This window comes from Acinetobacter sp. LT1 (assembly GCF_059800965.1).
Window position 1 is genome coordinate 115,343 of the sequence record NZ_JBBAXE010000008.1, and the last position, 101,368, is coordinate 216,710.

At 39.9% G+C, this 101,368-nt stretch carries 89 protein-coding genes, 1 tRNA gene, 1 pseudogene and 1 riboswitch (1 of these 92 only partly in view); of the genes and pseudogenes, 57 read left to right on the forward strand and 34 right to left on the reverse strand.

What is annotated here, in order from left to right; translation table 11 throughout:
- Together uraD and puuE are read right to left on the reverse strand one after the other, a co-directional pair.
- Positions 1-221: the 5' end (the start) of a 2-oxo-4-hydroxy-4-carboxy-5-ureidoimidazoline decarboxylase gene (gene uraD / locus WBW42_RS09925; protein ID WP_014207943.1), read on the reverse strand. 283 nt of this gene lie to the left of the window's left edge; the window shows 221 of its 504 coding nt (coding positions 1-221); its start codon is at positions 219-221; its stop codon lies off the left edge, out of view.
- Between the two features lie 99 nt (positions 222-320).
- Positions 321-1,286 (reverse strand): allantoinase PuuE, encoded by a 966-nt coding sequence (gene puuE / locus WBW42_RS09930; protein WP_032057102.1) that lies wholly within the window; start codon positions 1,284-1,286, stop codon positions 321-323.
- A gap of 252 nt (positions 1,287-1,538) precedes the next feature.
- Between puuE and WBW42_RS09935 the strand changes: the two genes are divergently transcribed.
- The 4 genes from WBW42_RS09935 to dsbD all read left to right on the forward strand — a co-directional run bounded on the left by WBW42_RS09935 (position 1,539) and on the right by dsbD (position 5,213).
- The gene (locus WBW42_RS09935; RefSeq protein ID WP_001019316.1) at positions 1,539-1,889 is read left to right on the forward strand and encodes an HPF/RaiA family ribosome-associated protein; all 351 of its coding nucleotides are present in this window, start codon (positions 1,539-1,541) and stop codon (positions 1,887-1,889) included.
- Positions 1,890-2,042: 153 nt separating this feature from the next.
- On the forward strand, positions 2,043-2,588 hold the full coding sequence (locus WBW42_RS09940; protein ID WP_005066773.1) for an ankyrin repeat domain-containing protein: 546 nt from the start codon (positions 2,043-2,045) through the stop codon (positions 2,586-2,588).
- Positions 2,589-2,600: 12 nt separating this feature from the next.
- Positions 2,601-3,368 carry a transporter gene (locus WBW42_RS09945; RefSeq protein WP_032057101.1) on the forward strand — a complete coding sequence of 256 codons (768 nt, stop codon included), beginning with the start codon at positions 2,601-2,603 and terminating at the stop codon, positions 3,366-3,368.
- Between the two features lie 18 nt (positions 3,369-3,386).
- Positions 3,387-5,213: a protein-disulfide reductase DsbD gene (gene dsbD, locus WBW42_RS09950; protein WP_032057100.1), complete on the forward strand. Its 1,827-nt coding sequence runs from the start codon at positions 3,387-3,389 to the stop codon at positions 5,211-5,213.
- On the opposite strand, the gene WBW42_RS09955 is transcribed toward dsbD, so the two are convergent.
- Both WBW42_RS09955 and WBW42_RS09960 read right to left on the reverse strand, forming a co-directional pair.
- A complete protein-coding gene (locus WBW42_RS09955; protein WP_032057098.1) occupies positions 5,208-6,401 on the reverse strand; it encodes a GGDEF domain-containing protein in 1,194 nt (397 codons plus the stop codon). The genes dsbD and WBW42_RS09955 overlap by 6 nt on opposite strands.
- A 174-nt stretch (positions 6,402-6,575) precedes the next feature.
- A complete protein-coding gene (locus tag WBW42_RS09960) occupies positions 6,576-7,487 on the reverse strand; it encodes an alpha/beta hydrolase (RefSeq protein WP_004790086.1) in 912 nt (303 codons plus the stop codon).
- 152 nt (positions 7,488-7,639) lie between these two features.
- On the opposite strand from WBW42_RS09960, the gene WBW42_RS09965 reads away from it, so the two are divergent.
- Entirely contained in the window at positions 7,640-8,077 is a 438-nt protein-coding gene (locus tag WBW42_RS09965; RefSeq protein WP_002121971.1) for a DUF2147 domain-containing protein, read from the forward strand.
- Positions 8,078-8,115: 38 nt separating this feature from the next.
- On the opposite strand, the gene WBW42_RS09970 is transcribed toward WBW42_RS09965, so the two are convergent.
- Entirely contained in the window at positions 8,116-8,466 is a 351-nt protein-coding gene (locus tag WBW42_RS09970; RefSeq protein ID WP_032057097.1) for an arsenate reductase, read from the reverse strand.
- A gap of 459 nt (positions 8,467-8,925) precedes the next feature.
- The gene (locus WBW42_RS09975) at positions 8,926-9,750 is read right to left on the reverse strand and encodes an exodeoxyribonuclease III (protein WP_016142748.1); all 825 of its coding nucleotides are present in this window, start codon (positions 9,748-9,750) and stop codon (positions 8,926-8,928) included.
- A 38-nt stretch (positions 9,751-9,788) separates the two neighbouring features.
- Between WBW42_RS09975 and pyrE the strand changes: the two genes are divergently transcribed.
- Positions 9,789-10,439, forward strand: coding sequence for an orotate phosphoribosyltransferase (gene pyrE / locus WBW42_RS09980; RefSeq protein ID WP_000211305.1), 651 nt, complete (start codon positions 9,789-9,791; stop codon positions 10,437-10,439).
- A 51-nt stretch (positions 10,440-10,490) separates the two neighbouring features.
- Here pyrE and WBW42_RS09985 read toward each other — a convergent pair whose 3' ends face one another.
- From WBW42_RS09985 to WBW42_RS09995, 3 genes and pseudogenes are all read right to left on the reverse strand, one after another.
- Positions 10,491-10,958 carry a surface-adhesin E family protein gene (locus WBW42_RS09985; protein WP_032057096.1) on the reverse strand — a complete coding sequence of 156 codons (468 nt, stop codon included), beginning with the start codon at positions 10,956-10,958 and terminating at the stop codon, positions 10,491-10,493.
- 146 nt (positions 10,959-11,104) lie between these two features.
- Positions 11,105-13,294, reverse strand: coding sequence for a TonB-dependent receptor (locus tag WBW42_RS09990; RefSeq protein ID WP_032057095.1), 2,190 nt, complete (start codon positions 13,292-13,294; stop codon positions 11,105-11,107).
- 230 nt (positions 13,295-13,524) lie between these two features.
- A pseudogene (locus WBW42_RS09995) lies at positions 13,525-13,737 on the reverse strand (DUF1737 domain-containing protein).
- A 160-nt stretch (positions 13,738-13,897) separates the two neighbouring features.
- Here WBW42_RS09995 and gshB point away from each other — a divergent pair.
- From gshB to lpxC, 8 genes are all read left to right on the forward strand, one after another.
- Complete coding sequence (gene gshB, locus WBW42_RS10000; protein WP_032057094.1) at positions 13,898-14,842, forward strand: glutathione synthase; 945 nt, start codon at positions 13,898-13,900, stop codon at positions 14,840-14,842.
- A 237-nt stretch (positions 14,843-15,079) separates the two neighbouring features.
- Entirely contained in the window at positions 15,080-16,177 is a 1,098-nt protein-coding gene (gene murG / locus WBW42_RS10005; RefSeq protein ID WP_005078668.1) for an undecaprenyldiphospho-muramoylpentapeptide beta-N-acetylglucosaminyltransferase, read from the forward strand.
- Positions 16,178-16,188: 11 nt separating this feature from the next.
- On the forward strand, positions 16,189-17,637 hold the full coding sequence (gene murC, locus WBW42_RS10010; RefSeq protein ID WP_002122011.1) for a UDP-N-acetylmuramate--L-alanine ligase: 1,449 nt from the start codon (positions 16,189-16,191) through the stop codon (positions 17,635-17,637).
- Positions 17,638-17,674: 37 nt separating this feature from the next.
- Positions 17,675-18,601, forward strand: a complete 927-nt coding sequence (locus WBW42_RS10015) for a D-alanine--D-alanine ligase (protein ID WP_032054508.1) — start codon at positions 17,675-17,677, stop codon at positions 18,599-18,601.
- 2 nt (positions 18,602-18,603) lie between these two features.
- Entirely contained in the window at positions 18,604-19,458 is an 855-nt protein-coding gene (locus WBW42_RS10020) for a cell division protein FtsQ/DivIB (protein ID WP_014207933.1), read from the forward strand.
- A 60-nt stretch (positions 19,459-19,518) separates the two neighbouring features.
- A complete protein-coding gene (gene ftsA / locus WBW42_RS10025; protein WP_002122057.1) occupies positions 19,519-20,781 on the forward strand; it encodes a cell division protein FtsA in 1,263 nt (420 codons plus the stop codon).
- Between the two features lie 164 nt (positions 20,782-20,945).
- A complete protein-coding gene (gene ftsZ / locus WBW42_RS10030) occupies positions 20,946-22,121 on the forward strand; it encodes a cell division protein FtsZ (protein ID WP_002121912.1) in 1,176 nt (391 codons plus the stop codon).
- Between the two features lie 111 nt (positions 22,122-22,232).
- Positions 22,233-23,135, forward strand: coding sequence for a UDP-3-O-acyl-N-acetylglucosamine deacetylase (lpxC, locus tag WBW42_RS10035; RefSeq protein WP_002121967.1), 903 nt, complete (start codon positions 22,233-22,235; stop codon positions 23,133-23,135).
- 97 nt (positions 23,136-23,232) lie between these two features.
- On the opposite strand, the gene WBW42_RS10040 is transcribed toward lpxC, so the two are convergent.
- Entirely contained in the window at positions 23,233-23,679 is a 447-nt protein-coding gene (locus WBW42_RS10040; protein WP_080776784.1) for a DciA family protein, read from the reverse strand.
- Between the two features lie 100 nt (positions 23,680-23,779).
- Here WBW42_RS10040 and WBW42_RS10045 point away from each other — a divergent pair, with 100 nt between their 5' ends.
- From WBW42_RS10045 to WBW42_RS10065, 5 genes are all read left to right on the forward strand, one after another.
- Positions 23,780-24,472: a M23 family metallopeptidase gene (locus WBW42_RS10045; RefSeq protein WP_002121983.1), complete on the forward strand. Its 693-nt coding sequence runs from the start codon at positions 23,780-23,782 to the stop codon at positions 24,470-24,472.
- Between the two features lie 249 nt (positions 24,473-24,721).
- Positions 24,722-27,439: a pyruvate dehydrogenase (acetyl-transferring), homodimeric type gene (gene aceE / locus WBW42_RS10050; RefSeq protein WP_032057092.1), complete on the forward strand. Its 2,718-nt coding sequence runs from the start codon at positions 24,722-24,724 to the stop codon at positions 27,437-27,439.
- Positions 27,440-27,441: 2 nt separating this feature from the next.
- Positions 27,442-29,424, forward strand: coding sequence for a 2-oxo acid dehydrogenase subunit E2 (locus WBW42_RS10055; RefSeq protein ID WP_032057091.1), 1,983 nt, complete (start codon positions 27,442-27,444; stop codon positions 29,422-29,424).
- A gap of 146 nt (positions 29,425-29,570) precedes the next feature.
- Positions 29,571-29,849: a hypothetical protein gene (locus WBW42_RS10060; protein WP_032057090.1), complete on the forward strand. Its 279-nt coding sequence runs from the start codon at positions 29,571-29,573 to the stop codon at positions 29,847-29,849.
- A 36-nt stretch (positions 29,850-29,885) separates the two neighbouring features.
- Positions 29,886-30,071, forward strand: a riboswitch (yybP-ykoY riboswitch).
- A 15-nt stretch (positions 30,072-30,086) separates the two neighbouring features.
- Positions 30,087-30,662 carry a TMEM165/GDT1 family protein gene (locus tag WBW42_RS10065; RefSeq protein WP_005804434.1) on the forward strand — a complete coding sequence of 192 codons (576 nt, stop codon included), beginning with the start codon at positions 30,087-30,089 and terminating at the stop codon, positions 30,660-30,662.
- Positions 30,663-30,721: 59 nt separating this feature from the next.
- Here WBW42_RS10065 and WBW42_RS10070 read toward each other — a convergent pair whose 3' ends face one another.
- Positions 30,722-32,878, reverse strand: coding sequence for a TonB-dependent siderophore receptor (locus WBW42_RS10070; RefSeq protein ID WP_032057089.1), 2,157 nt, complete (start codon positions 32,876-32,878; stop codon positions 30,722-30,724).
- 227 nt (positions 32,879-33,105) lie between these two features.
- On the opposite strand from WBW42_RS10070, the gene WBW42_RS10075 reads away from it, so the two are divergent.
- The 6 genes from WBW42_RS10075 (at position 33,106) to recJ (ending at position 39,816) form a co-directional block, all read left to right on the forward strand.
- Entirely contained in the window at positions 33,106-33,903 is a 798-nt protein-coding gene (locus WBW42_RS10075; RefSeq protein WP_017387567.1) for an oxygen-binding di-iron domain-containing protein, read from the forward strand.
- A 90-nt stretch (positions 33,904-33,993) separates the two neighbouring features.
- A complete protein-coding gene (locus WBW42_RS10080; protein ID WP_032057088.1) occupies positions 33,994-34,359 on the forward strand; it encodes a YkgJ family cysteine cluster protein in 366 nt (121 codons plus the stop codon).
- Between the two features lie 135 nt (positions 34,360-34,494).
- Entirely contained in the window at positions 34,495-35,961 is a 1,467-nt protein-coding gene (guaB, locus tag WBW42_RS10085) for an IMP dehydrogenase (RefSeq protein ID WP_002121951.1), read from the forward strand.
- 149 nt (positions 35,962-36,110) lie between these two features.
- The gene (glmM, locus tag WBW42_RS10090) at positions 36,111-37,448 is read left to right on the forward strand and encodes a phosphoglucosamine mutase (protein WP_002121981.1); all 1,338 of its coding nucleotides are present in this window, start codon (positions 36,111-36,113) and stop codon (positions 37,446-37,448) included.
- Positions 37,449-37,458: 10 nt separating this feature from the next.
- Entirely contained in the window at positions 37,459-38,115 is a 657-nt protein-coding gene (gene pdxH / locus WBW42_RS10095) for a pyridoxamine 5'-phosphate oxidase (RefSeq protein WP_002121930.1), read from the forward strand.
- Positions 38,116-39,816, forward strand: coding sequence for a single-stranded-DNA-specific exonuclease RecJ (gene recJ, locus WBW42_RS10100; RefSeq protein WP_032057087.1), 1,701 nt, complete (start codon positions 38,116-38,118; stop codon positions 39,814-39,816).
- A gap of 46 nt (positions 39,817-39,862) precedes the next feature.
- Here the strand turns inward: recJ and WBW42_RS10105 are convergent, their stop codons facing one another.
- Positions 39,863-40,630, reverse strand: coding sequence for a putative porin (locus WBW42_RS10105; protein WP_002121889.1), 768 nt, complete (start codon positions 40,628-40,630; stop codon positions 39,863-39,865).
- Between the two features lie 392 nt (positions 40,631-41,022).
- On the opposite strand from WBW42_RS10105, the gene prfB reads away from it, so the two are divergent.
- The 5 genes from prfB to WBW42_RS10130 all read left to right on the forward strand — a co-directional run bounded on the left by prfB (position 41,023) and on the right by WBW42_RS10130 (position 45,884).
- A protein-coding gene (gene prfB / locus WBW42_RS10110; protein WP_099475557.1) for a peptide chain release factor 2 occupies positions 41,023-42,118 on the forward strand; the annotation gives its coding sequence in 2 pieces (ribosomal slippage) (positions 41,023-41,094 and positions 41,096-42,118; 1,095 coding nt in all).
- Between the two features lie 221 nt (positions 42,119-42,339).
- Positions 42,340-42,642 carry an ArsR/SmtB family transcription factor gene (locus WBW42_RS10115; protein WP_017399836.1) on the forward strand — a complete coding sequence of 101 codons (303 nt, stop codon included), beginning with the start codon at positions 42,340-42,342 and terminating at the stop codon, positions 42,640-42,642.
- Positions 42,643-42,670: 28 nt separating this feature from the next.
- Positions 42,671-43,729, forward strand: coding sequence for an alkene reductase (locus WBW42_RS10120; protein ID WP_032057086.1), 1,059 nt, complete (start codon positions 42,671-42,673; stop codon positions 43,727-43,729).
- 158 nt (positions 43,730-43,887) lie between these two features.
- A complete protein-coding gene (locus WBW42_RS10125) occupies positions 43,888-45,180 on the forward strand; it encodes a 3-deoxy-D-manno-octulosonic acid transferase (protein ID WP_032057085.1) in 1,293 nt (430 codons plus the stop codon).
- Positions 45,177-45,884 carry a 16S rRNA (uracil(1498)-N(3))-methyltransferase gene (locus WBW42_RS10130; RefSeq protein WP_014207920.1) on the forward strand — a complete coding sequence of 236 codons (708 nt, stop codon included), beginning with the start codon at positions 45,177-45,179 and terminating at the stop codon, positions 45,882-45,884. The genes WBW42_RS10125 and WBW42_RS10130 overlap by 4 nt, the downstream gene beginning before the upstream one ends.
- Here the strand turns inward: WBW42_RS10130 and WBW42_RS10135 are convergent.
- Both WBW42_RS10135 and WBW42_RS10140 read right to left on the reverse strand, forming a co-directional pair.
- Complete coding sequence (locus tag WBW42_RS10135) at positions 45,864-46,844, reverse strand: mechanosensitive ion channel family protein (protein ID WP_005078641.1); 981 nt, start codon at positions 46,842-46,844, stop codon at positions 45,864-45,866. The two genes, WBW42_RS10130 and WBW42_RS10135, sit on opposite strands and share 21 nt — an antisense overlap.
- 113 nt (positions 46,845-46,957) lie before the next feature.
- Positions 46,958-47,533, reverse strand: a complete 576-nt coding sequence (locus WBW42_RS10140; protein ID WP_032057084.1) for a DUF805 domain-containing protein — start codon at positions 47,531-47,533, stop codon at positions 46,958-46,960.
- Between the two features lie 294 nt (positions 47,534-47,827).
- Between WBW42_RS10140 and acs the strand changes: the two genes are divergently transcribed.
- Positions 47,828-49,777 (forward strand): acetate--CoA ligase, encoded by a 1,950-nt coding sequence (gene acs, locus WBW42_RS10145; protein ID WP_032057083.1) that lies wholly within the window; start codon positions 47,828-47,830, stop codon positions 49,775-49,777.
- A 41-nt stretch (positions 49,778-49,818) separates the two neighbouring features.
- On the opposite strand, the gene WBW42_RS10150 is transcribed toward acs, so the two are convergent.
- Positions 49,819-50,361 (reverse strand): cysteine hydrolase family protein, encoded by a 543-nt coding sequence (locus tag WBW42_RS10150; RefSeq protein WP_032057082.1) that lies wholly within the window; start codon positions 50,359-50,361, stop codon positions 49,819-49,821.
- Positions 50,362-50,466: 105 nt separating this feature from the next.
- Here WBW42_RS10150 and WBW42_RS10155 point away from each other — a divergent pair, with 105 nt between their 5' ends.
- Positions 50,467-50,880, forward strand: coding sequence for an Lrp/AsnC family transcriptional regulator (locus WBW42_RS10155; protein WP_014207916.1), 414 nt, complete (start codon positions 50,467-50,469; stop codon positions 50,878-50,880).
- 94 nt (positions 50,881-50,974) lie between these two features.
- Here the strand turns inward: WBW42_RS10155 and sfnG are convergent, their stop codons facing one another.
- Together sfnG and msuE are read right to left on the reverse strand one after the other, a co-directional pair.
- On the reverse strand, positions 50,975-52,087 hold the full coding sequence (gene sfnG / locus WBW42_RS10160) for a dimethylsulfone monooxygenase SfnG (RefSeq protein WP_032057080.1): 1,113 nt from the start codon (positions 52,085-52,087) through the stop codon (positions 50,975-50,977).
- Between the two features lie 44 nt (positions 52,088-52,131).
- Positions 52,132-52,869, reverse strand: a complete 738-nt coding sequence (gene msuE / locus WBW42_RS10165) for an FMN reductase (protein WP_005066848.1) — start codon at positions 52,867-52,869, stop codon at positions 52,132-52,134.
- 376 nt (positions 52,870-53,245) lie between these two features.
- Here msuE and WBW42_RS10170 point away from each other — a divergent pair, with 376 nt between their 5' ends.
- Positions 53,246-53,896 carry a response regulator gene (locus WBW42_RS10170; RefSeq protein WP_002122041.1) on the forward strand — a complete coding sequence of 217 codons (651 nt, stop codon included), beginning with the start codon at positions 53,246-53,248 and terminating at the stop codon, positions 53,894-53,896.
- A 43-nt stretch (positions 53,897-53,939) separates the two neighbouring features.
- On the opposite strand, the gene WBW42_RS10175 is transcribed toward WBW42_RS10170, so the two are convergent.
- Together WBW42_RS10175 and WBW42_RS10180 are read right to left on the reverse strand one after the other, a co-directional pair.
- Positions 53,940-54,707, reverse strand: coding sequence for a hypothetical protein (locus WBW42_RS10175; RefSeq protein WP_017387555.1), 768 nt, complete (start codon positions 54,705-54,707; stop codon positions 53,940-53,942).
- A 389-nt stretch (positions 54,708-55,096) separates the two neighbouring features.
- Positions 55,097-58,594 (reverse strand): hybrid sensor histidine kinase/response regulator, encoded by a 3,498-nt coding sequence (locus tag WBW42_RS10180; protein ID WP_032057079.1) that lies wholly within the window; start codon positions 58,592-58,594, stop codon positions 55,097-55,099.
- 181 nt (positions 58,595-58,775) lie between these two features.
- Here WBW42_RS10180 and WBW42_RS10185 point away from each other — a divergent pair, with 181 nt between their 5' ends.
- The 4 genes from WBW42_RS10185 to WBW42_RS10200 all read left to right on the forward strand — a co-directional run bounded on the left by WBW42_RS10185 (position 58,776) and on the right by WBW42_RS10200 (position 63,824).
- Positions 58,776-59,108 (forward strand): DUF485 domain-containing protein, encoded by a 333-nt coding sequence (locus WBW42_RS10185; protein ID WP_000372818.1) that lies wholly within the window; start codon positions 58,776-58,778, stop codon positions 59,106-59,108.
- A gap of 1 nt (position 59,109) precedes the next feature.
- On the forward strand, positions 59,110-60,825 hold the full coding sequence (locus tag WBW42_RS10190) for a cation acetate symporter (RefSeq protein WP_002121878.1): 1,716 nt from the start codon (positions 59,110-59,112) through the stop codon (positions 60,823-60,825).
- Between the two features lie 172 nt (positions 60,826-60,997).
- Positions 60,998-61,690 (forward strand): ion channel, encoded by a 693-nt coding sequence (locus WBW42_RS10195; RefSeq protein WP_002121893.1) that lies wholly within the window; start codon positions 60,998-61,000, stop codon positions 61,688-61,690.
- 166 nt (positions 61,691-61,856) lie between these two features.
- Entirely contained in the window at positions 61,857-63,824 is a 1,968-nt protein-coding gene (locus WBW42_RS10200) for a glycine betaine transporter (protein ID WP_032057169.1), read from the forward strand.
- A gap of 59 nt (positions 63,825-63,883) precedes the next feature.
- On the opposite strand, the gene omp33-36 is transcribed toward WBW42_RS10200, so the two are convergent.
- Entirely contained in the window at positions 63,884-64,783 is a 900-nt protein-coding gene (gene omp33-36, locus WBW42_RS10205) for a porin Omp33-36 (protein ID WP_032057170.1), read from the reverse strand.
- 1,010 nt (positions 64,784-65,793) lie between these two features.
- On the opposite strand from omp33-36, the gene WBW42_RS10210 reads away from it, so the two are divergent.
- Positions 65,794-67,503: a GGDEF domain-containing protein gene (locus tag WBW42_RS10210; protein WP_032057173.1), complete on the forward strand. Its 1,710-nt coding sequence runs from the start codon at positions 65,794-65,796 to the stop codon at positions 67,501-67,503.
- Positions 67,504-67,543: 40 nt separating this feature from the next.
- Here WBW42_RS10210 and uvrA read toward each other — a convergent pair whose 3' ends face one another.
- Positions 67,544-70,375, reverse strand: a complete 2,832-nt coding sequence (uvrA, locus tag WBW42_RS10215; protein ID WP_032057175.1) for an excinuclease ABC subunit UvrA — start codon at positions 70,373-70,375, stop codon at positions 67,544-67,546.
- A gap of 296 nt (positions 70,376-70,671) precedes the next feature.
- Here uvrA and WBW42_RS10220 point away from each other — a divergent pair, with 296 nt between their 5' ends.
- From WBW42_RS10220 to WBW42_RS10235, 4 genes are all read left to right on the forward strand, one after another.
- Positions 70,672-71,274 (forward strand): TetR/AcrR family transcriptional regulator, encoded by a 603-nt coding sequence (locus WBW42_RS10220; protein WP_014207905.1) that lies wholly within the window; start codon positions 70,672-70,674, stop codon positions 71,272-71,274.
- 3 nt (positions 71,275-71,277) lie between these two features.
- Positions 71,278-72,255 (forward strand): zinc-binding dehydrogenase, encoded by a 978-nt coding sequence (locus tag WBW42_RS10225; RefSeq protein WP_032057176.1) that lies wholly within the window; start codon positions 71,278-71,280, stop codon positions 72,253-72,255.
- 64 nt (positions 72,256-72,319) lie between these two features.
- Entirely contained in the window at positions 72,320-72,673 is a 354-nt protein-coding gene (locus WBW42_RS10230; protein WP_284105654.1) for a DUF1304 domain-containing protein, read from the forward strand.
- Positions 72,674-72,725: 52 nt separating this feature from the next.
- A complete protein-coding gene (locus WBW42_RS10235) occupies positions 72,726-73,067 on the forward strand; it encodes a GlpM family protein (protein WP_000263326.1) in 342 nt (113 codons plus the stop codon).
- Between the two features lie 49 nt (positions 73,068-73,116).
- Here the strand turns inward: WBW42_RS10235 and tenA are convergent, their stop codons facing one another.
- Positions 73,117-73,791 (reverse strand): thiaminase II, encoded by a 675-nt coding sequence (gene tenA, locus WBW42_RS10240; RefSeq protein ID WP_032057178.1) that lies wholly within the window; start codon positions 73,789-73,791, stop codon positions 73,117-73,119.
- Positions 73,792-74,053: 262 nt separating this feature from the next.
- On the opposite strand from tenA, the gene WBW42_RS10245 reads away from it, so the two are divergent.
- From WBW42_RS10245 to ssb, 3 genes are all read left to right on the forward strand, one after another.
- Positions 74,054-75,136, forward strand: a complete 1,083-nt coding sequence (locus WBW42_RS10245) for a DUF475 domain-containing protein (RefSeq protein WP_005066886.1) — start codon at positions 74,054-74,056, stop codon at positions 75,134-75,136.
- Between the two features lie 146 nt (positions 75,137-75,282).
- Complete coding sequence (locus WBW42_RS10250) at positions 75,283-76,647, forward strand: MFS transporter (protein ID WP_005078603.1); 1,365 nt, start codon at positions 75,283-75,285, stop codon at positions 76,645-76,647.
- Between the two features lie 51 nt (positions 76,648-76,698).
- A complete protein-coding gene (gene ssb / locus WBW42_RS10255; protein ID WP_005066890.1) occupies positions 76,699-77,286 on the forward strand; it encodes a single-stranded DNA-binding protein in 588 nt (195 codons plus the stop codon).
- A gap of 40 nt (positions 77,287-77,326) precedes the next feature.
- On the opposite strand, the gene WBW42_RS10260 is transcribed toward ssb, so the two are convergent.
- Both WBW42_RS10260 and WBW42_RS10265 read right to left on the reverse strand, forming a co-directional pair.
- Positions 77,327-77,650: an AzlD domain-containing protein gene (locus WBW42_RS10260; RefSeq protein WP_032057180.1), complete on the reverse strand. Its 324-nt coding sequence runs from the start codon at positions 77,648-77,650 to the stop codon at positions 77,327-77,329.
- Positions 77,647-78,342 (reverse strand): AzlC family ABC transporter permease, encoded by a 696-nt coding sequence (locus WBW42_RS10265; RefSeq protein ID WP_005804464.1) that lies wholly within the window; start codon positions 78,340-78,342, stop codon positions 77,647-77,649. The genes WBW42_RS10260 and WBW42_RS10265 overlap by 4 nt, the downstream gene beginning before the upstream one ends.
- 68 nt (positions 78,343-78,410) lie before the next feature.
- Here WBW42_RS10265 and WBW42_RS10270 point away from each other — a divergent pair, with 68 nt between their 5' ends.
- On the forward strand, positions 78,411-78,959 hold the full coding sequence (locus tag WBW42_RS10270) for a helix-turn-helix domain-containing protein (protein WP_002117406.1): 549 nt from the start codon (positions 78,411-78,413) through the stop codon (positions 78,957-78,959).
- A gap of 305 nt (positions 78,960-79,264) precedes the next feature.
- Positions 79,265-80,707 (forward strand): amino acid permease, encoded by a 1,443-nt coding sequence (locus tag WBW42_RS10275; protein ID WP_032057182.1) that lies wholly within the window; start codon positions 79,265-79,267, stop codon positions 80,705-80,707.
- A 65-nt stretch (positions 80,708-80,772) separates the two neighbouring features.
- Here the strand turns inward: WBW42_RS10275 and pdxR are convergent, their stop codons facing one another.
- Complete coding sequence (pdxR, locus tag WBW42_RS10280) at positions 80,773-82,272, reverse strand: MocR-like pyridoxine biosynthesis transcription factor PdxR (protein ID WP_017399625.1); 1,500 nt, start codon at positions 82,270-82,272, stop codon at positions 80,773-80,775.
- Positions 82,273-82,428: 156 nt separating this feature from the next.
- Between pdxR and gabT the strand changes: the two genes are divergently transcribed.
- Both gabT and WBW42_RS10290 read left to right on the forward strand, forming a co-directional pair.
- Positions 82,429-83,721: a 4-aminobutyrate--2-oxoglutarate transaminase gene (gene gabT, locus WBW42_RS10285; protein WP_032057184.1), complete on the forward strand. Its 1,293-nt coding sequence runs from the start codon at positions 82,429-82,431 to the stop codon at positions 83,719-83,721.
- Positions 83,718-85,166 carry an NAD-dependent succinate-semialdehyde dehydrogenase gene (locus WBW42_RS10290; protein WP_032057185.1) on the forward strand — a complete coding sequence of 483 codons (1,449 nt, stop codon included), beginning with the start codon at positions 83,718-83,720 and terminating at the stop codon, positions 85,164-85,166. The genes gabT and WBW42_RS10290 overlap by 4 nt, the downstream gene beginning before the upstream one ends.
- Positions 85,167-85,267: 101 nt before the next feature.
- Here the strand turns inward: WBW42_RS10290 and WBW42_RS10295 are convergent, their stop codons facing one another.
- Positions 85,268-86,257, reverse strand: coding sequence for a LysR substrate-binding domain-containing protein (locus WBW42_RS10295; protein ID WP_032057186.1), 990 nt, complete (start codon positions 86,255-86,257; stop codon positions 85,268-85,270).
- A 6-nt stretch (positions 86,258-86,263) separates the two neighbouring features.
- Positions 86,264-86,890, reverse strand: coding sequence for an isochorismate family cysteine hydrolase YcaC (gene ycaC / locus WBW42_RS10300; protein WP_002052204.1), 627 nt, complete (start codon positions 86,888-86,890; stop codon positions 86,264-86,266).
- A gap of 277 nt (positions 86,891-87,167) precedes the next feature.
- On the opposite strand from ycaC, the gene WBW42_RS10305 reads away from it, so the two are divergent.
- The 4 genes from WBW42_RS10305 (at position 87,168) to WBW42_RS10320 (ending at position 91,042) form a co-directional block, all read left to right on the forward strand.
- Complete coding sequence (locus WBW42_RS10305; protein ID WP_005078590.1) at positions 87,168-88,040, forward strand: pirin family protein; 873 nt, start codon at positions 87,168-87,170, stop codon at positions 88,038-88,040.
- A 440-nt stretch (positions 88,041-88,480) separates the two neighbouring features.
- Positions 88,481-89,779: an FAD-dependent oxidoreductase gene (locus WBW42_RS10310; protein WP_044423929.1), complete on the forward strand. Its 1,299-nt coding sequence runs from the start codon at positions 88,481-88,483 to the stop codon at positions 89,777-89,779.
- Between the two features lie 4 nt (positions 89,780-89,783).
- Complete coding sequence (locus WBW42_RS10315) at positions 89,784-90,611, forward strand: SAM-dependent methyltransferase (RefSeq protein WP_032057187.1); 828 nt, start codon at positions 89,784-89,786, stop codon at positions 90,609-90,611.
- 8 nt (positions 90,612-90,619) lie between these two features.
- The gene (locus WBW42_RS10320) at positions 90,620-91,042 is read left to right on the forward strand and encodes a GFA family protein (RefSeq protein WP_002117390.1); all 423 of its coding nucleotides are present in this window, start codon (positions 90,620-90,622) and stop codon (positions 91,040-91,042) included.
- 640 nt (positions 91,043-91,682) lie between these two features.
- Here the strand turns inward: WBW42_RS10320 and WBW42_RS10325 are convergent.
- A tRNA-Thr gene (locus WBW42_RS10325) sits at positions 91,683-91,758 on the reverse strand.
- Between the two features lie 124 nt (positions 91,759-91,882).
- On the reverse strand, positions 91,883-93,127 hold the full coding sequence (sxtP, locus tag WBW42_RS10330; protein ID WP_032057188.1) for a multidrug efflux MFS transporter SxtP: 1,245 nt from the start codon (positions 93,125-93,127) through the stop codon (positions 91,883-91,885).
- Between the two features lie 137 nt (positions 93,128-93,264).
- Between sxtP and sxtR the strand changes: the two genes are divergently transcribed.
- The gene (gene sxtR / locus WBW42_RS10335; RefSeq protein WP_032057189.1) at positions 93,265-94,185 is read left to right on the forward strand and encodes a multidrug efflux pump transcriptional activator SxtR; all 921 of its coding nucleotides are present in this window, start codon (positions 93,265-93,267) and stop codon (positions 94,183-94,185) included.
- Here sxtR and WBW42_RS10340 read toward each other — a convergent pair.
- A complete protein-coding gene (locus tag WBW42_RS10340) occupies positions 94,182-95,069 on the reverse strand; it encodes a DMT family transporter (protein WP_044424957.1) in 888 nt (295 codons plus the stop codon). The two genes, sxtR and WBW42_RS10340, sit on opposite strands and share 4 nt — an antisense overlap.
- Positions 95,070-95,296: 227 nt before the next feature.
- On the opposite strand from WBW42_RS10340, the gene WBW42_RS10345 reads away from it, so the two are divergent.
- Both WBW42_RS10345 and WBW42_RS10350 read left to right on the forward strand, forming a co-directional pair.
- Positions 95,297-96,040, forward strand: a complete 744-nt coding sequence (locus WBW42_RS10345) for a hypothetical protein (RefSeq protein ID WP_032057192.1) — start codon at positions 95,297-95,299, stop codon at positions 96,038-96,040.
- Between the two features lie 24 nt (positions 96,041-96,064).
- Positions 96,065-96,457 (forward strand): hypothetical protein, encoded by a 393-nt coding sequence (locus WBW42_RS10350; protein WP_032057193.1) that lies wholly within the window; start codon positions 96,065-96,067, stop codon positions 96,455-96,457.
- A gap of 45 nt (positions 96,458-96,502) precedes the next feature.
- Here WBW42_RS10350 and WBW42_RS10355 read toward each other — a convergent pair whose 3' ends face one another.
- The 3 genes from WBW42_RS10355 to WBW42_RS10365 all read right to left on the reverse strand — a co-directional run bounded on the left by WBW42_RS10355 (position 96,503) and on the right by WBW42_RS10365 (position 99,445).
- Positions 96,503-97,504, reverse strand: coding sequence for an aldo/keto reductase (locus WBW42_RS10355; protein WP_006580866.1), 1,002 nt, complete (start codon positions 97,502-97,504; stop codon positions 96,503-96,505).
- 111 nt (positions 97,505-97,615) lie between these two features.
- A complete protein-coding gene (locus tag WBW42_RS10360) occupies positions 97,616-98,518 on the reverse strand; it encodes a helix-turn-helix domain-containing protein (RefSeq protein ID WP_000447715.1) in 903 nt (300 codons plus the stop codon).
- A 123-nt stretch (positions 98,519-98,641) separates the two neighbouring features.
- Positions 98,642-99,445: a GNAT family N-acetyltransferase gene (locus WBW42_RS10365; RefSeq protein ID WP_032057195.1), complete on the reverse strand. Its 804-nt coding sequence runs from the start codon at positions 99,443-99,445 to the stop codon at positions 98,642-98,644.
- 703 nt (positions 99,446-100,148) lie between these two features.
- Between WBW42_RS10365 and WBW42_RS10370 the strand changes: the two genes are divergently transcribed.
- Entirely contained in the window at positions 100,149-100,697 is a 549-nt protein-coding gene (locus tag WBW42_RS10370; protein WP_032057196.1) for a TetR/AcrR family transcriptional regulator, read from the forward strand.
- A gap of 71 nt (positions 100,698-100,768) precedes the next feature.
- Here WBW42_RS10370 and WBW42_RS10375 read toward each other — a convergent pair whose 3' ends face one another.
- The gene (locus tag WBW42_RS10375) at positions 100,769-101,215 is read right to left on the reverse strand and encodes a hypothetical protein (protein ID WP_284105685.1); all 447 of its coding nucleotides are present in this window, start codon (positions 101,213-101,215) and stop codon (positions 100,769-100,771) included.
- Between the last annotated feature and the right edge of the window lie 153 nt (positions 101,216-101,368).

Genomic DNA, 101,368 nt, shown 5'->3' on the forward strand with positions numbered 1-101,368 from the left:
GCTTGGCGTTCACCAATTTTTGGATGGGTTGCTAAAGCCGCTAGTATCTCTTGCCATGACCACATTTGACTTAACTGTTCTGCATATTCCAAAAGAGATGCTTTTGTTGAATAGGGACGATTTGAGATGATTTTTTCAGCCCATGCTTGAATGTGGACACAGTTTTTTAACAAAGTCTTGAGTTGTTCTGGTGGGGCTTGATTAAACTCGGCTAAAAACACTGTTATTCCTAAACTCGTTGTCTTGATATAGAGTTTTAGCAATAACAGTGCCAATAGCGAGTTTTAATTCGTTTAAGGATTTTGAAAATTAAAAATCAATTATTTAGTTATGTGATTTTTATACCAATGTTCAGCAATATCCTGACGACGACATATCCAGACCCGATCGTGCATTTGGATATAGTCGAGAAATTTCTGTAGTGCTTTAAAACGGCCCGGACGCCCTAAAATGCGGCAATGCATTCCAATCGACATCATTTTTGGTGCAGTTTCTCCCTCTGCATACAACACATCGAAACTATCTTTCAAATATTGAAAAAACTGTTCTGAATTATTAAAGCCACCTGGTGAGCAGAACTTCATGTCGTTACATTCCAAAGTATAAGGAATAATCAGATGAGGGCGTGATGCACCTGTAGCATCGGTAAGCGTTGTCCAAAAAGGTAGGTCATCACCATAATAATCTGAGTCATATTGTAATTGTGGAAACTCTGCGAGTAACTGACGTGTATGGGGGCTGTCACGTCCGGTGTACCAACCTATCACTTTATTTTCAAACAGGTTTTCTAAGACAGTTAAAGCCTGCTCCATATGCTGTTTTTCGACTTCAATATCGGTATCTTGATAGTGAAGCCAGCGGTAACCATGAGAAACCACATCATAATCAGCTTGCTTAATCGCTTCTACAATATAAGGGTTGCGAGCAAGTGCCATTGCAACCCCAAAAATGGTCATTGGAAGTTTGCGCTTTTGGAATTCACTATGAATGCGCCAAAAACCAGCACGTGAACCATATTCGTACATAGAGTCCATCGACATATGTTTAGCTGGGTAACTTGCGGCACCAATAATCTCTGATAAAAACTGTTCTGAGCCATCATCGCCATGCTCTATATGTTTTTCGCCACCTTCTTCATAATTAAGAACAAATTGCACAGCAACCTTGGCATTATTAGGCCATTTAACTTGTGGCGGTTGCCCGTGATATCCGATTAAATCACGTGAATAAGGAGACTTCTGGATTTGCTCAATAAGCTCTGCTCCAGATAGATAAGATTTGGACACGATTGCTCTCCTTTTGTTCAATTTTTCATAAAAATTTAAAAAATCAGCTTGCATATTTTTATAGATGGACTGATATTGAAGGTATGAAGATCTTCAAAATAAATTAAAAGCAGTACGTTTAAGTCAGGAGATAACAAACCATTACACCATCAAAATGTACAATTGAAGTCAGTTCATGCATGCTTAAAACATGCCAACATAAAAAAGTTTTGCATAGAAAAGATCCACAGTAAGAAAGAGAGGATGGTATTTATGAATATTGAAATCCGCACAGATAAAAACATCCATAACAGCGAACGTTTAATTACTTATGTACGTGCAGAACTTACTCAAGAATTCCAACGTCATAGCGAACGTATTACGCATTTTTCGGTTCATTTTAGTGATGAAAATGGGGACAAAGGTGGTGACAAAGATATCCACTGTATGATTGAAGCTCGTCCTTCAGGTTTGAAACCAGTTGCAGTACATCATAAAGCAGGAAATATTGACGCCTCGATTCATGGCGCGATTGAAAAATTAAAACGTAGCCTTGAACATACTTTTGAGAAAAAAGAACACCCGAGAGGTGGTCAACCAGAATTCATTGATGATGAAGTTTAATTTAAAATGCTAAAAAGCCCTTCGGGGCTTTTTTTATATTTGATGAAAATAAAACTATTCACAACATTAGGTTTGCAATGCGATGCAATCAACCTCTAAAATCTTCAGAAGAGATTAGGCATAATAGCCCTAATATATTTTTGAGAGATGGTCATGTTAACCACCCAGCAGCAAGCTTTAATTAAAGCCATAGAAGAATTAGAACTCGCGCAAGTGCAAAAATTACTTGCTGAAGGACTTGATCCGAACTTTATTGATCCGGAACAAGGGCCACCTGTATCAATCATTTGTGATGGAATTTTTAAATGGTGGGAAGATGTATCAGAAGCTTATGAAGCGGGTACACCACTATCAAAAGAAGAAAAGCAACAATCATTACAAGTTTACCTCGATATTCTCGAAGCTTTGATTCAAGCTAAAGCGAATGTACACCTTTGGGATGCAGAAGAGTTTTATGGTCCTTTATGGGATGCGGCAAGCTCGGCATGTGCGCCAGCTGTCCAACGTTTATTAAATGAAAAAGTTGATCCAAACACACGCGATGAAGAGGGACTCACTATTTTATCGTCAATCAGTCAGTTGTTCTTTGATTGTGACTTTGATGAAATAGATTGGTCAGAAGCGCTTCAAGAAGAGCGTGAAACATTAGAATTATTGCGCCAACATGGGGCAAAAATGTCAAAAGAACTAACTACTTGATTGGATAATAGAATGAGAACATTTCAAATTTTAACTTTTGCTTTGACCACTGTTGCCGCAGGAAGTACTTTTGCTGCAGAGTTCTCTTTTGACCGCCCAGGTGCTGGTATTGGAACAGGGATTACTCCAGTTGGTAAATTGGCTTGGGAACAAGGTTTGCCAAGTGCAACTTATACAGAGTCAACGGTTGATGGCGTCAAAGAAAAAACCGTAACTGTAAATGAAGATATGTTATTCCGTACCGGTTTAGCTGATGGTTTGGAATTACAATTAGGATGGCAAGGTCCAGCATGGACTCAAACCAAACGTGCTGGTAAAAAACATGATACGTCAGGCTTTGGTGATGTCAGCATCGGTTTGAAAAAAGCAATTGATCTAAATGATGAAAACTTATCAATGGCTGTGTTAGCTGAAGCGATCATTGCCACTGGAAATGATGAATTTACTGCACATGACGATATTTATAGCTTAAGTTCAGCAGTCGCTTATAAATATAATGACTTAGTCGGTACATCAATTACCATGCGCTACGAAGTACAAAATAGTAACTGGGCAGTAACTGCAATCCCGACGATTGATTATAAAATCGCAGGTAAGCTGTCAGGTTATTCCGAGTTTATTTACCGTAAAGCTGAAAGCCAAGACTACGAATATGGTTTAGGGACAGGTTTAGTCTACGCCGTAAATGATCGTACTCAGCTCGATGCAAGTATCGGGGTTGATTTAGAGGGTCAAGACAAGAGCTACAACGGTGGCTTAGGCGTGGCATTCTTGTTCTAATCGAAGCAATTTAAATTTATGTTAATGAAAAAGCTTATTCATCAGGGAATTCTTTATTTTCTAGCAGTTGCTGTTTGTGTGTTTAGCCAGTTGGTTTCTGCGCAAGATAAGCTACTCTCACCCGAACAAGCTTTTTCATTTTCGGTTGAATCCTCTGAGCCGCATACTGCGAGTTTGTCTTGGCAGATTCAGCCAAATTACTATCTTTATCAGCATAAATTTTCCGTACAACAAGGTACTCAACCTTTAACTTTAAAGTTACCTAAAGCGGTTGCCCAATATGATGAAAATTATGGGCAAAGTCAGGTTTACTACCATCAAGTTAATTTCCAAATTAAGACTAAGCCGTCAGAGCACTATAGTGTGACTTGGCAGGGCTGTGCCAAAGACCGTATTTGTTATCCACCTCAAACCATTGAGTTTCAAACCGATGCAGATGGCTTGGTGGGTGTGCAAAACCAAGCAGGAACAGCGCCAAAAAGATTACTAGATTTAGCGAATAAACAATCCGACACTTCCTCGAGTTCAGAATCTTTAGAAAAAGAGCCGAGTACAGAGACAGCAGCTGATACAACTACACCTCAAATTGCACAAGATCAGATCTGGTCAGCTAAATTAATTGAACACTCGCTTTGGTATGGAGTTTTATTATTTTTAGGTTTAGGCATGTTGCTCGCATTTACGCCATGTTCTTTACCGATGCTTCCTATTTTAACTTCATTGATTATTCGCGAACATAAAGGTTTAAAGGCTTGGACCATTGCGCTTACTTTTGTGTGTAGCATGGCATTAGTTTATGCAGGCTTGGGTTTAATTGCTTCTTCGGCAGGCTTAAATTTCCAGCGCTGGTTACAACAGCCAGCGACTTTAATTGCTTTTAGTTTGCTGTTTATTGTTTTTGCTCTGAACTTATTTGGTTTGTTTGAGCTTCGTTTACCTCAGACATGGTTAAACCGACTTGACCGTATTCAGTCAATGCAACAAGGCGGCACGTTGGTCGGTGCTGGGGTTATGGGTGTCGTTTCTGCGCTTTTGGTGGGGCCTTGTATGACCGCACCTCTCGCTGGAACTTTATTATTTATTTCTCAAACGCAAAATCAGTGGCAAGGTGCTTTGCTTTTATTCTGCCTAGGCTTTGGAATGGGAATTCCGCTCCTGCTGGCAAGTATTTTAGGGGCAAAATTCTTGCCTAAAGCGGGCGACTGGATGCATCAGATTAAAGTAATTTTTGCTTTTCTGATGTTGGGATTAAGTCTTTATTTTATTCGTCCTTTGCTGCCAGATTTGGGCATGCAAGTGCTTAGCCTCGTATTAGGCCTTGCTTTTATAACCTATGCTGTTTATCAGTTTTTCTGGGAAAAAGGGCAGTTACAGTGGCTCTATGCGATTTTATTATTAATCGTTACCCCTTTTGTAGCCTATAACCAATATCAACACATTCAAAATCGAACCTTGCAAAGTTCTAATCATATGGCCGAGTGGCATATTGCAACTACAGCAGCGGACTTTGAGAAAATTTTAGCGGCAGCACCTACTGACCGAGCTATTGTGGTTGATATCTACGCAGATTGGTGTGTTGCCTGCCAACCGATTGAGCACCGTATTTTAAAAGCACCAGAGGTTCAATCTGCTCTTGCACCTTATTATTTAATTAAGCTTGATTTGAGCCATTATGACCAGTCGCATGAAGCACTACTCAAGCAGTGGAATATTTTAGGACCACCGACCTATTTATTTTTAAGTCCAGAGCAAAAAGAGATTCGTGCTTTACGTTTAACGGGCGCTTTTAGTCAGCAAGAGCTTTTGCAGCAACTTGCGAGTTTGGCAAAATTCAAAGAATCATAAGGTATCGATAGCTTCTGTCTGATGAAATGTACGTACCTGATTACGTCCTGAAGCTTTTACTGCATAGAGTGCTTGGTCAGCCTGCCGAATAACCAGATAAGGATCTTGTGCAAAAGCTGAACTGCTTATTCCAAAACTCGCACTAATGTGAATAGGATTATTTTGAGCGGTAAAAACAGGTAATTCTTGTAGGGCTTGGCGACAACGCTCAGCAATTTTTTCTGCTTGAATAATATCTGTATGGGGGAGTAGTAAAATAAATTCTTCTCCACCAAATCGACCAATAATATCCTCGCTACGCAAATTCTCAGAAAGACATTGAGCAATTTCAATTAAGACCTGATCACCTTGATGGTGGCCGTATATATCATTAATTTTTTTAAAATGATCGATATCAAGAAGTACCACAGCATAATCAAATTGTTGTTGGTGTAGCGACTCCAAATGCATGTTTAAACTACGTCTATTTAATACATTAGTTAATGGGTCGATTTGGCTTAAACGTTGAATATAAGTTTCTCGCTGACGCCATTGGGTGAGTAATATTTCAAATAAAACAAAACAGGCCAATAAAATAGGCATAATAAAAAAAGCCATACTTCCTAACCAGAAAGAATTGGTTTGGGCATGATCCATGGCTCTAAAATTAAATAGAGGTGCATACGCTAAAGCACCTGTCATACTTAAATATGTACAAACAGTTAAAATAATTGTGGCAGGTACAAGGGCGCTATAAACAATTTTACGGTCAAATAACACCAAACCCACCCCAATCGTACCCACATAACCGACCATAGTGGCAGGGCTGATACTGCCAATTAAATATCCATCATGACATAGCATAAGTGCAAAGAACTGCACGCTAATGAAAGGAATAACTTTTTGAGCCCATTCATCATTTTTGTAGCGGTAACAGGGAATAATCAAAAGGACTAATAAAAATAAGGTAAATAAATTGAGCCAGATTTGTGATTCAACTAAAGGTAAATTTGCCCATTGCCAGACACTTGGTGTAATTAAAATATAGCCTTTCCATAAAATCCAACTGAAATTCATTGCGCAAGCAAGTGTGAGCATCAGTGCGCTTTTTTGTAATGGCGTCCAGTTGATGATGTGATTATTGTGGATGAAATCGATTATCACCTGTTTTATTCTATTTACGGGATAAGTGATTAAACGATTTTTCATAATAAATAAGGGCTCCTAAATATAGATGCCTCTTTGTTAGACCATCCTAAAATTGGATTGTTTCAATAATTTATATTTTAAACATAACATGATTTTCAATTTATATATGATGACTTTTTATAAAGAAAATGATGTGAAAAGTTTTGAGGTCTATTCACATCATTTATAAATAAATTAAGTTTTATCGAGTTCGTGGGCAAATTCAGCAATATCTGCCAATGCTTGTTTAGCCTCATCAAACCATGCATTAAACATCTGGAAGTTATGCCACATGCCCGTATAAAGTTTGAATTGAACTTTAACGCCAGCATCTTCAGCTTTTTCTCTAAAACGCTTGGCATCGTCTAATAAGATTTCTTTAGAACCCACTTGAACTAAAGTAGGTGGTAGGCCATGCAAGTCATCGAAGATAGGGGAAACACGCGGGTCGTCGGCTGCGATGTGATTGCCTATATAGTACTGAGTGCCTGTTTGTAGTGCCTCAATTGATAATAAAGCATCATGTTTTTTGTTAAACCGAAGAGACTCACTCGTGAGTGTTAAATCCAAAAATGGAGACAACAAGATCAGGCCACTCGGCATGAGTTCAGGTTGTTCTTTTAAACGTAAGCAAAGTGCTAACGCTAAATTTGCCCCGCATGAATCACCCGATAAAATAATATCTTTCGGCTGAATACCTTGTACCACCAAAGACTGATAGATGTCATATAGGGCTTCAGTTGCCTCAGGGTAAGGATGTTCAGGTGCAAGCGGATAGTCCACATGAATAATCTGCATTTGAGTACGGGCAGCTAAATCCGTCATAAAAGCATGATGTGTTTTGACACTACCAAGGAAAAAAGCACCGCCGTGAATGTGAAAAATCAGTTGAGTTGCAGAATCTTGCGGTTTGATTTCTTCACCTTTAATACCTGCTAGTCGAATCGGGCGCACGGAAACATTTTTTTGTCGTGGGAAAGCACGACACATCTGATCTAGCACAGGACGTAAGGCAGTAGCCGGCAAATTTAGCTGGCTTGGCTTGCGAATTGTTGTTTTAAGAAAAGTTTCTGTAAAATAATATTTCCAAACATTTGATATATTCATATAGCATCCATTTTTATGCTAGTTTCTTGTTTTCTTGTAAATTTTATTTTGCAAGATTACAAGGTTACACGAAACAGTCACATTCAAAAATTGCAATATCTTTGCGACTTCTGAATACTGAAAATCTTGAAAGACCCAAGGATATTACAAAAATGAAAAAGATTGCTTTAGCTTTAGGACTCATTGGTATGGCTGCATTTGCCAATGCGGCTGATTCACTCAATGGAACGGTATGGAAAACGATTGATGATCAGACCAACAAGCCAAAAGCCGTAGTGAAATTTACGGAACAGAAGGACGGAACCTTAACTGCAACCATTCAGAACATTTTGACACCGGGTGAAGAAAACGCTTGTACAAAATGTGAAGGTCCGTACAAAAACAAACCGCTTAAAGGTGTCACCATTGTACATAATTTAAAAAATGTAGGTGGTAACAGTTATGAAAACGGTACGATTTTAGACCCAAAATCAGGTAAAACTTACAAACTGAAAGGTGAGTTAACCGATGGCGGCAAAAAGCTTAAATTACGTGGTTATATTGGCGTTTCTGCACTTGGTCGTAACCAAACGTGGATTCGCGCGAACTAAAAGTTTTAATAAAAAAACGAGCCAAATGGCTCGTTTTTTTAGGCTTGAATATTTTGATAGGCGGTTTCATCAAAACCCACAATAAAACCCTGTGAAGTTTTTAAAATAGGTCTTTTAATCAAACTTGGTTGAGCAATGAGTGCTTCAATCAGGTGATCTTCACTGCTTAGAGCACGATTTTGTTCTTCTTCTGAAAGCTTGCGCCAAGTCGTTCCTTTTTTGTTGAGAACGGTATCTTTTCCAATTTCTTTTAACCAGATTTTTAAAGTATCTGCATCAATGCCTTGTTTTTTATAATCATGAAAATCATAGTTAAGCCCTTTAGCCTGTAAGGCATCAAATGCTTTTTTCATTGAGTTACAGTTTTTAATTCCATAAATTTTTAACATTTTATCGGACCATGTCAAAAAGAGAGAGCACACAGCCTAACCCAAAATGCTTTTAAGCACTACTTTATACCGATACTTTTAAAACAAATGAAAATTAATGATTAATCGAAAGAGAAATGTCATGTTATTGTCATAAGACAAGGTAATAATGAGCTTAATAAGAAGAAGTTAAAACTAAAAGAACAAAGAACTTAGCGCAAAATAAGAGACAGAAAAGAGAAAACCCGCATTTAATCATCCTGATCATGCGGGTCTCATTTCAACGTCCAATGTCACATCCTTGCAAATAAACTTATCATAAGTTTATTTTATCTTCCTACGGCGTCCTATCCTTTTGCGTCATCCTGACTGCTTCCCTGTGCCGTGGGGCTATAATGCCGTTAAAGCTGTGTAAGAAAAATACTCAAAAACGACATATGCTGTAAGCGAAAACGACAATGTAAGTGAACGAGTGTTCACTTATTCTTGAATTTTATAGTCAATAATAACGGGTGCATGGTCGCTAAACCATTGATCTTTATAAACCCAAGCATTAATTGTACGTGCTTTCCAGTCTGGCGAGCATGCATGGTAATCAATACGCCACCCTACATTTTTTGCACGAGCTTGACCGCGATTTGACCACCACGAATAAAGTTCTGCTTCTGCGCGAACTACACGGAAAGTATCGACATAGCCAAGTTCATCATAGATATGATCAAGCCAAGCACGTTCATGTGGTAAACAACCAGATGATTTCTGGTTACCTGACCAGTTTTTGATATCTATTCGTTTATGAACAATGTTGTAGTCACCACAAATGATGACTGACTTGTTTTCATCACGCCATTGTTTCAGAATTTTTGCGTATTCACCTAAAAATAAATCTTTACGTGCTTGCGCTTCTTCACCACTTGAGCCCGAAGGTAAGTATAATGACGCAATATGTACCGGATGTGACAAACCTAAATCGAATTCCGCAGAAATAAAGCGGCCTTGACTGTCAGCCAGCTCAAACCCTAAACCATCTTTAACAGAGACGAAGGGTAGACGGCTATATATCGCAGTCCCCGCATAACCTGCACGCTCTGCTGGAAAGAGATGGGTATGCCATCCTTCGGGTCTAAATTTTTCAGTCCATTGTTCATGGGTAATGCGGCTTTCCTGCATGCATACGACATCGGCATCTGATTGTTCTAACCATTCAAGTAAGCCTTTCGTTACTGAAGAACGTAAGCCATTTACGTTAATGGAAACGACTCGAAGAATTTTTACATCACTTGGATACTGATCCTTTGGTATCATGCGAAAATTTAACCTCAATTGTGAATTTGGAGCACCTCATGACAACGCCTGTGTCATTTCACCCGCAAGCATTTATCGAACTCGCATTATCACGCGGTGTGCTTAAATTTGGTGAGTTTACTTTAAAATCTGGACGCGTGAGTCCTTATTTTTTTAATGCAGGCCTACTCAACGATGGTGAAGCTTTATCTCTTTTAGCGCAAGGCTATGCTGATAAATTAACACAATGTGAAAATGTTGATGTGATTTTTGGACCAGCTTACAAAGGTATTCCATTTGTAGCTGCGACTGCTGTTGCTTTGTCTCAAGTCCATAACAAAAGCGTGCCATGGGGCTTTAACCGTAAAGAAGCGAAAGATCATGGCGAAGGCGGTGTTTTAGTTGGTGCTGCGGTTGAAGGCAAAAAGGTCTGGATTATTGATGATGTAATTACCGCAGGTACAGCGATTCGCGAAGTGGTAACGATTTTGAAAAATGCCGGTGCAACTATTGCGGGTGTTTTGGTTGCGCTAGATCGTCAAGAACGTGGTCAAGGTGAACTTTCTGCAATTCAAGAAGTTCAAAAAGAATTAGAAATCCCTGTACATGCACTGATTACCATGAAAGATTTAATGGATTATTTGGAAGCGAAAGGTGAAAAAGAAGCGCTAGCAAACATGCAAGCTTATCGTGAAAAATACGGGATTTGATTTTTAATAATATAAAAGGAAGGAGCGCTTGAGCTCTTCTTCCTTTTATGACTAATTATTTTTTATGTAGTTCAGAACACATGCCATTTCTAAAATTCTATTTGCCATAGAATTAGGAATAGCTGGTACTTCTTTTGGAAATTCTACTTCTTCTATTGAAAATATTTTAGAATTCGTAATTGAATAAGTTGCAGTAGACAACAACATCATTTTTTTATTTTTGCAGTCAAATTGCCATAACCCTATAGAGTTTAAATCTCCTAGATTGACTGATGTAGTTTTAACAGGGGCTATTACGATGGAATCTGAAATAGATTTAATTAGTTGATAACTCAAATAATGAATTTTTGTATCATCTCTAGCATAACTGATCCATCCTTTGTTGAGGTTGTCTTTAATACTATTTTGCTGTTGTTTTGATAATTTTTGATATGTATCAATTGAAAGAGTAATGATTTTTGCCTCTGTTGATAGCGATAAAAAAAATAATAAAAAAGTTAAAATAAACTGTTTATTCATATTGTTGATTTAATTGGTATCTTTAATGAGGAAAGTATAATCTAAAAATTAAATATTTTATTTATTGAAGATAAAAAACTTGTTTCTTTTATTATTAAAAACAAAAAGCATACCCCTAAATAGGGGTATGCTTTTTTAATATTTACTTAAAACTGATAATTCAAACGCAATAACACATTACGTGGAGTGCCTGGCATGCTGTCCGAACGCCAATATTCTTTATTAGTTAGGTTATTCACTGCAAGTGTGACATTCCATGGGTCTGCACTATAACCAATCGCTGCATCGACACGGTTAAATCCTTCCATTTTTACTTGATTATTAATATTTGGATAATAAGACCCGACATAGGTTACGCCCACCTCGGTATACCACTGCTCGGTTGGTAAATAACGAACAAATAAATTACCCGTGTTTTTAGATGTATTTGCTAAATAGTTACCTTCTTGTTCAGGCTTTTGTTTGTCTTCTTTTACTTTTGCATCTGTGTAACCATAGCCACCGCGGACAAAGACATTATCAAGTACGCGGCCAATAAAGCTAAATTCGAGACCACGAGATTGATGTTGACCAGCAGTTGCCCACACATCTGGTTGCTCATTAGGATTTGGTTTATAGCGGATATTATTTTTACGAATATCAAAAACAGAAAATTGAGTATTTAAACGACTATCTAACCATTCGCTTTTTACTCCGACTTCATATTGCTCGTTATATTGAGGTTCTTTATCCATTTTTGTGACATCGGTGCTTGCAGTGACTTGGTTAACACCCATTTGTCCGCCAAATGGTGCAAAGCTCTTAGAGTAAGAGGTATAAAAGCTATGTTCCAGAAGCGGTTGCCATACAAAACCCACATTTGGGCTAAAGCTGCCATCTTTTACATTACGATGTTCATTCTTAATTTTGTTAGTAGTTGAAAAGTCAAAGTAATCGTAGCGGATGCCCATCATCAGTTTAAGTTGGTCATTTAGACCAATTAAATCTTGAATAAATACGCCGTAAGTTGTGCCTTCATTATAGTTATGCTGACTAATTTCTAATGGGCCATTGCCACGACTGTACTCTCGTTCACCAGTGATTGGATTAACGTAACCATAAATGGCTGACCCATTTTGAGTTTTATTGGCTAGACGTGGCTCTCGTTGCTCATAAGTCCAGTCTGTACCCACCATAATTTGGTGTTCAAGCGAGCCTGTTTTGAACTTGCCCTTAATATCAAAGGTATTGGTGGTGGTCTTATTGCTGGTTTGTTGCCAGTAGTAAATTTGGTCGACGTAACCTTTTTTAGTACAAGACTCATTCTTTGAGTTTTTACCATCTAAACCACAATAAGTTCCAAAATAAAAGTGGTCAAAGTTTTGTTCTGCTTGTCGGTAACTTGCTGCCCAGTGAAAGTTCCAATCAGGCGCATATTGATAATTCACATCGGTGCGGACCACTTGCAAAATATCATCCACATAATCGCCGTCTTGGGCAAATCCCATTTTAATTGAAGTCCCTGCAGGCAGAATGTCACGTGATGGTCCGCGATCAGGTACACGACCTAATTTGTCATAGGTGTATTGTGTGGTCCAAGTGAGTGTTCCATCATCATTTTTATAGGTGAAACTTGGTGAAAACATTTCAATTTTATTTTCAATGCCAGAGCGGAAGCTGCCTGACTCGCCATATTCTCCAGTTAAACGTACTGCTAGATTGTCATTAAGTACTTGGTTGATGTCAGCCGTTGTTCCGTAGTTATCATATGAACCAGCGTACGCACCAACTGAACTTTTAGAGTCAAAATTGGCGAATTTACTCACCATATTCACAACCCCGCCGCCAGCACTACGGCCATATAAAACAGAGGCGGGGCCTTTTAAAATTTCAATACGTTCGATATTTGCTGTACTACGACGTACTTGTCCGCTTTCACGTATGCCATCACGGTAAATATCACCTGTATCAGCACCAAAGCCACGAATTGTGATGCCATCACCGCGCATATCGTAACTGGTTGATACGCCAGGGGTGCCTTGCAGCATAACGCTTAAATCATTTGATCCATAAATTTTATATTTCTGAACATCAATTGTATCAATGGTTTGAGGAATATCTTTTTTGTCTAAACCATTACGTGTGACATTGGCTTTATCATAGTCGATATAACTTTTAATTGGGTCGAGCTCACTCATTGCCTCAATTTTTATGGTGGGCATGGTAGCTGCCACTTTTGCGGCTGAATCAGTCGGTTCCTCTGCGTAGGCACCTTGAATATTCAAGATCATTAAACTGAGTAAGCTCAGCGGGAAAAGACGCTTCATTTGGGGAGATGGTATAGAAATTCTTAACATAAAAATAAAATCAATTAACAAAAATAAAAGTATAAATGATAATTATAATCATTTAATTGTTTAGAATAAAAGAACTATTACCTTAAAAAATGACATATTTATTTTTTAATAACTGATTTTTAGTAAGTTAATTAGCAAATTAAATGAATTGTATGAGTTGACTCATTAGTTTTTCTTGTTAATTGGGGTTTAAAGGGGACTTTTTACCGATTAAAAGCACCCTTCTGGAATTACGCGTTATTTTTGAGAACATCTAAAATATCCATTTCTGGATCATAATTTTCATCAATTGTTTTGCAAATTGCTTGTCCCACAATGACATGCGTGCCGTTAAAGGTCATAGTGGGTGCTTCATATAACTCCCAGTCATGATTCAGAGCTTTAGTCACTCATGCACAAAAAGCAGAGTCATCGGGGCCAGTTAAATAGCGATAAAGTTTCATGTTTAGCCTTTAAAAATAATATTTTATGATCATAGTTTAACTGAATTTACCTTAATTCAAGATAAAGAAATAACCGATAAGGTTTTACTGAAAATAAGAAAAACCAGTGAAAAATCTCAGTTATACTCATGCTAATTTAAATTTTAAGAAGAGCTTGAGCATGCGTGTACTTGTCATCATGGATCCGATTGAAACCGTAAACCTTAAAAAGGATTCAACCATGGCAATGTTGTGGGCGGCGAGCCGTCGTGGACATGAATTAGGTTATGCATTACAACAAGATTTATATATCGATCAAGGCAAAGCTTACGGCCTCATTTCACCGTTAAAGGTGTTCGAAGATTACAACCATTACTATGAGCTGGGCGAAAAGAAAAAGGAATCAATTGCGGCTTACGATGTTGTGCTCATGCGTAAAGATCCGCCGTTTGACATGAATTTTGTCTACACGACTTACGTGCTTGAGCAAGCTGAGCGCGAAGGTTCATGGATTATTAATAAGCCTCAATCACTGCGTGATTGCAATGAAAAACTCTTTGCAACGCAGTTTCCAGAGCTACAAGTGCCTACACTTGTAACATCTCAACAAAGTTTAATTCGTGAATTTATTAAAGAACATGGCGATGTAATCGTTAAGCCACTTGATGGTATGGGTGGTATGGGAATTTTCCGTTTATATCAAGATGGTGTAAATATTGGTTCTACCCTAGAAATGCTTACAGAGCTAGGTACTCGTCCAATTATGGCTCAGCGTTACATTCCTGAAATTGTAGAGGGGGATAAGCGTATTTTAATGGTAAATGGCGAACCTGTTCCTTACTGTCTAGCTCGTATTCCACAAAATGGTGAAGTACGCGGTAACTTGGCGGCAGGTGGTTTAGGCCAAGCGCGTCCGCTTACTGAAAATGATAAGTTGATCGCAGCGAAAATCGGGCCTTTCTTACGCGAAAAAGGTTTAGTTTTTGTAGGCTTAGATGTGATTGGTAATTATGTCACTGAAATTAATGTCACTAGTCCAACCTGCATCCGCGAAATTGATGCTCAATTTGGTACATCAATTGCCGATGATCTATTTGATGTATTAGAAGCTGGCCGTACAGCTTAATTATTTATTTCAGGTGATTTTCAGCGGTATTTATTGGAAATCACCTGAAAATATATGAATTAATAAAATAACAATACTAAATACACCACAGCTTTGTAGGCATATTTTCAAAAAAGCACATCTTTCTGTTATAAACGAGTGAAATTAGCTTTTCGTTAATGAAGCTTTAGGATTAAAATAAACGGCTACAAAAATAGATGACAATTTCCATTGTTTTTTGAGTTGAAGAATTAGACCGTGACCGATTCACAGCAAAGCAAACCCAAACATGTCATGATGATGGCTGCCGGTACAGGTGGACATGTTTTTCCAGCCCTCGCCGTAGCCAAACAACTTCAACAACAAGGTTGTCAGGTTTCATGGTTAGCCACGCCAACAGGTATGGAAAATCGGTTATTAAAAGATCAAAATATTCCAATATATCAAATTGATATCCAAGGTGTTCGTGGCAATGGATTAGTCCGTAAAGTTGCTGCACCTTTTAAAATTTTAAAAGCCACTTTTAGTGCAATGCGCTATATGAAACAACTTAAAGTTGATGCGGTTGCAGGCTTTGGTGGTTATGTAGCTGGTCCAGGTGGTTTAGCCGCACGTTTGTTAGGTATTCCTGTACTTATTCACGAGCAAAATGCAGTTGCAGGTTTTACCAATGCACAGTTATCTCGTGTTGCTAAAGTGGTGTGTGAAGCATTTCCAAATACCTTTCCTGCTGGTGGAAAAGTTGTAACCACAGGAAACCCTGTGCGTCGTGAAATCACGGATATTTTAAGTCCAAAGTGGCGTTATGATGAGCGTGAGCAAGCAGGCAAGCCTTTAAATATTTTAATTGTGGGCGGGTCTTTAGGTGCCAAAGCACTCAATGAACGCTTACCTCCAGCATTAAAACAATTACAAGTTCCACTCAATATTTTTCACCAGTGTGGTCAGCAACAAGTTGAGGCAACTCAAGCACTTTATGCAGATGCACCAGCTAATTTAACTGTACACGTTTTGCCATTTATTGAAGATATGGCAAAAGCTTATAGTGAGGCAGATTTAATTATTTGCCGAGCTGGAGCACTCACAGTAACAGAAGTTGCAACAGCAGGTGTAGCCGCAGTTTTTGTACCACTCCCTATAGCAGTTGATGACCATCAAACTGCAAATGCCAAATTTCTGGCGGATGTCGGTGCTGCGAAAATTTGCCAGCAATCGACCATGACACCAGATGTTTTAAATGAATTGTTCACTTCGCTGATGAACCGCCAATTACTTACTGAAATGGCAGTGAAAGCGCGTCAACATGCCCAACCAAATGCGACTCAGCATGTGGTTGATCTTATCCAAAAAATGTAATCGGATTTACTATGTCTCCATCAACAGCTGCGAACCAAGCAAAAAAACTGATTAAAGTGCCTGAAATGCGCCGTATTAAACACATTCATTTTGTGGGGATCGGTGGCGCTGGGATGTGTGGCATTGCAGAGGTTTTGGGTAACCAAGGCTATAAAATTTCCGGTTCGGACATTAAGGCGTCTAAAACTACAGAACAATTAGAGAAAAATGGCATCAAAGTTTATATTGGCCATCAACCGGAAAATATTAAAAATGCCAATGTACTTGTAGTTTCTACAGCAATTGATCCGGAAAATCCGGAAATTAAAGCTGCGATTGAACAGCGCGTTCCAATTGTGCGTCGTGCAGAAATGCTAGGCGAGCTTATGCGTTACCGTCACGGTATTGCTGTGGCTGGTACACATGGTAAAACCACAACTACAAGTCTTTTGACGACGATGTTGGCCGAAGAAAACCTTGATCCAACTTATGTTATTGGTGGCTTACTTAACAGTACAGGCGTAAATGCAGCGTTAGGTGAAAGCCGTTTTATCGTAGCTGAAGCTGATGAATCAGATGCATCTTTCCTTTATTTGCAACCAATGGCAGCGATTGTAACCAATATCGATGCTGACCATATGGATACCTATGAAGGTAGCTTTGATAAATTAAAAGATACGTTTGTACAGTTCCTTCATAACCTACCATTTTATGGTTTGGCTGTAGTTTGTGGTGATGATGCAAACATTCGTGAAATTCTACCGCGTGTAGGCCGTCCGGTCATTACTTATGGTTTTAATGAAGATAATGACATTCGTGCAGTTGATATTGAACAAGATGGTATGCAATCGCACTTCACTGTGTTGCGTAAAGGCCGTGAACCATTGCGTTTAACAATTAATCAACCAGGCTTACATAATGTTTTAAATGCCTTGGCAGCAATTGGTGTTGCAACAGATGAAGGTGTTTCTGATGATGCAATTAGTCGTGCATTAGAAGGATTTAGTGGTGTAGGTCGCCGCTTCCAAGTGCAAGGTGAATTTGAACTTGCTGATGGCAACGTTAAGTTAGTTGATGACTATGGACACCATCCGAAAGAAGTAGAAGCAACTATTAAAGCTGCTCGCCAAAGCCATCCGGACCGTCGTTTGGTTATGTTGTTCCAGCCACACCGTTACTCTCGTACTCGCGATTGTTTTGATGACTTCATTGAAGTGCTCTCTCAAGTCGATCAATTATTATTGTTGGAAGTTTACCCTGCTGGTGAAAAACCTATTGTGGGTGCAGATAGCCGCACTTTAGCGCGCAGTATTCGTTTACGCGGACAAGTAGAACCGATTTTGGTCGATCCGGTTGAAGGTAATTTGCAAAACATCATGCAAAATGTGTTACAACCAAATGACTTGTTATTAACACAAGGTGCGGGTAACGTGGGAGCAATTTCAGTAGAACTTGCACAACACCATTTGTATGTGAAATAAACAAAAAGTATTGAATAATCGGGTTAAGGATTTAAACGTGTCAAATGCTACAAAATTCGGCAAAGTTGCCGTGTTGTTTGGTGGGAAATCGGCTGAGCGTGCTGTGTCTTTGGATAGTGGTCAGGCAGTTTTGGACGCTTTGTTACGTTCAGGTGTTCAGGCTGAAGCATTTGATCCACAAGACCGCAGTGTGACTGAACTTGTAAATTATGATCGTGCATTTATTGTATTGCATGGTCGCGGCGGTGAAGATGGCCAAATTCAAGGTGTGCTTGAATGGTTAAATCTGCCTTATACAGGAACAGGTGTGCAAGGTTCTGCTATTGGCATGGATAAAGTTAAAACCAAGCAAATCTGGCAGGGTAGCGATTTACCTACAGCGCCATATCGCATTATTACTAAAGAAACAGATTTAGATGCGGTGATTGCTGAGTTAGGTTTACCTGTCATTATCAAACCTGTACATGAAGGCTCGAGTGTCGGCATGAGTAAGGTTGAGAAAGCAGAAGACTTTGCTGCTGCAATTGAAAAGGCGACTCAGCACGATGCTGTGGTGATGGCAGAAAAATGGATCACTGGTCGTGAATTCACAATTTCATTCCTCAATGGACAGCCTTTGCCAGTTATTCGTTTGCAACCACCAGCAGATGTTGCTTTCTATGACTATGAAGCGAAGTATCAACGTAACGATGTAGAGTATGGTATCCCTTGTGGTCTGAGTGAGGCTGAAGAGAAAAACCTACAAGCATTGTGTTTACGTGCTTTTCAGGCGGTGGGTGCAGAAGGCTGGGGCCGTATTGATGCGATGCAGGATGAGCAAGGCAATTTCTGGCTTTTAGAAGTAAACACTGTTCCAGGTATGACCAGCCACTCTTTAGTTCCAAAAGCTGCTAAAGCTGTTGGTTATAGCTTTGATGAATTGTGTGTTGCGATTCTTGAGCAAACATTGGAAGGTACGGCTTAAATATGGCACAACTTCCGGCTTCCATGCGCCGTAAACGTGCGGCCATCACCTCTATTCATGATAAACCGCCTACGCGTAAGCAGAAGCTTGCGAATGCTGGTGGATGGGTGCTGTTGGTTATTGCTTTTGTAGTGCTGGCAGTCGGAATTTATGGGTTATATAAAGTTATTACAGATGCAACAGTTGCAAAACTAGAAGTTGTAGGTTCAGCGTCTTCTGTTGAAACACAACAAGTGATGCAACATGTTGCTCCAATTATAAAAGCGAATTATTTCACATCTGATTTAGAACAGATTCGTGACAAAACATTAGAAATTTCATGGGTAGACCGAGTTGTTGTATCTCGCGCTTGGCCCAATGGTATTCGTGTTCGTGTCATGCCTCGACATGCTATCGCCCGTTGGGGAACAGGTCGCTTGTTAAGCGATGGAGGCGATGTATTTAGTGAGGCGGAGCCGACAATTCATCCTGAACTTCCGTTGCTTCATGGGCCGGTAAGTCAGTCAAAAATGATGATGCGACGCTATAATGAAATTAATCAATTATTCCATCCTGTTAATTTACGCTTAAAAGAGTTATATCTGACTGAGCGAATGACTTGGTTTATGCAATTTGATTCTGGTTTACGTATTATTGTTGACCAAGATCAAACAATGAATAAGTTGCAACGTTTAAGTCATCTGGCACAATCTGACTTAAAACCGGTGTGGTCGAAAATCTCAGCCATTGATTTGCGATATCGTAATGGATTATCTATTCAATGGAAGAACGCAACACCACCTAAAATTGTGAATGGTCAGTTTGTTGTAACGAGTGATGACACAAGCATTGCAGGTGGAACAAAAGCAAAGCCATAATACGTGGCTTTAAAATAGGCAATTTGCCTGGTATTAAACAACAAAGAAATGGTATGAGTGATGAGTGAAGCTGTTCCCTCAGTTGTTGCGATTGACATTGGGACGCATAAAGTTTCAGTTTTGATTGGAAAAATTCATGCGCCGGATAACATTCAAGTTATCGGTATGGCAACTGCTCGCAATCGAGGCATGAATAAAGGAAAAATTGTAAGCCTCGATAAAGTCATTGCTGCGATTAAAAATGCTGTTGCTGAAGCGGAAAATATGGCCGAATGTCGCATTCATAGCGCATGGGTATCTATTCCGAGTACCGAGTTGCAAAGTTTTTATGCCTCTGGTCGCACACCAGTATCTAATCCAGCACATGTGATTACAACAAATGAAGTCGTGCGCGCGTTAGAATTGGCAAAAGCAAGTCATGTGACTTCTGATTACTATTTAGCAAGTGCAGTGCCGTTAGGCTTTGAATTAGGTGATTCTGCTGAATGGGTGCAGAATCCAATTAATATGACTGCCCATAGTATGACTGGACATTATCAGTTAATGATGATGCCTATAGCGACTATGCAAAACCTTGATCGTGCCATGAAAGGTGCAAATATCGGGGTTGAAAAAATGGTGGTGTCTTGTCTGGCAACCGCTGAGGCAAGCTTGCTGAAAGATGAAAAAGAGTATGGTGTTTGTCTGGTTGATATTGGCGCAGGCATTACCAATCTTGCTGTTTATCTAGATGGTCGTTTAGCTCTAGCACGTACATTGCAACGCGGTGGTGAGCACGTTACACGTGATATTGCTGCTGTATTGCAAACCACGACAGAAGAAGCTGAACGAATTAAAATTCTGCATGGTTGTGTCGATTTAAGTGCTGTTAAGCCAGATCACATGATTCAGGTAGAAGGAATTGATGGCCCTCAAACGATTAGCCGAATTGAGTTGTCAGAAATTATTATTGCCCGTTATGAAGAGATCTTTAGCCAGATTCGCGATGAACTCGAACAAAGTGGTGCAATTCATGGTTTATACCATGGGGTAGTATTGACAGGGGATGCTTGTCAAATAGAAGGTATGGTGAGTTTAGCTCGTCGTATGTTGGGTGTATCTGCACATTTGGGTAATCCGCCGTTACAGGTTTATGCTGATGATCAACATCAAGCAGCCTTACGTCGTTCTATGTATGCAACAGCAGCTGGTTTGCTCATGTTTAGCCAAAGTGAGTTGCAAGATGCTGTTGAAGAGCCTGAAGAGGCAAATGACCGTTCGGTATGGGAACGAATGGTAAATGGCTGGAATGCGTTTAATAGCAAGTTAAAAGCCATTTTTTAGGATGTATGTATTTATTGGTAGAATTGTTAGGAAGTTGTAAGAGAAAACCGCTGTACTTGACAAGGTTGGTATTGCACAGCATTCTTAAAATTAGTTATTTTTGAAAATCAAGGCAGTATACGGGCTGAAGTGACTGCCATAATGTATTAGGAACCCTAAAGGTCATGGCCTCATTTGAATTTATAGAAGATGAACTAAACGATGGCAACGGTCAAGCCCGTTTCACTGTATTTGGTGTAGGTGGTGGTGGCGGTAATGCCGTTCAACATATGGTGCAGTCTGATATTCAAGGTGTTAAATTCGTTTGTGCCAATACAGACAAACAAGCACTGGACTGTATGAATGCACCTTTCAAAATTCAGTTAGGCGAGCAAAGTACACGTGGTCTTGGTGCTGGTGCTAACCCCGAAGTAGGGCAAGTTGCAGCAGAAGAAAGCCGTGAAATCATTCGTCACCACCTTGAAGGTACGGATATGGTTTTCGTTACCGCTGGTATGGGTGGTGGTACAGGTACTGGTGCAGCGCCTGTTGTGGCTGAAGTTGCCAAAGAAATGGGCATTTTGACTGTTGGTGTAGTTACAACGCCATTTAACTTTGAAGGCCGCCGCCGTTTAAAGTCTGCTGAACGTGGTATTGAAGCACTTGAAGCACATGTTGACTCATTGATTATTATCCCTAATCAACGCTTATTAAGTGTATATGGCGATATTTCAATGAAAGATGCTTATAAAAAAGCTGATGATGTATTGTTAAACGCTGTACGTAGTATCTTTGACTTGGTTGTTAACCGTGGTCATATTAACCTTGACTTCGCCGATTTGAAAACTGCAATGAGTACTCGCGGTTACGCAATGATGGGTGCTGGTTTAGGTCGTGGTGAAGATCGTGCACGTCAAGCTGCTGAACAAGCGATCCGTAGTCCATTACTTGATAATGTTAATATTATTAATGCCAAAGGTGTGTTAATTAACATTACGGGTGGTGATGATATTACGTTACGTGAAACAGAAATCATTACTGACGTTGTGAACCAGATTGTTGACCTTGATGAAGGCGAAATCTTCTACGGTACAGTATTTGATCCAGATGCACGTGATGAATTACGCGTAACAGTGATTGCAACTGGTTTAACTCGTAATGCAGCAGATGCTGAACCAAGAAAACGTAATACGGTAAGCCATGCTTCGTCTCAATCAGCTCAATCTGTTGATGAAGATGACGTTCCTGCAATTAATAAGCGTCAAAACGCCGATAATGAAGTCAGTAGCACAGCAAGTTCTACTCCGCGTTCTTCTCCAATGAGTATTCAAGATTACTTGAAAAATCAGCAACGTAAGTAAATTATCGTTAGATTGAATGAAGGGCAGTGTTTAAACACTGCCTTTTTTTTATTTTTGATCAATGACTAAATATGCTAACGTATAGCGGTTTTAAAAAAGAAGTTACAAAGCATGGTGAAACAGCGTACTCTCAATCGTGTGGTAAAAGCGAGTGGAATAGGTCTTCATAGCGGTCAAAAAGTGATGATCAATTTCATTCCACATACCGTGGATGGAGGTATTGTATTTCGCCGTATCGATTTGGATCCGCCAGTTGATATCCCTGCTAATGCATTGCTCATTCAAGAAGCTTTTATGTGCTCCAACTTGGTAACCGGAGATATAAAAGTAGGCACAATTGAGCATGTAATGAGTGCGATTGCAGGTTTAGGAATTGATAACCTGATTGTTGAGGTATCTGCTTCTGAAGTTCCAATTATGGATGGAAGTGCTGGTCCATTTATTTACCTTTTAATGCAAGGTGGATTGCGTGAACTGGATGCACCGAAAAAATTCATAAGAATATTAAAACCAGTTGAAGCACTTATCGATGATAAGAAAGCAATTTTTAGCCCTCACAATGGTTTTCAATTAAATTTCACGATTGATTTTGACCATCCGGCATTTGCTAAAGAATATCAATCTGCGACGATCGACTTTTCGACCGAAACTTTTGTTTATGAAGTCAGTGAAGCACGTACTTTTGGTTTCATGAAAGATTTGGACTACCTGAAGGCAAACAATTTAGCATTAGGCGCAAGTTTAGATAATGCAATTGGTGTAGATGATACAGGGGTCGTCAACGAAGAAGGTTTACGTTTCGCTGATGAATTTGTTAGACATAAGATTTTAGATGCAGTTGGTGATTTGTATTTGCTTGGTCATCAAATTATTGCCAAGTTTGATGGCTATAAATCAGGACATGCTTTAAATAATCAGTTGTTACGCAATGTTCAAAGTGATCCGAGTAATTATGAAATTGTAACATTTGATGACGAGAGTCAATGTCCAATTCCATATGTGAGCGTGACATAAGTCCTTGTCTTTATTTGGCTACGTTATAATGTAACATTTAAAAGTGTGATTATAATCACATAATAATAATGATTCTAATTAAGAAATAGAAAGCTCGTCATTTTTTATTGCTTGCCAAACGTAGTAAAGCTTGGCTAAGCTTAGGGTCGCTCACGAAGTCGGCTGCACTACGTAACATTTCTTGTGTTTCCGGGGGAATGGGTTTAGATGGCTCAGATGAGGGTGCATTTGGAATATTTTTATTTCTCAATCGGACCTGAATTCGTTGTAAGTCTTTTAACCCTTCAAGCTGAGATAATTTAGATACATATTGGTTCTGTAAATAACTGAGTTGACTAATCATCGCTTGATTTTCACCAGTAATGATTAAAGAGCCATTTTGATAACACACGACCTGCCATCGTTCCGGTTGGGGCAATAAGGGTTGGATAATTTTCGTAAGTCTTTGCCATTGCGCGACTTGCGTTGTTAGAAACGTAAGGTTTCCTGTTTTTATGTGTTTTCCGGTTTGTTGAAAAACGTTATCGGGTTTAGACATGGTCATTCTCGGATGGATTCTTGTCTTAATCTTAAGCGTTCATTTCAATCGATATCAAGGAAGAGATCATAAGGAACTTGAGTAAGAACAGTTTCAAGAGGTTTTTATGCACACGCGTCGTATTTTATTAGCGTTTTCACTTGCCGCTTCGGCAGCATCAGTTGCTTTTGCAGATTATCAAACAATTAACCAATCTACTGACTCAGATCGATTGGAACAGCTATCAAAAACATTATCTCAAGGTTCATATACTCATCCCGATGATTTAGATCTTCCGGCGAGTGCGAAAGTTTCAGTGACCTTACGCCAAAAAACAGTTGAACTCAACAATGAGTCGCTCGCAAAGAAGTACGGTAACACAACCGCAAAAAATTCTTTTAATGCCTCTTCTTCAAATTCTTACTCTTGGTTAGTTTCTCACCCTCTTCCTGATACTGTACGAGTTTCTTCAAACTTTGGTGGCCGCACTATGGGTGGTCGTGCAGAACATCATGGCGGATTAGATATGGCTGCTCCGAGTGGCACGCCAATCTATGCTACAGGCCCAGGTATTGTAACTAAATCTGGCTGGGGCACTGGCTATGGTCAATATGTTGAAATTAACCACGGCAATGGTTATTTAACGCGTTATGCTCATGCTTCACGTCTAATGGTGCGTGTAGGCGACCAAGTCTCTGCCGGTGAACATATTGCTAATGTAGGGTGTACAGGTCGCTGTACTGGTCCACATTTGCACTATGAAGTAGTAAAAGATGGTCAACGTAAGAACCCAACTACTTACTTGGCGATGCTTCCATAAAAGCATAGTTAAAAAGGTAAGGTTATTAAATTTATGAATCTAAAACTAAGCTAAACCTTTTTTAACGCAAAGATTGTATAAAAAAACGCCATTATTGGCGTTTTTTTGTTATTTTGTTTACTGCTCGGTCAATGACTATTCATTCAGAAAATAATAGGGCCCCCTCACATTCACCCGAGGCAATAACTTGAAAGGGGTAAAACGTGGTAAAAATACAAAGTAGATTAGAGAACAAGGAACAGGTGAATTATGGCGTTTTACGGTGACTCCGACGCACAAGAAACCCAAGAATGGCAAGATGCATTCGATTCAGTTTTACAACATATGGGAACTGAACGAGCGGCATTCTTGTTGGAAAAACTTTACCAACAAGCAATTGCTAAGCATGTTCCAATTCAACGTCTCAATACACCTTACTTAAATACAATTTCTGTTGAAGAACAACCTGCAATGCCAGGCGACCAAGATATGGAACGCCGTATTCGTGCATTGATTCGTTGGAATGCCTTAGCAATGGTACTTCGTGCGAATAAAACAGGTGATGATTTAGGTGGACACTTGGCGAGTTTCGCATCAAGTGCAACATTATATGACGTAGGTTTTAACCATTTCTTCCGCGCAAACAGCAATAACTTTGGCGGAGATATGATTTATTACCAAGGGCACTGTGCTCCTGGTATTTATGCACGTTCATTCCTTGAAGGACGTTTAACTGAAGAGCAGTTAAGTAATTTCCGTCGTGAAGTTGGCGGTAACGGTTTACCAAGCTATCCACATCCATATTTAATGCCTGACTATTGGCAATTCCCAACCGTATCAATGGGTCTTGGTCCAATCATGTCAATTTATCAAGCGCACATTCAAAAATATTTGATGAACCGCGGCTTGATCAAAGAAGAAGATCGTAAAGTTTGGGCTTATCTTGGCGATGGTGAGATGGATGAGCCAGAAAGTACTGGTGCAATTTCACTTGCTGGTCGTGAAAAGCTTGATAACCTTATCTGGGTTGTTAACTGTAACTTACAGCGTCTAGATGGTCCTGTACGTGGTAACGGTAAAATCATTCAAGAGTTAGAATCTTTATTCCGTGGTGCAGGCTGGCGCGTAATTAAAGTGGTATGGGGCCGTCATTGGGACCCACTACTTGCAAAAGACAGCACAGGCGCTTTAAAAGCGGTAATGGAAGAGACAGTTGATGGTGAATACCAACGCTATCAAGTGAAAGGTGGTGCATACACACGTGAGAAATTCTTTGGCAAGTACCCAGAAGCTGCGGAACTTGTAAAAGATTTAAGCGATGAAGATATCGATAATCTTAACCGTGGTGGTCACGACCCTTACAAAGTGTTTGCTGCCTATGCAGAAGCAATGAAAGCTAAAGGTCAACCAACAGTTATTCTTGCGAAAACTGTTAAAGGTTACGGTTTGTCTGAAGAAATTGAAGCGGTGAACAAAACTCACCAAATCAAAAAAATGCAGATCGACTCTTTGAAATATGTACGTGACCGTTTCAATCTTCCATTTACAGACGATAAGTTAGAAGAGCTTCCATTCTATCGCCCAAGTGAAAACTCTCCAGAAATGAAGTACATGAAGGCGCGTCGTGAAGCGTTAGGTGGTTACCTACCTGCACGTCGTAAAGAGAGTGAAATTTTAGCGATTCCTGAATTATCTGTATTTGATGCTGTATTAAATGGTTCAGGTGGTAAAGAACAATCTACCACTATGGTGATGGTGCGTTTAATTGCTTCTTTACTCAAAGAAAAAGCGATTAAAGACCGCGTAGTACCAATTGTTCCAGATGAAGCACGTACTTTTGGTCTGGAAGGTATGTTCCGTCAGCTTGGTATTTATGCTGCTCACGGCCAAAAATATACTCCAGAAGACCAAGAACAGTTAATGCATTACCGTGAAGCAAGTGACGGTCACATGCTTCAAGAAGGGATTAACGAAGCTGGTGCAATGAGTGCATGGGCTGCGTTGGCAACAAGTTATTCAACGAATAACTTACCAATGATTCCGATGTACATGTACTACTCAATGTTCGGTTTCCAACGTATTGGTGACATTGCATGGGCTGCGGGCGATGCACAAGCTCAAGGTTTCTTGTTAGGTGCAACAGCTGGTCGTACAACGTTGAATGGTGAAGGTCTACAGCACCAAGATGGTCATTCACATATCTTGGCGAACACTATTCCAAACTGTGTATCTTATGATCCATGTTTTGGTTATGAATTAGCTGTAATCGTACACGACGGTTTACAACGTATGTATGTGAACCAAGAGCGTGTGTTCTACTACTTAACTGTAATGAACGAAAACTATGAGCATCCTGCAATGCCTGAAGGCGCTGAGGAAGGCATTAAACGTGGTATGTACTTATTCGAAAAAGATGAAAAAGCAACTGTCCAATTACTTGGTTCAGGTGTAATTCTTCGTGAAGTAATCAAAGCTGCGAAAATCTTACGTGATGAATATCAAATCCACTCAAACGTTTGGAGTGTAACAAGCTTCAATGAGTTGTCACGTGATGGTATGGCATGTGAAGAATACAACCGTTTACACCCACTTTCTGAAGAAGTGAAAGAATCTTGGGTATCTAAACAGTTACGTGGTACAGAAGGTATCGTTGTTTCAGCAACAGACCATATGCGTGCTTACAGCGAACAAATCCGTGCTTATCTTCCAGATGGTCGCCCATTTGTTGCATTAGGTACAGATGGATACGGTCGTTCAGATACACGTGCTAACTTACGTAGTTTCTTTGGTGTTGATGCTGCACATATCGTTGTTGCTACTTTGAAAAAATTAGCTGACGAAGGTGAAGTGGATGCACGTTTAGTTAAAGACGCAATTTCTAACTTTGAGTTAGATACTGACCGTCCAGTGGCATGGGCTCCTCAAGCGCATCCAGAAGTTCAGGCAGTTGCTGAATATAATGAAACGCAAACAGGTGAGGGGAACTAAGCATGCAAATTAAGACCCCTGATATTGGTGTAGATAAAGCAGTTGTTGCTGAAATTTTAGTAAAAGTTGGCGACAGCATTGCAGAAAATGACAGCCTTGTTTTGCTTGAGTCAGATAAAGCCTCTGTTGAAGTGCCTAGCACTTCAGCAGGTGTGGTAAAAAGCATCTTAATCAAAGAAGGTGATAGCGTAACTGAAGGTACGGTATTGCTTGAACTTGAAGCTGCTGGTGCTGCACCAGTAGCTCAAGCAGAAGAAGCTCCAAAAGCTGCACCAGCAGCTGAACAAACAGCAGCACCGGCAGCGGCTCAACAGCCTTCAACTGCTGCTCAATCAGCAACGGCAACAACCAGCCAAGTGGTTGAAGTTCAAGTTCCCGATATTGGTGTTGAAAAAGCACTAGTTGGTGAAATTTTAGTAAAAGTTGGCGAACAGATCGATGTTGAACAAAGCATCGTTGTGGTTGAGTCTGACAAAGCAACTGTAGAAGTACCAAGCAGTGTTGCAGGTACTGTAGAAAGCATTCAAGTTAAAGAAGGCGATACAGTTAAAGAAGGTGTTGTTCTTATTCAAGTAAAAACAACGTCTGCATCTAGTGCACCAGCTGAGGCACCTGCTTCTACAACAGCAGCTCCAGCGGCAGCACCTGCACCAGCTCAGCAAGAAACTGTAGCATCGACTGCTACTCAATCTGGACTGGTTGATATTAACGTTCCTGATTTGGGTGTAGATAAAGCAGTTGTTGCTGAAATCTTGGTTCAGGTTGGTGACAAAGTTGATGTAGACCAAAGCCTTGTTGTTGTTGAGTCAGATAAAGCAACTGTGGAAGTTCCAAGTACTGTTGCTGGTGTTGTGAAAGCAATTCACTTGCAAGCAGGCCAACAAGTTTCACAAGGTGTATTACTGGCAACAATTGAAGCTGAAGGCCAAGCACCTGCTGCTGCACCAGCGGCGAAAGCAGAATCAGCTCCACAGGCAGCAGCACCTAAAGCGGCAACTCCTGCTCCGACTCAAGCAGTATCTGCCCCTGCTTCTTCTGGTAATGATAAATTAACCAAAGAACAAGAAGCCGAAAACGCTAAAGTTTATGCAGGCCCAGCTGTGCGTAAGCTTGCTCGTGAACTTGGTGTAGTTTTATCTCAAGTTAAAACTTCTGGTGAACATGGCCGTGTTGTTAAAGAAGATATCTTTGCGTATGTGAAGACTCGTTTAACTGCACCGCAAGCGGCACCAGTTGCTTCGGCTGCACCAGCGGTTTCGGGTTTGCCAAAGCTTCCTGACTTCACTGCGTTTGGTGGCGTAGAAGAAAAAGTACTGACACGTTTGCAGCAAGTATCAATTCCGCAATTGTCGTTGAACAACTTTATTCCGCAAGTCACCCAGTTTGATTTGGCAGACATTACTGAGTTGGAAGATTGGCGTAATGAGTTAAAAGGCAACTTCAAAAAAGAAGGTATTAGCCTGACGATTATGGCATTCATTATCAAAGCGGTTGCGTACTTGTTAAAAGAAGAGCGTGAGTTTGCAGGTCATCTATCTGATGACGGTAAATCAGTGCTCTTGCGCAATGAAATCCATATGGGAATTGCGGTAGCAACACCTGATGGTTTAACTGTGCCAGTACTTCGTAACCCAGACCAAAAATCAATTAAGCAAATTGCAGTTGAATTGGGTGTGTTAGGTCAAAAAGCACGTGATAAGAAATTAACACCAAAAGACTTACAAGGTGCGAATTTCACCATTTCAAGTTTGGGCGCAATTGGTGGTACCGCATTTACACCTCTTGTGAACTGGCCACAAGTTGCAATTTTAGGTATTTCACCTGCAACAATGCAGCCAGTATGGAATGGTAAAGACTTTGATCCGCGCTTAATGTTGCCGTTGTCATTGTCTTATGACCACCGTGTAATTAATGGTGCAGATGCAGCTCGCTTTACAAATAAACTTACGAAACTTCTTAAAGATATTCGTACTTTATTAATCTAATATTTTTAAATGAATCATTAAAACCTCGCTTCGGCGGGGTTTTATTTTGATATTTAATTTAATTGGTTTTAAGTTAATCTAAAGACGAAAAATGAAGTGTCGAGAGAGGAGAAATTTCTCGTTAGTCGGTAAAGGAGAAAGAATAAATGGTAGGATTTTTAAAAATCATGGTGCCGATTCTATTAATTGTATTTTTATTAATGGGGTTGTGGGTGAGTGTTTTACACTTTCCTTGGGAATGGATGACTTACGTTGCAATGGGCTTGGAAGTATTTGTAGCAATGCTTATTTTGCCATTTGAATTTCAGTCTCAGCACGTAACTGGTATTAATAATTTTGGATTTATTAACTTAAGTATTTGTTTAGCTTTACTATTGGGTCTAGGGCGATTGTTAGTTTGGGCGTGGATAAAATTTTTCGCCTGAATGTTTGAAAAATAGAACTACTCGAATATAATAAACGCATACTTCATTGGGGAGTAGCCGCTATTCATTTCTAAATGAATAGGTGATGATCAACATAATTGTTCAACAGAACATGGTCATCATAGCTTAAACGTCTCATCGTTTCCGAGTTGGCAAGACCTTTGATTTACCACTCTGCAGATATTTGGCTAGCAGGAGGGGTAGGTCATGGGCATTTATGCTAGCCAGAGAAACGACATGCAAGAATTTCTGATTTCTACTTCAATTGTTGCCCTCGCTGAAATGGGCGATAAAACCCAATTATTGGCCCTTTTACTGTCTGCACGTTTCCGTAAGCCAATCCCTATTCTTATTGCGATTCTTTTAGCTACTCTAATTAATCATGGTATTTCTGCTGTACTTGGACAGTGGATTACAACCGTGCTGAGCCCCGAAATTTTAGTCTGGGTCCTTGCCGCTGGCTTCATTGGTATGGCGTTCTGGATGCTTATTCCAGATAAGCTCGATGATGAAACGGATAGTATTAACAGATGGCAAAAATTTGGTGTTTTTGGTGCAACCTTTATCCTGTTTTTCTTAGCAGAAATTGGTGACAAAACCCAAATAGCAACAGTCGCTTTAGCTGCACGTTACGACAGCATCTTTTGGGTGATGTTAGGTACAACCTTAGGAATGATGATTGCTAATGCACCGGCTGTATTTATTGGTAATAAATTGGCTGAACGTTTATCTATCTCGCTCATTCATAAAATTGGTGCTGCTATTTTCTTAATTGTAGGTATCTCTACTCTAGTACAGCATTATTTCTTTTAACACATTTTAAGCTGCCAAAAAAACGCACTCGAATCGAGTGCGTTTTTTTATAGGTAATTTTAATAGTTAAATTTCACAGTAAAGTTAATTTGACGTGGATTACCTAAAGTCACCAAATTTTCATTTAAGGCACCTGCATAGTAATCTTTATCGAATAGATTACGGATCGCAAGTTGAGCACCCCAATGTCCTGCATCATAGCCAGCTTCTGTATCAAATACGGTATAGCCTGGAATATGGACATCTAACTTATCCATAGTTTTATAGGTTTCACCTCGGAATCCACCGCCGACATACCAACCAAGTTTTGAGGCAGGGTCAAATTTATAACGAGCCGACAGGCTGTAAGCATGCTCAGGAATATTGTCGAGTGCTTTTCCTACATTGCTCGCGTTTGCATCTTTACTAATTTCAGCATCAATTGTGTAGGTATAGGCAGCTGTTAATTTTAAACCTTCTAAAATTTCTGCGCTTAGCTCAGTTTCAATACCGCGAGTTAACTGTTCGCCACGTTGTACTTTATAGCCACTATTCGCAGTATCAGTGACTAAAACATTTTGACGTTTTAAATCGTACCAAGCAATAGCACCTTGAACTCGTTGATCTGGGCTTTGTAATTTCATTCCGACTTCAACCTGTTTCCCTTCTTCAGGTTTGAATGGATTGTTATTTACATCAGTACCGCTATTTGGGGTAAATGAAGTGGCATAGCTGACATAAGGAGCCACAATATCATTAAGGGTATACATGACAGAGGCGCTGCCTGTAAATGCATTGTCTGTTTGTTTACTTGTACTGCCAGTCACCAAACTTGTGGTTTGAGTTTGAGCCCAGTCTTGACGACCAGATAAGCTTAAAAGTAATTGGTCATTAAGTTGAATGCGGTCACGTAAATAAAGCCCTAAATATTTGAGACGATTGATATCACGAACATTTTGAGTCAATTTTACATTTTGACCGTAAACGGGGTCATAGATATTTAAATCGCCAATGTCGTATTTATCATTGGTGTAATCACTTTTTTCCTGAAAAGCATCTACTCCAATATTAAGGTCGTGTTGCATACCATATAAATCAAACTGTTTATTTAGGCGGTTATCAATGGCAAAGCTTAAATTATCAATAATTTGATGGCGGCTATTATTTTTACGGCTAATGGTTGTGTAGTCGATTTCACCTTGTTTGTTTTTTACCCAAAAGTTGTTACCTGTGCGAGCAAAGACAGCAGTGCCATCCATTTCAGTTTTTTGTACGGCAAAGTTCTGATTAAAGTTCCAACCATTATCAAAAGCGTGTTTAAAGGTATAACCTGTACGGTAAACATCTGCTTCATATTTACCAAAATTAGGATCGCCAATATATAAACTTCGGTCTATAGCGCCGTTAGGGTTATCTTTTAATGTACCAATGACCGGTAACCCTTGTTGACGGATGTATTCGCGATGCTGATAGCTTGCGATGACAGATAGATCAGTGTTATCCCCTAAGTCAAAGTTATAAGAGGGAGAGATGTAGTAATTTTTAAAATATACATAATCTGTTGGGTCATCTTGATCCGAGATACGACCATTTAAACGGAAAGCACCTTTTTCACTATTATTAGGGCTATAGTTTAAATCGAACGTTCCTTCTTTAAGGTTGTAGCTGCCATAAGTCATAGTGGCCCGAGCAAAGCTTTCAGCTTGAGGGCGTTTAGTCACTAAGTTGACCATACCTCCTGGAGCAACCAAACCAAAATTAATAGATGCAGGCCCTTTTAAAACTTGTACCTGATCCATGCCTGATAACTCAGTAGCAACATACGTATTTTGGCCTACTCTTAAGCCATCTACATAAACTGAATCAGAAGAAGTTTGTCCTCGAATAATGAAATCATCCCAGCCACGACGACCAAGTTTCCCAGCTCCAACACCCGCAACACCTTCAAGTGCATCTGTAAGTGTCTTTGCTTGTTTTTGGTCAAGTTGCTCGCGGGTCACCACCGAAATCGACTGAGCAGTTTTAAATAAAGGTGCGTCTGATTTTAAGGCAGAGTTTGCTTTCGTTGCGACGTAAGGTGAAGTGCTTTCTTTTTGCGCTTGAACAGAAATCGTGGGGAGAACACTGGTCGAATTTTGTTGTTCTGTTATTTCTTCAGCGTGACTTGCTGTCATCGAAGTAAAAATAGCAACTGCTAACAATGTTTTTGATGTTGAAAAACGGAAGGGTTGATTCATGGGAGGCCTAAGCAGCACAAAAAATAAATTTGATAATGAGAATTATTTTAATTTATTGTGGTTTAATTTTAAATAACATTATGATTCATTTATAAAATAAGAAAAGCAAAATCAATTTTAAAATATTATTAGAAAAATAAAGTAGTTTATTGCAAGAGTTATTGAATCCCTTTATTTTAGTATGGATATAAAAATATCTAATATTTAAAGTTTTTTTGGGGAATTGTATGGGGTTTGAAAAAACAACATCGCAGATATTATTTGATAATGGCGTACATAAATGTATTAGTTTTACCAGCTTGGTTAAAGGGGAAGGCATCCAAGCCAATCAATTTTTAATTATTGACCATGAACGCGCTGCTGTAATTGACCCAGGTGGCGATTTGACCTACGTTCCATTAACGATGGAATTAAATAAATATACACGTTTGAAAAATCTGGACTATGTGATGGCCTCTCATCAAGATCCGGACATTATTACTTCAATGCCACGCTGGCTGGTTTATACCGATGCTAAAGTCGTTGCATCAAAATTATGGGCACGTTTTTTACCACACCTAAATTCCTCATTTATGAGTGAGCGTATGAAAGGGAATTGGGAAGACCGTCTTATTGAATTACCTGACCGCGGCCAAGTGATTACTCTAGGAGAATCCAAGCTTGTGGTAGTTCCCGCTCACTTCTTACATTCGGTGGGTAATTTTCAGTTTTATGATCCAGTTGCTAAGATTCTGTTTTCTGGCGATATGGGTGCCTCGATTGTTGAAGATGCTAATCAGCCTTTAAAAGATTTCGATACGCACGTCATGAAAATGAAGGCTTTTCACCAACGCTATATGTGTTCCAATAAAGTTATCCGTTTGTGGGTCAATATGGTGCGCCAAATGGATATTGAAATGATTGTGCCTCAGCACGGTAGTCCATTTATGGGTAAAGAAATGGTCAATCAGTTTTTAGACTGGATTGAGACCTTGCCATGCGGCGTAGATTTAATGACTGAGCAAATTTTTAGCTGCCCTACTTAAAAAATGAGATCCATTATCTTGAGTCCAATTTGAAATTTTTTTAGTATTTTCCGTCGCAGAAAAATTTTTGATGACGAGAATTTGAATAAAATGTTATCTCAAGTTGCGACTCCAGATGAGTGCCTACGCTGTGGGGCATGTTGTGCACATTTTCGGGTTTCATTTTACTGGGCTGAAGCCGAGTTAATGGATGAACATCTAGTTGAATCTTTAACACCTGTTTATTCTTGTATGCGTGGAACTAATCGGGCTCAGCCACGGTGTCAGGCTTTGATGGGTGAAATTGGTAAAGAGGTGGGGTGTTCTATTTATGCTGTACGTAGTTCTACCTGTAGAGAGGTGCAGGTGGGAGATGAGCAGTGTAGTAAAGCTCGTTTGGCGCACCAGCTTATTCCTCTTATTCGTGTTAACCCAGCCGATTCTGAAAATGATCATGACTATGATCAGGTGAGTTAAATATGAGCTAACACAATAATAAGTGAGAAATATTTAGAATAGGCGAATATCTATTGCTGGAAAAGGCAAAGATAATATGAAAATTGCATTGAAATTTGTTTATAATAGCTCACGGAATTTACCAGTGAGATTGTTATGCTGACCATCGTTCAAGAAGCGCTAACCTTCGATGATGTCTTATTACTTCCTGCCTACTCTACTGTTCTCCCAAAAGATGTCTCTTTAAAGACACGTTTAACTCGCGGCATTCATTTAAATATCCCATTAGTTTCAGCTGCAATGGATACAGTGACTGAGTCACGTATGGCGATTGCTATGTCACAAAATGGTGGTATCGGGATTTTGCACAAAAACATGGATATTGCTGCTCAAGCTGCAGAAGTACGCCGTGTGAAAAAATTCGAAGCGGGTATGGTGAAAGATCCAATCACTGTAACGCCTGAAACTACAGTACGTGAACTCATCGCAATCACCAGCGCTAATAACATTAGTGGTGTACCTGTTGTTAAAGACGGCAAGGTTGTTGGTATTGTGACAGGCCGTGATACGCGTTTTGAAACCAATTTAGAACAACCTGTTAGCAACATCATGACAGGCCAAGATCGTTTAGTAACTGTACGTGAAGGCGAGTCTAAAGAAAATATTCAAGCATTATTGCAAAAACACCGTATTGAAAAAGTCTTGGTCGTTGGTGAGAGCAACGAACTTAAAGGCTTAATTACAGTAACGGACTTCCGCAAAGCTGAGAGCTATCCAAACAGTTGTAAAGATGATCTTGGTCGTTTACGTGTGGGTGCTGCGGTAGGTACAGGTGCTGATACACCAAGTCGTGTGGAAGCATTGGTTGAAGCCGGTGTTGACGTAATTGTTGTTGATACAGCACATGGTCACTCTGCTGGTGTAATTGAACGTGTACGTTGGGTGAAACAAAACTTCCCTCAAGTACAAGTGATTGGTGGCAACATTGCAACTGGTGATGCTGCATTAGCATTATTAGATGCAGGTGCAGATGCTGTAAAAGTAGGTATTGGCCCTGGTTCTATCTGTACAACACGTATTGTGGCAGGTATTGGTATGCCACAAATTTCTGCGATTGACAGCGTTGCTAGCGCACTAAAAGATCAAATTCCTTTAATTGCAGATGGTGGTATCCGCTTCTCTGGTGATATGGCAAAAGCGATCGGTGCGGGTGCAAGTACGATCATGGTTGGTTCATTACTTGCAGGTACTGAAGAAGCGCCGGGCGAAGTTGAGTTTTTCCAAGGTCGTTACTACAAAGCATATCGTGGTATGGGTTCATTAGGTGCAATGGCGGGAGCAACTGGTTCTGCTGACCGTTATTTCCAAGATTCAAAAGCAGGTGCTGAGAAGTTAGTACCAGAAGGAATCGAAGGCCGTGTTCCTTATAAAGGCCCAATGGGTAACATCGTTCATCAAATGATGGGTGGTTTACGTTCTTCGATGGGTTATACAGGTTCAGCTGTGATTGAAGATCTTCGCCAAAATGCGAAATTTGTGAAAATTACTTCAGCAGGCATGTCTGAGTCACATGTTCATGATGTAACGATTACTAAAGAAGCTCCGAACTATCGTGTTGGTTAGATTTTCGTAACCAAAACAATGAAGAAAGCCGTCATTACACTGACGGCTTTTTGTTTTTGGTGTAAAGTGAATCTGACGAAAAGAGATATGGCGGAATTGCCATATATGCAGTAAGCCACGGCTGAAGTGGCGTAAAAATGAGATAAGCTATGAGTTATTTTGGAACGGATGGTATTCGTGGAAAATTTGGGCAAATGCCTATTACTCCAGAGTTTGCTTTAAAACTCGGTTTTGCTGCAGGGAAGGTATTAAAACGAACGAGTCCAAAAAATAAGCCACTTGTTGTATTAGGAAAAGACACTCGTTTATCTGGTTATATTTTAGAGTCTGCTTTGCAGGCGGGGTTAAACGCTGCTGGCGTATATGTTCATTTGCTTGGCCCATTACCAACCCCAGCAATTGCGCACCTTACTCGTGCTTTACATGCGCATGCAGGTATCGTGATTTCTGCATCACATAACCCATATTTTGATAATGGTATTAAATTTTTCTCAAGCGAAGGTAAAAAACTACCAGATGCGCTACAAGAAGAAATTAACCTCGAATTAGAAAAAGATTTATATATTGATGACACAGCAAACTTAGGTAAAAGTGTTCGTGTAAAAGATGCAAATGGTCGTTACATTGAATTCTGTAAATCTACTTTTCCTTACCATTTTGATTTAAGTAATTTAACAATTGTGGTGGATTGTGCTCATGGTGCAGCGTATAGCGTTGGTCCTTCGGTTTTCCGTGAGTTAGGTGCAAAAGTTGTTGCTTTATATAATGAGCCGGATGGTTTAAATATTAATGAAGGTTGTGGTTCAACACATCCTGAGAACCTACAAAAAGCTGTAGTTGAGCACGAAGCAGATTTAGGGATTGCCTTTGATGGTGATGCTGACCGTGTCGTGATGGTCGATAAGTTTGGTAACTTGATTGATGGCGATCATATTTTATATATCTTGGCGACTCAGGCTCAGAAAAAACCAGCAGGCGTTGTTGGTACTGTCATGAGTAACATGGCACTCGAAATTGCACTTGAAAAAGCGAATGTTGGTTTTGTTCGTGCTAAGGTTGGCGACCGATATGTATTACAAGCTTTAGAAGAAAATGGTTGGGTTACTGGTGGGGAACCATCTGGTCATATTCTAACTTTAGACAAGAGTACGACAGGTGATGCGATTATTGCAGCACTTCAAGTTTTAACCGTGATGGTCGAGCAAAATAAAGCTCTTCATGAGTTGGTTCAAGACTTTAAATTATTCCCGCAAATTCTTGTGAATGTACGTTTAGAACAAATGCTTGATCCGTATTCTATTCCTACATTGGTTGCCGAGTTTGATAAAGCAGAAGCACAGCTCAAAGGACATGGACGAATCTTAATTCGTAAGTCAGGAACAGAGCCTGTAATTCGTGTTATGGTCGAAGGTGATGATGAGCAAGAAGTGAATGCTTTAGCTCAGCATTTAGCAGATTCAGTTCGTTCACAAGCACAAGTCGCATAAGGTGCATGACATGAGTGATGTCATTAAAGATTTAAGTGAATTACGCTTAAGCTACGAGCAAGGAGAATTGCATGAGGGGCAAGTTGAATCTAATCCTCATCAGCAGTTTCTTGGTTGGTTTAACCATGCTCTAGCAGCCAATTTGCATGAACCCTATGCAATGTCATTAGCGACAGCAAGCGCGAATGGCAGACCTCATGTTCGAACAGTTTTGTTACGTGGGGCTACAGAAGCTGGGTATGATTTTTATACTAATTACGACAGTCAAAAAGGTATCGATTTGGCAGAAAATCCATATGCCGAATTATTATTTTACTGGCCAAGTCTAGAGCGTCAGGTGCGAGTTGGTGGTCGTGTAGTCAAAATTGCTGAGCAAGAGTCTACAGATTACTATCGTAAACGACCACGTGATAGCCAGATTGCAGCGCATATCAGTACTCCGCAAAGTGGTAAGATTGAAAGCCGAGAGCTGTTACAGCAACGTTTTCAAGACTTACAACAGCAAGTTACAAGTCGTGAAGTACTTGATAAGCCAGAGTTCTGGGGAGGCTATCGTCTGCAACCAGATTATTATGAATTCTGGCAGGGAAGACCAAATCGTTTACATGACCGCTTGAGTTATGAAAAAATCGACGGTCAATGGACGCTGCACCGACTGATGCCTTAAATGACAAAAATACAAATCAAACAAAGACCTTTATTAACACGCCCTGAACAGTTTCAGGGCGTGCCTCCGTTTATTGCCGAAATTTTGGCAAGGCGTGGGGTACAATCTGAACAGGAATTAGAGTTAAAGCTTAAGAATTTATTAGCTCCACAGCTCAAGGGATTAGAAACTGCTGTGGCATTAATAGATCAAGCTATTGATGAGCAGAAAAAAATTGTTATTGTCGGTGATTATGATGCCGATGGTGCAACCAGTACAGCTTTAATGGTATTGGTGCTTAGCGATATGGGGGCACAAGTCGACTATTTGGTTCCAGACCGATTTAAATACGGTTATGGGCTTACCCCCGCAATTGCAGAGCTTGCACATCAAACTTATCAACCCGATTTATTAATTACTGTCGATAATGGGATTTCCAGCCATGCTGGTGTTGATGCGGCACATGCACTGGGCATGCAAGTGGTTATTACAGATCACCATTTAACCACTAAAGAAACACCGCTTGCAGAAGCAGTTGTAAATCCAAATCAGTTAGGTTGTGAGTTCCCAAGTAAGGCGCTTGCAGGTGTTGGAGTTGCATTTTATGTACTGGCCAATTTAGCAAGTTTACGTAACAAGCAAAACAAAAGTACAAGTAAAGTCACTCAATATCTAGACTTGGTTGCTTTGGGAACGTATGCGGATGTTGCTGTGTTAGATTATAACAATCGTATTTTGGTCGATGCAGGCGTAAAACGTATTCAACAACATCAATGCCGAGTCGGAATATTGGCGTTGCTAGATATTGCTGGCCGTGAGGCTTCATCTTTGCGTGCACAAGATTTAGGTTTTGTTTTAGGTCCGCGTATTAACGCTGCTGGACGCATGGAGAGCATGCGTATAGGCATTGAATGTTTATTAGCTGACACTATGGAATCTGCCTATCCAATCGCGAGACAGTTAAATCAATTAAATATAGAGCGCCGTCAAATCGAAGGGGAGATGAAGCAACAAGCCTTGTCTGCTTTAGATAGCTTGCAGCTCTCAAAGGAAGACGTTCCTCCAGCTCTTATACTCTTCGAAGAAAACTGGCATCAAGGTGTGATTGGAATTGTAGCGGGGCGTTTAAAAGAGCAGTTTCATCGTCCCACTATTGTATTTGCACCTGATGAAGATGGTATTCATATAAAAGGGTCTGCACGTTCAATTGATGGGGTGCATATTCGAGATACAATTGAACAGGTTGCTGAACAACATCCAGAATTGGTGAGCCATTTTGGTGGGCATGCAGCAGCAGCAGGTTTAACCATACGTAAAGAAAACTTCGAAGCTTTTAAAACAGCGTTTACCAATTGTATTGCAGCAATGGAAGAGTCTTTGTTTCAAGCAACGCTATGGACGGATGGAGAACTCCCTGCTTCGGCTTTGCAACTAAATACATTAGATTGGATAGAACAGTTGGGGCCTTGGGGACAAAAATTCCCTTTTCCTCAGTTTGAGGGGCATTTTAAAGTTGTTGATTATCGCTGGCTTAAAGAAACGCATTTGAAGCTTAAATTAGCACTCGGCCAATATAGTTTTGATGCAATTGCTTTTAATGCAGCAGGCCGTTTTGAATTTGACCCAATGCGGGATTATGTACATTTGGTCTATGAAATAGATCGTAATGCATTTAATGGAAATGTGAATTTACAATTACGCATCGTACATTTAAACCAATAAAAAAATCCGCTCAATTGAGCGGATTTTTTTATGACTTTAGGCTTGATTAGAAGCGGTATGCTGCACGAACACCATAAGTGTTGTCGTTATCACCAAATCCAACACGGCCTTCAACACTTACTTGCTGATTTAAGAATTTTTTAGCATTGATACCAAATTCATCTTTGTCAGTTAAGTCGTTGTTGTAGTAATCAGCACCAACACTTAAAGTTTTGTCGATGTAGTAGTCACCACGAACTTTATATTCGTCTAGGTCACCGAACGCACCGAACGCTTCAAGGTTTACGTCATGTTGACCTACTTGAGTTACGTATTTAGCACGAACTGTTGGATCAGCGCCGTCTTTGCCGTCTTTTTCGTCGTAGCCTTTAACACCTAGAGCAAGTAATAAACCTGGAGCTGGTAAATAACCTACTTCAGCTGCGTAAGTAGTTACTTTTTGGTCGTAATTAGTGTTATCAATTTCACGCTCATTTCGACCTACATCACCGCTAAGGTAGAAATCTGAGTTAGGAACGTAATATTCAACACCTACGCCATATTGAGTATCTTTTGTACCGCTGTTATCGCCATAGTTGATAAGGGCGTTAACGTTACTTGCACGGCTTAAGAAAGCTGCTTCAGCAAGTGGAGCGTTACGAGTTTGAACAGGATTAAAGTAATAAGTCCCGTCAACACCGAATTTACTTACGCTGCTACCGTTGTCTGGATCAAGATAATTGTAAGAACCACCAACTTCAGCTTGGTAAGCGTTTGCTGCGCCACTCACTGCGAGTGCAGATAAAAGAGCTGATGCAATTGCTAGTTTTTTCATGGAATCTCTCCCCTCTAAAAAGCGATTTTATAAATGTTTTGTTACAACTTTTAGTCTAGACGAAAAAGCTTTGTCGTCAATCTTGCGCAAGTAACCGTACTGTAACCGTGTGATATTTATGTAAACTAATTTAATTTAAGATATTGATTTTAAAATATAAAAATATAATGTTTTATTTTATTAAAATTGAGGATATTTTGTGTAGATCATAAAAAATGCTGTAAAAGTACCCAATTTTGTATGAGGATGTTACTAATTAATCTTAAATTGAACTGAAGAAAATTTATAAATCAAATTGATGAAATATGATGAGAAATACAAAGCGGGTTCGTAGATAACCGCAGCTATGCTAAAATAATTGACCGTTTATCTGCTCTTATGGGAACACTCGCGTGGAAATTAATCCTTATCTAAACCAATTGAAAGACTTAACTGATCGTAGCCAAACACTACGGGGGTATCTTTGACTACGATCTGAAAAAAGAACGTTTAGAAGAAGTTTTACGTGAGTTAGAAGACCCTGCAATCTGGAATGATCAAAGCCGTGCTCAGGCGATGGCGAAAGAAAAGGGCGAACTAGAAAACGTTATTAATGTATTGGATGGCTTATCTACACAGCTTGAAGATGCAAAAGCGATGTTAGATTTGGCTGTAGAAGCCGACGATGAAAGCCTGCTTGAAGATGTTCAGTCGGAGCTTGGTGCTGCCGAAGATGAACTGGCTAAACTTGAATTCCGTCGCATGTTTAGTAACCCAATGGACCCGAACCCTTGCTATGTCGAGATTCAATCAGGTTCAGGTGGTACTGAAGCACAAGATTGGGCGTCTATGCTTTTACGCATGTATATGCGCTGGATTGAACGTCATGGTTTTAAAGCAGAACTTATGGAAGTGTCTGACGGTGACGTAGCAGGTATTAAATCAGCAACGATTCGTGTGGAAGGTGAATATGCCTACGGTTGGTTACGCACAGAGTCAGGTGTACACCGTTTAGTTCGTAAATCACCATTTGACAGTGGCAACCGTCGTCACACTTCATTCTCTGCGGTATTTATTTCACCAGAAGTTGATGACAATATTGAAATTGATATTAACCCTTCTGATGTTCGTACCGATACGTACCGTGCATCTGGTGCAGGTGGTCAGCATATTAACAAAACCGACTCGGCTGTGCGTTTGACTCATATCCCAACAGGTATTGTAGTAGCGTGTCAGAACCAGCGTTCGCAACATGCTAACCGTGACCACGCATGGAAACAGTTACGTGCACGTTTATATGAATTGGAAATGCAAAAACGTAATGAAGCAGCTCAAGCTCTAGAAGACTCGAAGTCTGATATTGGTTGGGGAAGCCAAATTCGTTCATATGTATTAGATGATTCTCGTATTAAAGATTTACGTACAGGGGTTGAAAACTCTAATACAGGTGCTGTTCTTGATGGTGACCTTGATCGTTTCATCGAAGCGAGTTTAAAACAAGGTTTATAAGAGTCTGCTGAACTTTTAGTTTAAATACACTTCATCTATGAATATGTAGAACTCTTGGATTTTTAGCGATTAAAACGGCAAAGCAGTTCAGTTTTCGAATGTTAATCGAAAAAATACGATATGAATATCGAAAAAAATAGATATGAATATCGAAAAAATGCGATATTATATTTTCGAAATGCTGAACAAAGCTTTGTTCGTTTAAAAGACGTGTTGAGCCTATGGATATTGATGCAATTAGCAAAGCCCTTTCCAACCCTCTACGTCGGCAAATTTTGCAATGGTTAAAAGAACCTGCACATTATTTACCGATTGAAGAATGTGGTGGTAGTTTTGAGAAGGGTGTTTGTGCAGGTCATATTGAACGTTTGGGTAAAGTAGCTCAGTCTACAATGTCCAATCATTTGTCTGTGTTACAACAGGCGGGGCTTATTCAGGTCCAAAAATATGGTCAATGGTCTTATTTTTCACGTAACGAAGCTTTGATTCAGCAATATATCGAACATTTAAAACAAACACTTTAAATTATTAAAAGTGTAAGTCGAGGCGATTATGGCTGAACTCAATACTCCTTTAACGGTTGGTGATTTTGAAATCAAAAATCGATTGGTAATGGCTCCATTAACGCGTGCGCGTAGTGGTGTAAGCCGAGTGCCTAATGATTTAATGGTTGAATACTATCAACAACGTGCAAATGCTGGTCTAATTTTGACCGAAGCAACAGTAATTGGTTCAAAAACTGTGGGTTACGCAGACACCCCAGGATTATGGTCACAAGAGCAGGCACAAGCTTGGAATAAAATTATTGAGGCAGTTCATGCTCAAGGTTCAAAAATTGTAGCTCAACTTTGGCATGTAGGCCGTATTTCGCATCCTGAACTTTTAGATGGTGATATTCCTGTTGCACCAAGTGCAATTCAACCTGCGGGTGAAGTGAGTTTATTACGTCCTAAACGTCCCTATGTAACACCGCGTGCACTTTCAATTGAAGAGATTCAAGAAGTTATTGCTCAATACAAACATTCAGCAGAACTGGCTAAAGCAGCAGGTTTTGATGGTGTTGAATTACACGCAGCGAACGGTTACTTAATTGACCAGTTCCTTCAAAGTAATACCAACCAACGTGATGATGAATACGGTGGTCCTGTTGAAAATCGCGCACGTTTATTATTAGAAGTCGTTGATGCATTTATTGAAGTGTGGGGCGCAGGCCGAGTAGGTGTTCATATTGCACCGCGTGGTGATTCACACGATATGGGAGATGAAAACCCATTAGCAACTTTTGGTTATGTAGTTGAACAACTTAACCAACGTAATGTTGCTTTCATTTTCTCTCGTGAATATGAAGCTGCTGATAGTATTAGTCCTAAACTTCGCGAAAAATTTAATGGTGTATGGATTGCCAATGAGAACCTAACACCAGAATCAGCAAAACGTATCTTGCGTGAAGGTCAGGCAGATGCTGTATCTTTTGGTAAGGCATATATTGCTAACCCAGATCTTTTACAGCGTTTAGAGCAAGATTTGCCACTAAACGAACTTCAAGCAACGACTTTATATGCGAAAGGTGCTGAAGGTTATACAGACTATCCAACACTAGAAGCTTCATAAGATTCTTTGAAATGATGTTTTGCTGACTTCGTCCATTTCTGAATTCAGTAAATCGCTTTTCTTGTAATGGTAGAGTTTAGGTATCGAAACTCTGCCATTTTTTCTATCTATGTTATATTTTCCCCAGTTTTAAACTTTGACTATTTGAGGCAAACCGCTTGGCGACCCCTTTTTGGTACAACACCGCACTCCATTTATTAAAACCTTTTTACCAATGGCGGATAAAAAGACGTGCAGAAAGCCAGGAATTATATAATCAGGAATGTCTTGAAAGATTTGGGCCGTTTGAGTCTCCGAAAACTGTAAGAGCAATTTGGTTCCACGCTGTTTCGGTTGGAGAAACCAATGCTGCGCAGCCTTTAATCGAGCATTATCTTAAACTCGGTCAACCTGTATTAGTTACTAATACAACAAAGACGGGGCAGGCGCGTGCCAAATCATTATTTTTAAAAGCACCTTATTTAGATCTATTTCAAGCAGTTTATTTGCCTGTTGATCAAAAGCATCTTTTAAAACAATTTTTTGAGTTATATCAGCCAAAGCTTTTAGCATTGGTTGAGACTGAGCTTTGGCCAAATTTAATTGATCAAGCCAAGCTACAGCAGGTTCCTTGTTTATTATTAAATGCGCGATTATCAGAAAAATCAGCGAAAGGTTATAGTCGCGTTTCAGGTCTAACGGCAGGAATGCTGAAACAAATTGACTGGGTGTTGGCACAAGATAATGCAACTCGACAACGTTATGTAGAACTTGGTTTAGATCAACAAAAAAGTCAGGTAGTTGGAAATATTAAGTTTGATATCCATGCACCTGAGGCTTTTATAAATCAGGCTGAGCAATTACAACAACAATGGTATTTGGGACAGCGTAAAGTCCTAACAATTGCCAGTACACATGCGCCAGAAGAACAACAAATTTTGCAGGCACTTGCACCTTATCTAAAGTCAGATCCAGATTTAGTTTGTATTGTCGTGCCTCGACATCCTGAACGTTTTGATGAAGTATTTGAAATTTGTCAGAACTTAGATCTAATCACTCATCGTAGAAGTATGAATCATAGTATTCACGCCAGTACACAGGTTTATCTGGCGGATAGTATGGGTGAGCTTTGGCTATGGTATGCCTTAAGTCAGGTGTGTTTTGTGGGGGGATCACTTAATGAACCAGGTGGTGGGCATAATATTTTAGAGCCTATGGTTTTAAATGTACCGACCGTAATTGGACCTCGTTACTTTAATTTCCAAACCATTGTTGATGAATTTATTGATGAAAATGGGGTGCTCATTGCTCAAGACGCTGAGCAAGTTGTAGCAATCTGGATGGCATGTTTAGCCGAGCCTGAAGAAGCAAAGCAGGTGGTAGAGCAGGCGCATAAAGTCTTACAACGTAACCAAGGTTCATTACAAAAGCATATTGGTGTAATTAACCGGTATTTGGCCGAAAAACCATGAATATCGTTTTACTAGAACCTGATGATGTTCAGTCAGATTTATGGTTAATCCGTTCAAAACGCCAATTGCAGCATTTACGTGAACATCTTGATATTACGGTGGGCCAAAATCTAAAAGTTGGTGTTCGTAATGGTGCACGCTATACCACTGAAATTGTTTCGATGAATGAGCAAGAAGTTTGTATACGGCCTATCACTGAAGAAGTTGTACCTGCAAAACTTCCAGTACATTTAATCGTAGCGTTACCAAGGCCCAAAGTTTTACGCCGTTTAATTATGGATAGTGTGACTCTAGGTGTTGAAAGAATTAGTTTGATTCATAGTTACCGCGTAGATAAAAGCTATTGGCAAACTCCATTTTTACAACAACTTGATAACTATGTGACTTTAGGGCTTGAGCAAGCAGGCGACACCATTGCTCCTGAAATTCAATTATATAAACGCTTTAAACCTTTTGTTGAAGATGTTCTACCAAACTTAATTTCAAAGGAAAGTCCCGCCTATGTGGCTCATCCGTATGCCGAGCAGAGCATGCCAGTTAATATTCCGCATGCGTGCAGTGTAGTCGTTGGACCCGAAGGCGGCTTTATTCCCTATGAAATTGATTTGCTCACAAAAAACGGCTGCCAAGCTGTGAGCTTAGGCAACCGTATTTTAAGAACTGAAACGTCTATTTCTTATATTTTAGGTCGTCTCTTTAGTTGATGTTTCTGGGTTTAAAAGTGGCTGATTTGAAGCCATTTTTAATTCCTGAATTGGGTAAGGAATATTAATTCCGTTCTCATTGAAAGCTTGTTTTACTTGAGCTTGAATTGTGCTTGTAGATGAGGACATATCAGTTTCAGTAGTATCAACCCACCAACGTACAGTCAGGTTAACCGAGAAATCTGCTAAAGCTGTAACGTTAACCGAGAAAGCTGGTTGACTGAGTACATTTCGGTCATTATTAAGAATATCTAAAATAATCTGTTTAGCTTTTTGTTCATCGTCGTCATATCCAATGCCGACTACAAACTCACAACGTCGCTGCTGATAAGCCGTATTTACAGTTAAAGCGCTCGTATAAACAGTGGCATTTGGAATAACAATGCGACGGCCATCTGGCGAGCGTAAGAATGTTGCACGAATTTGGATATCTTCAACAGTTCCTTCAAGTGAATTGACCACGATTGAATCGCCAATACGGAACGGTTCGCTCAATAAAATTAAAATACCTGAAAGCAAGTTTTGGAAAATATCTTTAAATGCAAAACCAATTGCAACCGAACCGATCCCTAACGCGCTCATGAGTTGCCCCGGGGTAAAACCTGGGATCATGATGACAAGTGCAATTAAGAATCCAAAAAATAAAATTGTCGTACTTCCTACACGGTTTAGAACCAACACTAGGTTTTGGCGCGTATAAGAACGATTTTCTAAGGTTTTACGAACAAAGAACTTAAATAATTTGGTGAGTAGCCAAAAAATAATAAAAACGATAATCGCAATACAAATATAAGGCACACGTTCCCAGAAGCTATCCACGATTTTATCAATAGTGGTATAGGCATCATGATACTTTTCGGTATGGGCTAAAACCGTTTGAGTGGTTTTAGTACCTGCTTCTTGCAAAAGTTCGCCTGTATTTTTTGCAACATCCGTTAAGGATTTTTGTTCATCAGCCACAACAAGTCTCTATTTTAAAAAATTATGAAAGCGATGATCGGCCTTCATTATAGTAGGAGATAAAATGTGCGCCTACTATAATGAGTTCATCTGAATAATAAAGTGTTTTTTAATTAAAAGTATTCCGTTCCTTTTTGTAAGATTTGTGACGGGGTTTGAATAGTATCGGTACCAGAGAAGTAGTAAAAAAAGCCTGCGGTAGAAATAAGGCTAATTAAAATAGCCAATAAAATAAACCAAGCCATTAACTTTTCTATGAACGTTGATGGTCGAGATGGACCATATTGATTTGGACCTGCTGTACCTGAGGCAAGTAGTAAATAAATCATAAAAAAGAACTGAACAACTGGAATGAATAGTAGTAATCCCATCCAACCACTTTTATTTAGATCATGCAAACGTCGCACGACGAGAACAACATTTAAATAAATCAGGAATAGCCAAAAAGCCCATACCACCAAAGCACTGAGGCCAGAAAGAGAGCTATAAAACTCAAAATTAAATAAATTACTTGAAAGCTGAAAACTTCCAAGAAAGGAGGCCAGAATAAAATAACCCACGATTGTGACTAAATAAATCAGTCCATATCCACCTAAATAACTCATACGGTTAAAACGGCCATGAATTGAAAAAGGGCTATCTTTTAAAGGCAGCTGTGGTGGGCGTGAGGAAGTTGTTTGGGCAAACATATTATTTTATTCCTAGGTTGCATATGAGAGACAAAATAATCTTTGTTGATGATCAAAACCATCAAATATTGAAAAAATTATAAAAGTAAAAGCTATAGACAAATGTTTTAAATCAACTTAATTTTATAAAAATGTTCATAATTTCGTATGCTTGAGTAAGTGGTTAATATATGACCAAAGTCGCATTGTCTAGGCTTTGAATGAGTCATCATACTGCAAAGGCATGCAAATAAGATCCAGTAAAATAATAGCCACAGTCTCGAGATGGGATGCACAAGATCAAGGAAGTTGCGTATGAATGAGATCTATCCAGTACCAGAGGAATTTAAAAAAACAGCTCGTACTGTTGAAGCAGACTACTTTAAACGTTATCAACACTCTATCGAGAACCCAGATGAATTCTGGGCAGAGCAAGCTAAAATTGTCGATTGGATAAAGCCATTTACCCAAGTTAAAAATACTAGTTTTGACAAAGACAATTTTAAAATTGAATGGTTTGCTGATGGTGAGTTGAACGTGTCAGCAAACTGCCTAGACAGGCATCTTAAAGAACATCCACATAAACCTGCAATTATTTGGGAAGGTGACCATCCTTCTCGTCATAAGATTGTCTCTTATAAAGAATTACACGACGAAGTCTGCCGTTTTGCCAACGTTTTAAAGAAATATGGCATTGGTAAAGGTGACCGCGTTGTACTGTATATGCCGATGGTCACTGAGGGTGCAATTGCCATGTTAGCCTGTGCCCGTATTGGTGCTGTTCACTGTGTAGTGTTTGGTGGGTTCTCGCCAGACTCTTTAGCGAGTCGTATTGAAGATAGCCAAGCGAAACTGGTGATTACCGCAGACTCAAGTCTACGTGCCGGAAAACTATTACCACTCAAAGAAAATGTTGATTTGGCTTTAGCGTTGCCGGGTACTGAGTGTGTTGAAAATGTGATCGTGGTTTACCGTAATGCAAACCCGATTGAAATGAAGCCTGGTCGTGATTTGTGGTATCACCTCATTATTATGGAGGTTGATGCAAACTGTCCTCCAGAGCCGATGAAGGCAGAAGACCCTTTATTTATTCTTTATACATCGGGCTCGACAGGTAAACCGAAAGGTGTGTTGCATACGACAGGCGGTTACTTAGTTTATGTAACCAGTACCTTTAAAGAGGTCTTCGATTTAAAACAAGATGATGTGTATTGGTGTACAGCCGATATCGGTTGGATTACAGGGCATAGTTATTTGATTTATGGACCGCTAGCAAATGGTACCACGACCTTAATGTTTGAAGGCGTGCCTCAATACCCAACATGGGCACGTCTTGGTCACGTAGTCGATAAACATAAAGTTTCTATCTTATATACAGCTCCAACCGCAATTCGCGCCATGATGCGAGAGGGTGATTCATTTGTACGCGAAAGTAACCGTAGCAGCTTGCGTTTACTCGGTTCGGTCGGTGAACCTATTAACCCTGAAGCTTGGAATTGGTACTACAATGTTGTTGGTGAAGGCCGCTGCCCGATTGTTGATACATGGTGGCAAACCGAAACAGGCGGTATTTTGATTGCTCCATTGCCGGGTGCAACAGCTTTAAAACCAGGTTCAGCAACACGTCCATTATTTGGGATTCAACCCGCCATTGTGGATGGTGAAGGTAATGAGCTAGAAGGTGCGGTTGAAGGTAACCTTGTGATTAAAGATTCATGGCCAGGCCAGATGCGTACTATTTGGGGTGATCCGGACCGCTTTATTGAAGCTTATTTCTCGACCTTTAAAAATACTTATTTTACAGGCGATGGTGCTCGCCGTGATGAAGATGGGTATTACTGGATCACAGGTCGTGTTGACGACGTCTTAAACGTTTCAGGTCATCGTCTAGGTACTGCTGAAATTGAAAGTGCTTTGGTTTCGCATGAATCTGTAGCAGAAGCAGCAGTGGTGGGTATGCCACATGAGATTAAAGGACAAGGTATTTGTACTTTCGTGACCTTACAGGCAGGTGTTGCAGAATCGGAAGAGCTGCGTAAAGAGTTAATCAACTGGGTACGTAAAGTGCTTGGACCTGTGGCCTCACCTGATGCATTACATTGGGCACCAGCGTTACCTAAAACGCGTTCGGGTAAAATCATGCGCCGTATTTTAAGAAAAATTGCAGCGAATGAGCTAGATAGTTTAGGTGATACTTCAACCTTGGCTGAGCCTGCAGTGGTAGATCAGTTAATTACAACGGTTTATCCTGATAAGCAGAACTAATTTTAAAAAAGCCCCATCTGGGGCTTTTTTATTGCTTTCTACTAAGAGCTTGCTAAAAAGTCAGCAGTATTTTCTACATTTGCAAATGTACTCAGCGCAGTTAAAAAAGCAGTTTGTACGTCTTCAGCTTTTACAATTTTTCTATCATGGCTTAAATCGCGAGTTGCGGTTGCATCTGCAATTAAGATGGGTTGATAGCCAAGTTCTTTGGCTGCACGAGTCCCTGAATCAATACACATATGCGTCATCATGCCTGTAATCACGAGTTGTTCAATTTGATGTGTTTTTAAAAGCTCATCTAAATTGGTTTCTAAAAAACTGTTTGGATAATGCTTTGTCACGATTAATGAATCACTGCCAGCACTGAGTTCAGGATGAAGTAAAACCCCATCTGTATTTTCTTGGAAGAAACTCGCTTGTGGCGGGTTAATATGCTGCACATAAATGATGAGCAAGTTTTTCTCGTTAAAATATTGTTCGAGTTGTTTTATTTTTTCTAGCGCTTGCTCTGGCCCAACCAATTCCATTTTGCCATTTTTAAAATAATCATTTTGTACATCGATAACTAATAGAGCTTGTTTCATGAGGTCACTCTTGTTGATATGAGATAAAACAAGATTATTCTCTGCTTGAAAAATCGGCTATAGTCAGATGAAAGCATTACCGCCAGTTTTCTTTCACCATGAAAAATGAATATTGAATTAGACCCGATTGATCTAAAAATTATTGCATTACTCAAACAAGATTCTCGTCTGACAAATAAAGACATTGGGCAGCGCGTCCATCGAACAGGACAGGCGGTGGGTGCTCGAATTGCTCAGTTAATGGATGCAGGTGTTATCAAAAACTACACCATTGCCGTGCAATATTCGCATAAGCAATTTATTCACTTGCATTTAAATGAACAACGCGCATTTGAAGAGATTGAAAATTTGGTTAAGCAATATGAACAAATCGATGAATGCTTTAAAGTCATGGGCAATGCTTGCTATATGATTGTCAGCCATTTTGAACCCGCTGCCTTAAATGAATTTATCGAGAAACTTTCAAAATGGTGCCGTTACTCAGTTGAAACTGTGATTCGAGAAGTCGAGAAATCCTAAAAAATAAAGGCTCCAAGCCGAGTCTTGGAGCCAATAAATTCTTTATTTTTAATTTATTGTTTTTATTATCTTGCGCTGTTTTAACTGGGGTTTTTTAGGCTGATTTAGCTTGGATTTCTACCTCCTTCTCCTGTTGAAGTTCTAACTGACGAACGAGCGGCAGAACTTTTTCTCCGAAATATTCCACCTCTTCAATAAAGTGTAAAAATCCGGAAAGAATCAAATCAACACCTACATTTTTGAGTGCCACAATACGCTCTGCAATTTGCTGCGGCGTACCAATTAAATTGGTTTTAAAGCCATCGTTGTATTGCACTAAGTCTTCAAAACTTGATTTTGCCCAGTTACCTTGTTGCTCTGGTGAAGCAGCACCTGCTTCACGTGTAGCATCTCCAAATGCATTTACGGCTTCAGTGTTGGCTTTATCAATAATTTCTTGAAGTACTGCTTTTGCTTCTTCTTCGGTATCTCTGGCAATGATGAATGCATTTACCCCAATTTTGACATGATGGTTATTGGCTTTTGCTTTAGTGCGAATATCTTCGACTTGTTTTTGAATTTCTTCTACCGTATTACCGTTAGTGAAATACCAGTCAGATACGCGAGACGCCATGTCACGTGCAGCACGTGAACTGCCACCTTGGAAAACTTCGATATAAGGCTTTTGCAAAGGTTTTGGTTTAAGCGTGTAGTTTTGGAACTGGTAGTATTTACCATTGAAACTATAGTTGTCGGTGGTCCAGATTCCTTTTAGCGTGCGAATAAATTCTTCGGAGCGAACATAACGTTCATCATGCTCAGGCCACTCTTCACCAATGGCATCAAACTCACCTCTGAACCAGCCACTCACTACGTTAATCGCAATACGGCCTTCAGTTAGATAATCAATCGTTGCAAGTTGTTTTGCCGCCAACGCGGGTTTCCAGGGGCCGGGGAGAATCGCCGCAATGACTTTCAGTTTTTCAGTTTTTGCTAGTAATGCATGACTAAAACTTACCGATTCATGTTGGTTTTCTGCCCCGTACCCAGCCGTAAAACGAATTTGGGTGAGCGCATATTCAAAACCATTGTTTTCGGCAGCCTGTGCAAGTCGAACATTGTAGTCATAACTCCAGTATGTACGCTGTTCGATGTTACTCACTACAAGGCCACCGCTTACGTTTGGTACCCAATAAGCAAATTTAATTGGTTGTTGTAATTGCGTCATGGTTCGCTCTCCCCATTCGTTCTTTTTATTTAGGCATATTGCGCTTAGGCAACATGCGTTAATGATTTGCCAGACTTGTGATGCAAACGAGATTCTGCCGCATCAAGGTCTGGTACAGCCGCTGAAGGTAATACTTCTTCTTGTTCAATTTGCTTGTTAATACCAAGCTCTTGATTTGCTTGCTGTGATTTAGATTTAACCACTTCAGCACGTTTACCTTTCGCTGGCGCCCATTCTAAAATTGGTAATGCGCGTGCCACTGCTAACGTAATACGATCTGATAATTGCTCGCTTTTCACCGTATATTCAGGAGTAAAGTCACGATCGGTCGCATATACGCCAATTGGTAAAGTTTGTGCTTGGAAGAAACTGAATAATGGACGTAGTTGATGTTCAAGTACGAGTGCATGACGATCACTACCACCCGATGCGGCTAAAAGTACTGGTACATCGACCAACGCAGTTTGTTCAACAAAATCGAAGAAATGTTTGAAAAGACCTGTAAAAGAAGCACGGTAAACGGGTGTACCTACAATTAAAGCATCTGCTGCTTCAACTGCTGCAAGGTCATCTTGTACGCGTTGTGGAAGTTGGTTGCGATAAAATGCGCCGCCTAATAAAGGCCCGATTTCGCTTAATTTAATAAAGTGAACTTTAATATCGATTGCTTCTGATAATTCATCAAGAATGGCTTGAACCAGACTTTCCGTTTTAGATGGGGTATTTAAGCCACCAGAAACAGCAACGATATTTAAAGGTTTTGGTGATGTGATACCAGTCATAATTTGGTTCCTAAGCCTAAAACAAGAGATTGGACTTATTAATCAACAACGACGGTAAACTGTAAAATAACGAAATTGGTCAACCTTATCAGTTTTAAATATAAAAGATAAATAGTGGATTTTTACACTTTGTTTTTTTATTAAGTTGCTGTTTTTATTTTATATAATTATAGGTGATATATTTTTTATAATAAAAAGGAAGCTTATATAAAAAACAGATTAATTTTGATTAAAAGTTAAAAAACATCTGAAAATCTTGGCTAAGTTCTGCATTTATCAACATTTTGCATAAAAATGGATAAGATGAACGTATCTTTCATCTAAATAGTAGGGTTACAATAGGCCATACTTATGCTCAAGATTACTTTAATCGCTTATGAATATTTTAATCGTTGATGATCATCCTTTGTTTCGTCATGCTTTAATTCAAGCAGTACGTTATAGCCTGCCACAGGCACAAATTCATGAAACAGCCTCGGTTGATGAGTTTTATGAGCGTTTGGAAAATGGGGCAGAACCTGATCTAGTATTACTCGATTTAAATTTACCGGGTGCTTCAGGCTTTTCGGCTCTGGTTTATGTAAGAGCACAGTATCCATCTATTCCGATTATTGTTGTTTCTGCACATGAAGAAACTTCAATCATTCAGCGTGCAATCGCTCATGGTGCGATGGGTTATATTCCTAAGTCGGCTCATCCAAGTCATATTGGCGAAGCGATTCGTCAAGTCTTAGAAGGTGATATCTGGTTGCCACCGAACTTGCCATCTAATCTAAACCTTGACCCAAGAGCAGCAGATGAAACTGCTTTAGCTGAACGTATTCAATCGTTAACACCTCAGCAATTCCGTGTGTTGATGATGGTTGCGGAAGGTTTGTTAAATAAACAAATCGCATATGAGCTCGATGTTTCGGAAGCAACGATTAAAGCTCACGTAACGGCTATCTTTAGAAAATTAGGTGTGCAAAACCGTACACAAGCCGTATTGGCCATTAGCGCATTAAATATTGAAGATAAGAAAATCTAAAAAGAAAAAAGACCTCGATTGAGGTCTTTTTTATGTGTGCCACTTAAGCAAGGCAATCTTGCTTTGGTGTTAGGCTGTCGCAGTACAAAGGATTGAGTGCACATTGCAAATCATCAATTTGATCTTGAGTTACATAACCTTTCATTTTTAAATATTCAGCTACGCGGTCATCGCGTAGGCTTAAGAAGGCTGCATCATAAACGCCTAAATCAACAAACAAAGCAGCTGTTTCTAGACTGTTGAAGCGATCAAGGAAAATGTCATTGCCATACATTAAGAAGATATGGTCGAGTTTTGCTTTTTCATCAACATGGAGTCGTTCAGCAAGTTGATCTGGATGCGTTTTAATAAAGAGTAAATCCGATAATTCATCAAACTGAGTCATATCTAACTGATTCTCGCCGAGTTTGACATGACCAAGCCAAGCTTTGAAAACGAGTACAGCACCGCCACGGAGTAGCATGCTCCAGATTTGATGACGTGTGTCGTGGTCAAGATTTTCACTTTCAGCGCTAAGAACTTTTAAAAAGTTTTCTTCTTGTTGTGCCAATTTATCAAATAAACCTAAACCTTGGGGATGATAAGCCGCAGGTGCAAATACATCAAAATTTAGATCATGAAATACATTAAGTGCGAGGGGAACTGCACATTGATAAATTGTATTTAACGCTTTGATGTTTGCTTCATTGAGCTTGCTGTGAGGGAAAATACTTTGCCAATCTAGTTCAGGAAGTAAAGCATTGGCACTGTATTGGCGATAAAACTGTTGAGACGAAAGTTGGCCTTGTGGGCTGTTATCAGAAATATTCATGGCAATTGTCCTTTGCATTAATTCGTGAGCAGGGGTGCTTAATATGGAAATGGGTTATAAAAATGACTGTACATTTAAGAAATAGGTTTTGAATATTTATGTGTCAGGAAGAATGCAAGTAGAATACGACTAAAGTCTTATGTGGTTATTTTTGGCTAATTATAATTTTAAAAAACAGCAAGTTATGAAATTGTAACTAAGTGTACAAGTGTTCACTTACAAAAAAGGTGAGCTTTGCCATAGAAAAAGAGTCATTGGAAATTTTGGTCAATGATTTACTGGGTAAAAGTCGACTTTTTGAGCAGTTCTGCCTATTGGCTTAAATTAGGCCAATAATTTTTGCCAAAAATCTCTCCCAAACTTATTAAAAGGTTTGGGGGAGAAAATATTTAATCTACCTCACTGGCAATTTTAAGTCCCGATAACCATGCTCTTAGAGAAGCAGGCTTAAGTGGTTTTTTGAGTAAAACAATATTCAGTTCTTTCAATTGTTGAGGTAACTCAGGATGAGAGTCAGCAGTAATTAAAGCAACAGGAACATCATGTTGACGATTTTGCAAAATAAAATCGACACCGAGTTGGTTGTTGTTTAAATGCTGATCGATAAGCCAGACCTGAATATTTTCTTTTTGAATAATTTCAAGTGCTTGTTCAGGTTCAGTGGCTTTAAAAACCTCATAACCCCATCGACCTAATAAGCTACTCATACCCTCAAGAATGGTTTCATCATTGTCTAAACATAAAATCCGATAGGCTTTGGTTTTTAAAGGTACTGCCTGTACGGTTGGGGTTATCACTTTTGGCGCTTCTACCACCGGAACCTCAATCATAAAGCAGGAGCCTTTATCGAGTTGCGAATAGACATAGACTGGATAATTCAACAAACCCGTCATACGCTGCACAATAGCAAGACCCAAACCTAAACCTTGCTCACCCCAAGGCGATAAATGCCCACAGCGTTCGAATTCTTGAAATAGTTTAATACGTTGCTCTTCGGCAATTCCGGGACCTGTATCCCAAACCCCAATTCGAATGTGTCCAGGTTTTTGTGCTGAACGTAATACACCAACAATCACTCGGCCTTTGGCTGTATAGCGCAAAGCATTACTCACAAAGTTTTGAATAATACGTCGTATCCACTGTGGATCTGTGTCAATCCAGAACGATACATCGTGAACTTTTAATGAAATATTTCGCTGTGCAGCAATCGACTTAAACTGTAGTTCGAGGTCGCTTAGTAAATCGTGCAGAGGATAAGGCTGTCTTTTTGGCTGTATGGTACCGCCTTCCAAACGCGCAATATCGAGTAGGGCAGAGAGCATACTTTCTGCACCATACAAAGCACGGTCAAGTTGTTGCAAAGTTTGGCGATCTTCTTCGGTTGCGATGCTTTGTTCAAGAACTGTACTAAACAGACGGGCAGCATGCATAGGTTGTAATAAGTCATGACTGGCCGCTGCAATAAATCGGCTTTTTGACATATTGGCCATATCGGCTTGTTCGCGCGCAAGCTGTTGCTCAGTTAAGGCATCGGCAAGTTGTTGGGTTCTGTCTTTTACGCGGGCCTCAAGTATTGCCTCATTCGCACGGAAAGCCGTAATGTCGGCGAAGGTAGTCACAAAGCCACCACCTGAAATAGGATTACCGCGCATTTGAATAACGCGTCCGTCTTTACGGATTCGTTCAAATTCATGCGCACTTCCGACTTTCATCCAGTGCAAACGTTTGCGAACATGTTCTTCGACTGAACCTGGGCCGCATTCGCCGCGTTCAGCGTTATAACGAATCAGATCGGCAATTGGACAACCCACATAGACTAAATCTTTTGGGTAGCCAAACAGTTTTAAATATTGGTTGTTCCATGCGACTAAACACATGTTTTTATCAACCACACTCACCCCTTGGGTCATGTGATCAATCATGGTCATCAGCAAGTTTTGATTGAAACGTTGCCATTGCGAGGCTTGGTCTAAAATATTGGCGACTTGGCCTAATGCCAAACCATTATTAATCATTGCTGTAGTGAGCAAAGTACGAGCTGAGGCTGCGCCGATAATTCCAGCTAGATATTGTTCAGTGAACCGCCACCACATGCCATTGGCGATACTATTCGGGTTAAGCGTGAGATGATTTTGCTCACAAAAGTTCTCGAACGCTTGTGTTGTGGGTTGCTCACCCGTAATTCTTTTAGCAAGCGCAAATAAATCGCCTACTTTTAAACGTGCAGCATCGTGCGGTAAATAAGTTAAATCGGTAGAGGTATGGGGAGATGGCAGAGGCTTAGTTTCGTAATAAAAAAAGCTTTCTGCCTGAATTTGTTCTGCCACACTTGGGCGGTAAATTTTAGAAATCCAAATATATAAAACAATATTTAAACCAAGCGACCAAATAACGCCGTGTGTAAGTGGAGCAAATGACTCAAAGCCAAAAAGTGATTCTGGACGTAAGGCATTAATTCCAAAAGGACCAAAAAGCAAAATACTTTGGGCTGTTTCTTGATAGGCCTCTGGCAAGCTACGTAAAATCGTTGGAAATAGTAATGTGTAACTCCACATCAAAAATCCAACAATAAGACCTGCATAGACACCTTGGCGGCTTCCACCTCGCCAATACAAGCCTCCAATAAGCGCAGGTGCAAACTGGGCAACGGCACTAAATGCCAATAAACCAAATACTGAAAGCTGGTTAATATCATTAAAGAAATGGAAGAATAAAAAGCCAAGTAGCATCACCGCGACAATACTAATACGACGGCTGAATTTAAGAACTTTAGGTAAATGTTTATCGTGACGTGATAGCAGCTTAAAACGCCAGAGTGCGGGCATAATCAAGTCATTACTGAGCATGATAGACAGAGCAACAGATGACACCAGTAACATGCCTGTTGATGCAGAGAACCCACCTAAAAAGGCCAGTAGGGCTAACCATTCTTGGTTATAACTCAATGGTAATGAGAGTACTGCCACATCAGGCACGGTTAGGAATTTTGGCGCTGCATGCAAGGCCCAGCTTGCAATTGGGATAATAGCTAAAATTGTTAAAATGAGATAAGCCGCAAACCATTTACGTGCACCGCGAATGTGCTTTTCATCGCGTAATTCGACAACAGCCACATGAAATTGACGGGGTAAACAGATAATTGCGAGACCTGCCAATAATGTCTGAATCCAGAACGTTTCAGGTACCCCAAATAACTGAACTTCTTGGAAGGTTTGGTTTACGTCGGCCGAAACTTGTACTAAGTTCGCGGGTGCTTCAAAAATAAAAAATAAAGCGACACAGATTAGGGCGAATAATTTTACAAAAGATTCAAATGCAACGGCTAACATGAGGCCGCCATGCTGTTCGGTGTTTGCAATTTGCCTTGTACCGAAGATCATGGCTAAGATCGCAAGGACACTGGTTAAAAGCAAAACGCTATTGGTGGTCGTATGAATATGAGCATTTTGCTCTAATATGACTGATGTGCTTAAGGCAATTGCGCGTAACTGTAGGGCCAGGTAGGGAATAATCGCAATGACTGCCAAGATCGTAACCAGCGATGCCAATACACCGCTTTTGCCATAACGTGCAGCAACAAAATCGGCAATTGAAGAAATTGCATGATGCTGACGTACTCGGCCTAAACGTCGCCAGATATCGTAACCAAACCAGACAAATAACAGTGGACCTAAATAAATAGGTAAGAAAATGACGCCTTCTCGGACGGCAGCTCCGGTTGCACCATAAAATGTCCAAGATGAACAGTAAACACCTAAGGTCAAACTAAACAAGAACATCCGGCCACGTGTACTCAGGCGACTAGCATGCTTCTCGCCAAAAAAAGCACAAATAAATAAGAGTGCTATATAAAAAGTGAGTACCCCAATAATCAGCCAGCTGTTCATATGACCTACATGATTAAAACCTTGCGCCTATCATACCGCAAGCAGAAACAAAGCTATAAATTGATTAAATTTTAACGACCAAAGTCTAAGTTACGAATTACACGTTATTTTGCTAATTTTAATAATGAGAAACTACTATTAAAAAAGTGACCAAGGTTGGGCACAGGCAAGGAGTTTGGTTATGGATCAAAGCCAAGTAGAACAGATTCTACGCAATCCAAAGTTTCAAAAGATGGTCAAGAAAAAAAGTGCATTAAGCTGGACGCTCACAATCATTATGTTAGTGCTTTATGTGGGCTTTATGCTACTTGTTGGCTACAACAAAGAATTTTTAATGAGTTCATTTAGTGGTGGTGTAACGACATGGGGTATTCCACTAGGCTTAGGAATTATTGTTTTATCTTTCCTACTGTGTGGCGTGTATTCCTATATCGCAAACAACACCCTTGACCAGTTGAGTGAAGAAGCGTTGAAGGAAGTTGAAGCCATCACGCATGAGAAAGGATTACACTAATATGAAATGGAATTCATTAAAAGCGAAAGCCTTATTGGCAGCAGCATCGCTATATTCAACTGTTGCTATGGCTGGTCCAGATTTGGGTGAAGCCGAACAGCAAGCCACCAACTGGCATGCCATTATTATGTTCTTGATCTTTGTTGGTTTTACTTTGTTTATTACTAAGTGGGCGGCAAAGCAAACTCAATCAGCACAAGATTTCTATACCGCAGGGGGCGGAATCAGCGGTTTCCAAAACGGATTGGCAATTGCCGGTGACTATATGTCAGCAGCATCTTTCCTTGGTATTTCCGCGATGGTGTTTAGTTCGGGTTTTGATGGCTTACTTTATTCTCTTGGATTTATGGTAGGTTGGCCAATCGTTTTATTCTTGGTTGCAGAGCGTTTACGTAACCTTGGTAAATACAACCTTTCAGATGTAGTGTCATTCCGTCTTGAAGAAAAACCGGTCCGTACCTTAGCTGCCTTGAGCTCGCTTGTTGTTGTAGCATTCTACTTGATCGCTCAAATGGTAGGCGCGGGCCAGCTCATCAAATTACTATTTGGTTTGAACTACAACATCGCTGTTGTCATCGTTGGTCTATTAATGATGGCATACGTAATTTTTGGTGGCATGTTGGCAACGACATGGGTACAGATCATTAAAGCGGTCATGTTGCTCAGTGGTGCGACTTTCATGGCATTCATGGTGATGAAAGCGGTTGGTTTCAGCTTCAGCAACATGTTCACTCAATCAATTGAAGTATTCAGTAAAGTTCACAGCGTAAGCTTTGAAGAAGCTGCAAAAATTATGGGTCCGGGTAAACTTGCCGCAAACCCGATTGATGCATTGTCTCTTGGCTTGGCACTCATGTTTGGTACAGCGGGTCTTCCACACATTCTTATGCGTTTCTTCACTGTAAAAGATGCAAAAGAAGCGCGTAAATCGGTTGTGGTTGCGACAGGTTTCATTGGTTACTTCTATCTTTTAACTTTCATTATTGGTTTCGGTGCGATCCTTTTCGTATCAAACAACCCTCAATTCCTTGATGTTGCAAAAATGGCAGTATCAGGCAAGCTTGAACTTGTTGGTGGTAACAACATGGCAGCCGTGCATTTAAGTGATGCTTTAGGCGGTGACTTATTCATGGGCTTTATTTCAGCAGTAGCGTTCGCAACGATTCTTGCTGTTGTTGCTGGTTTAACACTTTCTGGTGCATCTGCAATCTCACATGACTTATACGCTAACGTATTCAAGAAAGGTCAAACGACTCCAGCCTCAGAACTTCGTATGTCAAAAATTGCGACACTTGGTTTAGCAATCTTTGCCATGATTTTGGGTATCTTGTTTGAAAAACAAAACGTAGCATTCATGGTGGGCTTAGCATTCTCTGTGGCATGTTGTGCAAACTTCCCGATTCTTGTTCTTTCAATGTTCTGGAAAGGTTTAACCACTCGTGGTGCAGTTATCGGTGGTGTGGTTGGCCTTGTAACAGCTGTAGTACTTATTGTTCTGTCTAAAGCGGTTTGGGTAGATACTTTAAAAATCTCTGATACACCAGTTAACCCATTCAATGGTCCTGCATTATTTGCGATGCCATTGTCATTCCTTTGCTGTTGGTTCTTCTCGGTGACTGACAACTCTGCACGTGCTAAAAAAGAGCGTGCTGCATTCGATGCCCAATACGTTCGTTCAATGACAGGTATCGGTGCTTCTGGTGCCTCAGATCACTAAAATCAAACTGGATTAAATATCTATCTCATTAAAAGCCCTGCGGGGCTTTTTTTGTTGATCGTATAACTTAAAGTGAAAGAAGCTCTTTAATAAAGAACAACTTGTTTGTCCTATTTTTTGTACAGTATGATTTCTTATAATTCAAAACATAATGAAAAAGGAAAATAATTAAATGCGATCTATCATGGACTTCTGGGCGAGCTTTCGACTGCTACCTTCTGCATGGTTGCTGCTTGTGCAATTTATCTTACTCATTTTGGCCATGCTGACTTTTCACGATGTATTTTACCGGACCCTAACGTGGGCTTTAGGAGTGCTTGCCTTACTTATTATTGCCAAAGTGATTCGCCAAACCCCAATGTTTACTTTTCTGGGATTAACTTTTGTCAGTGGAGCGATTATATCCTCAGTCTTTATTTTATTGGGCTATAGCAATTTAACGATCCAGATATTTGCTCATAGCTGTGAAGCGCTGGCTTACTTTTCGGCTGCTTACGGTTTATTTCGTTATATGTTTGCTGATCGATATTTAACAAGAGATGAATTATTTGCTGCTGCCGCGGTTTTTACTTTGCTAGCTTGGGGCTTTGCATTCCTCTACAACATTTGTCAGCTATTGATTCCTGCTAGCTTCCAAAATCCAAACAATGCTCATCATTTCCAGACGTGGTTAGATCTACTGTTCCTGAGCTTTAGCTTACAGTCAGCAACAGGCTTATCTGATTTAATGCCGCTTAGTCCACCAGCACGCGTTTTAGCCATGCTACAAATGTTTTGTGGCGTGATGTATCTCGCTTTGATTGTCACACGTTTAATTGCTCTACAGTACATTGCCCATCCAACAAAGAAGGATTCTGACAAATAAAGGAGAAGGTGTTTTAATTTTTTACACCTTTGTAACTGCAATATTATTTAAGTTTATTTAAAGTATTATCGGCTTTCTCTATTGAAAGATTTAACTTTGTTCATTCTGTGAATGTCTTTATTGGCTTTATGCCTATCACTTTTCATTAAAATAACATGGAGGAGTTATGCCTTCCAAACAACCAGGTTGGTTCGCAAACGTTAATCCTAACGTATTTTTTGGTACGGTCATTATTATTGCTTTGTTCTTGGCAGTTGTTGTGATCGCCCCGAGTTCTTTTGAACTTCTAACGCAGCAATTAAAACAATGGATCACCGATTCATTTAGCTGGTTTTATGTTTTATCTGTAGCCTTCTTTCTTATTTTATTGATTTATATCGCCTGTTCATCAATAGGTCGAATTAAATTAGGACCTGACCATAGTCAGCCTGAATATAATAATGGGTCTTGGTTTGCCATGCTGTTTACAGCAGGGATGGGTATCGGTCTCATGTTCTTCGGAGTTGCCGAACCTGTCATGCATTATGTTAATCCACCGAGTGGGGATGCTCAGACTATTGAGGCAGCACAGCAAGCATTAAGGGTGACCTTCTTCCACTGGGGCTTACATGCTTGGGCAATTTATGCATTAGTGGGACTATCTTTAGCTTATTTTGCTTATCGACATAATTTACCCTTAAAGACCCGTTCAGCCCTTTATCCTCTCATTGGTAAAAAGATTTATGGGCCTTGGGGCGACAGCATCGATATATTTGCGACTATTGGTACGGTATTTGGTGTAGCAACTTCTCTCGGATTCGGTGTTACCCAGATTAACTCTGGCTTGCATTATCTTTTAGGTATAGAGCAAAGCACTTATATACAGATTATTTTAATTGTCGTGGTGAGTATTTTGGCTTCTTTATCGGTCTTTTTAGGCCTTGATAAAGGGGTAAAACGCCTATCCGAATTGAATCTAGTTTTAGCCGTTATTTTATTAACCTTTGTTTTCATTTGTGGACCAAGCATTTATTTGCTTCAAACGACAATTCAAAATACAGGTCAGTATTTTTCTAATTTATTTACAATGACCTTCAACCTTTATGCTTACCAACCGAATGGCTGGATAGGTGGTTGGACAATTTTGTATTGGGCTTGGTGGATTTCTTGGTCACCATTTGTGGGTATGTTTATCGCAAGGGTTTCACGTGGACGCAGTATTCGAGAATTTATTGTAGGGGTTCTCCTCATCCCGACAGGCTTTACCATTATCTGGATGGGTTTTTTAGGAAACGCTGCGTTATTTAGCATTATTCATGAGCATCAAAACACTCTTATTCAGGCTGTTCAGCAAGACTCATCAGTAGCTCTATTTGAGTTTTTAGGACACTTACCGTGGTCAGGTGTCATGAATATTTTGGCTACCGTTTTAGTCGTTTTATTCTTTGTGACCTCTGCTGACTCAGGGGCACTCGTTACTGACTATCTAACTGCAAAAACTGAAAATTCACCAACTTGGCAGCGTTTGTTCTGGACAGTACTGATGGCTGTACTCGCCATTATTTTATTGTTAGTCGGTGGTTTGGCTGCGCTTCAATCTTCAATCATTATGAGCGCATTGCCATTTACTGTGGTTATGCTGTTCATGAGTTGGGGATTAATAAAAGCATTGCATCTTGATGTCACGAAAATGCAAGCAATTCAGGAAGCTCGAATTACCCCACGTGCCATTCATAATCCAAGAAGCTGGCAACAGCGGCTAGGTTTAATCATGCACTATCCTCATAGTGAAGAAGAGGTTAGAGAATATATCGAAAAACAAGTAGCTCGTGCGTTTGAAAATATCAAACATGAATTTAGACGCCGTCATTTAGAAGTTTCAATTACTCAACTTGAGGATGGGATGCAGCTTCGAGTCGATCATCACAATGAAATTAATTTTATTTATAAAGTTGTTTCACGTGAAACAGTGCCACCAAGTTTTTTAATTGGACGTACTGAAGCCGAAGATGGGCAATATTTCCAAGCCGAAGTATTTTTAAGAGAGGGTGGGCAGAACTATGATGTAATGGATTGGACTCAAGAAGATTTAATTCAAGACATTATCGATCAATATGAACGGCATCTATATTTTTTAAATATTGTACGAAGTTAAATTTAGCTGTAAAAAAAGGACTCAATTGAGTCCTTTTTTAATTCGATTTCTAAATTAAATTAGAAACGGAATTTAGCATTTAAGCCGATAGTTTGTGTATCGTAGCTAGACTTTTTAACGTCAGCTTTCATGTACGATGCACCAACTGCTACAGCTGGAGTAATGAAGTAGTTTACGTTACCACCCCAAGCTTGACGGAATTCACCAAGGTCATTGCCTTTGATGTCAGCTGAACCATCGTTACCAACGAAAGATGCGCCAACGCTTAACTTAGGAGTTAAGTAAAGGTCAGTTTTTAAACCGTATTGGTTTTCTTGACCGAAAGCACCAGCAGCTTCAAAACCAATTGCCATGTTAGTTCCATCGATTGGACCTACATATTTAGCACGAGCTGTAACAGCATCTTGGTCGTCTTGAATCGCAGCAGTTTGGTTCGCAGCAGTGTAGATACCGTTGCTGATGATACCGAAGTTATCTAAAGCGAATTGGTTTGCAACGCTTGTATAACCAACAGTCATCAAGAAGTTAGGTAACAACATAGCACCAACTTCTAATGCATAACGGTCGCCGTTGTCATCATGAGAGAAGTTGTTTTTACCATCAACATCAGTGTGGTTATAAGTTGCGCTAGCATATACAGGAAGGTAAGGAGTAGGAACGTAAGCCTCACCTTTAACACCGTATGTACCTACGTGGTAGTTTACGTTGTTTTGGTCATACTGTTGGTAGCTATAACCTAAAGATACGCTAGAAGCTTGGTTCAAGAAAGCTGCTTCAGCTAAAGGACCCTTAGCGGTATCAACATTTTTTAAATAGAATGTACCAGCAACGTCACCAGTGAAGTTTTTATCGTTTGCAGTTGTGTCAACATATTCAGATTGACCTTGAACTTCAAATTGATAAGCATGAGCACCGGTCATGGCTAATAATACAGCAGTGGCTAAACCAAGTTTTTTCATAATCATTTCCAGCATTAACAAGAGATAAAGCTGGGGTCATTGTATTGTAACAATTTATGAAGTCAATAATCTAGAAAAGGTAATGTTAAAGATATTTGACACTTATGTTAAAATTGGTGAAAAACTAATCAAATGAAAAGTGGTTTGTCAACCTGATAAAAAAATGAACATTTACAATAAGCTAATAATTATATTTCATTAAGAATTAAGAAGTAAATGTTAAAAAGATATTACAATTGTGATTGGAAAAATAGATTGCATTAATCGGTTTTAACATTAACAAAAATATAGCTGTGTTTACAATGTGAATAAAAAACCGCCATTTTATTATCAAATTCGTTTTATTTTGAGGAGTAGTTAACAATATTTGGATTGGTTTAACTAAAAAATTTAACTATTCTTAATTATTATATAAGTGAATAAAATAAAAGAAATCTCTATTTTAAGTTGAAAAAACGATTAAAATTTTAATCCTGATTAATTTAATCAACTTTACAAAGGTAGAGGTAAATCACATAATTCGATTGCAAAGTTCACTGCCTAACGTTTTTTAGGATTTAAAGTGCTTGCCCAGATACGATGTGTAGAACACATCAGATTTTACGAGCTCAGCTTTCCCCAAGGTTGAGCTTTTTTTTATCTGTAAGAAAATCTAAAAATTAAAATAAGAGTTATGTGAATTTTATTGAAAAAATGAGAGGCCAAAAAGAGCCCAGCTTAAAGCTGGGCAGTGGATGCTGGGAGTGGCATCCAAGAGGACAAGTAAATACTGTTTTTACTATCATGATTAAAAATCTTTAATCTGTAAAATAGAGTTTTTTTATAAAAAGCATTCAATTTTTCGATTCATTTTGTTATTTAAGCTGACAAAATTTAGGAATCGTATAATTATTAAAAAAGAAATGAAGGGGTTAATGATGAAATTTTAGTTATTAAAATGCTAGGATGGATTTAAGCCTAATTTATATCGTATTAAAAATGGCAGGACATTTACGGAGTACCAGCTAGAAATGTCAGGATTACGTTCAGAGCATATTAGTAATCGACTGTTCTTTTTTATGCTGGTTATTATTTTATCCTTATTATTCATGGCAGTACCTCTTATTGTAGGAAGCTATCAGGATTATATAAAAACTAGACAAGCCCTAGCTGAAATAAAAAGTTTAAGAGCAGTAGCCGATATTGCCTATAAAGTTTCTAAGGAACGTGCTCCTGCCAATAAAATGATGTCGAGTGGTCCTCATGATTTAGTAAAAAATCAGCAAGAATTAAAAAAATTTCGTTTAATTGTTGATGCGCAAATTGATACAAGCATTTTAATTTTAAAACAAGCTGGTTATGTCTCATTAGCAAATGAGCTGCAAACCAATTTTAAAGAAAATCTTAGACAAGCCCGACGTGTCGTTGATTATTATGGTGAAACTCCATATACAGCAAGAACTTCTGTTCAACTGGATAATGCCATTTTAGGAATGTTTGGCGCATGGGATAATTGTAGGGAAATACTGCAAAAACTAATGTTGCAGTTAAAAAGTAAAGACAGCCGCATTTCTAATTATTTTACGCTTATTATCGTTCTAACTGATATGCGTGATCAGGCTGGGCGTATGGCATCTAACATTATTGCTCCCGTCAGTTTTAATGAAGAGATTCCAAGTAATAATCGTGCACGTTCATTACAAACTCAACACCAAGCTAGATATTTATGGATTTTGGTCGATACCTTGCAGCCTGAACAGGCAAAAACTCCAGAATACCGTCGGTTATATTCTAGAGTGAAAACAGAGTTTATAGATCAGGGTATTCCGATTGTAGAAAGGCTATTAGAAGAAAGCCAAAAGAGCGAACCATATTTTTTAAGTGGTACACAGTTAACCGAAGCAATTGTAGGTAAATTTACCACTGTGGTTGATTTGCAGAGTTACATTCTTAATGAGAGTGTAGTCATTGCCACTCAAGAAAATGCTATTGCTCGAAATGGTTTCTTTTTAACTTTATTTATTTCTCTAATTTCTTTAGCAACAGCATTACTTACTCTGATATATGCGCAAAGACGAGTATTTTCGCCTTTAATTAAAGCGAGAACTTTAATTTTAGATTTATCGCATAGTTCTGATCATTGTAAAGATGAGATGAATGTCGCCACCAAAGGTGAATTTTTTTCTCTATTTGAAGCAATTGACCGATTACAACGTATGTTGCAACAACGCGACGCTTTTGAATTTCAGTTAAAGAATATTGCCAATACTGATCCACTCACCGGAGTCTCCAATCGTTTAGCTTTATCTGAATATTTAAAAATTGTTGAAAGTTATCCTCAAAAATTTACGCAAACCTGTTTAATGATTATTGATATTGATCGTTTTAAACAGGTGAACGACCAATATGGGCATATTGTAGGTGATCGCGTCATTGTCAGTATTGCCGAGCAATTAAAGCAAAATATTCGAAGTTCGGATTTAATTGTTCGTTATGGGGGAGATGAGTTTTTAATATTATTAGAACAGGTACAATTTATAGATGCTCGTCTTTTAGCAGAGAAAATTCGGATTGCGATTTCTTTAGAAGAAATTTGTTTATCTGGTTCAGATGAAAAATTGCATGTCTCTGTCAGTATTGGTTTTTCCATAGGCGCGGCGAGTTGGATAGATCTTTTAGAGAAAGCTGACCGTTCGCTATTAAGAGCTAAAGCCCGAGGACGGAATGCAGTTGAGGGGTAAAAAAGCCTGAAATGAGTTCCGGCTTTTTTTATTCAATAAATTATTTCAACATCGGTTTTAAGAAACGTCCCGTATGAGAAATCTCAACCTCAGCCACTTGTTCAGGTGTGCCTTCGGCAATGATCATACCACCGCCCGAACCACCTTCTGGACCTAAGTCGACAACCCAGTCTGCTGTTTTAATCACATCAAGGTTATGTTCAATCACCACAATGGTATTACCCTTGTTACGTAGCTCATGCAAAATATCGAGTAACTTGGCAATATCATGGAAATGTAGACCTGTTGTTGGTTCATCCAAGATATATAAAGTTTTACCCGTATCTCGTTTTGCTAACTCACGTGCAAGTTTTACACGTTGCGCTTCACCACCCGATAAGGTCGTAGCTGCTTGACCTAAACGAATATAGCCTAAGCCTACCTGAGTTAAGGTTTCTAAGCGGCGGTGGATGACTGGAATGGCACTAAAGAATTCAGCAGCATCTTCGACAGTCATTTCTAGAACATCAGAAATGTTTTTGCCTTTATAGCCGACTTCAAGAGTTTCACGGTTATAACGTTTGCCATGACATGCATCGCAAGGCACATACATATCTGGTAGGAAGTGCATTGCGACTTTGATCATACCGTCGCCTTCACAGGCTTCACAGCGTCCGCCTTTCACGTTAAACGAGAAACGACCAGCACTATAACCACGTGCTTTTGCCTCTGGGGTTTGAGCAAATAACTCACGGATTGGCGTAAATAACCCTGTATAAGTCGCTGGGTTAGAACGTGGGGTACGTCCAATCGGGCTTTGGTCAATATCAACAACTTTATCTAGATGTTGAAGTCCATCAATCGAGTCAAACTTCTCGGCTGTTAAAGTCGTTGCACCATTGAGCTGTGTCGCTGCTAATGGAAGCAAAGTACGGTTAATCAGCGTTGACTTACCTGAACCTGAAACGCCAGTCACACAAGTCATAATGCCGAGCGGAATCGTTAAATCGACATTTTTTAAATTATGACCTGCTGCACCTGAAAGTTTGATGACTTCATCTGGACGTGGTGATTCAGTACGCTTTTTTGGCACTTCAATTTTGAGTTTGCCAGAAAGATACTGTCCTGTAAGTGAGTCGGCATGTTTAGCCAACTCATCATAAGTACCTTCAGCAATAATTACACCGCCGTGTACACCGGCACCTGGACCGATATCAATAATATGGTCAGCAGCACGGATTGCATCTTCATCGTGTTCAACGACTAATACCGTGTTACCTAAATCACGTAAGCGAATGAGCGTTTGCAATAAACGATCATTATCGCGTTGATGTAGACCAATTGAAGGTTCATCGAGCACATACATGACGCCCATTAAACCTGCACCAATCTGCGAAGCTAGACGGATACGCTGCGCTTCACCACCAGATAAGGTTTCTGCAGAGCGAGCCAGACTTAAATAATTCAGTCCAACACTCACCAAGAAATGTAAACGCTCTCGAATCTCTTTAAAGATTTTATCTGCGATTTCGCCTTTAGCACCTTCAAGGTTTAAGCCTTGATAGTAGCTTTCAGCATCACCAATCGACATGCGGGTAATGTCAGCAATGGTTTTGTCTTTCACACGAACATGACGTGAAATTTCATTAAGACGTGAACCATCACATGCATCACACGCTGCATTAGAAAGGTACTGAGCTAAATCATCACGTACATAGTTACTTTCAGTTTCACGGTAACGACGTTCAAGGTGCGGCAAAATTCCTTCAAATGGTTGCACGCGAGTGTGTTTGCGGCCACGTTCGTCGATATAGCTTAAATCAACTTTTTCTTTGCCCGTACCTTGTAAGAATTTCTTTTGAGTATCTTTATCTAGCTGATTCCAAGGCGTATCAAGTTTTAAACCAAAATGATCGGCAACTTTTTGCAGCATCGAATAATAATATGGACGCTGACGATCCCATCCACGAATAGCCCCTTCACTAATCGCAAGATCAGGATTTGGAATCAGCTTTTCAGAGCTAAAATGACTACGGGTACCTAAGCCATCACAAACAGGGCAGGCACCGAAAGGGTTGTTAAATGAAAACAGACGTGGCTCAAGCTCTGCGACAGCGCGATCACATTCAGGACACGAGTGCTTTGCAGAAAAAACGCGATCAGGATGTTCACCATTCATCCATGATAAAACTGCAATATCGCCACCTAAACGTAGTGCGGTTTCAAATGATTCTGCAATACGGTTACCTAAGTCTTCACGTACTTTGAAGCGGTCAACAACGACTTCAATGGTATGTTTTTTCTTTTTGTCGAGTTCTGGTGGTGTATCAATATCAATGATTTCGCCATCCACACGGGCACGAACAAAACCTTGGCCTTGTAGTTGTTCGAACAGGTTACTGTACTCACCTTTACGCTCACGAACGACAGGGGCAAGCAACATGAGTGCTGTGCCTTCTTCAAGCGTTTTTACCGCATCGACCATTTCAGAAACAGTTTGCGCGACCATCGGCAAATCATGTTCTGGGCAATATGGTGTACCGACACGTGCATAAAGCAAACGCAAATAGTCATAAATTTCGGTAATCGTACCAACCGTTGAACGTGGGTTATGACTGGTAGATTTTTGCTCAATGGCAATCGCTGGTGATAAACCTTCAATCGAGTCGACTTCAGGCTTTTCCATTTGCGATAAAAACTGACGGGCATACGCTGAAAGTGATTCGACGTAACGGCGTTGTCCTTCGGCGTACAGGGTATCGAAGGCAAGAGAAGATTTTCCTGAACCTGATAACCCCGTAATTACCACAAATTTGTCGCGTGGAATATCGAGAGACACATTTTTTAAATTATGGGTACGTGCGCCTCGAATACGGATATGACTTTGGCTCATAAAACATCTCAATTATATATTGATGAAAATTTAGGTGCTGATTGCTTAGTCGCAGAGAGGTGTGACTGGTTATAAACAACAGACCCTATATATGATAACGATTTAAAATTGTTCAAGTGGTACAAAATGATTTAAAGCGACAAATTGTGACGGTTAAACGACAATCGACAAAATTTGTTTAAATAAGCAGGTTGTATTTTTAACATTCCTTACTTCAGATTTCTACTCTAGACAAAATTAAACCAGCAACATAACTTTACTAGACGACTGGTCTAATAGTTGTTTATGATGTGTGCATGAAACGATTAAATAAAAGTGAAACCACACGACAACACATTTTAGATACGAGCTTTGAGCTGGTACTACGTAAAGGTTTTGTCGGTGTTGGTTTGCAAGAGATCTTAAAAGCTTGTGACGTACCCAAAGGTTCGTTCTATCACTACTTTGCTTCGAAAGAGGCGTTCGGCTGTGCGCTGTTAGAGCAATATATGGCTGATTATAAAGTTCGTATGGAACAACTTTGGCAACGCAGTGAGCAAAGTGCCCATGCTCGTTTAATGGCCTTATGGCAGGCATGGATTGATGATCCCGTAAACGGTAGTTGGGCTGAGAATTGCTTGATTGTGAAGTTGGCGGCAGAGGTTTCTGACTTGTCAGAAGACATGCGTCAAATTCTCAATGATGGCGTGCACAAACTAACGCAACGTTTGGCTTTGCTACTCAAAGAAGGGCAACAAGAAGGATCAATTCCAAAACATATTGAGCCTTTAAAAACTGCGCAAGTCATGTATCAGTTATGGTTAGGTGCTGCTTTACTCACAAAATTGTCGCAAGACAAAGCACATCTATATTTAGCCTTAGAAACTACCCAACAACTCATAAAACCGATAGAGGAATAAAGAATGCGAAGTATTATCCATCGTAATTTTGGCGAACCTGTAGACGTTTTAGAGCAGGCGGATATGCCAAAGCCAGAACCAAAAGCAGGCGAAGTGCGTATTAAAACTATCATGTCTCCAATTCATAATCATGATGTATGGACAGTACGCGGAAGCTATGGTTACAAGCCAACTTTACCTGCGATTGGTGGTAGTGAAGGCGTTGGTATTGTAGATGCGTTGGGCGAAGGCGTTACTCATGTGCAGGTAGGGCAGCGTATTGCAGTGGCAGCTGTGCATGGCAGTTGGGCTGAGTACTTTATTGCGCCTGCTCATGGGATTATTCCACTCAATAATGAAATTGATGATGAAACAGCAGCACAGCTGATTGGTATGCCAATTAGTGCCCTCATGCTACTCGACTTTGTTAACGTTCAACCGGGTCAATGGCTTATTCAAAACACAGCGAATGGTGCAGTAGGTAAAACAGTTGCCATGATTGCACAGGCACGTGGCTTACCTGTAATTAATTTAGTTCGTCGTACTGATGCGATTGCAGAGATGCAAGCATTAGGTATTCAGTATGTTGTTGCGACTGATCAGCCTAACTGGAAAGAGCAAGTTAAACAGATTCACGGCGACCAACCTCTTATTGCTGGTGTGGACTCGATTGGAGGAACCGCAAGTGGCGAAATGCTGAATTTACTCAGTGAAAATAGTTTGCTCGTTTCGTTCGGTAGTATGACTGGCGAAACCATGCAGATTTCATCGGGTGATTTGATTTTTAAACAAGCGACAGTAAAAGGTTTCTGGGCGAGTGTAGTTAACAAAGAAATGCCTGCCGAACGCAAAAAAGAACTCATTGTTGAGTTATTAACGTTAGCAACTCAGAAAAAATTAATTCTGCCTGTAGAAGGTGTATTTAGTTTTGATGAGATTAAAACTGCCGCTCAAAGAGCAACGCAAGGTGCTCGTCAAGGCAAAGTGTTGTTAAAACCGTAAAACACTAAAAGATCAGTCGAGAGACTGATCTTTTTCATATCTTTAAAATAAAAAGGAAAATTGTATGATCGGACAAATTTTAATTGCACTTATCGCAATATTACATGTCTATATTTTAGTGTTAGAAATGTTTTTGTGGGACAAGCATTATGGCATGAAAGCCTTTGGAAATAATGCCGAAAAAGCAAAACTCACCAAAGTCATGGCACAGAACCAAGGTCTTTATAATGGCTTTTTAGCGGCGGGTTTATTCTGGTCCTTATTAGTTGATGCACCATTTGCAACATCAATTGCTAATTTCTTTTTAGGTTGTGTACTGATTGCAGGTATTTATGGCGGTCTGACTGCCAGCAAAAAGATTATTTATATTCAAGCAGTTCCTGCTTTAATTGCTTTGGTCGCTGTTAATTTTCTTTAAAAAGCGCAAAATACAGCGTTTTGAAATGGAAATGACCAGATAGGATCAGCGCATGTGGGCGTTATTTTTAAAGTGTATGTTGGGGGCCGGGGTTGTCCTCATTATTTCGATTTTATCGAAAAGTAAGGCATTTTATATTGCGGGTTTAGTCCCGCTTTTTCCTACCTTTGCTTTAATTGCTCATGTGATTGTTTTTCAACAAAAAGGGGCAGAGGCATTACAAAAAACTGCTTTGTTTGGTCTATGGTCACTGATTCCTTATGCCATTTATTTAGCTGCTGTTTATGTGCTGGCAACGCGTATGTCGATGTGGTCTTGTCTAGGAGTCGCAACACTATGCTGGGTTGTGGCTGCGGCAGGTTTGATTTACGGCTGGCAATTGTTTCAAAGTTAAATTAAAGACTGACCATTTAATGAATTAAATGGTCAGAGCTCATCTTGATTTAGATCTGATCTAAACCTAACCATTGTCTTTGATGGTAAGCACTGTCCCAAAATAACCATTCAAGTTTTGCACCCATGGTATAGGCTGCATGCATTTTCTCTAAAGTATCTGCATCACAACGTGCGGCAACCTTGTCTACTGTCGCAATCACATTACGAACCGCTGTATGGAACTCTTCACCCGCGTAGGTATCGATCCATGCCTGATAAGGATTGTTCGGGACTGACTTACTTACAATGTCTTTACCGACTTCAGCATAAATCCAGAAGCAAGGTAAAAGTGCAGCAAGTACAACAGGGTAGCTTTCAGACCAAGCAGTTGCTGTCAAAAATGAAGTGTAATGATGGCCTGCCAAGGTCAACGGCGTATTTTTAAATTCTTCTTTGGTGACACCAAAGTTTTTCATGAAGTCATCATGCAAGCTACGTTCAACCACAATTGCAATTTTAGCTGCATCTGAAAATTGCATAATATCGTCAGCCTCAAAGGCCTTTGCTGCTGCAACAGCAAGCACACGACCATAGGCCACTAAATATTGAGCATCTTGAATAACATAATGACAAAAAGCTTCTTTATCTAAAGTACCGTTAGCAAGTTCCTGATTAAAAGGCAGGTCGAGAATTTTTTGATATAAATTTAAATTGCGTTGCCAAAGTTCTTGAGAAAAAAGCATAAAAACATTCCATTTAAATTAAGACAGCTGAACCAGATTTTAAATCAATTTTAAAATACAAAAATAATAATGATAGATATATCGAAAGAAAATATTTAATACGATTAATGAGTTAATTAAATATTATAAATTTCTTTATTAAACAGAGAGATAAAGTAAATGGAATAACGGCACAAAACAACATCGTTTTGTGGTTAATTATCGATATAATAGCGGCGGTTTTTAAGAAAGATTAAATTTATTCTTGGTATAGGTCTGATCCATGAAGCATTTCCGATTTTCGATATTTTTTACGGTGGTGTGTTTAGCACTATCCGCGTATTGGGGTTTTACCCATGGACCTGAAGCGGGCGTGTCTACCATGCTTAAAGCTTTAACAATTACAGCCATTTTAGCTGTAATGGAGGTCTCTTTATCTTTTGACAATGCTGTCGTAAATGCATCGGTTCTACGTAATTGGGATCCGTTCTGGAAAATGCTCTTTTTAACGGTAGGTATTTTAATCGCCGTTTTTGGTATGCGTTTAATTTTCCCGGTGGCGATTGTTGCGGTGACTGCGGATATGGGAATGATTGAAGTAGCTAAATTGGCACTCAATGATCCGAAAACCTATTCTGAACGTTTAATGGCACATCACGCTGAAATTTCGGCTTTTGGTGGAACATTCTTATTATTGGTGTTCTTAAACTTCTTCTTTGATGAAGAAAAAGAAACCCATTGGTTCAGATGGCTTGAAGCTAAACTTTCTAGTTTAGCAAGCGTACCAGCAATGTCTGTCTTTATTGCTCTAATTGCGATGTTAATTATGGCAGCAAATGTTGATGAGTCGCAGCGCCTTGTGGTGACTATGGCTGGTATTTGGGGCATTGTGGTTTATATTGGCGTTGAAGTATTAAGTCATATGTTAGGTGGTGAGCCTGAAATTGACGAAGATGGCAATGCTATTATGAAAGATGGATCGGGCGCGGCTTCTGGCGTAGTTAAAGCGGGTATAGGTGGTTTCTTATATCTTGAAGTGTTAGATGCATCATTCAGTTTTGATGGTGTAATCGGTGCATTTGCGATTACCAGCGATGTTGTCGTGATTATGCTGGGCCTTGCGATCGGCGCTATTTTTGTCCGTTCAATGACAGTTTACCTTGTTGAAAAAGGCACACTAGATGCCTATGTGTTCTTGGAACATGGCGCGCATTATGCGATCGGTGCTTTAGCATTCATTATGATTGCAAGTGGTACAGGCGTACATGTACCTGAAGTTGTTACTGGTTTAATTGGTGTAGCGTTTATTGTTTGGGCGGTTATTGCTTCAATTCAATATTCAAAGCGCGAGCAACAATCGCCTTAAGCTAATTTTCAGTAAAGTTCGATAGAATAAAGAGGCTAAATGCCTCTTTATTTTTTTAAGCCCAAATCGTTATTTTAAATAAGGTGTTCCGTATTTTTAGAAACGAATCGGCTTATAATTTACCTAGTTTGATAACGTGTATTGATATGATGAATGCTTTGGAACGTCGCTCAACTTTTGCCTTAAGTAGTATTTTTGCGCTACGCATGTTGGGCTTGTTCATGATTATTCCTGTCTTTTCTGTAGTTGGGCAGTCATATCAATATGCGACTCCAGCACTCATTGGTTTGGCTGTAGGTGTCTACGGCTTAAGTCAGGCGATTTTGCAAATTCCATTTAGCTTACTGGCTGACCGTTTTAGCCGTAAACCACTTGTGGTCTTTGGTCTATTACTGTTTGCGATTGGTGGTGCAATTGCGGGTTTATCTGACACGATTTATGGCGTAATTATTGGTCGTGCTATCGCTGGTGCTGGTGCAGTTTCAGCAGTCGTGATGGCGCTTTTAGCCGATGTGACACGTGAAGAGCAGCGTACTAAAGCCATGGCTGCAATGGGCATGAGTATTGGTCTGTCTTTCGTGGTCGCTTTTAGCCTTGGGCCTTGGCTCACAAGCCTTGTGGGCATTTCTGGTTTGTTCTTTGTGACAACCATTATGGGCTTGATTGCGATTGCGATGTTATTGCTTGTACCTAAAGTCACTCGTCATCATCGTAATTATCAGCAAGGCTACATGGCACAGCTTAAGCAAGTCATTCAAATGGGTGATTTAAACCGTTTGCACGTTTCGGTTTTTGCATTGCACTTATTACTTACTGCCATGTTTATTTATGTGCCTTCACAACTTATCGAGTTTGCACATATTCCTTTAGCAAGTCATGGTTTGGTGTATTTACCGCTATTAGTCATTAGCCTGTTTTTTGCATTTCCAAGTATTATCATTGCTGAAAAATATCGCAAAATGCGCGGGATTTTCTTAACAGCAATTACAGGCATTATTGCAGGTTTGCTGCTGCTCATATTTGGTTATCAGTCAAAATATGTTTTGCTTGCTGGCCTAGGAATTTTCTTTATTGCATTTAATGTGATGGAGGCTTTATTGCCTTCTTGGTTGTCGAAGTCTGCTCCAATCCAGTCAAAAGCAACGGCTATGGGTGTAAATGCCAGTAGTCAGTTTTTAGGCGCTTTTTTTGGTGGCACACTAGGTGGTCAATTATTGATGTTACATAATACTGCGATTGGATGGAGTGTCTTAGCAGGGATTGCTATAATATGGTTGCTAATTAGTTTTGGTTTAGCTCAGCCGCGGTATTTGTCATCGATTGTGTTGCCATTGCCGCAAGTGCAACAGGTGAATGAGTGGACCACACAGCTATTGGCAATTCGTGGTATCGAAGAAGTTGTGGTGATGCCTGACCAGCAAGTTGCTTATATTAAAGTCGATAAACAGTCTCTAGATGATGCTGCGCGACGTGATTTAACGCAGTTGTTCGGTAAAGAGGTAGCCATTTAAGCATAACTCTTATAAAGTAAAACATAGAAATGTATAGGATGAAGACAGCTAATGCGTGGTGTAAATAAGGTTATTTTGGTTGGTACTTTGGGTCGTGATCCTGAAACAAAAACTTTTCCAAATGGGGGCTCGTTGACCCAATTTTCAATCGCGACAAGTGAAGCTTGGACTGATAAAAATACTGGTGAACGTAAAGAACAAACAGAATGGCACCGTATTGTTTTGCATAACCGTTTAGGGGAAATTGCTCAGCAGTTCTTGCGTAAAGGTTCTAAGGTTTATATTGAAGGTTCATTACGTACGCGTCAGTGGACAGACCAAAATGGCCAAGAGCGTTACACTACAGAAATCCGTGGCGACCAGATGCAAATGTTAGATGCTCGTCAACAAGGTGAACAAGGTTTCGCTGGCGGTAATGATTTTAATCAACCACGTTTTAACGCACCTCAACAAGGTGGTAATGGTTATCAAAATAATAACAACCAAGGTGGCGGCTATGGCCAAAACAGCGGTGGTTATGGTAACCAAGGTGGTTTCGGTAATGGTGGAAGCAACCCTCAAGCGGGTGGTTTTGCGCCTAAAGCGCCACAACAACCAGCTTCTGCACCAGCTGATTTAGACGACGATTTACCGTTCTAATCAAAGTTTCAAAAAAGGCGAGTTTATCTCGCCTTTTTTATTACTCAATTCCAAGCAAACGTATAAGTGCCGTGCCGGCAGCTGCCAAGCAAATCACTAATAACAGCGGTACTTTTTTCCAAACTAAGAACAGTGCTAGGGCCACCCCAAATATTCGTGCAAAACCTGCGAAATGTTGGCCTTCAAAAAATGTAGTGGTCACGGCAATAGCACAGAGCAAAACAGTCGCACCGTTTGAGAGTAAAACTTGGTACTTTTCAGAAAAAGAGAATTTGGCACCTAAGTGAAACCCAGCGAAACGAATCCCATACGTTCCAAGTGCTAGTAAGCCTATACCTAAAATAATTAGTAATTGTTGACTCATTTCTTTCTACCAAATATTAAGCCAAAAAGTGAAATCAGAATTGGAAGTCCTGAGGCCAAAAAAGGTGTGGTGATCAGCGCTAAAGTTGATCCGGCAAATGCAGCTTTTCGAGTGGATTTATTCTTTAAAGCATTAAAAGTAAGAGCAATTAAAATCGCTGGGAAAATGGCATCTAAGCCAAATGTTTTAGGGTCTGGAATAGCACTTCCAATGAAATAACCCGCCGTTACACCCAGTGGCCAACTGAGCATAATGCATATACCACATAACCAGTAAGCAGCCTTTTTTGTCTCAAAATCGGGCTGTGCCATACCAAACAAAACACTTTCATCGTTCATGATATGAGCCCCGAAATATCGAGAATATTTGCCACGGATTAGTTCATTGACCGCAATACCAAAAGGTAGATGTCTTAAATTGACGAGTAGTCCTGCAATCGCAGCTGCAATTGGGCTACCACCTACAGCCAAGAAACCAATAAAAATAAATTCAGCAGTTCCTGCGAGCACAAACACGGATAGACAAAGCGGGATCCAGAGCGCTAAGCCATAACTTGCAGCGAGTGAACCTAAAGACATACCAACGACACTCGTCGCTAGACATACAAAGAAAATCGAGCGGGTAGTGTCTTTACTAAGTTTTTTAATTAGAGAGTATGTGGACATAGCATGATATAACGAACGATTTTCCATTATAATGAATAAGTCTGATCGTTTTGTCAAAACGAACGATCGTTTTTTTTATAGAACGGATGTGGTGAATGTCTCAGCCAATCGAAATTATTGCCAAAGGTTTAACGCGTGAACGTCAAAGAGCAGGGCTTTCATTGGCAGAGGTTGCTCGTCGTGCAGGTGTTGCTAAATCTACACTGTCACAATTAGAGGCAGGGCAAGGTAATCCAAGTATTGAAACCTTATGGGCACTTTGTGTTGCACTCAATATTCCATTTGCACGGTTGATGGAAGAACCAAGCAATCAGGTACAAGTCATTCGCTGTGGTGATGGGCCAACAGTAAGTTCTGAGATTGCCAACTACAAAGCAATTTTGTTAGCGACTTGTCCACCACACGCCCGTCGAGATGTTTATTTACTGATTGTTGAGCCAGGCGAAGATCGTCTTTCAGAGCCGCATCCAGTTGGCTCTGTGGAGCATATTATTGTGGTTGAAGGTAAAGCTTTGGTGGGCTTAATTGATGAAGCCGTTGAGCTTGGTGTTGGAGACTATATTTGTTATCCAGCTGATCAAAAACATATATTTAGAGCTTTGGAGACTGGTACAAAAGCATTATTAATTTCTGAACAAAATTAAAGAATTTGAAGCTGATTAAAATAAAAACTAAAAGCCATTTACCTGCATCCCCTACAAAAAGGGCCAATTTTGCGTATAAATTTTGCAATTGGCTCTCTCTTTTATTACAAAAATGGCTCTCGTTTCTTGAGTGCCGAAACGACAAATTAAAGCTATTGGAAGTATGCATACGGAAGCGCCGGATAAGCTCAGTGAATTTTCTGTTTTAGGAATTGGGCAGAACGGCTAAATTTTTAGGGGATATTTTTTGGCTTCGGAGGATTTCCGAGACTAGCCGATATCCTCCATATATTAAGGAAAATGATATGGCAGCTCATCAAAATGGTTCTGAAGCCAATCACTCCCAAAGTTTAAAACATGGACTCAAATCACGCCACCTCACCATGATCTCGATTGCAGGGGTTATTGGTGGTTCTCTATTCGTCGGCTCAGGCAGTATTATTTACAATACCGGACCTGTAGTTTTCTTAACTTACGCTTTAGGTGGTCTACTCGTTTGGTTCATCATGCGTATGCTAGGCGAGATGGCCGTTTTAAACCCTGATAGTGGCTCTTTTTCAACTTATGCTGACCGTGCGATTGGCCGTTGGGCAGGTTTCTCAATTGGCTGGTTGTACTGGTGTACTCTGGCCATGCTCATGGGGTGGGAAGCCTATGTGGCAGGAAAAATTCTAAACAATTGGTTCCCGTTTATACCGATCTGGGTCTATATGGTCGTGGTGATTGGTGCACTGGTTGTTGTTAATTTACAAAACGTGAAAAACTATGGTGAATTTGAGTTTTGGTTCGCCCTCATCAAAGTCATCGCGATTGTTATTTTCCTTGTGATTGGTAGTTTAGCTATCATGCATTTGTGGCCTTGGGGTAATCCGGCTGCTTCTGGTATTAGTAATTTAACCGCTCAAGGCTTTATGCCAAATGGCGGCTCATCCGTTATTACAGCCTTGCTTGGAGTCATGTTTGCCTACATTGGTGCTGAAATTGTTACGGTAGCGGCAGCAGAGTCAGCAAATCCATCTAAAGAAATTCGTAAGGCTTCGAACTCGGTGGTTTGGCGAATTATTTTATTCTACGTTGGTTCAATGTTCGTTGCGGTATGTCTTATTCCTCACAACAATGAACTTTTGAAAGATTCAACTTGGGGAACCTATAGCGTAACTCTGTCTGCACTTGGTATTCCTGGCGCGCGCCATATCGTAAACTTTGTGGTTCTAACCTCAGTATGTAGTTGCTTTAACTCAGCTCTTTATACGTGTTCACGTATGTTGTTCTCTTTAGCTAAACGTGGTGATGCACCGAAAAGTTTTGGCTCTGTAAACAGTAAAAGTAGTCCTTGGGTAGGCGTGATTGTGTCATGCTTCTTCTCTGTGATTGCCGTAGTTTTAACTGCAACCGAGAGTATGAATGTTTATGATTTTTTCATGTTAACAACAGGTGCAGCAACACTGTATGTTTACCTGACTATTGCTTATTCTCAGCTTCGTATGCGTAAAAAGTTAGAGGCTGAAGGCGTGAAAATTGACTTTAAAATGTGGATGTTCCCTTATCTAACTTATGTGGTGATCTTTGCAATTATTGGTGCAATTCTTACCATGTTGATTGAAGGCACCTATTTTAAAGAAGTGATTTACACCACAGCGCTGTTCGGCATTATTGTGTTCTTCGGTTTGTTGTCTGAAAAGCTAGGTTGGGGTAAAGATCGTAGAGCGACCCATTTAACTCATAGTCATGAAGAAAAGTTAGTTTAAATTTTTAAATAAAAAAGAGCCTTACAAACAGGCTCTTTTTTATTTGTTTTAATAACAGAGGGAAGTTAATTTAGCGTAGGTACGCCTGCTTCACGTAAGCATTGGAGCAAGACGCCAAAAGCCATCACCATATCTTTTTCATTTACACAAGCAAAGCCCATCAGTAAACCACGCTCTGCATGTGCATGCGACTGCATGTAGTATTGAGATAAGGGACGAACTTTGACACCACGTTCAAGCGCTGTGGCTGCAATCGCGACATCATCGCAAGAGTTTGGCAGTTTTAAAACCAGATGTAATCCTGCTGCTTCGTCATATTCATGAATAAATTCGGGGCCAAGATAACGTTGAATTAAGCTCACCAAGTAGTCGCGGCGCTTGCCATAAAGTAGGCGCATACGGCGAATATGCGCTTCATAATGGCCTTCACGAATAAATTCAGCTAGGGCTTTTTGCTCAAGCAAGTGCCCACCACGATAAAGCTCGGCTGCCACAATGCGTAATGGTGAAAATAAAGGCTTAGGCACCACTAGATAGCCAATTCTTAAGGATGGATAAATGGTTTTACTAAACGTGCCCATGTACAGCACAGGGGCATCATTTTCTAGGCCTTGTAAAGACGGGTAAGGCTGGCCCGAGAAACGGAACTCACTGTCATAATCATCTTCGACAATCCAGCTATTATGCTGACGTGCAATCTCAATCAGTTTACGTCGGCGATTTAGGCTTAAATGAGAGCCAAGCGGATATTGGTGTGAAGGCGTGACAAAAATGAGTTTAGGTGGCTTGGCCGGGTTCTCCTCAGGAATAATGCCTTCAGCATCGACAGGCATCGGCTGAATATCGAGACCATTTATACGTAACGTATTACGCATTCCCCAATAAGCAGGATCTTCAATCCAAATTTTATCTCCCATATCACTGAGCGCACGTGAGACTAAGTCGATCGCTTGGTGAATGCCTTCGGTAATAATAATCTGGTCTGCATCGCACTGGACTGAACGTGCAACACGTAAGTAATCTGCCAAAGCACTTCGAAGCTCGATACAGCCACCAGCATTGCTGTAAATCAGGCGGTTAATGTCCGGTTCGCGGCTTAGGCGTGCTTGAATACGACTAAAAATATGATGCGGGAACTCAGTCACATCGGGTGCTCCCGGCACAAAAGCTCCCCATTGGTGTGGCGACGCTGCTGCATAGCCTAATAAGTTAGAACCACGCTGCGATAGGGCATAAGAGCTTTGAACTTTAGGGCTAGAAACTACTTTTTTCTTATTTTGTGTATTTAAAAAACTCTCTGGTAATTTTTCGGCAACCCATGTGCCATGGCCTGTACGAGCCTCTAAATAACCTTCCGCTTGTAGCTGTTCATAGGCAGTGAGCACTGTATTTCTCGAAACATGAATTTCACTGGCTAAATCGCGTGATGCAGGTAGACGAGTCTTGGGCTGGATGACTCCATCAATAATGGCACCACGCAGGCAACGGAAAAGGCGTTGATGTAGTTTCCCTTCAGTGTCCTGTTGGAGTCGTTGCAGCAAATGATCTCCAAGTAAACTACGCAATTGGCTCTCTCCTACAGTTAAAAAGTGGCTCTCGTCAGTTGGCATCAGACGAGCGAAATTACATGCATAGGCAGTCGTTGTAAAGCACCCTGAAAATTAAGCACAGGATGCAAGAAACCAAAGCTGCAACTGATGATGAAAATATGAGGGAATCAAATGGATAATCAACATTCTGCACTTAACGCACGTAAACAGCAAGCAACTCCACGTGGCGTAGGCGTAATGTGTCAGTGGTATGCGGAAAAAGCTGAAAATGCCACGCTTTGGGACAAGGAAGGCAACCAATTTATCGACTTTGCTGGTGGTATCGCGGTTTTAAATACAGGCCATCGCCACCCTAAAGTGATTGCAGCAGTAACTGAGCAACTTACTAAATTTACTCACACTGCCTATCAAGTAACACCTTATGAAAGCTATGTGGCTTTGGCTGAACGTATTAATGAGCGTGCGCCAATTGCTGGTCCTGCGAAGTCAGCGTTTTTCACTACAGGTGCAGAAGCAGTTGAAAATGCGGTGAAGATTGCTCGCTCTTATACAGGTCGTCACGGCATTATCACTTTTGGTAACGGTTTCCACGGTCGTTCATTCATGACGATGGCAATGACAGGTAAAACTGCGCCTTACAAACGTGATTTCGGTGTGATGCCAGCGGGTGTGTTCCATGCACGTTACCCAGTGCCTGCTAAAGGTATTTCAGTAGACGCGGCAATTGAAAGCGTTGAAGATATTTTCAGTGAAGATATTGCACCGCATGATGTTGCAGCAATTGTGCTTGAGCCAGTACAAGGTGAGGGCGGTTTCAATGTTGTGCCAGCTGAGTTCTTAAAACGTTTACGCTCAATTTGCGACAAGCACGGCATTTTATTGGTTGCTGACGAAGTGCAATCAGGTTTTGCCCGTACTGGTAAATTGTTTGCAATGAACTATTACGAGACTAAAGCAGACTTAATTACGATGGCGAAAAGCTTGGGCGGCGGTTTCCCAATTTCAGGTGTTGTGGGCCGTGCAGAAGTGATGGATGCACCAAACCCAGGTGGACTAGGTGGTACATACGCAGGTAGCCCGATTGCAGTTGCTGCTGCACACGCAGTGATTGATGCGATTGAAGAAGAAAACTTGTGTGACCGTGCAAATGAACTAGGTGCTGAATTAGTTGTTACCCTTAAAGATATTCAACAAGCAACAGGTGACGTCGTAACTGATATTCGTGCATTGGGTTCAATGGTTGCGGTAGAGCTTGAAACAGCTGAGCAAGCAAAAGTTGTACAAAACTATGCAATGGAAAACGGGTTGTTACTTCTTACTTGTGGTAAATACGGTAATGTAATTCGTTTCTTATATCCATTAACCATTCCTGCTGAACAATTCCGTCAAGGCCTTGATATCTTGAAACAAGGTTTTGCGACACTCAAAGCAGGTAGTGCAAAAGCAATGGAGCAATCTGCATGATTCAAAATGATTTGCAGTATTTATTAAAACATCCTGATATTTCATTAGAAGCACCTGCATCAAATGACTATATCGAAGTTAATGATGCTGCTACAGGTGAAACTTTGGCATGGGTAAAAACCTATGACCGTGCAGGAGTTGAAGCCGCAATTAACCGTTCAGCAAAAGCGCAAACTGCTTGGAAAAAGCAAACTGCCTTGGCGCGTGCTGATGTGTTATTGGCATGGTACAACCTCATGCTTGAGCACAAAGAAAATCTGGCTCAAATCTTAACTGCTGAGCAAGGTAAGCCATTGGCAGAAGCACGTGGTGAAATTGGTTATGCAGCATCATTCATTCGCTGGTTTGCGGAGCAAGCTCGCCGTATTGATGGTGAAGTTTTAACACCAACCTTGCCAAACCAACGTTTGCTCGTGATTAAACAGGCGATTGGCGTTACAGCTGCAATTACGCCGTGGAACTTCCCAGCTGCCATGATTACGCGTAAAGCAGGCCCCGCCATTGCTGCGGGTTGTTCAATGTTGGTTAAACCAGCAGAACAAACGCCGTTAACCGCTTATGCGCTTGAAGTATTGGCATTACAAGCAGGCTTACCAGCTGATGTTTTAATTAACATTAGTGGTGATGCGGTTGAAGTTGGTAAAACCCTATGCGAAAGCGATATTGTTCGTAAGTTAAGCTTCACAGGTTCAACTCAAGTTGGCCGTATCTTGATGCAACAATGTGCGCCAACCATTAAAAAGCTTTCGCTTGAACTCGGTGGTAATGCACCAGTTGTGGTATTTGACGACGCCAATCTTGAACAAGCTGTTCAGGGCATTATGGCAAGTAAATATCGTAACAGCGGTCAAACCTGTGTATGTGCGAACCGTATTTATGTTCAAGACGGTATTTATGATGCATTGGCAGAGCGTTTGGTTGAAGCTGTGTCTAAGCTTAAAGTTGGCGATGGCCGTCAAGAAGGTTCAACTCAAGGGCCTTTAATTGATGAAGATGCGATTGCAAAAGTTCAGTCTCATATTGCAGATGCAACTGAGAAAGGCGCGACAATTCGTATTGGTGGTCAACGCTCGGTACTTGGCGGTACATTCTTCGAACCGACTGTGTTAACTGGCGTAACGCAAGACATGAAAGTGTCTAAAGAAGAAACTTTTGGTCCGCTTGCACCACTATTCCGCTTTAAAACTGAAGATGAAGCAGTAGCGATGGCGAACGATACCGAGTTTGGTTTAGCTGCTTATTTGTTTACTCAAAGCACAGCTCGTCAATGGCGAGTGGGTGAAGCACTTGAGTACGGTATGGTCGGCATTAACACAGGCGCAATTTCAAATGAAGTTGCTCCGTTTGGTGGCGTAAAACAGTCAGGTCTAGGTCGTGAAGGTTCAAAATTCGGCATCGAAGAATATGTCGAAATGAAATACCTCTGCGTAGACTTATCTGAGTAAGGAACAAAGCCAGTTCGTTTTGTTCTGAACGAAAACATGCAGTTATGCTGTATGTGATGTTTCACAAAAACCGGTCATGCCCATTCATGACCGGTTTTTATTTAAGTTGGCAGATATCCTTCATGGCTTTCGGGTAAACGCCTAAGTTCATCAATCAGCGTTTCAATGAGTTTTTCAACCACAAGACGTTGGCCTTTTCTCGAAACATAAACCAATTGCAGCGTACCAATATTTGACTTCCAGTCAGGAAGAATATGAATAAGCGTGCCTTTACGAATTTCCGATTCAACAGTTAAAAAGGGAAGGTCGGCAATGCCTAAACCGTCCATCACAGCATAGTAGACACCTGCCAAGTCATTACTTTTGATTCGTGGTTGATAAGGCACATCAACCGATTCGCCGTTACGAATATTGCATAAATGCCAAATAGGGTTTTGTTTTTGAGTACCTAAGCTAATACTTGGAAAGTCCTGTAATTCTGAATAATGCTCAATAATACGGCCTTGCAGTAATTCAGGCGAAGCCACTAGACAGTGATCGGTTTTAATCACATCACGAACAATTAAATTTGAATCTTCATTTGGTTCAAAATTGGTCCGAATCGCGAGATCGATATCATCATGCAAAATATCTACCCGACGGCTGGTCAACTCAAGAGCAATCTCAACTTTTGGATAGGTTTTTAAAAACTGATTTAAAATTTTTCTAATTTGAAAATGCATCATTAAAGGTGGGCAGCTTACTTTTACTAACCCTTGAGGTTCACTTTTTTGCTTTAACAAAACGTTTTCTGCACATTCAACTTGAGCAATGACTTTGCAGCATTCTTCATAGAACTCTTGGCCTAGATCGGTCACTTTAAAATGGCGGGTTGTTCTTTGAATCAGGCTGACATTAAATTTATTTTCAAGGTCAATAATGCGTCGGCTGAGCTTAGATTTACTAATATTTTCGGCTTCACTAGCCGCACTAAAACCGCCGTGTTTTACGACCAAATAAAAATAATAAAAATCATCAAAAGAGCTTATCAATGTCCGATCAATCCATTTAAATTTAAGATTAGAGCGCTTAAGGCACTCTAATCTTGGCAATAGAACTTATTTTTGTGAGGTATTAAAGCTATAGCTGGTCATCAGGTTGCGATAATCAGGAATATGATTTGAGAAGAGTGCACCTAGACCTTCCACATCATTACGCCAGTCGCGGTGTAACTCACACGCCATACCAAACCAAGTCATCAGCTGAGCACCTGCTTTTGACATACGGTCCCAAGCAGCATCACGCGTTAATTCGTTGAAAGTACCAGAAGCATCTGTAATCACAAACACTTCAAAACCTTCTGCGAGTGCAGATAAAGCTGGGAATGCCACACAAACCTCAGTCACTACCCCTGCAATAATCAGTTGTTTTTTACCTGTCGCTTTGACAGCTTTTACGAAGTCTTCATTGTCCCAAGCGTTAATTTGACCAGGACGTGGAATAAAAGGTGCATCTGGGAAAAGTTCTTTTAATTCTGGAACTAAAGGACCATTTGGACCGTTTTCAAAACTAGTGGTAAGAATAGTTGGTAAATTAAAATATTTAGCAGCATCAGCAAGTGCTAATACATTGTTTTTAAATTTATCTGGGTCGATATCTCGAACTAAAGAAAGTAAACCTGCTTGATGGTCAACTAAAAGAACCGCAGCATTATCCTTGTCTAAACGCACGTAATCTTGAGCCATTTTTTATGTCCTCGTGTTATCAAAATAAATAATCAAAAATTATTGAGTAGGTCGTTATTGCCTAAAATTATGCTAGTTGAGTTTTATGTCGTGATTAAGTCTAAAAAATAGGATTAAGAATTTTAAAAATAGGACGATCTTAAAAAGAGCACATTAAATTCTATGATTGTCTCATAGATGAAATAATGTGTTGCTAATCCTGATCTATAAACTGCAATTATTGAGGCGTAAAATCAATACCAGTTCAAGAAAATCCTACATATATAGGAGAGATCAGATGAAGAAATTTCTTGGTGCATATCAAAATAACCACATGCATTGGGTGGGTGATGGTTTCCCTGTATATAACCTATTCTCTTATGACCGTTTAGGCCAAACCCTAAGCCCATTTTTGCTACTCGATTATGCAGCGCCTTATACATTCTCGCCAACAACTGAACAGCAAGGTGTAGGTTCACATCCTCACCGTGGCTTTGAGACAGTGACCATCGCCTACCAAGGTGAAGTAACTCATAAAGATTCAAGCGGCGGCGGCGGAACCATTAAAACTGGTGATGTGCAATGGATGACTGCGGGTGCAGGCGTGTTGCATGAAGAGTTCCATTCTCCTGAATTTGCAGAGCATGGTGGTCTGTTTGAAATGGTACAATTGTGGGTAAATTTACCTGCTCATTCAAAAATGACGCCTGGAAAATACCAAGCGATTGAAGCTAAAGATATTCCAGACATTGCACTAGACGAACAAGGTAGTCATTTGCGCGTAATTGCAGGTGAATATGCAGATGCAAAAGGTGCTGCAACTACATTTAGTCCATTAAATGTATGGGACGGTAAATTGGTTAAAGGCCAAAAACATACCCTCTATGTACCTGAAGGTCACACCACGCTTGTTGTAATATTAGATGGCGCGGTTGTGGTTAATGATGCAAATCGTCTGGAAGGTAAAACCGTTGCGATTTTATCTCGTGAGGGTGTTGAGTTTAGTTTAAATGCAGAAGAAGACACTAAATTCTTAGTGTTGACTGGACAACCACTCAATGAACCAATCGAAGGTTATGGTCCATTCGTCATGAATACCAAAGCTGAGATTATGGAAGCGATTAATGATTTTAATCGTGGAAAATTCGGTTCAATCATGCAAGAAGCATAAATTGCCGAATTGCATTTGAATAACCTCTAAAAACAAAGTAATAAAAAGCCCGCTATCAAGTGTGAATAGCGGGCTTTTTCGCTGTAAAGATTCTGTTTTTATGATGGTTTTCATTGTTGTTGCGGCATTGTTTTATGTGATTTGCTTCTCATTATTATGACTTAATAATATATTAAAAAAAGATTCTTGTAAAACAAATGATATAAAAATAGTTAAATTATCTTATTTTATTTAAAAGATTTTTTTTAAATTTTCAAAAAATATAAGGTTTTATCGGCTTCTCTGATTTTGTAAAAAAATATAAAAACTTGATCTGCTTAGCAGCTAAATATTTTCTATATAAATTGATGCAAAAAATAAAAATCTGGTAGTTTTTAATACGGTGTTTTTTTGGGGTATGAGTGATAATCAAAAAAATTCTCGAAAAATGGGACATCATTTTGAATATCGCAATTATTGGCAGTGGAATGGCAGGGCTTGCGGCAGCAAGAATTCTGAAAGATGCAGGGCATACGATCACGATATTTGAAGCACTTCCTGGCCGGGGAATGGATAGCCATAGCATTGAGTTCGATGGTGGAATTATTGATGCACCGCTACGTGTGATGAATCCTCACTTATGGAAAAATACACTCAGCCTTGCTGCTCATTTAGGCATTAAAACTTTCCCAGTTCGTACTTATATGTCATGTAGCTGGTTATTCGAAGATCGTACGGAAACATGGTTAACGACATCTCGTAGCCGTATTGGTAATTTCCCGATTATTAATAACCGTAAAGGCATTCAGCAATATGGCTGGCGTCTTGTGAAAGGGATGTTGCAATTAAAAACTGCGATTCACCAGTTTTTCAAATCTAAAAATCAAGATATTACCCTCGCTGAATTTATTAATCAGAACGATATTGAGGAAGTATTCTGGCATGGTGTGGTCATGCCGGTACTTTATACAATTTGTACGTGTAATCCAAAAACAATTGGCGATTGGCCTGCAAAAAACTTACTTGAGTTTTTACGTCACTTAACTGATGGCGACATGTTGTTGCGCATGAAAGGTGGCACACCAGCATTTGTAGATAGCTTGATTAAAGGCATCGATATCCATAGCGGATCGGCAATTAAGAAAGTTGAGCAACAAGGCGAAAAAGTACTGGTTGAAAACAGCCAAGGTGAACAGAACTTATTTGATCGAGTAATTGTTGCAACGCCAACGTCTAAAATTGATGAGTTTTTAAACCCTGAACAGTTTGCAGAAGATATGAACTTGCTTAAGCAATTCCGCTTTGAACAAGGTGATCTTGTGATTCATACCGATGCGACCGTTATGCCACCACGCCGTAAGGACTGGTCAGTGCTGAGCTACATGATGGACCGTAAGTTTACGCGTCAGCAATTTACAGTTTGGATGAATGCGGTTGAACCAACACTCGTAGGTAAAAATCCTGTATTCCAGACTTGGCGTCCAGTGGTTGATATCGACCCTAAAAAAGTTATTTCAAAAGTGACTTTAACGCGTGCGGTTGTAGACTCACAAACAGTTGCTTTAAACAAAGAATTGCAACAACGTCATTTAGACCCAAACCGTAAAGTATTCTACTGTGGTTCATGGTCGTGCGATGGCTTGCCAATTTTAGAGTCAGCAGTTACTTCTGCCATGCATATTGCTGAAATTTTAGGTGCACCTTTACCATTTGTAGGCTTAAAACCTAAGGTGGAAGTTGCCCCAGAACTCGGCTACTAAAATTGTGAAAACAAAAGTTCGAGCAGCTCTCTCTCGATTTATTCCTCATAAATATGCAATTGATGCATCAAGTTTAGGGGATGATCAAGAGCTTGCTTGGACAAATTTGGGTTTTTGGAAAAACACTCAAAACTACCGTGAAGCTTGTTGCCAATTGGCTGACCATTTGGCACAAGCTGTCAATTTAAATTCAAAAGATTATCTCTTAGATTTAGGATGCGGACAGGGTGCAAGTTTGTTGCACTGGTTACAGCATTATCAGCCTAAAAGCCTCAGTGCAGTTGACTTACAAGCCCAATGTGTTCATAAAATTCAAAAACTTATTCCCGAAATAAGCCAGATTTTTTGTGGTTCATTTTTAAATTTAAAACAATTTGAATTTAAACAATGCTTCGATGTGGTGATGTGTATTGATGCCGCTTATCACAGCAATTTAAATTCATTTCTAGATTCCATCGCTCCAGTTTTAAATTCAAAAGGACGATTAGGTTTTCACTATCTAATGCGTGCCGATTCATGTCAAAACATGACCGCTCTACAAGAACAAAAGCATCGTTATTTACTCAAAGCAGCAAATGTCGCTTGGGATGCTGTGCCAAATGAAAAAATGCTGAGAACTACCTTGGAACAACAAGGTTTTGTCGATATTCAAATTGAAGATTTATCTGAGCAAGTGTTACTCGGTTTTTCGCAATATATTCAAAATCAACAAGGACAAAAGCAAAGCCGAGGATTGGCAAATTTTAAAATTCAAATGACTGCAAAGTTATGCCAACAACTCTACCAAAATGGATATGTACGTTATATTCAAATCACAGCAATAAAAAAATAGGATGAGCTATGTCAGCCAAATATCAAGGATCGTGTTTATGTGGAGCTGTGAGCTACCAAAGTGAAGCAGAACCACGTTATAGCTTTAATTGCCACTGTCGGGATTGCCAAAAGGCCACAGGTTCAGCATATGCACCAATCGCTTTTTTTCACCAGTCTGAATTGAAAGTAAGTGGTGAGCTTAAATATTTTGAGACTTTGGGATCTTCTGGCCGACCTATTAAACGAGCGTTTTGCCCGACGTGTGGTTCTCAGCTTTTTGGCTTACCTGAAATTGCGCCTGAAATGATTTCAATACGTGCAGGTACGCTTGATGACCCGAGTCTCTATCAGCCTAGAGCAGAGGTGTTTGTGAGCCAAGCCTATGCATGGGATACACTGAACCCCAACCTTAAACACTTTGAAAAAATGATAGAGAAGAGCAAGAAATAAGGCTTAATTAAAGAAGCCAAATATTGCCAAAGTACAGATTAAAGTAAAGCTGACAATGGCGAAAAATAATATGGTTTTTCTAAATTTTAGCTGAGGCATTTTACTTACAATGAAAATAAGGCATGTAAGTATGGTCACTAAAGGTTGAAAAAGATTTGATGGAAAAGTAAACATCTCGTTCATTGTTGTTTTTAAATTTATTCTAGAAATAAAGTAATAAACTCATTATATCGTTTTCTTATTTAATTGACGAACAGAATTTGTTTATAAATTCATATTTTTATTTCAATGATAGTAAATCAAGTTTTAAATTTAAAAGAACCATGTACGCTTTTTCGTACATATATTCGGGAAATTGACCTCTTTTTATGACGTGATAAATTGCCTATGATGAACTCATCAGGAACAGGAAGTTCCGAAACGTAAAACAACAATAATAAGTTTAAGCATCAGGACGTGAGGTATTACAAGAAGTGTACCTAGTAACGAAATACGAAAAAAGCCCAACAGGATGTTGGGCTTTTTTCATTTCTTATTAACGAATTTCTTTGCCACCTAAGACAATAGAGTCACAAGGTAGATTGTAAAATCTACAGACAACAAAAAACCCCATAAATCAAATATTCATGAGGTTTAATGATGGTGCCGGCACACGGATTCGAACTGTGGACCTACTGATTACAAGTCAGTTGCTCTACCAACTGAGCTATGCCGGCAACGTGGAGTGAATTTTACAGTTTCTTAAAAAAATTACAAGCCAAAAAATGAGCATTTAAATTTTTTCATATCATTTTTAAATTCTCATTGGGTTTAGCCTGAAAAATTTAGGGTTTCAACACATTAATGCGCTTTCGCATGTTTTGTATAAATGACTAAAAATATTCCAATTAAAGACAAGACCACGGTTAAACCTACAATGGCACTCCAGCCACCGTGTAACCAGAACCAACCGCCCGCTGAGCCGACAATACTTGAACCCATATAGTAAAAAAGTAAGTAGAGCGAACTAGCATGTGCTTTAGCTTGTTTGCTTTCAGCGCCTACAGAACTACTGGTAAGTGAGTGTGTAATAAAGAAACCTGTGGTAATAAATGCAATACCAATAATAATGCCGAAAAGCGAGCTGAGTAGGGTCATGAGGCTCCCTACAATCATTAAGGCAAAACCACCCATCATCATGGTTTTTTTACCAAAGCGATCCGCTAAGCTACCTGCCAACGATGAAGACACCATGCCAAAGCTATACGACAAGAAAATAAGGCTAATTTGTGTCTGACTGAGTGAATAAGGTGCTCCACTTAAACGGAAAGTGGCATAGTTAAACAAAGTCACAAAAACACTAGTCAGCAAGAAACCAATCGCAAATAGGCGTAATAATTTTGTATTGCTTAAATGAGCACGCCACATTTGCATGTGAAAATCTAAATTTAGCCCTTTTTTCTGCACAAAATTACGCGAAGCAGGAAGTAGCTTTAAAAAGGCAATCGAGCAAATAAAACAGATTGCCCCAAGTAAGCCTAGGGCTGTGCGCCACGAAAAATATTCAACCAAAATACCCATGCCGACACGGCCCATCATGCCACCAAAAGCCGTACCTGCAATATATAAACCCATGGTTTTACCCAAGTGCTCAGGTGCAATTTCTTCGGCAATCCAAGCCATCGTCACTGCGGGAACACCACCGAGCAGCAAACCTTCTAAAGCGCGTGCCATCAGCAAACTGTGCCAGTTCGGGGTAAACATTGAGACAATATTTAAAATTGCTGCACACAGCATTGATGTAAAAATTACACCACGACGGCCAAGGGCTTGTGAAAAAGCACTCGATAGCACAATTGAAATCGCTAAAAAGGCAGTCGTTAATGACAGTGCTAAAGAGCTACTTGCAGGGCTAATCTGGAAGCTTTGGCTAAATGCAGGTAAGAGTGGCTGTACACAATAAATCAGAGAGAAACTAGCAAAACCTACGAGGAATAAAGCAAATCCTGCGTGTTTATAGGCTTTAGTTCCTTTGTGAATCCACTCACAGGAAAGAACAGACGTTGCCTCAGTGTTTAAGGTACTGGGTGTAGATGAAGAGTTCATATCATGACCATGACAGAAAAAGAGCAGTGCCTAAAGGCATGCTGCATCGAGAAAGTTCGATAAATTAAAATTAGCAATTTGAGAGGTATTTTTCTAATATATTTAACAATTGGTCATGATATGTTTTATATATAGCGATGGAACTAAGACATATACGCTACTTTTTAGCGGTAGCAGAAGAAAAAAACTTTACCAAAGCTGCGCAACGCTTAAACATGAGCCAGCCGCCTTTAAGCATGCAAATACGAGACTTAGAAGAAGAGCTAGGTGCAGATTTATTTATTCGATCACCTCATGGGGTGGAACTGACCGAAGCAGGGCTTGCCTTTTTAAATGCAATTCAGCCAGTACAACAGCGTGTAGAAGATGCAGCAAGCTTAGTTAAACAAGTGGCAAATGGCGAAGTGGGTCAACTACGATTAGGTTTTACTGGCACTTCAATGCTGAACCCTCTCATTCCTAAATGTGTTCGCTATTTCCAGCAGCAATACCCGAAAGTGAATTTAAAACTTGAAGAAGCCAACACCTTACTACTCATCGATTTATTGCTTGAAGACCGCTTAGATGTCGCGATTATTCGCTCACCACGCAACATTCCAGATAGTCTCATTCTTCAAGAATTATTAGCAGAACCACTCATTGCGGCTTTACCTTCTGAGTCTTTTCAACTCGACGATGCATCACCAGAAATTGATTTAACGGCACTCCGAGAGCTTGATTTTATTGTCTCGCCACCATCCATTAGTGCAGGGCTTTTTGATGCGATTAAACAAGCCTGTCATGAGCGTGGTTTTGAACCAAAAATTGGACAAAATGCTCCGCAAATTGTGTCAATTTTATCGTTGGTGTCTGCAAATTTAGGAGTGTCTTTGGTTCCTGAATCGACCAAACAATTGCAAATACAAGGCGTGGCTTATCGCTCTTTGAAAGCGCCTGTCCCTACGGTGGGTTTAGGGCTTGCTTATAAGAAACATGCCCCTTCGCAAATGGCAATTAATTTTGCCAGTGTGGTGCAAGTGGCTTGTCACCACGCCAACGAAATAAATGAAATCAGCTAGTTTGATTTCGGCGCTCTGTTCATTAAAAAAATGCCTGAAATAATAAAAATCGCGCCATATAAAAACGATAAAGTTGGCTGTTCGTGAATGAAAACCCAAGCCATAAGTGCTGCAAAAATCGGTTCAGAAAGCTCGGTCACCTGCACCTTGGCCGCACTCATATAAGACAATGCTTTAGTGGTACAGAAAAAGCCGAGTATGGTCGGCAGCACAGCTAAACCAATCAAACCTAAAACAATATCACTATTAAAATTAATGCTGTGAAAATTAATTAAAAACGGAACCGCAAGATAAACGCTACCAAACAGCAATAAATATTTAGTCAGAAACAGCCCGCCGTTTAATTTGAACTTTTTAACTAAAACTGAAAATAAGCCATAACCTGTACCGGCAATAGAAGCGTTGATCAGCATTAAAAGGCTATTTTCACCTTTCCAAGAAATGATACTAATCCCCGCAACTGCTAATAGTGTTCCAATAAGCGAATGAATGTAGATGCTTTCTTTTAAAATGAACCGACCAAAAAATAGGGCAGAGATGGCAGCCGAAGCCATGAGTACCACCACGACATTGGCCGCAGCACCGTGGTTATAGGCAATCGTCTCGAAAAAGAATAAAGAGAAAATCCCTAAAAAAGCACAGATGGCAATTTGAGTAAAAACGCTGAGTTTACTTGGCGTGCTGCTAATGTATGCAATCTTTTGGCTAACAGGGACTTTAAATAAAAAAGCACTTAAAAAGAAAAAGGCGATAATGGTTTTTAAAAAGGCAATGTCTTGTGGGTTTAAACCACTGTGCATGAGTAATTTACTAATTACACCAATAGAGGCATTGAGTGCAGCTGCACAAAGCGCAAATAGGCTTCCAATAATTAGATTATTCACTCTTATAATTCTTCCTAAGTTTTACGCATGCAGTCTACAATATTTTTTGGATGAATATTCAACAAAAATAACCAATTAACGCTTAATATTTTCAATGATTTATTTTGAATTGATTTAATAAATTTTACTCAAGACTAAAGCATTCTATAGACTTTTGTTTCAAATAATTGTGATTTAGAGCGCCAGCTCATATTATATAATTAGTTAATTATTAAAGAATTTTAAAAATGATTAAATCAATTATTACAGGCTGCGCGGTTCTTACACTTTCAGCTTTGGCGGTCACGCATGCAGAGTTTTCTTATGAACAAGAGCTACAACAAAGCTGTAATAAAGTGAAGCAATACGCGAGCTTAGGTAAGAAATTCTATGACCAAAAACAATATAAAAAGGCGCTCGAAAATTTCCAAAACCAAGCCTCTTGGACTGCTTTTTGTAAAGCTAATGCAGATGAAACCACAGTTAAATTTACTGACCGTGATATTGAAGTTGCCAACAATAATGTGGGCTTAGCCTATGCTAAATTAGGTCAGCCACTTTGGGCGAGAGCATGGTTTATGCTCGATGAAAAATCAAAATCTAGTCAATTTAACCTTAAGCAGTTGCGAGCCCCTAAAGCGTCCAATGACCTATCAGGTGAATATGTGCGTTACTCGGGTTTTGGTGAATGGGATCACATTACGGTAAGTCGCAAACAGGGCCAATATGCGATTGGCTATTCGGGTGTTTATATGGGCCTCAGAAGCTTAATTTATGGCCCAAACATGGGGCAGTTCGATACTAAAATGCCGACCAATGCCAAGCAAATTCTTTATAAAGACGAAGACTGCCGCATTCAACTCAATTTTAAAACCAATGCAAAATTAGGCAATTACATTCAAGTTAAACAAAACGAGGGCAACTCGGGCTGTGGCTTTGGACATAACGTTTATGCGGATGGCACTTATTTAAAAGTTGAGTCTGGAAAATAAGATTAAACATATAGGAACACAATAATGAAAAATATATTTGCGCCTCTACTTCTTCTTTCAACGGTTATTTTTTCTGCTCAAATTTATGCAGAGCCAATTAGCACATGCAAAGAAGTGAAATTCCAAAAAGCTGACGAGGCTTGGAGTGGGCACTATTATTTAAATGGTGTGATGGAAGTGGGTTCAGAACTTTTACTTCAACCAGACGGCAAGTTTAAATGGATGCTTGCTGTGGGTGCTTTAGACCAATATGCCGAAGGTACATGGTGGAAAAATGGAGACTGTATTGGTTTAAAACCAGACTCTAAATTTAAAAAGGATTTAAGTATTTTCCCTGAAAGTCTAACGATTTCTGACAAGTCCTTAGACGCAATTTGGGAAGGTGGGCGCCAGCAAGGCACTTATAACAAAGACTAAACTAAAAAGTCCGACACTGAGTCGGACTTTTTTATGGCTTATATTTTAGTGATTCACCGCTGCGAGTTGCTGAGCGTTATAGCGTGCGCCCATATTTGGATATCTCGCAATAATCGCTTCAATTTCTGCCAAATCTGCCGCTGTTAAATGAAGATCTACAGCACCCGCATTTTCCACAAGTCGTTCGATTTTACGCGTACCTGGAATTGGAATAATGTCGTCACCTTGCGCCAAAATCCAAGCCAAAGCCAGTTGAGCAGCTGTCGCATTTTTGCTTTGGGCAAATTCGCTAAATGCTTGTGCTAAGCTTTGGTTATTTTTCCAGTTATCGCCTTGATAGCGTGGTAATTGGCGACGGAAATCGTTTTCGTCTAGGCTACCCACATCAAGCGTATTGGTGATTAAACCACGCGATAGCGGTGAATATGGCACAAGGCTAATGCCTAACTCGCGAATGGTTTGCAAATGGGTTTGCTCAAACTCACGGGTAAGTAGTGAATATTCATGTTGAACCGCTGCAATCGGATGAATCGCATGTGCTTTACGAATGGTTTCAGCCGACGCTTCACTGAGTCCTAGGTAACGAACTTTACCTTGTTTGACCAAGTCAGCCATTGCGCCAATGGTGTCTTCAACTGGAACATTTGGGTCTATGCGGTGCGCATAATACAAATCAATCACGTCTGTATTTAAGCGTCTTAAACTGTTTTCGACCGCAACTTTAATCCACTCTGGAGAACCGTCGATATAAGACTCTAAAGAGTTTTGTGGGTTAAGGTTATCTTCTTTATAACGAAAGCCAAATTTGGTCGCTAGGAACACTTTGTCGCGATGTTTTTCTAAAACTTTTGAGAGTAAAACTTCGTTTGCGCCGTTGCCGTACATGTCGGCGGTGTCCCAAAAGTTAATGCCGAGGTCTAAGGCCTTTTCTAGAGTTGCAATGCTTTGTGTGTCGTCTGAGGCACCATAGGCAAAGCTCATTCCCATGCAACCTAAACCAAGTGCTGATACTTTTTCGCCTGTTTGTCCTAAAGTTCTATATTTCATTTTTCACACTCTTTTTGCAAAATCACTTGAGTAGAAAAACTATAAAATGCTTTGGCTCAAACTGACGTATAACATTCAAACCAATAATTATAAAATTCAAACAATCTTTTTTTAGGCCACACAGTCTTCGCGGAATTTTTTAGGTGAAAATCCGGTATTTTTCTTAAAGAAGTTGGTGAAATACGCTGAATATTCAAAACCTAAGCTATAGGCAATTTCGGAAATATTCCAACTGGTGTGTTGCAATAGTGCTTTCGCTTCTTGCGTAATGCGCGAGCTAATATGTTCAGAGGTGGTTTTGCCTGTGGCTTCTTTTACAGCTCGGTTTAAATGGTTCACATGCACAGACAGGCCATAGGCATAATCATTTGCCGTTTTGAGTTTAAGCTGAAAATGAGGCGAGTCGATGGGGAACTGACGTTCTAATAATTCAAAGAATAAGTGGCAAATCCGAACCGCAGCATTACTATGTTTTTCAAACTGTTGGGTCGGTTGCATTTTCATGGCTTCATGCACAATCAGGTGCAAATAGTTTCTTAAAACGTTGTATTTATGAATATAGTCTGAATTTATTTCATTCATCATCTTTTTGAAAATAAATGAAATTTCTTCAACCTGTTGGTCGTTTAAAAAATATAGCGGGTCGCCGTCGACTTTAAACAGTGGTGAGTCTTTTAAAAAGCTTTGTCGCGACTCTTGGTTTACAAACTCTTCGGTAAATAGACAAAACCAGCCTGCCTGTTCAGGCGAATTAATTTCCCATGCATAGGGAACCATTGGGTTTGAAAACAGTAAAGCAGGGCGGTCGACTCGTATCCAGCGGTTGGCGTAGTGAAGTTCACCTGTGCCTAAAACCAGTGAAATTTTATAATAATCACGGCGGCTATAAGGTGTGAGGAACGAGCAGGCATCGCGTTGGAACACGTTAAAATGACCAAACGAAGTGGATGGAACCGAGTAATCGCTATCTCTGGTTAAAGAAAAGCGGCGATAAAAATCATGTATGGTTTCCATGTTTTTGCCTGCGTGCCTTATTAATTTATTTAAAGTTATAAAATTCAAACTTTATTTACTGTAGCTTTTATTTATAGAGTGTTCAATCTGTTCATTTAAGCAGTTTTGAAAATGAATGATTTTTTATAAATACTCTGGGTAAGCAATGTAAGAAGACTCTACACATTCGAAGCCCATTTGCCGATAAAGACTAACCGCTGGGATGTTATCAACGTCAACAATTAAGTGGGCAATCCGACCAGTTGCAACAATCCGATTAACTGCAAATTTTAAGATGCGTTCGGCAAAACCTTTTCGGCGATAAGTAGGGAAAGTATATGTGCCGCCAATAGAAACCAGACGATCGGTTTCTATGCCTAAACGCACAATAGAAACGATTTGTTGATCTGCTTCAAGCACAATAATTTTTTGTTGTTGAATTAGAGATGCCCAGTCAGGTGTTTCATTTACGGATCGCTCTTTATTGTATTGATGTTGATATTCATCAAGACGGGCAATGTCCGAGAGTTCAGCCAAGCGGCCTTGAGCTTCAGAAAATTGGCCTGAGCAAACCATGATCCATTGATCATATTCTCGTAAAATGCGCCCTTTTTGTTTTATCTCGACATGTAATAAGTCTCGCCCGATGGCGGTGGTTACAATCCGACGCGGCTGAAGCTCTAAAATTGATGTACAGAGTAATGCCCCAGATGAAGAGGCCTCTGACGGAACCCAAAAACAGGTGCCCCCAGCAACGATGACCGCGACTCCTAAAAGCTCCTCGGCGTTTTGTGAGTTATACAACCGCAAGAGTTGCCACTCTGCATTGGTAGCTTGTGTTTGAGCGAGAAAGGCCATCGCCCCAATAGAATAATTGGACCGTTCATCAAGCCATTGAAAGATAAATTGGTATTCTTCTGAACTGGTGGGAGGTCCCTTTATTATCATTATTAATTACTCATTTAAATGATGAACTCAATCATAATTCACTATCCTATATTTTTATTATCATGACATCGTTAAATTTAAATTGAAGGTCTTTTTAGCTTAAATATCTAATTGAATAAACAACAATAATTATTTAACCAATTTCTATTCAACCTTACATTGACACTCCAAAACACGCGGATTATCCTTTGCCTGCTGGCCACATTGCCAGTGGGTTTTAGCAGACCCTGTTTTAAAACAAAGCCGATATGCAAAACTTAGTTTTGTATGTCGTGAACTCGTTCGCCCCCTTTTTCTCTACGGTAGGGCGGAAGGGGGACACCTTCGGGTGTGCTGGTTTCTTTGTTTTCCAGTCTGCTAACCCTCTTTCGTCCTGCCACCATCATTTAGCAGTGATTGGTAGGATTTCTTTTTAAAAAACAAGGAGTCCGCCGCTATGCGTACTATTTCATCTCTCTCATTGGCAACCTTCGCCAAAATCTTTGACTCTATACCCAACTGGTCTTTAAAACGGTTTAACCGACTCTAGGTTTTAAGCCATAGGTCATTACGACTAAAAAATCATAGCAACAATAAAACCTGAGATAGGCGAGCACACCTTTTTGTGCGGCTTTTGCATGCCTGTTTTTAGCGCTCAATTTAAGAGTGACGGCATTTCTATCTCTGTTATTTACAACAAGAAATTATTTTAAACGGTATAAAAATGCCAAATTTAGAAGCATCATTTAGAGCATTAGGCGTGCTCCACGCGGTAAAAGATTTATTTACTCAACATGGGTTTTACATTGGGATCGATCGAATTGTTAGCGAGGCCAAAATTCCCAAAGCTACTTTTTATAACTACTTTCACTCCAAAGAAAGGCTCATTCAGATGAGCTTAACTTTTCAAATAGATGCATTAAAACATGAGGTATTTTCAATTATTCACTCCTATCGTGAACTCATGACATTCGATAAACTCAAGAAAATTTACCTTTTACATGCGAACTTAGATAGCTTTTATCGGTTGCCATTTAAAGCCATTTTTGAAATTGAAAAGATCTATCCAGCAGCTTATAAACTCGTTATTGACTATCGAAACTGGTTCATTAAAGAAATTCATAAACTGCTTTTAACTATAAAAGCGACTGCTAAAGTTGAAGATGCACACATGTTTTTGTTTGTGATTGATGGCGCGATGGTTCAGCTTTTAGGAGCGAATAGTACTGATGAAAGGGAATATTTGATCGATTATTTTCTAAGTCGGGTTTGATGGGGGAAAGGCCCGACGGGAGTTGGGCCTACTTTTAGTAAAAGATTCATCTGAAAATTGAAACTAAATGATTATTGAATGGAAAATTTATCCATTGTTCTACACGGACGTACAATAAAATCAGTCATCCCTTTCTTTTCCAAGATTTCTTGACGAGTATATGGATATATTTTCACTTTAAAGTTTAAATTGTTAGATTTTTGAGGACATAAAACATAAATTTTATTAGGTTGTGTATTAAATGGGGGTAATTTTAAAGTTACACTTTCTGTTTTATACATATCCATACCTATATACTCTTTAATAAAAAATAGAAAAATAGAAACGTTTTGCTCTCCTGGTAATACCTGAAGCATATATTTGCTACCCGCAAAGGGTACTTTGTCAGCTACTTTTATATTGTTTATTTCAGTAATCTCGGTTTGTCCTACTCTTTTATATGTCTGTGCTGTTTCCATCCAATCTATATAAATTAGTGAAAAATCAGATTCATTCTTATTTTCATTTCCTGAATACATTTTAGTTGGCCTAAATTGAGGTTTAAAACCACACCCACAAAGAGAGGTGGATCAGGAAATTTGAACAACACTTATAAGTGATATTTTGCTCCCCAAATGATGTTATAAACATCAATATATGGAGTATTTTATGGCACGTAGACCAAGAAGAAA

Bases quoted from the DNA above. Each gene is read 5' to 3' on its own strand.
- WBW42_RS10210 (WP_032057173.1), top strand. From the start codon at position 65,794: ATGTCAGGATTACGTTCAGAGCATATTAGTAATCGACTGTTCTTTTTT.
- WBW42_RS10260 (WP_032057180.1), bottom strand. From the start codon at position 77,650: ATGAGTCAACAATTACTAATTATTTTAGGTATAGGCTTACTAGCACTT.
- WBW42_RS10140 (WP_032057084.1), bottom strand. From the start codon at position 47,533: ATGTTTGCCCAAACAACTTCCTCACGCCCACCACAGCTGCCTTTAAAA.
- aceE (WP_032057092.1), top strand. From the start codon at position 24,722: ATGGCGTTTTACGGTGACTCCGACGCACAAGAAACCCAAGAATGGCAA.
- sfnG (WP_032057080.1), bottom strand. From the start codon at position 52,087: ATGACGCAATTACAACAACCAATTAAATTTGCTTATTGGGTACCAAAC.
- WBW42_RS09965 (WP_002121971.1), top strand. From the start codon at position 7,640: ATGAAAAAGATTGCTTTAGCTTTAGGACTCATTGGTATGGCTGCATTT.
- WBW42_RS10320 (WP_002117390.1), top strand. From the start codon at position 90,620: ATGTCAGCCAAATATCAAGGATCGTGTTTATGTGGAGCTGTGAGCTAC.
- WBW42_RS10130 (WP_014207920.1), top strand. From the start codon at position 45,177: ATGAATATCGTTTTACTAGAACCTGATGATGTTCAGTCAGATTTATGG.
- glmM (WP_002121981.1), top strand. From the start codon at position 36,111: ATGAGTTATTTTGGAACGGATGGTATTCGTGGAAAATTTGGGCAAATG.
- WBW42_RS10270 (WP_002117406.1), top strand. From the start codon at position 78,411: ATGTCTCAGCCAATCGAAATTATTGCCAAAGGTTTAACGCGTGAACGT.
- WBW42_RS09960 (WP_004790086.1), bottom strand. From the start codon at position 7,487: ATGAATATATCAAATGTTTGGAAATATTATTTTACAGAAACTTTTCTT.
- WBW42_RS10150 (WP_032057082.1), bottom strand. From the start codon at position 50,361: ATGAAACAAGCTCTATTAGTTATCGATGTACAAAATGATTATTTTAAA.
- WBW42_RS10120 (WP_032057086.1), top strand. From the start codon at position 42,671: ATGGCTGAACTCAATACTCCTTTAACGGTTGGTGATTTTGAAATCAAA.
- sxtR (WP_032057189.1), top strand. From the start codon at position 93,265: ATGGAACTAAGACATATACGCTACTTTTTAGCGGTAGCAGAAGAAAAA.
- gshB (WP_032057094.1), top strand. From the start codon at position 13,898: ATGCGTGTACTTGTCATCATGGATCCGATTGAAACCGTAAACCTTAAA.
- WBW42_RS10065 (WP_005804434.1), top strand. From the start codon at position 30,087: ATGCAAGAATTTCTGATTTCTACTTCAATTGTTGCCCTCGCTGAAATG.
- WBW42_RS10105 (WP_002121889.1), bottom strand. From the start codon at position 40,630: ATGAAAAAACTAGCAATTGCATCAGCTCTTTTATCTGCACTCGCAGTG.
- WBW42_RS10180 (WP_032057079.1), bottom strand. From the start codon at position 58,594: ATGAACAGCTGGCTGATTATTGGGGTACTCACTTTTTATATAGCACTC.
- WBW42_RS10045 (WP_002121983.1), top strand. From the start codon at position 23,780: ATGCACACGCGTCGTATTTTATTAGCGTTTTCACTTGCCGCTTCGGCA.
- WBW42_RS10275 (WP_032057182.1), top strand. From the start codon at position 79,265: ATGGCAGCTCATCAAAATGGTTCTGAAGCCAATCACTCCCAAAGTTTA.
- WBW42_RS10155 (WP_014207916.1), top strand. From the start codon at position 50,467: ATGAATATTGAATTAGACCCGATTGATCTAAAAATTATTGCATTACTC.
- omp33-36 (WP_032057170.1), bottom strand. From the start codon at position 64,783: ATGAAAAAACTTGGTTTAGCCACTGCTGTATTATTAGCCATGACCGGT.
- guaB (WP_002121951.1), top strand. From the start codon at position 34,495: ATGCTGACCATCGTTCAAGAAGCGCTAACCTTCGATGATGTCTTATTA.
- WBW42_RS10230 (WP_284105654.1), top strand. From the start codon at position 72,320: ATGATCGGACAAATTTTAATTGCACTTATCGCAATATTACATGTCTAT.
- pdxH (WP_002121930.1), top strand. From the start codon at position 37,459: ATGAGTGATGTCATTAAAGATTTAAGTGAATTACGCTTAAGCTACGAG.
- WBW42_RS10305 (WP_005078590.1), top strand. From the start codon at position 87,168: ATGAAGAAATTTCTTGGTGCATATCAAAATAACCACATGCATTGGGTG.
- uvrA (WP_032057175.1), bottom strand. From the start codon at position 70,375: ATGAGCCAAAGTCATATCCGTATTCGAGGCGCACGTACCCATAATTTA.
- WBW42_RS09990 (WP_032057095.1), bottom strand. From the start codon at position 13,294: ATGTTAAGAATTTCTATACCATCTCCCCAAATGAAGCGTCTTTTCCCG.
- WBW42_RS10190 (WP_002121878.1), top strand. From the start codon at position 59,110: ATGAAATGGAATTCATTAAAAGCGAAAGCCTTATTGGCAGCAGCATCG.
- WBW42_RS10060 (WP_032057090.1), top strand. From the start codon at position 29,571: ATGGTAGGATTTTTAAAAATCATGGTGCCGATTCTATTAATTGTATTT.
- WBW42_RS10075 (WP_017387567.1), top strand. From the start codon at position 33,106: ATGGGGTTTGAAAAAACAACATCGCAGATATTATTTGATAATGGCGTA.
- WBW42_RS10245 (WP_005066886.1), top strand. From the start codon at position 74,054: ATGAAGCATTTCCGATTTTCGATATTTTTTACGGTGGTGTGTTTAGCA.
- WBW42_RS10235 (WP_000263326.1), top strand. From the start codon at position 72,726: ATGTGGGCGTTATTTTTAAAGTGTATGTTGGGGGCCGGGGTTGTCCTC.
- WBW42_RS09985 (WP_032057096.1), bottom strand. From the start codon at position 10,958: ATGAATAAACAGTTTATTTTAACTTTTTTATTATTTTTTTTATCGCTA.
- murC (WP_002122011.1), top strand. From the start codon at position 16,189: ATGTCTCCATCAACAGCTGCGAACCAAGCAAAAAAACTGATTAAAGTG.
- tenA (WP_032057178.1), bottom strand. From the start codon at position 73,791: ATGCTTTTTTCTCAAGAACTTTGGCAACGCAATTTAAATTTATATCAA.
- WBW42_RS10080 (WP_032057088.1), top strand. From the start codon at position 33,994: ATGTTATCTCAAGTTGCGACTCCAGATGAGTGCCTACGCTGTGGGGCA.
- WBW42_RS10345 (WP_032057192.1), top strand. From the start codon at position 95,297: ATGATTAAATCAATTATTACAGGCTGCGCGGTTCTTACACTTTCAGCT.
- ycaC (WP_002052204.1), bottom strand. From the start codon at position 86,890: ATGGCTCAAGATTACGTGCGTTTAGACAAGGATAATGCTGCGGTTCTT.
- WBW42_RS10175 (WP_017387555.1), bottom strand. From the start codon at position 54,707: ATGAATATTTCTGATAACAGCCCACAAGGCCAACTTTCGTCTCAACAG.
- WBW42_RS09940 (WP_005066773.1), top strand. From the start codon at position 2,043: ATGTTAACCACCCAGCAGCAAGCTTTAATTAAAGCCATAGAAGAATTA.
- WBW42_RS10170 (WP_002122041.1), top strand. From the start codon at position 53,246: ATGAATATTTTAATCGTTGATGATCATCCTTTGTTTCGTCATGCTTTA.
- WBW42_RS10225 (WP_032057176.1), top strand. From the start codon at position 71,278: ATGCGAAGTATTATCCATCGTAATTTTGGCGAACCTGTAGACGTTTTA.
- dsbD (WP_032057100.1), top strand. From the start codon at position 3,387: ATGTTAATGAAAAAGCTTATTCATCAGGGAATTCTTTATTTTCTAGCA.
- acs (WP_032057083.1), top strand. From the start codon at position 47,828: ATGAATGAGATCTATCCAGTACCAGAGGAATTTAAAAAAACAGCTCGT.
- WBW42_RS10185 (WP_000372818.1), top strand. From the start codon at position 58,776: ATGGATCAAAGCCAAGTAGAACAGATTCTACGCAATCCAAAGTTTCAA.
- WBW42_RS10055 (WP_032057091.1), top strand. From the start codon at position 27,442: ATGCAAATTAAGACCCCTGATATTGGTGTAGATAAAGCAGTTGTTGCT.
- WBW42_RS10040 (WP_080776784.1), bottom strand. From the start codon at position 23,679: ATGACCATGTCTAAACCCGATAACGTTTTTCAACAAACCGGAAAACAC.
- msuE (WP_005066848.1), bottom strand. From the start codon at position 52,869: ATGACTGGTATCACATCACCAAAACCTTTAAATATCGTTGCTGTTTCT.
- gabT (WP_032057184.1), top strand. From the start codon at position 82,429: ATGGATAATCAACATTCTGCACTTAACGCACGTAAACAGCAAGCAACT.
- recJ (WP_032057087.1), top strand. From the start codon at position 38,116: ATGACAAAAATACAAATCAAACAAAGACCTTTATTAACACGCCCTGAA.
- WBW42_RS10355 (WP_006580866.1), bottom strand. From the start codon at position 97,504: ATGAAATATAGAACTTTAGGACAAACAGGCGAAAAAGTATCAGCACTT.
- sxtP (WP_032057188.1), bottom strand. From the start codon at position 93,127: ATGAACTCTTCATCTACACCCAGTACCTTAAACACTGAGGCAACGTCT.
- lpxC (WP_002121967.1), top strand. From the start codon at position 22,233: ATGGTGAAACAGCGTACTCTCAATCGTGTGGTAAAAGCGAGTGGAATA.
- pyrE (WP_000211305.1), top strand. From the start codon at position 9,789: ATGACAACGCCTGTGTCATTTCACCCGCAAGCATTTATCGAACTCGCA.
- WBW42_RS09955 (WP_032057098.1), bottom strand. From the start codon at position 6,401: ATGAAAAATCGTTTAATCACTTATCCCGTAAATAGAATAAAACAGGTG.
- WBW42_RS09970 (WP_032057097.1), bottom strand. From the start codon at position 8,466: ATGTTAAAAATTTATGGAATTAAAAACTGTAACTCAATGAAAAAAGCA.
- WBW42_RS10350 (WP_032057193.1), top strand. From the start codon at position 96,065: ATGAAAAATATATTTGCGCCTCTACTTCTTCTTTCAACGGTTATTTTT.
- WBW42_RS10375 (WP_284105685.1), bottom strand. From the start codon at position 101,215: ATGTATTCAGGAAATGAAAATAAGAATGAATCTGATTTTTCACTAATT.
- WBW42_RS10365 (WP_032057195.1), bottom strand. From the start codon at position 99,445: ATGATAATAAAGGGACCTCCCACCAGTTCAGAAGAATACCAATTTATC.
- WBW42_RS09975 (WP_016142748.1), bottom strand. From the start codon at position 9,750: ATGATACCAAAGGATCAGTATCCAAGTGATGTAAAAATTCTTCGAGTC.
- WBW42_RS10290 (WP_032057185.1), top strand. From the start codon at position 83,718: ATGATTCAAAATGATTTGCAGTATTTATTAAAACATCCTGATATTTCA.
- ftsZ (WP_002121912.1), top strand. From the start codon at position 20,946: ATGGCCTCATTTGAATTTATAGAAGATGAACTAAACGATGGCAACGGT.
- ssb (WP_005066890.1), top strand. From the start codon at position 76,699: ATGCGTGGTGTAAATAAGGTTATTTTGGTTGGTACTTTGGGTCGTGAT.
- WBW42_RS10265 (WP_005804464.1), bottom strand. From the start codon at position 78,342: ATGGAAAATCGTTCGTTATATCATGCTATGTCCACATACTCTCTAATT.
- WBW42_RS10070 (WP_032057089.1), bottom strand. From the start codon at position 32,878: ATGAATCAACCCTTCCGTTTTTCAACATCAAAAACATTGTTAGCAGTT.
- WBW42_RS10195 (WP_002121893.1), top strand. From the start codon at position 60,998: ATGCGATCTATCATGGACTTCTGGGCGAGCTTTCGACTGCTACCTTCT.
- WBW42_RS10115 (WP_017399836.1), top strand. From the start codon at position 42,340: ATGGATATTGATGCAATTAGCAAAGCCCTTTCCAACCCTCTACGTCGG.
- WBW42_RS10370 (WP_032057196.1), top strand. From the start codon at position 100,149: ATGCCAAATTTAGAAGCATCATTTAGAGCATTAGGCGTGCTCCACGCG.
- ftsA (WP_002122057.1), top strand. From the start codon at position 19,519: ATGAGTGAAGCTGTTCCCTCAGTTGTTGCGATTGACATTGGGACGCAT.
- WBW42_RS09945 (WP_032057101.1), top strand. From the start codon at position 2,601: ATGAGAACATTTCAAATTTTAACTTTTGCTTTGACCACTGTTGCCGCA.
- WBW42_RS09935 (WP_001019316.1), top strand. From the start codon at position 1,539: ATGAATATTGAAATCCGCACAGATAAAAACATCCATAACAGCGAACGT.
- WBW42_RS10200 (WP_032057169.1), top strand. From the start codon at position 61,857: ATGCCTTCCAAACAACCAGGTTGGTTCGCAAACGTTAATCCTAACGTA.
- WBW42_RS10220 (WP_014207905.1), top strand. From the start codon at position 70,672: ATGAAACGATTAAATAAAAGTGAAACCACACGACAACACATTTTAGAT.
- WBW42_RS10250 (WP_005078603.1), top strand. From the start codon at position 75,283: ATGATGAATGCTTTGGAACGTCGCTCAACTTTTGCCTTAAGTAGTATT.
- WBW42_RS10360 (WP_000447715.1), bottom strand. From the start codon at position 98,518: ATGGAAACCATACATGATTTTTATCGCCGCTTTTCTTTAACCAGAGAT.
- WBW42_RS10020 (WP_014207933.1), top strand. From the start codon at position 18,604: ATGGCACAACTTCCGGCTTCCATGCGCCGTAAACGTGCGGCCATCACC.